Here is a 115,343-nt window from a genome sequence, read left to right on the forward strand (position 1 = left end):
AGAAGTGAAAAGCGTCATCGCCGATGGTAGTGTGGGGGATCCCATGTGAGAGTAGGTCGTCGTCAAGCTTATAATTAAGAGAAGCCCCATCCTGCTACGCAGGGTGGGGTTTTTTCGTTCCAGTGCATAATAACCTCACACCCGTGTGGGGCTCTTATGAAGGAACGCATGTGAGAGTAGGTCGTCGTCAAGCTTATAATTAAGAAAGCCCTGATAGCTAACGCTGTCAGGGCTTTTTTTTGTCTGAAATAAGTCGGGAAAAACACAGGGCTCGATCTAGCCCTCCCCCTGGCAAGGGGGAGCTGGAGGGGGTGTTTTTTGGGTCTTGTCGCTCTGAAAGCAGTGCTTGTGTAGAGTATCGGACGTTTCTTGTTCTTCCATTTGCTTGCGCCTGTCTCGTCCCTCGACGCGTCAGCAGCTCTCTAAAAGGTACGGAAAAACAAGAACCTCTCACACTGATTGCACAGAATAGGCAGGGTCAGACCCCTTAAACAGTCTCACAGCGTCCAACCAACCACATCACTCGCCGTTTAAGGGCTCAGACCCTCGTCGTACAAGAGCCGTACCTCGTCGTAACCGACAAGCTAGCCAACACCAATCGATCTTGTGGGTGTTACTCAGCTGCAAAAGTCGCCTCTTGGTCTTGTGGTAAAAGTCGTTTCTTGTTCTTCCATTTGTTTGCGCCTGTCTCGCAAGCTCGACGCGTCAGCACAAATGCAAAACAAGAACCTCTCAGACTGATTGCACCGACTCGGCAGGTCGTGCTTAGCGAGATGACGTATTTATTTTTCGATGAACGCACGGCTTGCCTATTCGATACGGATAAATTACTTACTGAGCTCATAATTTTCCGCAAACGTGGCGTTATTTATCATCCATAGCATAGTGTTAAATTTGGTTTTATGAGCCTGTATCGATTTACTCTTATCCATAAAAAAAGACGCTTTCGCGTCTTTTTCATTTTAATAAAACTATCCACATTGAGCTAAAATTCACTCAATATTTTTTAGCTGTTAATAACTTAGGCACTTATCCACTTCATTTGCGGCGCCGAGTATGACGGCGACACGTTGATGGATGGCGGTTGGTTGGATGTCCAGAATACGGTCTGTATGGGTATGGGCTTTACCACCGGCTTGTTCTAGTAGCATGGCCATTGGGTTGGCTTCGTACATGAGGCGAAGTTTGCCTGGTTTGCTTGGGTCTTTTTTATCCCATGGGTAAATAAAGATACCGCCACGACATAGAATACGATGCACGTCGCCGACCATAGCAGCAACCCAGCGCATATTGAAGTCCTTGTTTCTGTTGCCTTCTTTACCTTTTATTAGGTCATTGACGTAGTTTTGCATGTGCTCTGACCAGAAACGTTGGTTTGACATGTTAATGGCAAATTCTTGAGTTTCTGGTTGGATGGTTACACCTTCTTCGGTTAGCAAGAAGGTGTTGGTTTTCGGGTCTAGGGTAAACATGTTTACGCCATTGCCTGTGGTCAATACCAACATGCTGGAAGGACCGTAGAGTACATAGCCAGCGGCTACTTGTTCTTTACCTGGGATCAAAAAGTCTTGTTCCGTGGCTGGGTTATCCCCAGTTTGGCGGTAAATGGAAAAGATGGTGCCAACCATGGCGTTGATGTCGATGTTAGAAGAGCCATCAAGCGGGTCAAAGGCGATTAGGTATTCGCCATTGGTGTTTGCTGGCACAATGTCCTCTTCTTCTTCTGAGGCGATAGCACGCACTTCAGGGCACGCTCGTAAGGCGTCTTTAAGCATGTCGTTGGAAATAACATCGAGTTTCTTTTGTTCTTCACCTTGGACATTCTCATTTCCAGCCATGCCTAAAATACCAGCAAGTGAACCTTGTTTCAGTACGTCAGAAATAGCAACGCAGGTATCTGTCGTTTGGATCAGTACCGTTTGGAGCGAGTCTGCAACGGAGCTGGATGCTAACACTTGAGAAAGGTTTTGCATGGTCTGAAATATCCTTGTTTTTAGAGGTTATGGAAATTATGCCACCCTAGGGGGAGAGTGTCAGCTGAGTCTGTTAAATGCTGTGAAATAAATAGGGAATAATCGACTTTTCGGATAATCTACGCAAAACGAGCTTAGGAAAATGCTATGTCGGATTTTATTATTCACCACTTAGAATTAAATGGTCAGGGTGGCGCTACGGCGTTGGATCATCATAAGCTACCAACGCAGGTGCCGAAAGAAGGCAGTCGTTGGGTGCATATTGATTTTAGCAAAGGCGATGCAAGGGGCTGGCTTTCTGATATGGAAGATATCCCTGAGGCGGTGGTTGATGCTTTGTTTGCGGACGAAACTCGTCCACGCTCGACTAAAATTGGCCAAGGTGTGTTGGTTACTTTACGGGGAGTGAATTTAAACCCGGGTTCTAATCCTTCTGATATGGTGTCGTTGCGCTTGTGGGTTACGCCGCATTTTATTATTTCTAGCCGTCGTCGACGTTTGTTGTCTGTGCAAGACATAGTGCAAGATCTAACGAATAACGAAGGACCGATTAATACTGCGGATCTGATGGCGACGCTCACCCAAACCCTAACCAGTCGAATGGCGTCGGTGATCGATGATTTAGAAGATGAGTTAGCTGAGTTAGAAGAAAATCTGATCCAAAATAACGTGGAATCTGACCAACGTAGTACCTTGGTTCAGCGCCGTATCGAAACCGTTCGATTACGTCGTTTTCTGGTGCCGCAAAAAGAGGCGATACAGCGTTTGGCGGTGGAGTCTCAAACCTGGCTTACCAAAGAGCAAGTGGTGTTAATACAAGAGTCGGCAAATGATATTACCCGTTATGTGGAAGCACTAGAGTCGCTTCGTGAGCGTTGTTTGTTTATGCAGGAAGAGTTCGTTAACTTGCAGTCTGAGAAGATGAACGCGCGCATGTATGTGTTGTCGATTCTATCAGGTATTTTCTTGCCATTAGGATTTCTAACGGGTTTGTTCGGCATCAATATTGGCGGTATGCCGGGGACAGGAAGCGGCGCAGCTTTTTGGTTGTTCTGTGGTGCTTTGACGATTCTTGGCGTAGGGCAGTTTGTTATTATGCGAAAAAGTCGCTGGTTTTAAGCAGCGACTTTTCATTTACTCTTGCTGGTAATAAGCGTCGTATGGCGCTTATTTTTTCAGCGTTTTCACGCCTTCTTTTGTGGCAAGTAGCAACACATCGGCAGAACGTTTAGCAAATAGGCCGTTGGTGACGACACCAACAATGCCATCGATACTTTTTTCTAGCGCGATGGGGTCTAGAATTTCAAGATTGTAGATATCTAGAATATGGTTGCCGTTATCGGTTACCACACCTTCACGGTAGACAGGGTCGCCACCAAGTTTGACCATTTCTCTGGCAACATGGCCACGAGCCATCGGGATAATTTCTACTGGCAATGGAAAATCGCCCAAGACGTTCACCAGTTTCGACTCGTCGGCAATACAGACGAACAATTCACTGCAAGCCGCGACAATTTTTTCGCGAGTCAATGCTGCACCGCCACCTTTAATAAGGTGCAAGTGGTGATCGGACTCATCTGCGCCATCAACATATACACGAATTTCAGACACGCTGTTCAGCTCATAAACAGGAATTCCGTGACTTTTTAGGCGCTCAGCAGACGCTTCTGAGCTGGCAACGGTACCGTCGAAGATATGTTTATATTTGGCTAATGCATCGATAAACAGATTAGCGGTAGAGCCGGTACCAACGCCAACAATAGTATCGTCTTCTAGCATTGGTAGAATGTATTCAACAGCCGCTTGTGCAACCGCTTGTTTAAGTTCGTCTTGAGTCATGCTTCTAGCGCCTTTTTTTATGTTTTATGCAGGGCTATTTGGTGAAAACAGCCGCCTCTGAAGGGGGTCATATTATAAGCCTATTGATTAGGGAATGTTAGCCTGAAAAAAACAGACAATTTGTCGATTTGCTACGCTTTTAATTACCCGTAAAGGGGCATCTGTCTTTGCGCGAAACAAGGCGAAAGAGTATATTTCATGTTCCGTTTTTTTAGATGACTAATGTCTGTGATTCGATCTTCTTAATCGACACCGGCTTAGTAATTCGCTTAGGAAGCATTATGCCCCATACCATGATCAAAAAAATTCTACAGGCTCGCGTATATGACGTTGCCGTAGAAACACCACTGACTCGCGCCAATCAATTGTCTAGTCGATTAGGTAATGAGATTATTTTGAAGCGAGAAGATTTGCAGCCTGTGTTCTCGTTCAAGATTCGTGGGGCATACAACAAGATTTGTCAGTTAACCGCAGAAGAGCGGGCTCGTGGCGTAATTGCTGCCTCCGCTGGTAACCACGCGCAAGGTTTGGCCTTGGCCGCGAAAAAGCTGGGTATTCAAGCGACCATAGTCATGCCTGCCACGACCCCAGAAGTGAAAGTGAATGCCGTGCGTAATCACGGTGCTGAAGTCGTATTGTTTGGTGATGCGTTTGATGAAGCCTCTGAAAAATCGCGTGAAATCATGGAGCAGACAGGTCAAGTTTACGTACATCCTTTTGATGACCTAGATACCATCGCCGGACAAGGCACTATTGGCATGGAAATTTTGCGCCAGCACGAAGGCGACATTGATGCGGTATTTATTCCCGTTGGCGGTGGCGGCCTGATTGCAGGTGTATCGGCTTACATTAAATACCTGCGTCCTGATATCAAAATCATTGGGGTAGAGCCTAAAGACGCAGCCTGTCTAAAGGCCGCGTTAGAAAAAGGTGAACCAACACGTTTGGCTACTGTGGGTATTTTTGCTGAAGGCGTTGCCGTGGCTGAAATCGGTAAAAACACGTTTGAGATTGCGAAAAACACCGTCGATGAAGTCATCACCGTGACCACAGATGAAATGTGTGCCGCGATCAAAGACATTTACGACGACACGCGCGCGATTACTGAACCAGCGGGAGCGTGTGCGCTTGCCGGTTTGAAAAAGTACATTGAACGAGAAGGGGCGAAAGGCCAGACGTTAATCGCCATTAATAGTGGTGCTAATGTTAATTTCGATCGCCTGCGCCATGTATCTGAACGTGCCGAGTTGGGCGAAAAACGCGAAGCAATTATCGCGGTTAAAATCCCAGAAGCGCCGGGCAGTTTCAAAGATTTCTGCCAAGCGTTAGTCGGCCGTAATATTACCGAGTTTAATTACCGTTATGGTAGCGACCAACAAGCGGTGATTTACGTTGGTGTGGCATTGGGCGGCAGTCCTCATAGTCGTCAAGAATTGTTGGAAGATCTTAAAGATTACGAGATTATCGATCTTACGGACGACGAAACGACTAAGGTGCATGTGCGTCATATGATTGGCGGCCATTTGCGCAGTGACAAGGGCGAACTCTTGTACAGTTTTGAGTTCCCAGAACGTCCTGGTGCCTTGTTAAAATTCTTAAATACCTTGGGCGGCCAATGGAATATTTCTATGTTCCATTACCGTAACCATGGCGACGCTTATGGACGTGTCTTAGTGGGTTTGCAAGCGGTGGGTGAAGAAACCGATGTGACGCATTATTTGGACGAACTTGGCTACCCTTACCAAGATGAAAACAACAATGAAGCGTGCAAGCTGTTCTTTCGCTAAAAACGGGAAAATCGGTTATCATTACCGGACTTTAATTTTCTGAATTCAGCCCTCTGTTTGTGAAAACGATCAGAGGGCTGTGTGATTCTGGCACTCGCTCTGAATGAGCGGATTGCCCTCTGTTTAAAAGGTCTTCTGTGAATATTCAAACCCTTCTGAATCAACGTATTCAAGCGGCAATGGTCGCAGCGGGTGCGCCTGATGGCTCACCAGCCCTTGTTCGTCAATCTGCCAAAGTGCAATTTGGTGACTACCAAGCCAATGGCATCATGGGCGTGGCAAAAGCGCTTAAAACCAATCCTCGTGCGCTAGCACAGGAGGTTCTTGAGAAACTGGATCTGTCTGATGTGGCGGAAAAAGTAGAAATCGCGGGACCGGGTTTTATCAATATCTTCTTGAAAGATATTTGGCTAGGCAAAGAGTTAGCCAAGCTACGCAGCAGCGATCACCTAGACATTGATACGGTAGCCTCTCCAGAATTGGTCGTGGTGGATTACTCTTCACCGAACCTTGCGAAAGAAATGCACGTAGGTCACCTTCGCTCGACGGTTATCGGTGATGCGGTTGTGCGTACGCTGGAGTTTTTAGGCCATACTGTTGTGCGTCAAAACCACGTTGGTGATTGGGGCACACAATTCGGTATGTTGTTAGCCTACATGGAACGTTTGCGTGCTGATAACACGGAAGTCAGCATGGCGTTGTCTGATCTTGAGACTTTTTATCGTGCTGCAAAAACCTGTTTCGATGACGATGAAGCGTTTGCTAAGCGCGCTCGTGAATTGGTTGTTGAGCTGCAATCGGGCAACGAAGAATGCTTGGCATTGTGGGATGAGTTTATCAATATCTCATTAACGCACTGTGAAGAAACCTACAAGATGTTGGGTGTGTCTCTAGAGCGTCAGCATGTGATGCCAGAAAGCGCTTATAACGATGATTTGGCGAATGTGGTCAATGACCTACAAGAGCAAGGCTTGTTGAAAGAATCGAATGGCGCACAATGTGTGTTCATGGAGGAGTTTGCCAACAAAGATGGCGAAATCACGCCTGTTATCGTACAAAAAACCGGTGGTGGTTTCTTATACGCGACCACAGATTTGGCGGCAGTACGTTTTCGTCAGCATACCTTGAATGCAGACCGTGTGTTGTACTTCGTTGATGCGCGTCAGTCATTGCACTTCCAGCAGATTTTTACTTTGTCGCGTAAAGCAGGCTTTGTAAAACCAGCGACACAATTGGAACACATGCCGTTTGGTACTGTGATGGGCAGCGACGGTAAACCGTTTAAAACCCGCTCTGGTGGCGTGGCGAAATTGTCGGCGTTGTTAGAAGAAGCTCAAGAACGAGCGTATCAATTAGTTGCTTCTAAAAACCCAGAGATGAGCGAAGAAGAGTTGCGTAACATTGGTCGTGTGGTGGGTATTTCTTCTGTGAAATACGCGGATTTATCGAAAAATCGTACCAGTGATTATGTGTTCAACTGGAATACCATGTTGAGCTTTGAAGGCAACACAGCGCCTTACTTGTTGTATGCTTACTCGCGCATTGCCAGCATAGTAAAACGCTCAGAAATCGACGTTACGAGCTTAACTGGTGACATTGCCGTAGTAGAAACGCAAGAGCGTGCACTGGCTGTGAAATTGTGTCAATTTGAAGAAGCGATTCAGCAAGTGGCCAACGATGGTATGCCGCATTTCTTATGTGCGTACTTATACGATTTGGCGGGTACCTTCATGACTTTCTACGAAGCGTGTCCAATTCTGAACGCCGAAGAAGACGTAAAAAACAGCCGTTTACAATTGGCATTGAATACCGCAGCGACCTTGAAGCAGGGTTTGGCGTTGTTGGGCATTGAAACATTAGAGCGCATGTAACGTTCGCGTGAACCTTGTTTTAATCCGTAAGTTGCTTGATCAGTAATTTGTTTGATCAGTAAAGAGTTTAATCCGTAAATGAAAGGCGCTCTCTTCTCAGGTTGGCGCCTTTTTTTATCATTAGCAAAATAGATAAGACGCGGTACAGGTCGCTTGGGGCAATCAAATATTGTCACCCAGTACATTACATGTGCTTGATGACTTTGTTGCTCCTACATTTAGATAATAAGGTAAGGAATATAAATGGCGTTTCTTTATGGGCTTTTGGTGTTGATTTGGTCTGCTGGGTTTATCACTGGCAAGCTTATAGTTGGCCAAATTGACCCGAATGTGTTTCTGAGTATTCGCTTTTTCTGTGCCGGATTATTGTTCCTGACGATCGCCTTGATACTGCGCCGACCTTTTCCTAAATTGAAAGAGTTACCGAAACATATTCTCGCCGGTATGCTGATGAATGGCTTTTATCTTGGCTTTGCCTATGTCGCGATTGCCAAAGGCTTACCAGCCGGAATGATGGCGCTGATAGGGGCGCTACAGCCGGCATTAGTGACGATACTGGCGTTTTTATTGATCAAAGAGAAAACGTCTTTTAGAGGGATTGTTGGCATACTCGTAGGTATGTTCGGTCTACTGATGGTGGTGAGCCCAGCATTGGAATTGAATATGAGTCATGGCGGTATTACGGGGCTTACTTTAGGGCTGGCTTGTGCGGCGATACTGGCACTTTCGCTGGGCGTGACTTATCAGAAAATGTCTATTTCCTCTTCAGATATTTTTAGTTCCATGGCGATTCAAAACCTAGCAGCCAGTGTCGTGTCCTGTGGCTTTATGCTGTTTCTAGGTGAGCACTTGTTTGTCATAGAATGGCAATCGTTTGCGCTGGTAGCGTGGGGTGTTGTGGTGCTGTCGGGTGGTGGTGTGTTCTTAATGGTGTGGCTGCTACGAAAAAGCAGAGCGTCTCAGGTATCGACGTTACTGCTACTTGCTCCACCATTGGCAGCGATAGGCAGTTATTTTATATTCGATGAAACCATGACGCTGATACAGCTTTCTGGTTTTGTTGTCACCATTGGTGGTGTCTATTTAAGTAGAAAGGCTTGAGTCGGAAGGCTTGAGTCGGAAGGCTTGAGTCGGAAGGCTTGCATTGAATTGAGATAGAACAACGCTTACGTTAAGTAAAATCTAAGCGTTTCATCGTCTGGTAGAGTGAATTCCCCAGAAATCAGTTTAAGAGTGTTTGCGCTCTATGATTCGTAGCTTGGCTTCAGCGCGATCCAGAGCGGTGCCGAGTCTTTCAATGTCGTCGACGAAGGTTTCAAACTCAATCTTACTAGGCAGTAATTGGCTGTTGGTTTGCAAGTGTTGAACCAACTGCAGCTGTAGGCTGGTAGCGGTTTCTTTGTGCCAAGACCATTGCTTACGCAATAAGCGTGCGAGAGCCGAGGCAGGTAGATCACCAATGTAGTCAGCGAGCAATCCTTCCCAATCTAACTCAAAGTTTTCCATCACTTTATGCAAGGTCATTAGCGCTTGAGCGTTGCCTTGAATACGTAAATCACCATCAAAGAATCCGTCGCCTTCTAGTAGCTTGCGATAAGCTGAACTTGGCCCTTGGACGAGTGTGTCTAAACGCGGATCAAGCTCGACTTCGTCAAGGCTTTCTGGACGATGCAGCATGACGCCGACTTCTAGAATATGAACTTGTAGAATCAAAGAGAAGTCTTCGACATAAAGAAAAACTTGCTGACCAGCCAATTTACTAAGACGTGCTTGCGAAGGATCATCTTGCTTAAGAGCAAGGTTAATGGCGTGTTCAATCGCGCTAATAGCAGACAGGCTAAGGGAGCTCATGTTAATTCCTAATGATATGAAGCGATGCTGGTTGAAAAGCTTAGGGGCTGAAAGTGTGTGCCTAAAGCTGATGCAGCTGAATGACAGAAGTGTCCCGCGTCTGGCCTTCTTTTTCAAGGCGGTCTAGGTACATTTTCCAGAGTTCGTCGTAGTTTTTGCCGAGGTTATACAGATATTCCCAGGTGAAAAGGCCGGTGTCATGACCATCGTTGAAGCTGATCTTGAGTGCATAATTACCCGCACCTTCAACATTTTGAATGGTGACGTCTTTTTTGCCGTATTGCAGGATAGGCATTTGCAAGCCATGGCCGCGCACTTCGGCGGAAGGAGAGTGAGTGCGGAGGTATTCCGCACTCAAACGAAAAGACTGATCATCGGTAAACGCCAGCTCCAATTCACGAGATTGCTTATGGTAATGAATCTTGGTTGGCGCTGGCATCATGATGTTCTGTCCTAATGGTAATGATTAAAGTATGTACTGGCTTAGGTCTTCGTTTTCGACGATGGCACCCAATTGCTCATCTACATAGGCAGCAGTGATGTCGACGGCTTGGCCATCTGGCATGTCGCTCGCGGAGTAAGACACCTCTTCTAGCAAGCGTTCCAATACCGTGTGCAGACGTCGAGCACCGATGTTTTCTGTACGCTCATTCACTTGGAAAGCAATCTCCGCTATACGGTGAATACCTTCTGTAGTGAAGTTGATGTTGATGTTTTCAGTCGACGCTAACGCAATGTACTGTTGTGTTAAGGACGCGCTTGGCTCAACCAAGATACGTTCGAAATCGTTCACAGTTAGTGCATCTAGTTCAACGCGAATAGGCAAGCGACCTTGCAGCTCAGGGATCAAGTCCGATGGCTTAGAAAGGTGGAAGGCACCAGAGGCGATAAACAAAATATGGTCGGTTTTGATCATGCCGTATTTGGTGCTTACCGTGCAGCCTTCAACCAAAGGCAGTAGGTCGCGCTGAACACCTTCACGGGACACTTCGCCACCAGAGCGCTCAGAGCTTTTTGCCACCTTATCGATCTCGTCTAAGAAAACGATGCCGTTTTGCTCTACGGCTTCTACCGCACGGGCTTTTAGCTCATCTTCGTTAACCAGTTTCGATGCTTCTTCGTCACGCACTTGGCGTAGCGCTTCTTTGACTTTCAGCTTGCGCTTTTTAGTCTTTTGCGAGCCCATGCTAGAGAACATATTCTGCAACTGGCTGGTCATTTCTTCCATGCCAGGTGGCGTCATAATCTCAACGCCCATAGGCGCGTCAGCAAGATCGATTTCAATCTCTTTGTCGTCTAAATTGCCTTCTCGAAGTTTCTTACGAAATGTCTGACGAGTGCTGTTGTCTTCAAGCTCTGGATCGCCACCACGAGCAGGCGGTAATAACACATCAAGAATACGGTCTTCAGCGGCGTCTTCTGCTTTATGGCGAAGCTTGCTTGTTTCTTGCTCGCGTAGCATCTTGACAGCCATCTCGACTAGGTCGCGAATGATGGATTCAACATCACGTCCTACGTAGCCGACTTCAGTAAATTTGGTTGCTTCTATCTTGATAAAAGGCGCGTTAGATAGCTTAGCTAAGCGACGGGCGATTTCTGTTTTACCGACACCGGTTGGCCCTATCATCAAGATGTTTTTCGGGGTGATCTCGGCGCGCATGTCTTCAGGAAGTTGCATACGACGCCAGCGGTTGCGTAGGGCGATGGCCACTGCGCGCTTGGCTTTTTGCTGGCCAATAATGTGATTGTCTAGTGCGTTAACCGTCTCTCTTGGGGTCATGCTGCTCATGTTGAGTTCTCTCGCTTATTCTTTGTTGGACGTGGCTGATTGGTCTTCAAGCTGTGGATCGATGGTGACTTCTTCGATGGTCAAGCTGTGGTTGGTGAAGACACAAATGTCGGCAGCAATGTTAAGGCTCTTTTCGACAATTTCTTTTGCACTAAGGTCAGTGTTGTCGATCAAGGCGCGCGCTGCGGCTTCTGCGTAGTTACCACCAGAACCAATGGCTAAGGCGCCATGTTGTGGCTCGACCACATCACCGGTGCCCGTAATGATTAGCGTGCTTTCTTTGTTAGCGACGATCAGCATGGCCTCAAGACGGCGCAATGCTTTGTCGGAACGCCAGTCTTTCGCAAGATCGACAGCGGCGCGTACCAGATGTCCTTGGTGTTTTTCGAGTTGTCCTTCGAAGCGTTCGAAAAGGGTGAATGCATCGGCGGTGCCGCCTGCGAAGCCTGCAATAACTTCACCGCGGTATAGACGACGCACTTTACGTGCATTGCCTTTCATCACTGTGTTGCCTAAAGAGACTTGTCCATCGCCGCCTACGACGACTTGATTGCCTTTGCGTACTGTAAGAATCGTTGTCATGGTCTACTCCAAATTCGATTCTAACAAGGTGGGGGCAGTTTGGAGGGTTTTCAAGCGAAACGCGCATACAGAAGTGTCTTTCACTTTGTATGCGCGAAGATTACTTAGATTGAGTCTCTTTTTTCACTTTATAGGAGTAGGACTCGATGCGCATATCGACCAGCTTATCTTCAATGTGGTTCATTTTAGAACGGTCATTGAAAGGGCCAATCACAACACGGTACCAAGGCTTGCCATCTTTAGTGCTAATAGTTTGGCGTACCGTGGTGTCTACCATGCCAGCAAGAATGAGCTTGGCGCGCATACGATCCGCGTCTTTCGAATTACGGAAAGAGGCCGCTTGTAGCATGTAATAAAAATCTTGTTCGCCACGTGGCTCGAACTGATAAGCATCAACGTGGCTAGTGTCCACTTTGCTGTCTTGCAGTATTTGGTAAAAATCAAAAGACTCTTTCTTTTTTACCTCGGCTTTTTTTGGCTCGACTTTCTTCGAATCAACTTTGGCCGTCTTTTTCTCTATAGGTTTTGAGTGAACGGGCGCTACTGGTGTGACGGTTTTTTTGTTTTTTACATGGCTTAACTGAGTGAGTCCATAAATGAACGCGATGAGAAGAGCGGGAACAATGAGCCATAGCCACCAAGGAGTTTTGCGCTTAGCGGGTGCTGGTGCTCGTCGGGTTGCCCCTTGTTTTGGGCGACTTTTTTTAGCTGCAATTTGTACAAAATCAAACATATTTTTGGCTTTTTAATAAACTACGCACATTATGCGGACTTGGTTAGTAAGTTTCCAGTGGATCTACGTCAATCGCAAAACGAATTCTATGTTGTCGAGTCGCTTTCTCTAACCAATCCGTCATCATCGCAGTGGCTTGATGCAAGGGGGCTCTACTGGATGATTTGATAGAGAGCAGGGCTCTGTGTTGTCCTGCTTTACGAACGATGATCGCGGTATAAGGGCCAACTAAAAATAATCCACTTGGAAAATAAGGTTCTAAATCATTTCTCATAGCACCAAGGAGCTGCATCGCTTCTTGTTCATTGCCGGATTCCGCTCGAATAATTACTTGATGATAAAAAGGCGGTAAAGATAAGCCTTTTCGTTCTGCTAAACCATCGATCGCAAAGTGTTCGTAGCCAAGGTTGCATAAACATTCAATCGCGGCATGATCTGGATGATAGGTTTGTAGCAATACATGCCCTGGTTTCTTCGCGCGCCCAGCTCGGCCAGATACCTGTGTGATCAACTGAGCGGTACGCTCCATACCACGAAAATCAGCAGAGAAGAGCCCAGCATCGGCGTCCATCACAATGACCAAGGTGACATTCGGAAAGTGATGCCCTTTGGCCAGCATTTGCGTACCAATCAAAATCGCTTGATCGTGCTCATGAATTTTCTGTGTTAATTGTGTCATCGCGGATTTGCGTTGCGTGCTATCACGATCTATACGCAAAATAGGAACGTGTTTGAACAGCGTACTTAGTTGAGTTTCTATCTGTTCGGTACCTTCACCAACCGTAAATAATTCTTCTGATTGGCATTCAGGGCAAGTATGAAGTAATGCTTTTTGCATGTCGCAATGGTGACAATGCAATTTATTCGCTCGCTTGTGAACGGTTAGGTTCACATCGCAATGATCGCAGCTGGCGATCCAACCACATTGATGGCACATAAGGGTTGGCGCATAGCCACGACGATTGAGAAACACTAACACTTGTTCTTGTCGAGCAAGGCAGAGTTCCATGGCAGCCAGCGCTTGATGACTAAAGCCGTTTACTAATGTTTGGCCGCGCAAATCGACGCGTTCCATTTTCGGAATCTGAGCATCCCCCGCCCGTTGGCGTAATTTTAACCAATAAAAGCGTTTTTGTAAGGCGTTTGCAAGGCTTTCAAAAGATGGTGTTGCAGAGGCGAGTAACACGGGAATATTAAGATTCTGTGCGCGTTTTATCGCTAGGTCACGGGCGTGATAACGAAAACCTTCGTGTTGTTTGTACGACGCATCGTGCTCTTCGTCGATGACGATCATGCCTAAATTTGGCGCCGGTATAAACGCCGCAGAACGAGTGCCAATAATCACTTTAGCGTGGCCACTAGCAGAAAGAAGCCAGGCGTCTAGTCGTTCTCGATCACTCATATTAGAGTGCATTAAAACAATGTCGGTATGCAGACGACTTTCAAAGCGTTTTAACGTTTGTGGTGTCAGGCCTATTTCCGGCACCATGACTAGAATCTGCTTACCTTTCTCGATTAGTTTTTCCATTACCCGTAAGAACACTTCGGTTTTCCCGCTGCCGGTCACACCATCTAATAAGGTGACGCCAAAAGACGAAGCGCTATCTAATAGATGATCGGTGGCGATACGCTGTTCTTGATTTAGCACTGGAGGAACTTGGGTTTGGAAGGAGTGCTTTTCGCCCGCTTTGTTAAATGAGCGTTGTTCGCGACGCAGCATGCCTTTTTCTTCTAGTGCTTTACCGGCACCAGGCGACAGAGATAATGATGAAATAGCATTTTGACTCATGCCATTCGGGTGTTGTTGTACGGCCTTTAAGAAGTCTTGTTGACGTGGCGCCCTACTGAGTGATTCTAGATCTGTCTGTTGTCCTTCTGGCGTGGTGAACCACCAGTTTTCGGTACGGAATTCAGCGCTTTCACCTTTGCGTAATAGCACTGGCAAGGCGTGAAATAGCACATCGCCAATAGGATGATGATAGTAACGTGCTGCCCATTCGCACAGCATCATCAGTTCACTCGGAATAACCGCTGACTCATCTTGTAATGAAGTGATGGATTTAAGGTTGTTCTCATCCCATTCACTGTGGTCGCTGAATGAAACAATGACGCCTAGGCGGCTGCTTTTACCAAAAGGGACTTTGACGCGCATCCCCGGTTGCAAGTCATGACGCATTGCCATGGCTTTCGGTATTTTATAATCAAATAAGGTTCGCATTGGCACAGGCAAAGCGACTTGGGCGAAAGGGTAGGGTGTCAGAAGAGCCTCTTGCATGCGTTTGTTGTGGCCTTATTGAGAGAAAATGGTCAGTGAGCAATACGCTTATTAGTGTACGTTACTCTGGGTATCGGGTGCGAGTGTGATTTTTTAGGGAAAGCACCATAAAAAGGTTGATGAATACCTATTTGAGTCCTAAAATACGCGCTCTTGGTACCACTGTACAATGTCTGTACAACGAATCGTGCGGTGCTTGACGAGGCGAAAGCCCTTATGTCGATCGAGTGGCGGCACACCAACTTTAAGGTAAATACAATGAAAAACGATATCCATCCAAATTACTCTGCAATTACTGCTACTTGTACTTGTGGTAACACATTGAACCTAAACTCAACGCTAGGTAAAGATCTACACGTTGATGTATGTAGCCAATGTCACCCATTCTACACTGGCCAACAGAAAATGTTGGATACTGGTGGTCGTGTTGATCGCTTTAACAAGCGTTTCGGAGCACGTCGTTCAGCTAAGTAATTGGCAGAATGAAAGTAATTGTTCAAAAAAAGCGCCAAGTTTTCTTGGCGCTTTTTTTGTTTTTGTCCTGCTCATTTTTATACGCTAACAACTTATGCCAAGCGTCTGGCTCAGTAGAACGAGCCCAAGTGAAGCGAGTGGTTGATGGCGATACTTTGTATTTGGTCGATGGTCGTCGAGTTCGTTTGGTTGGTATTAATACACCAGAATTAGACCATGAGCATGGCAATAATGAGCCCTTTGCGGTTGCTGCAAAGCAGCGTCTGACCCAGTTGGCTGGGCGCTATATCTACCTGCAACCCAGTAAAGACGGGCGTGACCGCTACGGTCGTTATTTATATTACCTCTTCGATAAAGATCGTATTTCATTATCAAGTCAGTTACTATCGGAAGGGCTTGGTTATCGTATTGCTGTTCCACCAAACCTAGCTTATCAAGCGTGTTATATGGCGTCAGAGCAATCCGCACGTGATGCGAATTTAGGTGTTTGGCAGCAATCATTACAATGGCGGCCACAAGCTGGCTTTGTAATAGCACGAGTGAAAATAACCTCTATTAGTCATAACCGAGGTGGCTGGTGGCTAGAGACTAACCAGAGTCTAGTGATCAATTTACCACCCAGTGCAGCAAACTATTGGCAGGCCCAGAAAGTGTTTTTTCTACAAGGCCATACTGTTGAAGTGCGCGGCTGGCAACATAAACGGAATAGTCGAAATTCGAAATATCAGTCTTGGGTACTTCCTGTGAAATATCCGAGTGACATTAGAGACATAGGCCCTTCGTAGCTTTCTTTGAGAGTATGAGCGTCTTTATTTAATGTGGATTATAACGCTTTTTGACATGAGACATTCCGACATAATACTAATAAGGAGTCGTTTCCAAAACTGCGGTTTGAGGAACAAGGCCCAAATTATAAGAATTTAATATTAAACACCAAATAATAGACGGAAACATCATAATGGCAGAAGATATAAAGCAAGCTGCACTGGATTACCATGAGTACCCAGTACCTGGAAAAATGAGCTCTACTATTACTAAACCAACGGCTACTGCCCGCGACCTTGCTTTAGCTTATAGCCCAGGTGTGGCTGAGCCTTGTCGCGAAATTGCAAAAGACCCAGAAGCGGCTTACCGTTACACGGGTAAAGGCAACTTGGTTGCCGTTATTTCTGATGGTTCAGCGATTCTTGGATTAGGTAACTTAGGCCCATTGGCAAGTAAGCCTGTTATGGAAGGTAAAGGTTTGTTGTTTAAACGCTTTGCCGGTGTGAACTCTGTTGATGTAGAAGTTGAATCTGAAAGCCCACAAGCTTTTATTGATACCGTTGCTCGTATTGCAAACACATACGGTGGTATCAACTTAGAAGATATTAAAGCACCTGAGTGTTTTGAAATCGAACGTCAGTTGATTGAACGCTGTTCTATTCCTGTCTTCCATGATGATCAGCACGGTACTGCGATCGTAACGGCCGCTGGTCTTTTGAATGCGCTTGAGCTTCAAGGTAAAGAAATTACTGACGCTAAAATCGTTTGTTTAGGCGCTGGCGCAGCCGCAACCGCTTGTATGAAGTTGATCATTGCTTGTGGTGCACAACGTGAAAATATCTTAGTTCTTGATCGTAAAGGCGTGATTCATTCAGGTCGTACTGATTTGAACCAGTTCAAGGCAATGTTTGCGATTGATACTGATAAACGTACTTTGGATGATGCGATTGAAGGCGCTGATGTTTTCATTGGTGTTTCTGGTCCTGATTTATTCTCTGGTGAACAGCTTAGTAAAATGGCTGCCAATCCAATCGTGTTTGCTTGTTCAAACCCAGATCCAGAAATTAACCCAGCATTAGCTCGCGCAACTCGCGATGATTTAATCATGGCAACAGGCCGCTCTGATTACCCAAATCAGGTAAATAACGTATTAGGTTTCCCTTTTATTTTCCGTGGTGCTTTAGACGTTCGTGCGACTAAAATTAACGAAGAAATGAAAGTGGCGGCGGTTCACGCATTGAAAGACCTTGCGAAAGAAGAAGCGCCTGCTGATGTGGTTGAAGCTTACGGTGGCTTGCCATTAAGTTTTGGTAAAGAATATATTCTTCCAAAACCAATGGACACTCGCTTGTTGAACGTAGTTTCAGCAGCGGTTGCACAAGCGGCAGTAGACTCAGGCGTTGCAACACTTCCATACCCAGCATTTTACCCATTAGAGAACCTAGATCACTTCGGTGGCTAAGGTATTTCTTTAAGTAAATAAATAGCAAGTACGGATAAATAAAAGGCGGTATCTCGATAGGGATATCGCCTTTTTTATGGCCTTTAATATGATTTGATCATCGGTTGGAAGTGTTCCACTCAAGATAAGAACACGAGTTTGGCGTGCTTGTCTTGAGTGTGATGCCTTTCTGGCAAGTAGATTAGAATAAGTTTTCTAGAGCATTATCCGTTTGCTTTTCTTGTTGAACTTCATTCCCTTGACCATTATCTGAATCCGTTTTACGTCGCGGAGGTATATGGTTTTTCCGGAATATTTCAAAAATTGCATTTTTCTGCCCTGGTTCTGCACGTTCCCCAGTTTTTGGGTCGATACGAACAGTGACTAAAGAAGACGGTTTATGGATATAGGATAATGGCGTGCCATCTAATGCGACACGCATGTAGTCTATCCACGTTGGTAAAGAAACCGAGCTACCAAAGGCACCTTTACCTAAGCTGGTGGAGTCATCAAAGCCGCTCCAAACGGTTGTCACTAGATTGCCATTATAGCCAGAGAACCAAGCATCTTTACCTTCGTTGGTTGTACCTGTTTTACCTGCAAGGTCGGCACGCTTCAAGACTAATGCTCGGCGTCCAGTACCATGGCGAATGACATCGCGCATCATGTCATAGATGATGTAATCCACTTCAGGGTCTAATTCTTGTTTGGCAACAGGACGATTCTGTACGCCTTGAGGAGTATTGAAAAGCCCAGTTTGTTGATCGCTGTCGGTGTTCTTATCCAGCAGGGTGCAAGTGCGACACACGGTTTCTGGATTTGCTTGAAATACGATCTTGTTATTTCTATCGGTAATGTGGTCAATCAAGTAAGGCGTAATTTTGTAGCCACCATTTGAAAAGACCGCATAGCCGGTTGCCATTTGCATTGGTGATACGCTGGCCGTTCCTAATGCTAATGACAAGTTATGTGGTAATTCGTCTTGGTTAAAGCCAAAGCGGGTTAAGAATTTGAGCGTAGGCTTAATGCCTAACTCTTGTAATAGCCGTACAGATACAATGTTTTGTGAGCGGTACAGGGCTGGTCTAAGTCGTGTAGGCCCATAGAACCGACCATTATCATTGGTTGGACGCCACGCTTTATCTAAATTTGAATCCTCAAAGACAATGGGTGCATCGTTGATGATACTGGCAGCAGTATAGCCATGAGCGAGTGCACTAGAATAGATAAATGGCTTAAAGCTGGAGCCAGGTTGGCGTTTAGATTGTGTGACGCGATTAAATTTATTTTCATAATAATTAAAACCGCCAACCAAAGCCTGAATGGCGCCATCTTTACTATCTAAAGAGATGAGGGCACTTTGTAATTTAGGTTTCTGAGTAAGGATCCAGCCAAGGTTAGCATCAGGGCGAAGGTCAATAATATCGCCAGGCACCATGATATCTGCCACTGTTTGTGGCGCTGGGCCTCGAGCATTGTCATTAATATAGGGGTTAGCCCATTTCATTGAATCCCAAGGTAGCGTGATTTTATCGCCATTATTAAGCAACACATCGGCGGTTTTGTCAGTGGTTGATAGGACTAATCCTACTTTCCATATGTGCAAAGTATTGTAGGCGTTAAGTGCCTTTTCTTGTTCTTCCAACGGTTCGTCGAGTAGCTTCAAGCGTGTTGCTATTGTGCCTCGATAACCGTGTTTCATATCGTAGCTAAGCACTCCATCGTTAATCGCTTGGTTGGCCGCAGTTTGGCGCTTAGAATTGATGGTAGTGTAGACGCTGAGGCCGTCCGTATAGAGTTTGTCGCCATAGGTTACATGAAGTTCTGAGCGGATCATTTCGGCCACGTAACCTGCTTCTACGTCAGGCGCCATGCCGTGATCTGTTGCTGTGACTGGGGCTTCTACGGCCTCTTGGTATTCTTTTTTGTTGATTGATCCAAGCGACAACATGCGTTGTAAAATCCAATTTCGACGTATTAACGCACGAGATGGATTGACGACAGGGTTATAGCTAGATGGCGCTTTAGGCAGGCCTGCTATCATGGCATATTGTGCTAGATCGAGATCTTTCAGTGTTTTACCGTAATACACTTGAGAAGCGGCTTCAAAACCGTATGCACGTTTGCCTAAGTAAATTTTATTCACATACAGTTCGAGGATTTCGTGCTTGGTAAGCTCTCGTTCCATTTTTAATGAAATAAATATTTCGGTGAATTTACGTGTAAACGTTTGTTGAAAAGAAAGGAAGTAGTTTCTTGCTACTTGCATGGTGATGGTACTACCACCGCCTTGAATTTTGCCTGTCGTGACGAGTTGAACGGCGGCACGACCTAAGCCCATGATATCGATGCCAGGGTGGTGGTAAAAATTACTGTCTTCGGCCGCGAGAATGGCATGCTCTAGCTGAGGAGGAAGTTGTGCATAGGTAATAGGTGTACGGCGTTGTTCACCAAATTCACCAATTAGTTTGTTATCTTCGGTGTAAATTCGTAGTGGGATCTGTAGTTCAATATCTTTTAGTTCAGCCACTGTTGGAATGCGATCTTTGACACTTTCGTAAATGCCAAAGGTGACCGCCGCGCCAGTAATCACACCAAATAGAGTTAAGAAAAAGAGAATTTTTAATACTTTCAAAATACAGATCCAATACAAACGGATGAAAAAAATAACATTATAAACAGATTGTGCTGTGCTTAGGTGATCAACTTTGCAGCAAATCGTGCTATCTTGCCAGTATTCGGTTAGGAAACCGAGACAATAAAGTGCTGATTACTTCAAGGATGAATCATGAAGCCAATATTCCCAGACTGTGTGGTCTTCTACTCAGTGTCTGAATGTCATGTGTATGATGTTAGCCACTTACCTGAAGGACTTCCATTTGACTCAGACAAAGAAAAATCACTTCCCAGCGATGTTCAAATTGACGCCATACAAGCGCAATTAGACCATGAATCTTTAGTAAACAAAAAACATATACTGATAGTAGTCCCCGACGCTTGGTTGTCTATATCTGAGCACCAACTTGATCACCCCTTATCAAAAAAACTTGCGCCACTTGCGGCACTGGCATTCGCGACTGAAACTACATTTGCACCGCCTGACTCAATTTTCTACTACTATCGAGTGACCAAGTTAAGCAAACAAAGCAGTCGGCTTAATATTGTGGCTTGTTCAAGAAATACCATGGAACATCTGAGTCTTCCTTTTCAAAAAAGTGCTAAATGCTCAGGCATTATTTCACAACAACAATGGCTTCAACGTCCACATCATCGTTTCAATCTCATTCTGTTATCTCATCAATATCTCGCGGTGTATCAGCCAGAAGAAAAGAAACAACAGAATGCTCGTAAGCGCTGGATTTGTTTAGTGTTGGCGAGCGTGGTGTTGCATGTCGCTTTCTTTGCGTTTTTTTATTCCATTAATACCGACTATGAGAACCAGCGAATAGAACAACAAACAGCTCAAGCGCAGCAAATAGTATTGCCAAAGCAAGGTAATATTTTTGTAGGTGCGGTATTAGCCACATTGCGGACAATGCCGCGAGAAGTACGTTTGTCGTCATTTCAGAGTAAGAATAATACGGCCTCTATACGATTGAGCCTACCAGAAGACACATTGCAACCTCTACTCACACAATGGCGTCAAAAACACCCAAATTGGCGATGGCAGATGAGCATCGTCCAATCGGGAGCGGGTTCATTAAAAACACAGGAGGTGATCGATGTGGACCTTATCGTTTCTACGTTCTAAGTCTTATCCCCCGCTGTCACGAACCTTGTTCCTTTTGTTGCTTATTTTGCAGGCGGGTTGCTGGTACCCATTGCTACAAACTTTATATCGTGAAAGCCACGATGATCAACGTCAGCAAGTACGGTTTGAAAAACAACGCTTAGATAGGATGCGCCAATCTGAGAAATTAGCGCAGGCTCGCTTTTTACAACACGATGGTATTGCTGCTCGTATAGTGAAGGCTAAGGAAGGGCAGATAACGCAATGGGCTATTCGCGGTGAAGCGTTGTTAACTCAGTGGCAGGTATTACAAGAGGTGATTCAAGAAAATGCGGCGCTTGGTTTAACCACAGTGGTGTGGTCTGCGAAGATGAACGGCCGCTGGCACGGGGACTTGGTCTTTGATGTGTTAGCGCCAAAACCCCAGCGTGCTTATCAAGATTGGTTGCCCGTTCGTTTACAGGCAATATCAAAACTGCCACATCATTGGGAGCTGGTTTCAACGATGACTTTTGAGGGTGAGGCATCAGCCTTGCTCTCTCATAAGTCATCAAAGCGTTGGGTTTCTAAGGGCGCTTGGCTTCCTATGTTAGGCATGACTGTTGAGCAAGTATTACTGGAAAGCGTGACGCTAGTGTCGATGTCAGGTGACACTTTTGCTCTTAACTTACGCCACCAAAATAGAGTGAAGGAGTAATTGTATGCGCTACATTCTCTTGGTTATTATTTTCCTATTGCCTCAACGCTTACTAGCCATTGATGTCATGTTCGAATCTCGCCCTATACAGGAAGTGTTGCCTTGGCTCGCGTCTAAAATGCAAAAAAGTTTAGTGATTAGTCCCGATATTAAACAATCACTTACGTTATCGATAAAAGATGCTTCTTGGAAAGAGGTGATGGAGGCCGTAGCGCAGCAACCAGGAATTACACTGACATGGAAAGGGGCCGTCGCTGTGTTAATGCCGACGAGTAAGACGGTAAAAAGCACGCAGTGTCAGCGAGCTTATTGGATGCTGCGCCATGCAAAAGCGAAAGTGGTTGGAGGGCACCTGAAAACACTGTATCCAACGATGTCTTTAGTCGTTGATGAGCGAACCAATTCGGTCATTACTTTTTCCTGTCAGGCGGTTGAAGGATTAGCAAAAACGCTTGCTTGGTTGGATATTCCTTTGCGACAAATTGAAATCAGCGCGCAGATCGCACAAGTAAGCACTTCGGCGCAATCTCAATTTGGGGTCAATTGGCAAGCAAACTTATCTGATAGCGTGCGTTCTTCTATTGGTGGAGCCATCGACTTAAGCGCGTTAACGCCAACGAGTAGTTTGTCCATTGCTGGTAGCAGCGGGCTGAGTTTATTGTCTTTTACCTTAGACATGCTAGAAAGCGAAGGAATGGCAAAGGTTTTGTCAAAACCTAAAATAGTAGCGATAGAGGGGGAGTTGGCGCGTATTGAATCAGGAACAGAAATACCTTATCAAACCGTTAAGGATGACAATGTTAATGTGGAGTTTCGAGATGCCGCGTTGGTGTTGGAAGTAAGGCCTTTTGTTAAAGAGGGAAATCGTATCTTGCTGGAATTGACCATTCATCAAGATTCGGTTGGTGATTTAGTGAATGGTGTGCCGAGCCTAGAAACGAATCGTTTAAAAACACAGGTCGTTGTTAATGACCAAGAAACACTTGTTTTAGGTGGGATTTTTAGAGAAGCGCGTTTTAAAATAACAAGTAAGGTGCCTATTTTAGGAGACATACCCATTCTTGGTGTATTATTTAAAAGACAAACAGAACAACAAGAAAAGGTTGAATTGCTTGTATTTATTACACCAAAGCTGCTACAAATGTCAGTTAACTAGGCTGCAGTCTGAAACTGCTTAATTTCGATATAATTAAATATAATGATAAAAGCTCCCAATATAATTTTAGTAGGCCCGATGGGTGCTGGAAAAACGACTATAGGTCGTTTGCTTTCACATTCGTTAGGCAGAGAATTCTATGACTCAGACAGAGTGATAGAAGAGAATGCTGGGGCTGATATCCCTTGGATTTTCGAAAAAGAAGGCGAAGATGGCTTTCGTAAGCGAGAAACTCATGCTCTTGAGTGTATGCTACAAGAAAATCAAGAGAGTGTTGTTCTTGCTACGGGTGGAGGTATTGTTATGCGTGAAGAAAATCGACAGCTTCTTCGTGACGGTAATGCCCTCGTTGTATATCTTTATGCTTCGGTTTCGCAGCAATTACATCGTACCTCCAAAAGCAATCATCGACCTCTATTGAAAACCGGTGACCCTAAAGCGACATTGAAAAAACTCTTTCAAGTACGAGATCCGCTTTACCGCGACGTCGCTACCTTGGTTGTTGAAACGGATTCACGCCATCCTAAGTCGGTTGCTAATAAGGCTTTAGAGGCCATCAAACGTCATTTAAAATCAGAGAGCAAGAAGCAGAATGCGAACGTTAACGGTTGAACTAGGAGAAAGAAGCTACCCTATTTATATTGGTAGTGGAATTCGTCACCAAAAAGACCTTTTTGATCAGGCTATCCATGGCAAACAAGTCATGATTGTCACCAATGATACTGTCGAACACTTGTACCTGGATGCCATGGTCTCGATGCTGAGTGAAGACTACCAAGTGGCTGTCTGCATTTTACCTGATGGTGAGGTGTATAAAAATCTAGATACCTACAATCAAATTATTACGTCATTGCTAGAAGCCAAACATAATCGCACAACCACTGTGATAGCTTTGGGCGGCGGTGTAGTGGGTGATATGGCGGGTTATGCGGCGGCTACTTACCAACGTGGTGTCCCTTTTATTCAGGTGCCAACGACTTTGCTATCACAGGTAGATTCATCTGTAGGTGGCAAAACCGGTGTGAATCATCCACTGGGTAAAAATATGATAGGCGCGTTTTATCAGCCGCAAGCCGTGATCATTGATACGCAAACTTTAGAAACCTTACCATTGAAAGAGTTGTCTGCCGGTATGGCAGAAGTCATTAAATATGGACTGATTTGCGACACGTCATTTTTTGACTGGTTAGAACAAGAAATTGACGCTTTAATGGCACTGGATAATGATAAAATTAGTGATGCTATTTATCGCTCTTGTTTGGCTAAAGCAAATGTTGTTGCGCAAGATGAGCGAGAAGGTGGCATACGAGCTATTCTGAATTTAGGTCATACTTTTGGTCATGCCATTGAAACTCATATGGGATATGGCAATTGGTTACATGGTGAAGCGGTAGCGGCAGGTTGTATTCTCGCCGTCGATTTATCTTGGCGTATGGGCAATATGTCTGAGCAGGATGTTAACCGTTGTGTTGCATTATTTACAGCCGCTAAATTACCAATATTGCCGCCGGCGGTTATGACATTGGAAAATTTCAAAGACTTGATGTCATTGGATAAAAAAGTGTTAGATGGCAGTTTACGTTTAGTTTTATTAGGTGATCTTGGCGATGCTATTGTGACATCAGATTTTCCAATGGATGATTTTGATGCCTGTATTAATGATGCATTAGAGGCAAGCGCACAAATTACCTCTTAGCTATATCGTGCCACTTTAAAGGACAAGAATGTCAGATCCCAGTTTTCAGCTTGACTTAGAAAATGCTCTAAATCAGCCGCCAAAAGCGACGCTGAGGGATCCGTTCGGCTCTAAAGACATGTCCGCCTACTTTGCCTCTGAAGAAGGTAATCAACAGTTAGCTTTGCTTGAGCACTTAAGCCGTTACAGTAATTTATTGTCGGTTGTGCAAGGTCCTCAAGGCAGCGGTAAAAGTCGTTTTATGATGGAGTTTGCGCGTCATCAAGATGATTCGACGATTATTAGTCAAGTAAAGGGCAGCATGCTGATGACAGCAGGCCAGTTACTTCAAGCTATCTATAGCGGTTTCTCTACGCAACTAAAAGAGCCACCTAATGAGGCGACTTTTGGTCCACTGCTGAAATTTTCTCATGAGTCAGAAGCGCGGGGCCAGAAGGCATTGATCTTGATCGACAATGCTCAAGAGCTGAATACCGATGCGGTTAGTATGTTGTTAGACATGATGTCGTTAGCCACTGAAAATCAATCTGTACCTCATGTCGCTCTGTTTACTGAATCTCCTATTTCGCGGAATCTAGACTCCTACCAGCGTTCTCGTTATGAGCAATTAAGTCACACGCTGGATATCGCCCCTTATTCATTTGAACAAACCAAAGCGTACTTATTGCATCGAGTGCGAACCGTGGGTGGTAGCATTAATTTGCCATTTACTGAGAAGCAGGTTAAACAAATTTATCAGGAGTCTGGAGGTTATCCGGGTGCTATTAACCAGGTAGCTCAGTCTATGATGGGCAACGGTGAAAAAGGTGTTAAGCGCGGCAGTCGATTTAATTTAGCGTTGGGCTTTCCGCTGGTTCATATGGCTCTGCTTTGTGTGGTGATGCTAGGTATCCTGATTGCCGTGGTATTTAGTGATCCTGATAAAACGGCTTCAGAAATGACGGACCGTACGAGTAATGTTATTCCGTTAAGTCCAAAACCAGAATTACGTGCTGGGCAATCTTCTTCTGAGACCATCGCTCGGATTGATGCGATGCAGCGCAAAATCGGCATGGAGGGCAAGGTTTCGCTTCCTCCCATTCCGGCTGGTGTAGAAGAAAGTGCCAATGTCTCCACATCTTCAATACAACCTGAAGCGCCATCAATGACGTCATCATTGCCCGTTGCGCCTATTCGTCAAGCGATACCAAAAGCAACACCAGCCCCTATTCAAGAGTCTGCTCCGATGGTTATTGAACCGACGACAGTGGATAAAACGCCAGTGGCTACTATAAGTAAGCGCTCTAATGATCCATTTGATAAGACACAATGGTGGTTATCACAAAGTCCAAGTCGTTATACGCTACAATTATTAGGGACTTATAACCTTGATACGGTGAAAGATTTCATCAAATCTCAAGGCAGTGTTAGTGTTTTTAGCTACTTTAAGTCGAAACACAATGGCCGTGATTGGTATGTAGTAGTATATGGCATGTACCGAAACCGCAGTGAAGCAATCGCCGCAGTTGAATCGCTTCCCAAAGATTTAAGAGACTTAAACCCTTGGTCCAGAAGCGTTCGAAGTATCCAGCAAGACATTAAAAAAGCAGGATAATCGCCTGAAATAGGCTAATAACCGTTGATTAGATTCGATATTCTGCATTTCTTACATCGATTTAGAACTATTCTTGCGTTTTTTTAGGCGATTTTTTTTAAAAAATCATCATTTCCCGATAAAAAACCATTTATCTCTGAAATACACACATTCGCAGTGGAATTTTCTGTTTGGAAAATCTCCAGCCATAGATAATTCTCCTCGAAGCGTTTAACTGCACTGAAACACCCGCTAAAAAACCACAAAATGACGCTAACCCCTGTTAGTCGGATTTGAGTAGTCGCACGCTGCGAGGTACTATCATTCTCCTTTTGGGTGGTCTATAGGGCAGATAACAATCATTCTCAAAGCCGGTTAATGGCTTTCTACATGTCTGACCATCAAAATTTCATTTTTAGTTCTAGTTAATAATCTTTACGTTTCAACTGTGGGAGTTGGTGTATGAATGCAGGCCTTTATCGTCCTGGCGAATTCAAAGACAACTGTGGCTTTGGTTTAATTGCTCATATGGAAGGCAATACTAGCCATGAATTACTTAAGACAGCCATTGAGTCTTTGACATGTATGACACACCGTGGAGGTATTGCTTCCGATGGCAAAACCGGTGATGGTTGTGGTCTTCTTATTCAAAAGCCGGATACCTTTCTTCGTAGCGAAGCTGAGGCTTTGTTTAATCACACATTATCCGATCTATATGGCATCGGTATGGTTTTCTTGGATCAAGATGAAGCACTTGCGACAGAGCAACGTGATGTCTTGACTCAAAAGCTAAAAGATCAGGGAATGAATGTAGTCGGTTGGCGTGAAGTGCCAATGGATGCTTCTTGTCTCGGTCGTATTGCTGAAGAATGTTTGCCTCGTATTGAACAAGTATTTGTCGACAGCAATCGTATGGACGCTCGCACTTTTGCGACACGCTTATTCGTAGCGCGTCGTCAAACTGAGATTGCATTGGCGCAATATGAAAACTTCTACATCTGCTCTTTGTCAGACAAAGTTTTGTCTTACAAAGGTTTGATGATGCCAGAAGACCTTCCTGTCTTTTATAAAGACTTAGGTAATGAGAATTTACAGACAGCAATCTGTGTTTTCCATCAGCGTTTCTCTACTAATACATTGCCTAAATGGCCATTGGCACAACCATTTCGTATGTTGGCGCACAATGGTGAGATCAATACGATTGAAGGCAATCGTAATTGGGCTTTGGCTCGAGCGAACAAATTACGCTCGCCATTGATTCCGGAGCTGCAAGATTTACAGCCATTGGTTAACTTGACGGGATCTGACTCGTCATCAATGGATAACATGCTAGAAGTCTTGGTTACTGGCGGTGTGGACATCTTCCGTGCGGCGCGCTTGATCATTCCACCGGCGTGGCAAAACGTTGAGAATATGGACCCTGAGCTACGTGCATTCTACCAATATAACTCCATGCACATGGACCCTTGGGACGGCCCAGCGGGTCTTGTTATGACCGATGGTCGCCATGCGATTTGTATGTTGGATCGTAACGGTTTGCGTCCTTCTCGTTGGGTGATTACCAAAAACGGATTCATTACCTTGGCGTCCGAAATTGGTACCTATGGCTACAAGCCAGAAGACGTAGTATCAAAAGGACGTGTAGGTCCGGGGCAAATGTTGGTGGTCGACACTCAAACAGGCCAAGTACTGCATACCAATGACATCGACAATCGCTTGAAAGCCGCGCATCCATACAAAAAATGGTTGAAGCAGGAAGCGATTCGCATTGAGTCTTTGTTAGAAGAATCGTCTCTTGAGTTCGAACCTTTTACCAAAGAAGAAATGCTAACGTACCAAAAGATGTTCCAAGTATCTTTTGAAGAGCGTGAACAGATTTTCCGTCCATTAGCGGAAAGTGGTCATGAAGCGGTAGGCTCCATGGGCGATGATACGCCAATGGCTGTTATGTCGAGCCAGACTCGTCCAGTGACGGATTATTTCCGCCAGAAATTCGCTCAGGTAACGAACCCACCGATTGATCCACTTCGTGAATCGGTAGTGATGTCGCTAGAAACGTGCATCGGTGTTGAACGTAACCTGTTCGAAGAAACGCCAAAACACGCGAATCGCATTATTTTGTCATCGCCTGTGTTGTCACCACGTAAATACAGCCGTTTGTTGGCAATGAACGATCATCGTTTCCGTTTGGTTCGTTTGAATACCAACTACAATCCAGATGAAGTGTCGTTAGAGCAAGCCATTAAAGATCTGCGTATCAGTGCAGAAGAAGCGGTGCGTAATGGTGCCGTGATTGTGGTACTAACCGATCGCAACATTAAAAAAGGTCATTTGCCTATTCCAGCGCCTATGGCTGTCGGTGCTGTGCATCACCATCTAACGGCTGTTGGTTTGCGTTGTGATTCTAATATCATCGCAGACACCGGTTTCGCACGAGATCCTCATCAATTTGCGGTCTTGTTAGGCTTTGGTGCAACTGCCGTGTATCCGTACTTATCTTACCGTTTGATTAATGACATGGTAGATAAAGGCGAAGTACTGGGTGACCCAATTGCTTGTCATGTTAAATACCGTAAAGGTATTAACAAAGGCATGATGAAGATCCTATCTAAAATGGGGATTTCCACTATCGCCTCTTATCGCGGCGCGCAATTGTTTGAAGCCGTTGGATTAGATACGAAAGTAGTCGATCTTTGCTTCAAAGGTGTAGCGAGCCGTATTAAAGGTGCGCGTTTTGAAGACTTCCAACGTGAGCAAGTTACCGTTGCTAATAATGCTTGGAAATTACGCAAACCTATTCAGCAGGGCGGTTATCTTAAATACGTCCATGATGCGGAATATCACGCTTTTAATCCTGATGTGGTTCGTAATCTACAAACCGCAGTGGGCAGTGGTCGTTTTGAAGATTTCACGGCTTACACCGAATTGGTTAACAATCGCCCTGCGTCTATGCTGCGTGACTTGTTTGCCTTATCTGATAAAGCCAAGGCAATCGCCATTGATGAGGTTGAGTCACTAGAAGACATCTTGCCTCGCTTTGACTCCGCTGGTATGTCGCTGGGTGCCTTGTCTCCAGAAGCACACGAAGCCTTAGCGCAAGCGATGAATGAATTAGGCTGTCGTTCAAACTCAGGTGAGGGCGGTGAAGACCCAGCTCGCCATGGTACTGAGCGTCGTTCTAAGATCAAGCAAATTGCCTCTGGTCGCTTTGGTGTGACACCAGAATACCTAGTGAATGCTGAAGTGCTACAGATCAAGGTAGCGCAAGGTGCAAAACCAGGTGAAGGGGGTCAGTTACCCGGCGGTAAAGTGAATGGTCTAATTGCGCGTTTGCGTTATGCAGTACCGGGTGTAACCTTGATTTCACCACCACCACATCATGATATTTATTCGATTGAAGATTTGGCTCAGCTGATCTTTGATTTGAAACAAGTTAACCCAGACGCACTTGTCTCGGTGAAATTGGTGTCTGAACCCGGTGTCGGTACGATCGCGGCGGGTGTGGCGAAAGCTTATGCCGATTTGATCACCATCTCTGGTTACGATGGCGGTACAGCGGCATCGCCACTGACGTCTATTCGTCATGCGGGTTCTCCTTGGGAACTAGGCTTGGCGGAAGCGCAACAAGCACTGCGTTCTAATGATCTGCGCGGTAAGATCCGCCTGCAAACAGACGGTGGCTTAAAAACTGGTCTGGATGTGGTTAAAGCAGCGATATTAGGTGCAGAAAGCTTTGGCTTTGGTACGACTCCGATGATTGCGATGGGTTGTAAGTTCTTACGAATTTGTCACCTAAATAACTGTGCAACGGGTGTCGCAACGCAAGATCAAATGCTGCGTGATGAACACTTCATCGGCACTGTAGACATGATCAAAAACTTCTTCCGCTTTATGGCCGAAGATACGCGTTTATGGTTGGCTAAGTTGGGTGTGGCTCGTCTACAAGACTTGATTGGTCGTACTGACTTATTGACTATCTTGCCGGGCGAAACAGAGAAGCAACAAGGTTTGGATCTTTCTCCTATCTTGTTGAATGATGCCATCCCAGCGGATAAAGCTCAGTATTGTGTAACGCCATTTAACCCTCCACACGATAAGGGCTTATTAGCGCTTAAAATGTGGGCAACGATACAGCCGACAGTAGAAGAAAAAGAAGGTGGCGAGTTTGCCTTCCGTGTGACCAACTGTGACCGCTCTATTGGAGCACGTTTGTCTGGTGAGATCGCTAAACGTTACGGCAACCAAGGTATGTCTGATGCTCCCGTAACATTGAAACTGACCGGTACTGCTGGGCAAAGTTTTGGTGTTTGGAACGCTGGTGGCTTAAACATGTACCTTGAAGGCGACGCGAACGATTACGTAGGTAAAGGCATGACCGGCGGTAAGCTGGTGATTCGTCCACCGCGTAATTCTGTTTTTGCATCACAAGATACAGTGATCATTGGTAACACTTGTCTGTACGGTGCGACTGGCGGTAAGTTATTCGCAGCCGGTATTGCAGGTGAGCGTTTTGCGGTACGTAACTCAGGTACCCATGCGGTTATCGAAGGTGCAGGCGATCACTGTTGTGAGTACATGACAGGCGGTTTGGTAACGGTTCTTGGTGATACTGGCTACAACTTTGGTGCGGGTATGACCGGTGGTTTTGCGTACGTGTTGGATATGGATCGTACTTTCGTGGATAAGTACAACCACGAGCTTGTTGAGATCCAACGTGTAGGCACAGAAATAACCGAAGAATATCGTTCTCACTTACGCAGCGTGATTGAAGAATATGTTCGAGAAACTGACAGCGAATGGGGCAAAGAAATCTTAGAAAACTTCTATGACTACATTGGCAAATTCTGGCTAGTAAAACCCAAAGCCGCGAGCTTAGGCGCGTTGCTAGATAGTACTCGTCAGCGTCCAGAATAAAATCGGCTGCGTGGTGCTAGGCACCATGAATGAATCAGTTTGACCCATTTGAGAGAAGCGCCGCTTGCTTGCAAGCGGCCATAGGAGATAGCAGCTTATGTCTGAGCGCTTGAACAATGCATTTCAATTCGTCGAAGTGGATCGTAAAGATCCGAAGAAGAAGCCTTTAATTACTCGTAAGGCACAATTCGTCGAAATTTATAAACCGTTTGAGGAAGAGAATGCCAAAGGGCAGTCTCATCGTTGCCTTGAATGTGGTAACCCTTATTGTGAATGGAAATGTCCTGTTCACAACTACATTCCTAACTGGTTAAAGTTAGTGAGTGAAGGGAATATTTTAGAAGCCGCTGAGTTGAGCCATCAAACCAACTCTTTGCCTGAAGTGTGTGGTCGAGTTTGTCCACAAGACCGTCTTTGTGAAGGTGCTTGTACGCTTGGCGAAGGTGGCTTTGGTGCTGTGACTATAGGGTCTGTTGAGAAATACATCACAGATACCGCGTTTGCACTTGGCTGGCGCCCGGATATGACCAACGTAGTGCCGGTTAATAAAACCGTGGCTATCGTCGGCGCAGGCCCTGCTGGGTTAGCGTGTGCAGACGTGCTAGTGCGCAATGGTATTAAACCAGTGGTGTTTGATAAATACCCAGAAATCGGTGGTTTGCTGACGTTTGGTATCCCTGAATTTAAGCTCGAAAAAAGTGTCATGACGCGCCGTCGTGAGATCTTTGAAGAAATGGGCGTTGAATTTGTATTGGGAACCTCGGTTGGCGATGACGTACCATTTGAACATGTTTTAGAAGAGTACGATGCTGTGTTTCTAGGCATGGGTACTTATAAATACATGAAGGGCGGCTTCCCTGGGGAAGATCTACCTGGAGTTCATGATGCGCTAGATTACTTGATTTCTAATGTGAACCATTGTTTAGATTTCGAAGAAGACGAAAGCGATTACATCAACCTAAAAGGCAAGCAAGTGGTTGTCTTAGGGGGCGGTGATACTGCGATGGACTGTAACCGTACGGCGATTCGCCAAGGCGCTAAAGGTGTCGCTTGTGCTTACCGTCGTGACCAAGAAAATATGCCAGGCTCACGCAAAGAAGTGACCAATGCGCGTGAAGAAGGGGTTCAGTTTCTCTTTAATCGTCAGCCAGTGGAAATCGTTGGTAATGGTAAAGTGGAAGGCATCAAGGTAGTAGAAACTAAGATGGGCGAGCCAGACGCAAATGGTCGTCGTAGCGCTGAAGTTGTTGAAGGCAGCGAGCAAATTATCCCTGCAGATGCGATCTTAGTGGCCTTTGGTTTCCAAGCGAGCCCGGCACCTTGGTTTGAGAAATTCGGTATCGAAACCGATTCTCGTGGTCGTGTTCTAGCACCTAAGCAAGGCAAGTACATGTTCCAAACAACCAATGAGAAAATTTTTGCTGGTGGCGACATGGTGCGTGGTTCTGATCTTGTTGTAACGGCTATTGATGAAGGGCGTAAAGCGGCCGAAGGAATCATGGATTTCTTAGACGTTTAATTGCTAATTAAAGCAACTTATACCTCCCTATAAAATATTAACGGGAGATATAAGGAGCATAAAAACACGTATTTGAGTATCAAATACGTGTTTTTTTTCGTTTTAAGACAAGGTCAGTTTTTATTTGAAAACAAAGGTGTTTTTGGAATTAAGAGCAAGTGAGCTACGCTTCCGACTAGAAGCGTAAAATGGTCTAAACTTAGTTATATCAACTATCAACTATCAACTATCAACTATTAAGCATGAGAGTATATATGACGATTTCTTCTCCTTGTATTCGACAATGCTGCCTGAATGAAGAAGATATCTGTTTAGGTTGTTTTCGTTCTTTAGAAGACATTCTAGGTTGGTCTGCGGCGTCGCAAAACGAGAAACAACAGGCCCTTAAACGCGCGGCGGAACGTAAGACGCTCGCAGTGGATGCATTCGGTCAGAAGCCCTTTAGTAATCCAAAAAGGCGTTAGTAGCGTATTGATAGGCAAGTCTTCAAAAAAGAGGTGGTTATATGTTTTCTTTTCTTAAATCTGATCCGCGCAAAGCGCTCGACAAAGAATATGGACAATTATTGGAAAAAGCCATGCAAGCCCAGCGTGGCGGGGATATCAAACGCTATGCAGAGCTGACGGCACAGGCCGAAATGGTGAAGGCCAAACTGAACGCCATCCCTTCTTAGTCGATAAAGCAATCTAGCTGGGATAAAGCAATTCAGTCGTTATAAAAACACAGATTACAGGCGAAAAAAAACGATGTGATAGGCCGATTGAATAGGGCATAACACATCGTTTTTTGCTTTCTAGGAGTCAGTCCGTTTAACGGATCAAGGCTAAGCTCTCTTCGGCAAACCCAGTACCGGCTTCGGTGTAGAAGTTAAAGACATTATCGATGCCGCTGTCGATGAGAATATCACGCTCATCTTGATAACGGGCAATCGCGGCAATTTGTCCAGTGTAATTGGCTTTACGTAATTGCACGGCAATATTAGTAGTATCTTCTGCCGCGGGTAATGCCAATAGCACCAAATGAATGCTTGAGGTATCGAGGCGCTCCCAAAGGTCGGCATCTTCCCCATCACCGTAGAAGACGTTTTCTTGGGCTTCTTGCATCTGGGTGATGCGGTTTCGATCAGCGTCCATACCGGCGACTGTGGCACCAACTAAGCCTTTTAACGACTCAAAAGCACCGCGTCCTACGCGACCTAATCCGACGACCAAGATTTCAGTATCAATCGGCTGCACAAAGACATCTTCTGGTAAGCATTTCGGACTTTCAAAGCGGCGAATGATTTCTTTGTTTTTACGATACAAGCGGTGTACGTTTCGATATAGCAAGCTGGTAATGATAAAAGAAAAAGACACCGCCAAGGCGAGCACCACCAACCATTCTTTAGCGAGCCAGCCATTAGCTACGCTCAGAGCGACCACAATTAAGCCAAACTCACTGTAATTCGACAGCACAATAGACGATAAGAAAGAAGTACGCCCACGTAATTTCAACTTGGTAAACAGTGCGAAGAAAAGGGCAAACTTCACTAAGATAACCAAGGTGATTATAAGGCTGACCGCGACCATATTTAACGTTGGTAAGGCGGTAAAGCCAATGGATAAAAAGAAACCAATAAGAAACAGATCCTTAAAGTTCATCAAAGCCTTGTTCATTTCGGCTGCTTTACTGTGAGACGCGAGTAACACACCAAAAATCAGAGCCCCTAGATCGCCTTTTACACCAACAAGATAGAAAAGTTCATAGCCACCCAGTGCGAGAAAAAGTCCGGTAAGTGGGAGCATTTCACCGTGGCCTGCTTTATCGACGATTTTATTCAGGATGGGACGGACCAACAATAGGCCAAACAGGGCGAGCGCCCAGAGTGACGGTGTATTCCCAGTAGCGAACACTAAGAAGACCACAGCGACTATGTCTTGCATCACCAGAATGCCGAGTGCTAATTGTCCATGACGTGTTTTTAGCTCGCTGCTTTCTTCCAGTAATTTGATGATACAAACCGTACTGGAAAAACTCAGCGCGAAGCCAAGCAACGCCGCGGTTTTTAACTCCAGAATACCAAAGAAAGGCAGGCTTAAACTGCCTAATAATAAGCAGATCGCAATCAGTAAAACAGTCCAAAGGCCCATATGGCCTAGAGTCGATGCCCAGACTTCGCGTTTAAATAAGTCTTTTACGTGGAGCTTCAAGCCAATACAGAACAGCATCAAGGTAATGCCTAAATTAGCCAAAGAATCTAGCGTGCTGCTGGGCTGCATGCCAAATGCATTCAGTAAAAAGCCAGCCAACAAAAAGCCAATGAGAGGTGGCAAATTGATTAACTTAACGGCGAGGCCGCAGACAAACGCAAATAATATCCAAATAAATTCCATGCAATCCTTCTAATTTTCTTGAAAGCCGTTGAGGCGTTAAACAGCGCCAGCAGTGGTGAGGAATATGATACGGAATTCATGTCTAAAACACAGCCAGAAAAGCACCTTCAGGGTGTTTTCATCTCATTAGAGTAGTGCTTTTATGTACTTTCTTACTCTCTCGTACCTGCTTGCCTAATTTCTTTAAGTAACCATCAAGGAATAAGTCACTAAGGTGTGGCCGTTAGTACTCTTAGTCGGAGAATCGTGATAATAAATAGATAAATTTCGATATGACGAATTTGTTAGGAAAATCACGTATAATCTGGGTTCCTTATTTTTCTTTTCTGCTTAGAAATACCTAATTTATGTCTTCAAACTCAGCTCAACCTTCTCTTGCTCGCGAATTATTCACTATGACTTGGCCCATGCTTTTTGGGGTGTTGTCGTTAATGAGTTTTCAGCTGGTAGACAGTGCTTTTATCGGCCAATTAGGTATTTTACCTTTGGCTGCTCAGGGTTTTACCTTACCTATTCAAATGATAGTAATTGGCTTGCAGGTTGGGTTAGGGATCGCTACGACGGCGATTATATCCAGAGCATTAGGGGCACAAAAAACACGTTATGCTAAACAGTTAGGTGGCTTAGTTTTAACGATGGGCAGCATTGGTATCGCTTTTTTTGCGGTGTTGATTTGGTTGCTACGTCATCCTATTTTGGCCTTGTTGAGTGCGCCAGATTCTGTGTATCCGATCATTGATTCTTATTGGCCTCATTGGCTTCTTAGCGCTTGGGTAGGCGCCTTGATCTATTTTTATTACAGCATTTGTCGGTCTCATGGAAATACATTATTACCAGGAATAATGATGATAGTGACGAGTGTTCTGAACTTAGTGTTAGATCCTATTTTCATTTTCAAATTGGGTTTTGGACTTAATGGTGCGGCCATGGCTACAACCTTAGCGTTCGGTATTGGCGTTTTGGTGGTTGCGCCTAAAGTAGCTCGTAAGCATTGGATCATGTTTGACTGGAAAGACTTAAAAATCACTCAAAGCTTAGCGGATATTGGCCACATAATGGGGCCTGCGATGGTGAGTCAGTTATTGCCTCCGGTATCGTCTATGTTGGCCACCAAACTAATTGCAGGATTTGGTACCGCCGCGGTAGCGTCATGGGCTCTAGGATCACGTTTTGAATTCTTTGCGATTGTGTCCGTTTTGGCATTGACGATGTCGATGCCGCCTTTTATCGGACGTTTATTAGGGGCGGGAAGATCTGACGACATTCGTTATATTGTAAAAGTGGCGTGTCGCTTTGTTTTATTATTTCAGTTATTGATCGCCGTTGTGACGTTTTTTGCTTCAAGTGGTTTAGCCAACTTGATGACTAGCGAGACGGAAGTTCGACAGATTTTACATTGGCATCTGATGATAATACCGATTAGCTTAGGGCCGTTGGGGATTTGCATGTTGATGGTGTCGATCTCGAATGCCTTAGGGAAATCGTATACCGCGTTGACTATATCTGCTTTACGGCTGTTTGCTTTTTTCTTGCCGTGCCTTTGGATCGGCTCTGAATTAGCGGGCTTAAAAGGCCTATTTACAGGTGTTCTGTTTGGCAATGTGTTGGCAGGCATTTGTTCTTGGTTTATGTATCGCCGTGCAATTAGGCTGATAGAACGACGTTTGTTTAAGGAGCAATAGACGATTTCATTACTAGAACATCGTCTTATGCTGCTGGGCTATTGTTACCACGTCGTTTCAATAGCCCATTTTGTTAGAGCATCAGCCATTCTGATATGGATTGTCAGACGCTATTTAGTCTCTGCTATCAGAGCTTATTTTATGGATGGAAAGATCCGCCCCGTTATATTCTTCTTCTTCGCTTAAGCGCAAACCACTAATGGCTTTGACCGCACCATAAACGACAAAACCGCTGATTAACGCGATTCCTATGCCAGTAAAAGAACCGATGATTTGAGACATAAAGCTGACACCGCCTAATCCGCCAAAGGACTTTAGGCCAAATATACCGGCAGCAAGCCCACCCCAAGTTCCACAAACTCCATGCAACGGCCATACACCCAATACGTCATCAATGTGGTGGAATTTCTGTTGTATGAGTGTGAATAACCAAGTAAATAATGCGCCAGCGATCAGCCCGGTTGCTAGAGCTCCAATAGGATGCATGATGTCTGAACCTGCGCAAATGGCAACCAGTCCAGCGAGAGGTCCGTTATGAATAAACCCCGGATCTTTTTTACCCAGTACCATGGTAGAAATAATCCCTCCAACCATCGCCATTAACGAATTGACAGCCACTAGTCCACTAATACCATCTAGAGTTTGTGCGGACATAACGTTAAAGCCAAACCAGCCAATACAAAGAATCCAGGCACCTAGGGCGAGAAATGGAATGTTTGATGGGACAAATGCGATGAGCTTTCCATTTCTGAAACGACCATTACGAGTGCCGAGTAAAACAATGGCCGCTAGAGCAACCCAACCTCCAAATGCATGAACGACAATGGAGCCCGCAAAGTCATGAAATGGCGCACCATATTGTTGAGTTAACCAATGTTGAAACCCATAATTACCATTCCATATCAGACCTTCAAAGAAGGGATAGGCAACACCGACTATAATCGCTGCAGAGATAAGCATAGGATAAAATCTAGCGCGTTCTGCCACACCACCAGAAATAATAGCGGGTATGGCGGCGGCAAATGTCATAAGAAAGAAGAACTTAACCAAAGCGTAGCCACTGTTTTGTGACAGTGTGGTCGCGCTTTCGAAAAAGCTGACGCCGTAGGCTATATGGTATCCAATGAAAAAATAGACCAGAGCGGAAATAGCAAAATCAGTCATTATTTTTACTAGCGCATTGACCTGATTTTTATGACGCACAGTCCCGACTTCTAAAAATGCGAAGCCGGCATGCATGGTAAATACCATGATGGCACCAAGCAGAATAAAAAAAGTATTTGAATTGGAAATCAGTGTTTCTACTGCACTGTTTGTGACGGTCACGAAGCGCTCCTATATAAAATGCACCGAACGGGTGCTTTATGTTTTTGTTTTTGCTGTATTAAGAAGCAAATTGCTAAAAAAACAGATATGACGGACTTAAAAGGGTAATCACAAGCAAAAAACGTTCCATGTCTGCATTATTTTGGTGCTTTCTTTAGCGATGTTTACTACGCATTTTTTTTTGGCATTGTTTAGGGTGTGGCTGAAACGGATTGAGAGGGTCTAGAGGTAATGATGAGTTGATGTCGTTTTGCTCTTGTTCTGCTCTTATACGCTTAAACAGAATATTTTGGATGATGTGGTTGAACTAGGAGGGGATTTTAGTCATTAAATGCAGGACTAGCTCTTTAGGAAGGTCACGCTTTTTAACGTGAATCTTGGTCTGTTTATCTCTCATAAAGCGGCGTACTTTAGTGTGTAAAGTACGCCGCTTTTTTTAATTTATTGGGTGCAATGGCGGTTTCTCTGAAGGGTTCTCCTGAGGCACTGAGGTTTGGTAAGCGTTGTTTGGTAACAGCAGCCACACTTTACCAAAATGCTTGAGTTGCCCAGCATGAACGTGGGCTTCATCCCCAATGCCTTGATACCAGTCTATGTGTCCTGGACCTTTGATCGCGCCGCCTTTATCTTGCGCCAGTAACAAACGAAATTCGTGGCCAATGAGGTTGCCTTGTTGATCTAATTTAGGCATTTCGCCCAGTAAAATGGAGCCAAGAGGAATGACTTTAGGATCTACTGCAACCGAGTAAAGTGGTGTCAGAGGAACATTTGCTGCGCCTACTGGGTCAGATTGTCCTTCACTGAAGAATAAGTAGCTTGGGTTTTGCGAGAGTGTTTCTCTGACTTTATCTGGGTGATCTTTAAGCCAGCGTTTGATACTTTGTGCCGATATATCAGCGCGTGCTATTTCACCATTTTCAATGAGAATTTTCCCTAGGCTACGGTACGGCCAGCCATTAACACCACCCCACGAGAGAAGTTCACGAGTGCCATCTTTATATTGCACAACGCCAGAACCTTGTACATGTAAGAAAAAATTGTCGACTAGACTTGCACTGTAAGCAATTTCGAGTCCTTGACCTTGCAAAGCATTTTCAAAATCAATTTGTTCACGGCTAGGGAATTTGCCATTCGTATCGCGCTTTAATGGTTTGCGATAAAGTGGATAGCGGTACACCGCATCAGGTTTATGACGTACTTGTATCACGGGAACATAGTACCCCGTAATTTGTACATTTCCGCGGTAATCTTGCCCCGCCAATTGCAGTGCTTTTAAATGGGGCTGATAAGTAGGCTGTTTAAGCCAGTGCTGAATTTCGTGGGTCACTTGTTTGAGCTGCTGAACACTCACTTCGGTGTTTTCTAGTTGGTATGTTTGATTGGATATTTTATTCAAGTATGCCACTTGTTGCTCTAAGCCACTTTGAAAACTGGGATCTGGATAGGGGAGGCCCGGTGGAAGGCTTTCTTTTAAATATAGAGAGTCTCGTTTTACTCCATTTTTATCGAGACCATTATTTTTAAAGTCGTTGGAAGGATCCACTTCAAACTGGCTACAGGCGGTTAACGAAAGTAATGAGAATAGGCTCAGAGTGGTGAGCAGTGCTCTTGTTTTACTTTTTGAGGTGTTGCGTTTTTCAGCGGTGATGTACGGCGGTATAAGTAGAGGCATAAGCGTTTTCTATCAACTTTGTAATCAAAAATGAATAAACAGCTATTATTGTGTGGTCGCTGTTAAGAAGCATTTATCTTGCGTGCTATGCCAGAGCAACGCAATGTTTCGTCGTTGAATTTACAATTTATAACAGACTTATTGACGTCTAGAACATCAGACATTCATAGGCCTGACGTAACGATATAAAGGCGTCTGTATCGCCCCCACGGTCTGGATGGGTTTGATGTGCGAGCTTTCGGTATTGGCGTTTGATCTCTTCTTTGCTCGGGGATGATTGGGTTAGCTGTAAGGCCTCAAGCGCCGCCTCGCGGTCACCTGTGAGATAAATTCCTTGGTAAAAACTGCTTAATAAGCTTGATACATCCTCTTCGTTTGTTTTCTCATATTCGTGCCAATCGAGATAATAGGCCGCCAGTTTGGCATCGACGCTATTATTAATATCCCTGCTGTTTGAAAGGGGAACTTGTGTGCGGGGAAGGATTCTAATGTGAGTAGCGCTGATTGATAGGGACAGTGATTCTTCTTGCCACAGGCTTGATTGGAGCTGATAAAGGGCGTTCATAATAAGAAAATGTTGTCGAAACAATTGCAGGTTAACGTCTGTGGCAATGTCTGTTAGTTCAGGAATCTGTTGTTTGAGTGTTTTAAGAATCTCAAATTCGCCCACGCCTTCAGGGTGTTTTTTTAATATATGTAAGATGGGGCCGATTAGTGGGTTTCTCATAGCGTGCTTTTCCCTTTAAAAACGCTCAAAGTGTAGATGAATAGGCCCAGAAGGGTCAAAGCCATTACATGAAATGAATTATTTTTTTAATAATAGATGGTGCGTTATGTTGTGGATTTTCGCTATTTTACTGTTTTTAGCTCTCTTTTGTGGGCCGCATTTATGGGTGAAATTTACCTTGAAGCGTTACGCTCAAACGCGGAATGATTTGCCAGGTTCTGGTGGCGAGTTGGCTCAGCATTTGATTCGTCGTTTTGAGTTAAATGAGGTTTCTGTGGAAACCACGCAAGAAGGCCACGATCATTTTGATATTCAGCAACATAAAGTCCGTTTAAGCCCCAGTGTGTTTGCTGGGCAGTCGTTAACTGCGGTGGCGGTGGCAAGCCATGAAGTTGGCCATGCGATTGCTCATGAGCGGCAAGAACGAATTGCACGTTTGCGAGTACGTTATTTGCCAAAGGCGGTCTTTTTACAGCGGCTTGCTGGTGGTTTATTAATTGGTTGGCCGTTATTGTCGGTTGTATTGCACATCCCCTATTTGGTGGCCATTCATCCCCTATTTGGTGGCCATTCATGCCCTTGTCGTGGGGTTATCAGGAATACTGGCGGTGTTGGTGCAAGTGGCTATTTTACCGGAAGAATGGGATGCCAGCTTTCATAAGGCACTGCCTATTCTAGAAGAAGGAGGCTACTTGCCGAAAGAAGATTTGCCTAAAGTAAAACGCATTTTATTTGCTTGTGCTATGACGTATGTATCCGCTGCCTTATTACGAATGTTGTTTGTGTGGCGCTGGTTTAAGCGTTAAACAGGCCTCTAGCATCAGCATCCATACCGTGATTTTCTGTGTAGTATGGATTCTGATAAACCAGTATTAAGTTGCCTTAGTCCAGGTGCCAAAAGGTTGTTTTTCAAACGCCATGTCGCCGTTTTTATCTTGGTAAATATTTATCCAAGCTTGCCAGTTCTTATGGTCTACTTCTGGGTAGTCCAGACGATAATGGCTGCAGCGACTTTCTTTTCTCATGATCGACGCTTTGAGCTTCATCTCTGCTGTGACTATCATATTTTCGGTCTCGTGAGCGAGACGCAACTTGTGTAAGTCATTGGCTATCAACATAGGCACGTGGTGCTCTTTCAGCTCCTCAACATACGCTAATGCAGCTTGCAGTAGGCGCTCTTTTTTAATGTAGAGCACAAAATTAGGAATCATAATGCCTTGTAGTACTTGGGTTACCCAAGCTGGGCTATAACCGCGTTTACGTTTTAATGGCGCAAAAATTTCTTGTTCAATTTCTCTTAGGCGAGTTGAGTTGATGGCCACAGATGCAATTTGTTTGCTGGCGTGCGCTGCGGCTTCTCCTGCTATCGCGCCTTGTACGGCTGACCCAGCCAGAGATGAGCCTATTTGGGCATAAATTCCACCGGACATATGAGAGCCGAGTGCATCCCCTGCGGCATAGAGGCCCGGGATGGTACTGAGCCCCGTTTCATTAATCGGACTCAACCCTTCAGATTTATGAATTGCCATTCCCGCACTAGAGCCACCTACTTGTTCGCCGCCCATTCCTGGAGGTCCGCCGCCGCTCGGTTTTTTACCTGAGAAGAGAGCCAATATACCGCCTTCGTGTTCTGGCGGTGGTGCCGCTCTATGGCGAAAGGCGGATGGCACAAAAGGACCGCCTTTTATCTGCGTCATTTCTGGTCGTTTTGGATTATTTCCTGATGGCCCCATTGGTGGTGGACCCATGGTGATCGGCGGACCTATTTTATAAGCTTGGTAGTTTATATCGACTCCAAGATCATGACGTACTTCAGCGTCATTGATTTGCGGTTTTTCTTCTATTTGGCCGTGCCAGTTGTCGTAGCAAGAACCTGAGTTTTTCGCAGATCCAGGGTGGCCATCATTCCACTCTTTGCCGGTAACTTTGGCGCCAATTTTATAGGCCATAATCGTGCCATCGTGGGTCAGGTCACATACCGGAAAACCACTGGGTTTGAAGCCGCCAGAGCCAGAGCAAAGTATTACAGTTTTGGCTGTAAAATGGATGACATTTGGTTTGTCTAAACTGAAACCTGAGGCACCGACAACACGGCCATTTTCTTTGATCAGATGGGTAATCATGATCCGTTGATGCAGTGGAATCCCCCGTTCATTAATGGGGCGAGAGAAGGATTCGTTATAAAGCGGTGAGTCAAAGAATCCCCATTCTTTGAGCTCTTCGACACGGGCTTTGGAGTGTTCAGCCAGCTGACGAGTAAACACCGGATTGTTGGTCTGAATCGCGGATTCAGTAACCTTTGCAACAAACTGATCAATACTCAGCTTGCTGGTATTTTTATCGTAACTAAAAACGCCTTTAGCAAATGGCGTCAGCCCTGAGCTGCCTAATCGACCTTTTGACACCATGGTCACTTTTGCACCGGTATCGTGGGCTTTTACGGCGGCAAATAACCCCGCCATACCGCTGCCAATCACCAGCACATCGGTTGCAATGTGCTGAATGGAAAAAGTACTTGGTGGTAATGGTGTTTCGTTGCTGATTGGCGGTTTGTTAAAGTCCATTTGATTAAAAACATAGGCCCCCGCCGCTGCAACACCCAATGCGCCACTTGCAGCTCCAAGAAATTGGCGTCTTGAGAGTCCTTTTTTTTCTGAGTCACTCATTTTCATCTCCAAGAAACCATGACAGGGATGGATTTTTCAGGGGTGATAGTGATGGCGCCAACCGGACAATATAAACGACATAGATGACAGATTTGGCAATCTTCAGGGTATTGGATGACGGCTTTTTGAGAGGCTTCATCGAGTTTTATAACATCGGTAGGACAGCTTTCAATGCAAGCATTACAGCCGATGCAACCGGAAATTTGATGGATAGGCATAATATAAACCTCCTAAAATGAAAGTTGTTCAAAATAGATATTTCGAGCGGCAATGGGAAAATGTTTCAGGTCTTTACGGATGTTTTTTACTGCAACTTCAGATCCACATAGATACACAGAACTGGTTTCAATCGGAACATCTTGAAGCGCGTTTCGTAAGCAGTCGCGGTCAATAAATCCTTGGTAATAAACTGGAAATGTCGAGGGTAAATAGCAAACGTAATGGGTTTTAAAATTCTTCATGGTGTTTTCAAAATGGACTAACTCTTCGGTAAATAGCATTTGAGAATAGTTACGGTTACCGTAGATGAGTCGAATAGGACGAGGATCATTGGTTTCTGCGAGCGTACGTAATAAGCCGATAATCGGAGCGATGCCAACACCATTGGCAATCAAAATAATGGCATTGTTGGTGTCATTACTTGACAGTGTCATGTTGCCATAAGGTCCATCGACAAAAACCGTTTGTCCTGGCGTTAGCTGCTCAAGAGATCTTGTATAGTCACCTAGCTCTCTGATGACAAAGGATAAATTGGGTAGCGATCTAGGGGTCGAGGCAATAGAAAAGGGGTGGTAATCCAGATCGTAAGCGCTTTTTTGCGTGCTTAACCAAACAAACTGACCCGCTTGAAAAGTAAAACCTGGTTTTGCTTTTATGGTGATTAACCAATCGTTGAAGCTGACTTTTTCTCGGCTCACTAAGGTAAAAGCCTGTTTGCTTAAACGGCTGGGTTTTAGGGCGTTGCCATAGACGGTAAACGCCAATGATAAGAAGCAAGCCAACCACCAAACAAGATTGATATATTGACCAAACTGCCCGTGACTGCCTACCTGTGTGATGTGCCAAGTGGCGAGTATTAATACCACCATAAAACCGGCGGTGTGTAGTAATTTCCATTTAGCGTAGCTAATCGGAAACTTGTTTTTATAGATGGAAAAAAGCACCCAAACAGCCAATAAAACCCAAGCAATAATGCCCGTTAATAAGCGTGGAGAAGTGATCGATTCAATAATGGATAGACTAAGGTCCGCGCCAGATAGAAGCCATTTTGGTAGTAGAATCAACAAGGGATGTAAAAAGAAAAAAGCCCCAATCCACTTTCCCATACGCTTATGTTGCTGCATATTCCAATCAATACGAGAGAATAGTTTGGTCCGTTTTAGCCTAGCGGCGAGCGGAAACTGCAGCAGCATAGAAAGCATCATGACAAGATTAAAAAAGCTTACAATTTCTACATAAAGCCCTTTGTTATCCATCGGTAGCAGGGCAAGAAAAACATAGGGAATTAACATCAAAAGACAAACCTGAAGCGTTAACCAGGCTTGTGTTGGATAGGACTTCTGTTTTATAAACTGCGTGAAGAACGCTAAGATTCGATTTGTTAACACGCGAGCCATAAGTGCACCTAAAAATAAAATATTAGCGTTCAAGATAGCGTTTAAATTTGTTGTAAATATGGAGAAAAGTGAAAAGTTTAAGTCGCCAAACGGCCGTGATATTCGCTAAAAAAAACTGTTTACCCTATAAATAAAGGAAATGTTGTGCGAATCCCTATTTTTACGAAATTATTTATTTCCTTGTTTATGACCAGTATTTTATTGGTTGTCGGAATGACTTTTTTCGTTAGTTACAGCTTCAAATCAGGCTTTCAAGAGTACTTAAATCAGCAAGAGAAAGAGCAAGTAGAGCGGCTCTCCGGTCTATTGTCTGGATATTATTCAAAGGATCTTGGTTGGCAAGAGTTAAAAGTTCAGCCTGAAATATGGGACGATCTTTTTGTTAAATTGCACTCGCCGCTTTCCAGCAAAGGCGCAATGCCTGAACATCACCTTAAACCCAACATTGGGTTTGACGGGTCGAGTTCAGAAAGAGGACCTATTCGAGGCCCGGAACACCATGAACCTCCTCCTAGAGGTGAAGGCAGTTCGGAGGAATTTGGGCCGATCAGCCATCGACTTTTTCTGGAAGATGCACAGCATCATTGGGTGGCTGGAGTGTATTTTTCGGGTCAACAAGATAGCCGCGAGGAGTGGTTTAAAGAACCAATTAAACAAGGAGGGCAAATTATTGGTTGGCTTGTGCTTAAGCAAAAAGATCAGCTTTCTGGTCCTTTGGTGGGGCAGTTTTATGCGCAACAGCAAAATAATCTAGTTTGGATAATTGGCTTAGCAGGTTTGGCTTCATTACTGGTTGCCTTAGGTTTGGTGCGTCACTTTTTATTACCGTTGAAACGGTTACAACAAGGCGCCAATGCCTTATCAGAAGGGGATTATAGCTTCACTTTCGAGAGCAGTAGTAACGATGAGTTCGGTGAACTTGCCCATCGGTTTCAAGATTTGGCTAGTAGCCTAAAACGCCAGAAAGACAGTCGTGAGCAGTGGCTAGTCGACATTTCTCATGAGCTTAGAACCCCAATATCCGTTTTGCGCAGTGAATTAGAAGCCATTCAAGATGGGATTCGTCAACCTGAAATGGCGCGTATGGATTCTATGCACCAGCAAGTAATGGGATTGCGCCGCTTAGTGAATGATCTTTATTTACTGTCGAAAACAGATGCGGGAGTGTACCAATTGGATGTCCGAAGACTGGATATTATCGCGCTGGTGCAATGCGTCGCCAATCGTTTTGAGCATAGGGTCGCGCAAAAAGGTTTGCACTTAGAGCTGTTAATGTCGGAACCGATTTATCTCAAAGGTGATGAAAAAACCTTAGAACAACTGTGCGTGAATCTACTAGAAAACAGTCTGCGTTATACGGATGCACCCGGGACCATTAAATTGTCTGCTGCAGAAGAAGAGGGTGAGGTTGTTGTGCGCTTTGAAGATTCTTCACCAAGCGTCGAAGAAGCCCATTTAGACAAGTTATTTGGGCGCCTATATCGAGTGGATCAATCTCGCAGCCGTTCACATGGTGGCTCAGGGTTAGGATTGTCTATTTGCCACAATATCGTCATGATGCACGGCGGAAGTATTGTGGCGAAGCGCTCTGAGTTAGGTGGTTTAGTCATTGAAGTAAGATTGAAAAGAGACATGAGCAATGGATGAGAAAAAGAAAAGTATTTTAGTAGTTGAAGATGAACCTACGTTAGCAGCGATCCTTTGCGAGTACTTAGAGCACGCAGGTTATCATGCCAACCAGTTGAACGATGGCTCTCTTGTTATTGATTTTGTTAAAGAAAATCATCCGGATATGATTATTCTAGATCTAATGCTACCAAATCGAAACGGGCTTGATATATTTCGAGACATTCGTGCTTTTAGTGACGTTCCGGTGATTATGGCAACCGCTAAAATTGAAGAAATTGATCGATTAATTGGCCTTGAATTAGGCGCAGACGATTATATTTGTAAGCCTTATAGCACCAGAGAAGTGGTAGTCAGGGTGAAAAATATTCTGCGTCGCAGTGAAGCGCCAGCCATTAAAGCGCAGGGCACATTGCTGATAGATGAGCCTTCAATGACGGTACGTTATCACCAGCAAAAAGTAATGCTCACACCGGCTGAATTTAAAATTTTGGCGTTGTTGTTTAAAAACTCTGGGCGAATATACAGCCGAGATCAGCTAATGGATCACATATATTCTGATCACAGAGTGGTTGCGGATCGTACTATCGATAGCCATATTAAAAACCTAAGACGTAAGCTCGAAGAAATAGATCCCGAGTTAGATTGCATCAAGTCAGTTTACGGTGTTGGTTATAAATTTGACGATCAGTAAGCACTTTCTCCATATTGAATACTAATTTTCTACTTATGCTTCCCTTACAAAATAATCTGATTCACGTTCGATGAACGAGTAAGGGAAGTAGAGTATGAAAAAACTAACCATGCCCATATTGTTACCAGTGATGACCGCGAGTGTTCTTGCGCTGTTTTCCGTAAATACCCTAGCGGGCGGACAACCACCCAAAGACCCACCATCCTTCTCCCAACTGGATGAAAACGGCGACGGTGTATTAAGCCGAGATGAAGTGAAAGGCCCTCTGGCAGACGACTTTGATCGTCTTGATGTTGATCACAGTGGCTCCTTAACAAAAGATGAATTACCGGCACCGCCTAGCCATTAATACAGGTATTGCTCTGTAAGGTATTTCTTCCATAAGTTGGCCTCTTTCCTGGTTAAACACTTTCCTTGTTAATTACTGTTTTAGCCATCCTATGAGTTCGCGATAAAATTAAAAGGAGATCGATATGAAATTTCGTTCTGTTTTAGTATTTAGTTGCTGTCTTGCTTTAGCGGGATGTGCTGGTGGTCCTAGGGGGGGAGGAGCGCCATTTGGACTCTTTGCTTTGGGGGCGGGTATGGTGATTGGCTCTGTTTTGACGACATTACCACCTAGGCATGTGCATGTGAGAGACGATATTTATTACTCAGATGGTGTTTATTATCGAGATGCGTCAGATGGTTATGTTGTTGTCGTTCCGCCACAAGGTATATGGGTAGACACTATACCTCGGGATCATAAAGTAGTGCATTATCAGCATCACGATTATTTCAAATGTAAGGGGGTTTGGTACCGATTCGATTCAGATCGCCATCAATATCGAGTGGTTGATAATCCTTTTTAGTAAGCGGATATATTTGAACTGTTGTCGAGTTAGTTAATAAAAACCCCAAGATGAATTACTTCATCTTGGGGTTTTTATTAACAATGTTATCAGTGACAAAATAGCATTATTTAGCGCTGTTTGGTTTCAAATTCTGGATGAATCCAAACCGGTGCACCTAGGCTAGGTAAGGCTTGTTTACCAATAATCATATCAGCGGCTTTTTCTGCAACCATGATGGTAGGTGCGTTTAAATTACCGTTGGTGATCGTTGGAAAAATAGACGAATCTACGACACGAAGATTTTTCAGACCACGAACTTGGCAGTGTTCATTTAAGACCGCCATAGGGTCGTTGGCTGCGCCTATCTTACAAGTACAAGAAGGGTGGTAAGCGCTTTCCACATTTTCTTTTACCCATTGATCAATCTCGTCATCACTTTGAATCGCCATACCGGGTTGAATTTCATCACCACGGTATTCATTTAAAGCGGATTGTTGGAGTACTTCACGGGTTAGGCGAATAGTATCGCGCCAATCTTGCTTATCTTGTTCGGTAGAAATGTAATTAAACAAGATACGAGGTTTGGCTTGCGGATCCGCTGATTCAATCCATAACTTACCACGACTTTCTGGTTTATTGGGTCCAACATGTACTTGGAATCCATGCCCTTCAACCGCGGCTTGCCCATCGTATCGCATTGCTGCTGGCAAGAAGTGATATTGAATGTTTGGCCATTTGAGTCCGGCGCGTGAGCGAATAAAACCACAAGATTCAAAGTGATTAGTCGCCCCCAGACCTGTTTTAAACAGCATCCAGCGGGTACCAATCAACCCTTTACTGATTAAACCAAGTTTACTGTTCAGCGTGACGGGTTTTTTACAGAAATATTGGAAGTAAACTTCTAAGTGATCTTGCAGGTTTTCACCAACACCAGGTAGCTCATGTAAAAGAGGAACACCTGCTTTTTTTAGCACGTCTTTTGGACCGACACCGGACAATTGGAGTAATTGTGGCGAGCCGACAGAGCCAGCAGATAAAATGACTTCTTTGCGGGCGTTTAGTTGCTGAGTTTTGCCATTTTTACTGAATTCAATGCCAATTGCTTTTTTACCTTCGAAAATGACCTTGTGACTAAGCACCCCAGTTTTTAGTGTTAAGTTAGGGCGTTGCATTGCACGACGAAGGTAGGCATTAGATGTGGAAGCACGTACACCGTTCTTTACTGTCATGTGCATTGCGCCAAAGCCTTCTTGGCGGTAACCGTTGTAATCGCCTGTCTTGCCGTAACCAGCTTCTTCGCCTGCATCAATAAAAGCTTGGTAAAGAGGGTTGTAAGTCATGTCGTTACCATTGTTGGTAAACAAGGGACCTTGGCCGCCACGATACATGTCTGCACCGCCTTTCCATGTTTCTGCTTTTTTGAAATATGGTAGACAAGCTTGATAACTCCAGCCTTTCGCACCGTTTTCTTCCCATTGATCAAAGTCGCAAGCATGTCCGCGAACGTACACCATGCCATTAATGGAAGATGACCCACCTAGTACCTTGCCACGAGGGCAGTGCATTTCTCGGTTGTCTAAGCCTGGCTCTTTATCAGAATGGAATTGCCATGCGTATTTGTCTGTGTTCATTGGGTACGATAAAGCGGTTGGCATTTGGATGAAAACGCTCTTGTCTGAGCCGCCCATCTCCAATAATAATACCTTGTTGTCGCCATTTTCTGTCAGTCGGTCTGCTAGTACACAACCCGCGGAACCAGCGCCGACAATAACGTAATCGTAAATTTCGTTTGCCATTATATTCTCGCTTAATAAGGGTTTTGAACGTCGTTCAGGTCAACAAATACGCTCTTATTTTGGGTGTAGTGATAAAGCGTATCTATGCCGTTTTCACGACCAACACCAGACTCTTTATAACCGCCAACAGGCATTTCTGCAGGAGATGAGCCCCATGCATTGATCCAGCAAATACCGGCTTGCATTTGATTGATTACGCGGTGTGCACGGGCAAAATCTTTGGTGAATACGCCAGCCGCTAAACCGTATTTTGTGTCGTTTGCACGAGCAATAACGTCATCTTCATCGGTGAAGCTTAAAACAGACATAACTGGTCCGAAGATTTCTTCACGTACTTGCGGCATGTCGTCGGTGCAATTGGTGAAGACTGTTGGTGCCACGAAGGCGCCGTTTTCTAAACCATTGTCAGTGACTTGATAACCACCGCACAATAACGTTGCGCCAGATGCTTTGGCCGCATCAATAAAGCCAAGTACTTTTTGCATATGATCTTTAGAGATCAATGCGCCAACTTGTGTATCCATGTCCATTGGGTCGCCAATGATCATGGCTTCAGTACGAGTTTTTAATTCTTTAGTAAAAGCATCCATGATGTCTGCATGGACAAAAACACGAGTACCGTTGGTACAAACTTCACCCTGAGTATAGAAGTTGGCTAGCATCGCGGCAGACACAGCTTGGTCAACTGGCATATCAGGAAAGATAATCATTGGGGATTTGCCCCCTAATTCCATGGTTACTTGCTTCAGCGATTGTGCGGAAGCGGCCATGACTTTTTTACCTGTACCCACTTCACCAGTAAACGATACCTTGTCGATACCTGGGTGCGCGGTAATCATCTGGCCAGTGCGAGCATCGCCTTGAACAACATTAAACACGCCATCCGGTAAGCCAGCTTGAGTGTAAATCTCAGCCAATTTCAGTGCTGTTAACGGTGTTTCTTCAGATGGTTTGAAAATCATGGCGTTACCTGCAGCCAGTGCAGGCCCTGATTTCCAACAAGCGATTTGAATTGGGTAGTTCCATGCGCCGATACCAGCACATACGCCAAGAGGCTCTTTACGAGTGTAGTAGAAGTTGCCGTTACCAAGATCTTGGTATTCGCCTTGGATTTTGTCGGTTAGACCTGCGTAGTATTCTATTACGTCTGCACCAGTTTCAATATCAACACATATAGCTTCTTGTAATGGTTTACCGGTGTCGAGTACTTCTAATCGAGCAAGTTCTTCATTGTTTTCACGTAGTAATTCTGCTGCTCTTTTTAAGATACGGCCACGTTCTACCGGGCTCATTGCAGCCCATACTTTTTGCCCTTTTTTTGCCGACTCAACAGCAGCATCTAGCTCAGCTTGTCCAGCGTGCTCGATAGTGGCAATGACTTCACCTGTTGCAGGGTTTAGCGTTTCGAAATGTTCTCCGCTTGTAGATGCAAGGTAGCGACCGTGAATATATTGCTGCTGATGTGCCATGGTAAACCTCTTTAATCGTTTAGTGTCTTGACGATAAATTCGCTTGAATAATCGAGATACTGATTGCCGCGTTTTTATTAAACGCGCGTTTAATAAAAACAATTGTACATTTTTTGACTATTAATTGCAGCCTGAATCCATTAATTAGTGGTCTAAGGATAAAGCTAGGAGGCTAGGCAAAGGAAGTGTTTTATTTTAATCAGGTACAGAAGTGCCCTCAAAATAAGGACTTGAGAAAAAGTAGCGCCTCTGGTCCACACTATGAAAGAGAGACGTAGAAATAGGCTAGGAAGCTATTTTTAGAGGCTAATGACACCATTTGTATCATAGCTTATTGGGCTTGGCACATAGTCATCGGCCATTTCATCATTGATCCACTCTGTACCATCTAATACATAGCGAAACTGATAAGCGGCATCAATTCCTAAACTTAACGTAGAGGCAAACACGCCGGATTTTTGTTTTTTCATTGGGTTTGCGTTGCAGTCCCAATTATTAAAGTCGCCAACAACAGCTACTTTTTTGGCATTACCAACTTTGTCGGCAGGAAGCGCAAATTTTACTTTGCATTGTGGTTTGGTTTTTAGGTACTTTTTCTCAATCATTTCCAGCTCCAATATCTATTTTTGAGATGAAACTAATGTGTCAGGTAAAATAAAGGGGTAACTCTATTCTCTCAAGCAAGACCTGCGCCATTTACCATAAGTCATTCATATTTGAGTAAAACTTGGCATTTTGCTTCAAATGATAATTTGACTCACCTAATAATAAGCTAAATTAAGGTCTGTCGTTGCTATTATTTAGTGCCATAGATCAATAAATGCACAGTTTTTTGCTGTTTAATAATGATATAAGCTACACTTAGAAAGTGACATAACGCACCCGTTTAAAATTACAAATAAGAGGTGATAGCATGGATCTACAACTGATCGTTCTTATCGTATTAACTGTGATGCTGGTGATTAAGATCGCTTATCTTGTTTTATTTAAGTTACCCCATGATAAAAATCACCAGAAACCCCACCACTCAAATCGTCATCATCATTGATCTAGGTAACGTTTTCGTTTCGCTTCTTTGACTGTATTTAGGTCTACTAGGACTAAACCGTCCACACAGTAGCCAAAGTCGGCATCGACTCCAAAGTCTAAGAAGCGAACCCCACCTTCTTCACAGAGCTCACTGTATTGTTTAAACAACGTTGGAACGCTGGCACCAAAATGTCCGAGTTGTTCTTTCAGGATTTTAAAGTCTTCTTCGTAGCTTGTGCCTGAGAATAAACCTGAAATGATTTCAGTGTGCTCTGGGTTAACTTGGTATGGTGTAAATGATTTGGCCAAATGTTCTTTATCTGAAAAATACAGTGTGTAGAAAGACACGATAAAATCTTTGGCAATTTGTGGGTAACTGTTGCTTAGGCTCACAGGTCCAAACATATAACGAATATCTGGATGACGGTTTAAATAAGCGCCAATGCCATACCATAAATAATCTAGGCTGCGTTTCCCCCAATATTTAGGCTGGATAAAACTGCGACCCAGCTCAATACCTTGTTCAAAATAGGGCTCCATATCGCATGAGTAACGGAATAATTCCGCACTATAAATCCGATTTTGGTTATCTTCTTTCATGTAACGAGCAACTTCCCCGATACGATACGCCCCGACGATTTCTAATTCTTCTTCATCCCATAAAATCAAATGGCGATAATGTTGATCAAATTTGTCTAAATCAGAACGTTCGCCAGTACCTTCGCCTACCTTACGAAAGGAAATCTCCCGTAAACGCCCGATTTCTTTCATAATGACGGACATGGGGTCGTAATTAAATAAGTAGATTTGTTTGTTGTCTTTGGTGCTACCAAGGAGCTCAGACTGCTTTAATTCATTACGAATTAATTGCCGATTCTGTGGATGTTCGACTGTTTTCTCTGTTTTAAGGAGTGGTTTTTTGCCTTTTGCAATGCGGTAAAGGTGACGCTTTACCAGCTTACTTTTTTCTTTATCATTTAACGGTAGTTTGGCCAATTCTTGAATTGGAATCGCTTGGCCTACTTGCATTGGTATCTTTCGGTTTCTTTGACGAAACATTTCGTTAGCGAGCTGGATAGTAGACAGTGGGCGATAAATCAAAGAGCTGGTGTAAAATAATATCGAGTTGCGACCACCAATGTGAACCGGTAGCAATGGACTGTTGGTCTTCTGTGCTAGTTTGAGATAATTATGGTTCCAGCGTTGATCTTTTACGCCGCTAGGCGATAGGCGGGAAACTTCTCCAGCAGGAAAGATAATGACGGCTTCTTCATTATGTAAGCAATTCATAATCGCTTTAAGTTGTTGGCGGCCTGTCTTTCCGCCCATATTATCGACGGGTAACACGAGGCTTTTGAGGCCATCGAATCCCATTAATAAATCATTACCAACGATCTTCACATCGGGACGAATTTCTCCCACTAAGCGCAATAGTGCTAAGCCATCAAGTGCACCAAGTGGATGATTAGCAATGATCATCATGCGGCCGCTGGCGGGAATATTGCGACGGTCCATTTGACCAACTTGATAAGTGAAATTGAAATGGTCTAAGACTCGATCAATAAACTCGAAACCAGCGCAATCCTCATTTTTATCTAAAAAATGATTCACTTCATTTTCGTGAAATAAGTGTTTTAGTACGCTCAATGTAGGGCGAGTAATAAGTGGGCTCTTGTTGAAGAACTGAGGTGATTTATTGGCAATCAATTGTTCTACTTGTATCACAATGGCGCTCCGCTAGGGGGAAGACTCTTAGTTGGTACTATTGAGACTAGAGTGCAAATGTGACAGGTGGGTGACAATTAGATGGCTAAAATATGACCAAAGGGTTTTTGTGGGTTAGCGGGCCTAATTGGATAATGAAATGCAATAAATAACGCAAAGCGTTAATACATAAAAAAGCCCACCAGTAGGTGGGCAAGAACCGCCAACTGGAGAACCAGCAGCGATAGAGTCGTTAGGGAGGCTTACTTTCTTTTCGACGGTAAGAGAGGCTTTCCACACATCGGAAAAAGAAAATACAAAACTCTATAGCAATCAATATAGCAAAAGTTGAGACGAATAAATGTCTTAGGACGGTATGGAATACGCTTTTACCAAGGAGCTTGGTTTACGATATTGTGACGTTTGCCTAGTAAGTAATATAGCGGAGAAGATAAAAAGGCAGACATTTGCCTGTTAAGCTTTTACGAATCTTGCGACGCATTATTGTCATTAAACTTGTAGAAGAAGTTCCATAGGCAGTAAATAGTAATCCCAATAGCAACACTCCCCCAGAATGCTTCGCCATCAGACCATTCCAAAGCTGACCAAGCTACACAGAATAAGGTAGCGGCAACACGTCGCCATTTAGGCCTGAAAAAGGCACGATCAGATTCAGTGAGCATGGATGATAGATCCTTTAAGGTGATGTTATTTGAATTCTAGTCTAACGCATTTATATTTAGGAACGTTATTTTGTCGTAAATCTTAGCGTTTTACGTCCATCTTTAACGATGTGATATTTGATGCGGGGAAGAGTGATTAATTGGTTTTTCGATATAGGTTGTGCGGTTTCTCTTGCTCAAGCAATAAAACGAAAAGCTTATTGGCTTTTCGTTTTATTGTTGCCTAGGGAAATATGACGAGATCCCGTAAGCTGAGACTGACCACTAACACCGGAGTTTATTTTGTCGATTTGGCCGCCACGTGCAAGGAATTCCTGCATTTGCTTTTCAATAGATTCCGACGTTTCCGAAGCGGCTGGTTGCTTCTTCTTAGTAGCCATAATTAAGTCCTTATCGTTAGTTGAACAAGGACTGTACCATATTTTCAAAAATATTTCTTGTTGTAGCCTATCTTCGGAAAAACGGTCGTCATCTTTCAATATCTTAAAAAAGCATTCTCTCTGTTTTTACTGAGTTTGTGGGTGATAGCGACGCATAATAGGATTGAAGAAACGAGTAAGCCAACCCGTAAACTCAATTGGCGCATCCAGTACTGTTAAGCAGATACATTCAGCGTCTTTCGTTACCATTGGCTTATGTTTGTGGCTCGCATTACGGCTGACAAAGTCACCACGGCCATACACTCCTTTTTCATCAGAAAATGCGCCTTCCAATACCAATGTGATTTCTTCACCGGCATGAGTGTGCGTTGGAATATGTGCACCGGCCTTGATGCGAGTAAGAGAAACCTGAATACCATCTTCGTCGCACAAAGTGGCGATTTTGACAGATGGCGATAACTTCATCCAAGACAGTTCATCGTAATTGTTTGGCACAAACTGGCGTAGGCTTGCAGGGATTTTGTAGTCGTCAAACCAGTTCTTTACTGATTTTTGCTTGTTTTCAGCCAGAGTTTCACTTGTTCTATCTTGTTCTTCTTCCGTTAATTTTTCGAAAAAAGACTGCTTTAGAAAAGACAGCGATTGATTTTCAGGGGCTGTTTGGGTAAATAAATTTGCCCCTAATACTTCAAGTTTACGAACGTGTTGCTGACATTCCGAGCAATGCTCTAAATGTGTAGAAACAGACAAAGAATATGCCAATGCCAGTGAGCCTGCAGCGTAGTCAGTCAGCATTTCAATGCTTGGATGATGGTTAAGCATGGTGACTACCTCTTAATGTAAATAGTGAGTTTGTGAAGTGCTAGGCGAACTCGAGATTTTATTGTCCCAAGAGGTAGCGATAATTCTTCTGCTGCTTCTTTATGTGTTTTGCCTTCTAAATACACTTTATATAATACCTGTTTCTGATCCTGTGGCAGTTTATCTAACCCATCTTTAATGCGTTCTTGATCTCGTTGGTGCTGAGCATCTTTGAATGGATCTGCATTTTCATCGACGATGCTCTGGAAAAGATAGTCAGGATCAATGTTGGTTTGATGACGGCTATTTTTACGAAAATAATCAATCCGAGCATTCCTTGCCAAGGTAAATACCCACGTATTTAGTGATGCTGCTTCTGGCTTGTAGGTATGTGCTTTTCGCCAAATTCTAATCATGACTTCTTGAGCAATATCATCTGCCATTAGGTTTGCGCCAGGCTGAGCCGCGAGACAAAAGGCTCTGATTTTAGGCACATAGTGATCGAATAACCGAGTTAAGGCTACTTGATCGCGATGTTCAGCGACGGCAAACATATCTTGCACTAGTTGGTCATCAGGTTGTGTCTGTTTGGCACGCTCCATTTATGACTCCATAAAAAGCTAAGTGGTGATGGCTCAATGCTTGCTAGCCGTCAATTACGTTATGGTATCTATACGCTAGGCTAAGCATAGTAGATCACTTCTTTCTTGAGAATATTTCTACACATCAAATAAAGGTTGGATGGTGTTAACAGAATCAAAAAGTGATCCAAGGCGCTGATGAGTGCGTTTAATACAAAACAGGACAATGAACTGATGAGTCTCTTGGTACAGTGAATTGTTACGATATTTTGTTAGCTACGGTGGAAGCCTAAATGGATTCTCAAGACAGATTGATAGAAGCCTTCAAAGCATTCTATCAGGATATTAAGCACATCCCATTGTCGAAAATAGATGAGCTCTATGCAGACAATATTATTTTTAAAGACCCAGTGCAGGAAGTCAGAAGCATTGAGCAGCTTCATGCCTACATGTCGGATTTATGTACGGATGTTAATAGTGGTCGCTTTGAATACCTAGATCAAATGGTGAGTGATAACTGCGCTTACATTAAATGGAATATGCATTTTAAGCACCCTAAGCTAGGTAATAAAACATTGACGGTACGTGGTATTAGTCAGATCCAATTCAATGACCGTATTTATTACCACGAAGACGTCTACGACCTAGGGCAAATGCTGTACGAACATGTTCCTTTATTGGGGTGTGTTGTTAAGGGGTTAAAAAAACGTTTAGCGGTGCAATAAGGAGCGTGACAATGGATGCTGGTAAGCAAAAAAAAGTCATTTGGATTACGGGTGCTAGCTCAGGAATTGGCTTTTCCCTTGTTGAGCGTTATTTAGCACGCGGTTATCACGTGCTTGCTAGTGCTCGAACAGAAGGCAAGTTAGTCGATTTTATTACCAATGAAGCGCTTATCTTCATTCCTTATGATGTGACAGATGACACTCAAATTGACTCTGTTCGTGATCTCTTGCTGCAACACACACCCCACCTAGACTGCGTTATTTTGAATGCCGGAAACTGTGAGTATTTGGATATTAACAACCCAGACTGGAGCATGATGAAGCGTGTCATGTCGGTTAATTACTTTGGCCTAGTGAACAGTGTTGAGGTCTGTCTGCCGTTACTCAAAAAAGCGCAACAACCTCATCTTGTCGGCGTCAGTTCTCAAGCGGTACAAGCGGCCTTTACCCAAGCTGAAGCTTATGGGGCAAGCAAGGCAGCGGTGCGTTATTTCTTATCATCATTACGAGTGGACTTACTGTCTTCTAATATTGATGTGACGTGTATTTTACCGGGTTTTGTTGATACGCCATTAACTCAAAAAAATACGTTTTCTATGCCATTTTTGATGTCATCAGAGCAGGCTGCCGTCCGCATAGAAGCGGCTATTGAAAAGCGGCCTTACGAATACGCTTTTCCTAAACGATTAACCGCCATGCTTTGGGTCGCCAAGCAGTTTCCAAAGCGCTGGGCAGCAATGACAGCGCCTAAATATTAAATTGATAGCGTACGCTTTTTTAATGAGATAGGCGTACTCAAGGGGACAATGAGTGAAAATTGCCATTATTGGATCAGGGATTTCCGGTTTAACCAGCGCATATTTATTGCAGCGTAAGCATGACATTACTGTTTTTGAATCCGCCCCTCGAATCGGTGGACATACGGCGACCGTGCAAGTTCAAGAGGGGCAAAAACAGCGTGCTATTGATACGGGTTTTATCGTATTCAATGATTGGACGTACCCACATTTTATTCGCTTAATGGATGAATTAGGTGTGTTGTCTACACCAACCGAGATGAGCTTTAGTGTGAGTTGTAAGCGAACCGGTTTGGAGTACGGTGGCAACAATCTCAATACTTTATTTGCACAGCGACGAAATCTGTTCAACTTGCCGTATTTGGGCATGCTGAAAGACATTATGCGATTTAACAAAGAGGCGATTCGAGACTTAGAAAGTGGTGAGCTTGAAGAGGGATTGTCACTAGGCAATTACCTCGCTAAGAAAAACTACGGCTCGCGTTTTGCTAGCCATTATTTAATTCCCATGGGCAGCGCTATTTGGTCAGCAACGCTTGAGGAAATGATGGATTTTCCGTTAGTTTTCTTTGTACGTTTTTTCAAAAACCATGGTCTGTTGAGCGTTAATGATCGGCCACAATGGCGAGTCATAAAAGGAGGCTCTTCTGCGTATTTGATGCCGTTAGTCAGATTGTTCCAAGAAAAAATTCGATTGAACAGCAAAATTAAAAAAGTGAAACGATTGTCTGATTCCGTGGAATTGCATTTTGAACAGGGTGTTATTGAGACGTATGACCAAGTGGTGTTTGCTTGTCATAGTAATGAGGCTTTAGCGTTATTGAGTGACGCAAGTGAAGACGAACAGGCTATTTTGTCGGCGATTCCATACCGTAACAACGATGTGGTGCTTCATACGGATGATAAGTTACTGCCGAAAACTAAATTAGCTTGGTCAAGCTGGAATTACCATTTAGGTAAAGATCAAACAAAGCCTGCGGCCTTAAGCTATAACATGAATATTTTGCAGAACTTCACCAGCGAAACAACGTATGTCGTCACGCTTAATCAGACAGAAACGATTGACCCAAGCAAAATTATTGGCCGCTATCAATATGCTCATCCTACCTTCACATTAGAAGGTATTGCCGCCCAGAATCGCTGGCAAGACATTAATGGCGTTAATAATACTTGGTTCTGTGGGGCTTATTGGCGTAATGGCTTTCATGAAGATGGTTGTTGGAGTGGCGTGCGCGTTGCGAATGGTTTGGGGGTTCAATGGAAGTAGCTCAAAAGTCCGTACAGGGTGATAAATATCATAGCGCTATTTACCATGGCGTCGTGCGCCATCGTCGCTTCTCACCGAAAGAGCATGGCTTTCGTTACCGAGTTTTTATGATGTATTTTGATCTGGACGAATTGGATCAAATTCTGACGCTTAGTCCTTGGTGGTCGAAAAAGGCGTTTCGTTTAGCCAGATTTAAGCGACAAGATTATTTTGGTGATGAGGTGGTGCCTTTAAAAGAGGCGGTGTTGGCGAAAGTAAATAAAGAGCTGAAGACGAATTTAACCGGTCCCGTAAGAGTGCTGACAAACTGTCGATATTTTGGCTTTATTATTAATCCAATTACTATTTATTACTGCTTTGACGAACACGAGCAGCTTAACGCTATGCTGCTAGAAGTGACTAATACTCCTTGGAAAGAGCGTGTTACTTATGTGCTTTCGTGTGATCCAACTCGCCATCGTCAACGTATTATTTTTAATAAGGAGATGCATGTCTCGCCATTTCATCCAATGAATCATTTTTATGATTGGCGCAGTACGACACCAGGCAAAAAACTGGCGGTTCATATGCAGAATAAAGAACAAGACGACCCAGAGCGTTGTGTATTCGATGCAACCTTGTCGTTAACGCGGACTTCTATTTCTCGTGCTTCATTGGCTAAGGTGCTGTTCAGTTATCCGGTTATGACAATGAAAGTTGTCGCGGGGATTTATTGGCAAGCCTTAGCATTGTGGTTGAAAAAAGTGCCATTTTATTCGCATCCAGACACTGAATCTTCCAACATTAAATAATAAAACATAGGGGCATGATTGAATGAACTCAGTCAGTATAAATAATCAGAAAGTTGGCAAGAGCCGTCGCGGAGAGTGGTTCGATAGCATGGCTAAACGCGTGGTATTTAAGATGTTAAAAAAGCTCGAAATAGGGCATTTAACATTAGAAGACCAAGGCCAGTTACATGAATTCGGTGCACCTAAAAGCACCGCCAGTCATCATGCGCATATTCAAATACACAACAATGGCGCTTATCGGGATATATTTTTAAACAGCAGTATTGGCTCAGGCGAAGCGTACATGAAAGGCTGGTGGACATCGCCAGATATAGTCGCTGTTATTCGTCTGATGGTGGCCAATTTAAACGTGATCAACAGTATGGATGCTAAGCGTCCTATCTGGAGTCGTATCGGCGCTAAAATTGCTCATAAGCTCAATGCTAATAGTCAGCGTGGTTCAAAGAAAAATATTTCTGCCCATTACGATTTAGGCAACGACTTTTTCTCATTGTTTCTTGATCCAACCATGATGTATTCCGCTGCAGTCTACCCAGAAGATAATGCCTCTTTAGAAATCGCATCGGTGAATAAACTGGACCGGATTTGTCAGAAATTACAATTATCAAAAAAAGATCACTTATTAGAAATCGGCACTGGCTGGGGAGGCATGGCAATACATGCGGCTCAGAATTATGGCTGTCAGGTAACGACAACCACTATTTCTAAAGAGCAATATGACTTTGCCAAAGCTCGAGTGGAAGAAGCAGGTTTGAGTGACAAAATCACACTCTTGCTAGAAGATTACCGTGATTTGACCGGTGAGTATGACAAACTTGTTTCGATTGAAATGATTGAAGCGGTGGGTCACGAATACTATGACAGTTATTTTAGTAAATGCAGTCAGTTGCTGAAACCGCATGGGGTGATGGTTATTCAAGCGATTACGATTGCGGATCAGCGTTACGATTATGCTCGTGGTTCAGTGGATTTTATTCAACGTTATATTTTTCCTGGTGGTTGTTTGCCTTCCAATCAAGTTATCGCACAAAAAATTGCCCAAAAAACCGATATGCAAATTGTTGGTTTGGAAGATATTACTGAACATTATGCTAAAACATTAGCCGATTGGCGGACGCGTTTTCATGCGGCTCGTTTAGATGTTACCAATATGGGTTTTGATGATGTTTTTTGCCGTATGTGGGATTTCTACCTGGCGTATTGTGAAGGTGGGTTTAAAGAGCGCGCTATCAGCACTGGGCAATTTATTTTTGCAAAACCTGAGCATCGGTTTGCTTTAGCGTCTGTGCATCAATAAGGAATAGAAATGAAATCCTTGATTAATGCGGTGTTATTTCAAGGTGTTTGGTTTAGCTGCGTCCTCGGCGGTAGTTATGTGGCTTTGCCTGTAACGTTAGTGTATTTATTTTTGCACTATCATTACTTTATGCATAAGCGTGCTGAGTGGCGTTTGGTGTTACTGTTTTTCCTCTTGGGTGTTCTGGTTGACGGGGCTTTTTTCCGTCTCGGTATTTTTACGATTCCGGCAGACATGCAACATTTTGGCAATCTTCCACCGATATGGTTGTTATGTCTGTGGATATCCGTTGCCACCTTATTTGCCCATAGCTTGGCTTTCTTAAGAACCCGGTATGGCTTGAGTGCTTTACTGGGTTTTATTGGACCAACTTTTAGTTACATTGCTGGAACAAAGCTTACGGACATTTCGTTAGCCGAACCCATTTGGCTTTCTTTATTTGTCATTGCTTTAGCTTGGGCACTAATCCTGCCAATTAGCGTGTACTATTGTGAAAAATGGGCTCTGTATTCGAAAGAGGATAAGCAATTATGATCAAGCAATCTATTACCCGTAAGCCAGTACTCCCTTTGTTGGTTGCCTTTATTCTAGGTGCAACATTTAGCCAAATAGCATCAGCGGAAGAAAGCTTTAATAAGGTAGTGGGTACCGCTTACAGTGTAAAAACAGGGGCGTTGCTGTATCGAGAAACGCACACAATAGGCGCAAATGGTAAGCACGATGTAGAGTACTCAGAGCCTGATGGTCTGGTCTTTGGGCATAAAGTTATTGATGAGAGCCAATCTAAAATTGCCCCCAGTTTTACTCAAGTAAATGAACGTAATGGAGAAAGAATTGAGGTTAATAGCAACTCAAAAAATATTATTGTTCATTATCAAAAAAACAAAGATGCAAAAGTAAAAACAGCAGATATTCCCTATAAACCAGGCATGATAGTAGACGCTGGTTTTAATGCGTTTGTGAAAGAATATTGGCAGTCTCTAGAAAATGACACAAAAATGGACGTTCAGTTCATTGCTCCTAGTCGCCAATCTACCGTTGGCTTTACTGTGAGTCGAAGCTTATGTAAACCAGATACTCAAAAAGGCGCGGAATGTTTTGCTCTTACGCCAGACTCATGGGTTGTTAGGATGTTAATAGATCCGATTTTATTAGCGTATGACCCAGAGACAAAACGCCTGCTACGTTTTACTGGTCGTGCCAATATTGCAGATAAAAACGGCGATTATAAAGCGGTCGATATTCAGTATCATTATTTTAAGTGATCGGATAGAAGGAAGAGAAAATGGCATTGCTCATGAAACAAATGACGTGGTTAAAAACGCTGGTGTTTGCGAATTTCATTTTGCTGGCTGGCTGCTCGACGCCAGATGTTTCTGAATATGCTAAGAATACACCCAGTTTCGCTTTGTCTAACTTTTTCTCTGGACCTCTCAAAGCTCATGGGATCTTAAAAAATCGCAGTGGTAAAGTGATTCGCTATTTTAATGCTGACCTATATGGTCAGTGGGAAAATGGAGTAGGAACGCTAAAAGAAAACTTCGTGTTTGATGATGGTGAAAAACAGCAGCGTACTTGGGTAATGACGCCAGATGAAAATGGGCATTATACGGCAACAGCTAATGATGTTATTGGTAAGGGCATCATTAGCCAAGCGGGTAATGCTTTGTTTATGAAATACACGCTGCAAGTTCCGTATGACGGTGACCTTTTAGAGGTTAGCGTTGATGATCGAATGTATAGAGTGAACGAGAACGTGGTTATTAATGAATCGGTATTGAGTAAATTTGGTTTTGATGTGGGTTATCTTACTTTAGTTATTGAGAAAGTAGCGGACTAGAAACAAGCCAGACGATTGTATTTCACTAGAGCTTCTCTTATCCTTGCGCCGTTCTCTCCCTCTTGATAGTAAAAGGCGCGTTATGGCTACTCTGGTTTTTCGACTCAAATATGTACCCGATGACGAAGCGGATGATATTCGCCAATTACTATTTGATAACGATATTCCTTTTTACGAAACGTCTGCCGGACGCTGGCAAATATCCTTAGCGGGTATCTGGGTAAAAGATAAAGAGCACGCGACCGCAGCGCGAGCATTAATTCGTGAGGATCAACTCAAACGAATGACGGATCGCAAGCCACCCACCCTTTGGGAATGGCTGGTGGGTTATGTTCAATACGCTCGCCAGAATCCGGCAGAGAGCGTGTTTACCTTATTCGCTATATTGATTGTCTTAAGTTTGTCTTTACTGCCTTTTTTCGCTTGGATTTAAACGCGAAAAGCTCCTATCGAAAATAACCCTCTGACAATGGTTTTATTTAGCAATAACACTCTCTAACATCAGCATTCAAGCCACTTTTAGTGGCTGTTGTTCCATGGCTGCTCGGTGCTTCTTCCTTTGAATAGACGCGCTAATAAATTGCACGCTTATCGCACTAACTACCACCATTAACATTCCAATTAAACTCAAAGCATCTGCATGTGACGATTGGATAATGTCAGGCCAAAATCCCCATGCCACGCAGACTTCCGTCAAAATAAAAGCGGTAACAGGCGTTAATGCAATGGCGGCACTGACTTGCACTGTTTGCCAATAACGTAACGCTTGCGCGAATGCTCCATAAGCGATGAGTGTATTAAGGCAGCAAAACGCCGCCACTATCGCATCGTTAAAAGACATGGACGCTAATTGGCTAGGCGATGAAAAAGGCAGCATCACAACCAAGGCATACCAATAAATCGCCAGTAAAATATTAGAAGGGGCGAGTCTGGTAAATAGCGATTTTTGTAACAGCGCATAGAGAGACCAAGCTAATGCAGATACTTGAATAATGGCAAAACCAATCCAAATATTATTACTTTGCTCACTTGAAAATACAGGGTGAAAAAACACCAACATGCCAATACCAAGCAGAACAAAACAGCCCCATTGCTTGATGTGAATGGCTTCTTTCAAAAAGAAAAGGCCACCTAATGCTAAAAATAGTGGTGCAATTTGAAAGCTTAATTGAGCAGAACCTGGTAATAAAAACTGTAGGCTCCAAGCAAAACACGTGTAGTTGATGATCAAAAATGTCCCAGCAGAAAAAATGCGTAACCAGTCTTTTTTGGCCAATGTTTTGAACTCACCTAACTTCCCACGCTGCCATTGCCATAATCCTAAAATAATTCCTGCAACCGAGAAACGTAACCAAGTCAGGGTGATTGGATCTGAAAAGCCTGAAGACAGCTTTAGTGCAATCGGCAGCATGCCCCAAAAAAATACGGTAACGCCGCTAAAAAAGAGGCCGAATAAGAAAGTTTGTTTTGGCGTTAACATAACGATGATCCTAAGAAAAAGTTATTCCGAACTTGCATCATGGCTTCCCCTTACGATTAAATCCAATGCATAATAGTTCTAACTATTATGCATAAATCGGATTTTACTTATGGTTCCCAGCACGTTACAGCATTTGGATTTGAAATCGTTAACAGGGCTTTTATATTTACTTGAAGAACGCAATGTTGGGCGGGCGGCAGATCGTTTATTTTTGAGTCAATCTGCGATGAGTCGATTGCTAAATCGTTTACGTGATGCGTTCGATGATCCCTTGTTTGTTCGTACCTCAAAAGAGATGGTGCCAACGTCAAAAGCTTTAGCATTAGAGGCGCCTTTGAAGTTGATGTTAGAGCAAATGGCTGGCTTATGGACAGAGTCTGAATTCCAACCGCAAAGTAGCCGTCGTACCTTTCGTATGCAAACAACCCATTATCAAGCACAAGCTTATATGCCTGCGATTGCCGAGCAATTTTATCGAGAAGCCCCATTCGCCTCACTAGAAACGAGCACACTGACGGAAACTAGCTTGCTTAATCAAGCGGAGCACTCTCTCGATGTGGCATTGTGCAGTGATTATATTCAGCTGCCAAACCGCTTTGAGAAAATGCTGTTAGGCCACGAGAAATTCCGTTGCATTATGTCATCTAATCATGAGCTGGCTGACAGAGAAAGCATCACCTTGGATGATTATCTATCCTACTCTCATGTCTTAGTAAACCTAGGTGTAGGAGGGGCTAATCCAATCATTAGTGATGCCTTACTTGGTGATCGTGCGCGCGAACGGCATTTTGCCTTCCGTACGCCTTATATGTTGGCGGCGCTTGAGACTGTGGGTAGAACATCCTTGTTAATGAGTAATAGTGGCTTACTTCCAGAGCGTTTTAGAGAGCAATTTGGTTTGGTAATAAAAGATTTACCAATGGACTTTCCGTTTATTAATTACTACTCAAGCTGGCCAAAATCTGTCGGAAATGATCCAGGTGTTATTTGGTTTAGAGGTATTTGTGAGCGGGTTGTTAAAGACCTAATTCCTTACCCTGCGATTTAGCTCTAAATGCTTGTTAGTCCACCTTAAAGGTAAATTCAGTTATACTGACGTTTTGATAAAATTGACGGCATTATGGCGGCATTGAAAAATAAGCAATCGAAAGGTCAGCGTACTAATAAGCTCGAATTACACCCTCGTAATCCTCATCAGGCGCGTTATGATTTTGCGCTGTTAGCGGATTCATGCCCTGAGCTTTCCCACTATATTAAGCTTAATCAATATGGCAATGAATCAGTTGATTTTGCCAATCCCGCCGCTGTCAAAACATTAAATCGTGCTCTATTAAGCCATTTTTATGGCGTGGCGTTTTGGGATATTCCACCTGGCTATCTGTGCCCACCTATTCCAGGACGAGCAGATTATATTCACTACCTTGCCGATTTATTGGCAAACAGTAATAAAGGTGTGATTCCTAGAGGAAAAAGTGTCAGAGCGCTGGATGTGGGAGTCGGTGCAAATTGTGTTTACCCTATTATTGGTCATCAAGAATATGGCTGGCAGTTCGTTGGCTCAGACGTTAACCCTATTGCCGTGGCAACCTGTGACACCATTATTAAATCAAACGCTTGTTTGAAAGGCGCGGTGAGCGTTCGCTTGCAAAACAATACGGCGACGTTATTTGCTGGTATTTGGAAAGAGCAAGAGCGCTTTGATGTGGTGCTTTGTAACCCTCCATTTCACACTAGTGAAGCTGCTATGCAGGATGAATCAAAACGTAAATGGCGGGGTGTAAAAGGAAAAGAATCTACAAAGTCCACGACCACTAAGCCGGTGCTAAATTTTGGTGGAACTGCGCCTGAACTATGGTGTGACGGTGGCGAAGCGGGTTTTGTCTCACGTATGATTAAAGAGAGTGTTCACTATTCTGATCGCTGTTTTTGGTTTACTTCATTGGTTGCCAGACAAAGTAATCTGGATGCTATTTATCGCACACTAAAAGAAGTGGGAGCACGACAAATAAAAACCATAGAAATGGCGCAAGGGCAAAAAATTAGCCGCTTTGTGGCTTGGAGCTTTTTACAAGACAGCCAAATAGATTACTGGCAAGACAACTACTGGCAGTCTTAATTCCTAATCTACCTGTAGATTAGGAAAATGCAGGAATGGCAACTACAAGTCAGCATGATTAATTGCTTCTATTGTTGTTTTATATACACTTTCTATATGGCTTAACATTGCCTCTTCGGCTTTTTCAGGATTCTTTTCTGAAAGAGCTCTATAAATTTCCATATGCTCTAAATAACTTTTCTCTATTGACCCTTCTTTTCTCATAACCATACGTCGAAAGTTCAAACCATAGCGGTATAAATCTTCTGCATAGCCTACAAGAATAGAGTTCCCAGAGTACTCTGATATTATTTTATGGAAACTCTTATCTGATAACTGAAAGTGAACAGGTTCATCAAAAAGCTTTTTTTGTTGGTCAAGCAAGTTGTTAAGCTCTTTCAGACCTTTTTCATCTATCTTTACAGCTGCACTCCGAGCTATCGCTGACTCAACGACTCTTCTACTTTCAAAAACAGAGTGAACATCATAATTATTTACCTCTATTGAGTTTAGCTCTGGGAGTAATACAAGGCATCGATTAAGAGCCTCTTCATTACGAACGACTCTTGTTTTTGATCCATGTGATACACTAATTAGTCCGTAAGCAGAAATAATAGATAAAGCACCTCTTACAGTTTCCCTACTGACTCCAAACATCCCACCTAATTCTCGCTCAGAAGGTAGAACATCATCATGCTGCAATAAGCCAGTAAATATCATTTCTAAGATCTTACCTGCTAAGACATCTTTTTTAGTTTTATTCTTAAGCGTTTTCTCAAACAAAAAAGCATTATTACTCATTAACACCAACTATATAATTTATTCGCACACTAACCTTTATAGATTAGTCATGAGAAGCAAGTCAAAACCTCGGAAGGTTAATAGACATTGCATAGATTACAAAGGAAACTACGATTAAGAGGTCGCAGAGTGATCAGAGGCTGTTACTCAGCTAAATAGCACAATATGCCACTTTTAATGATGTTCTCTGCCTCTAAAGAAGTCGATTTAGCCTTGTTTAGAGGACTTTAAACGGATTAATTCCTTACGGCTCGTATTATCAGGCCAATTATAAAAACCTTAGCTAAGGCAAACAGCATCGTCAGTTTTTGCTGTCGGCAAAAGAGGGTTAATGTGACATGACCAGACTCAAAAATTTAAAATGAATTGTCTCATGGAAAGAGCTTGTTAGCATCTACCTAAAATTTTTGTGCTAATGGTTACAAAGTAACCATTAGCACAACTAAAAGTTACGTATTGAGTGAGCAACCCGGTAGCAATTCTTGTGGAACGTCTTGATAGCATACAGGTCTCAAAAAACGATCAATTGCTGCCGTACCAACCGAAGTTGTTCGACTATCAGATGTTGCAGGGTATGGTCCTCCGTGTACCATTGAGCTACAGACTTCAACACCTGTTCCGAACCCATTAAATAGAACCCTGCCTACCTTAAGTTCAAGATCTTTTAGGAGTCTGCTAGCCAACACCTCATCACCTTCACTTATATGTATCGCGCCAGTAAGCTGACCTTCCAAAGAGTCTGTCACGTTAAGAACTTCATCAAAATCCTTGCAGCGAAGAATTAATGTGGCCGCACCAAAAATCTCATTTGAAAGTTCTTGTTGCTCGATAAAATCTGCTGCTTTTGCTTCAAACAAAGTTGGTGAACACTGACTTTCACCTTCACCAGTTTCACCTCGTGCTATTAATGAAACGGATTTATTCTCTATAAGCTGCTTTACCCCATGTTGAAAGGCGTTATGAATACCTTCAGTTAGCATGGTTTGGCTTGTTGAACCTTCAATTAATGATTTAGATTCTTTAATAAAAGATTCGAGGCCATCACTATCGATAGCTAAAATTAATCCAGGACTTGTACAAAATTGCCCAGCCCCCATTGTCTGCGCTGTAACAAAGTTTTTTGCGATATTTTTAGCATTATGATCAAGTGCCTTAGGTAACAAATAAACAGGGTTGATACTGCTCATCTCTGCGTATACAGGAATTGGTTCTTTTCTCTGTTGTGCTAAGGTAGTGAGTGCTGTACCACCAGAACGAGAACCGGTAAAACCAACGGCTTTTATACGATGATCTTTGACAAGTGCCGAGCCGATTTCATTTCCTGATCCATAAAGCATAGAGAATACACCTTCTGGCATCCCTGTAGTCTTAGCTGCATCTTGAACTGCTAAAGCAACTAATTCAGAAGTACCTGGATGAGCTGAATGAGCTTTAACGATTACAGGTGCTCCAGCAGCTAAAGCGGATGCTGTATCCCCACCAGCCACAGAAAAAGCCAAAGGAAAATTACTAGCACCAAAGATGGTTACAGGACCTAAAGCAATTTTTTGATAACGTAAATCTGATCTTGGCAATGGCTTTCTGTCGGGCATTGCTTCATCAATTCGAATATCTAAGTACTTTCCTTCTAGAACAACTGATGCAAATAATCTCAGCTGACTACATGTGCGAGCACGCTCTCCTTCAAGCCTTGCTTTTGGCAAACCTGTTTCTAACATTGCTCGACTTATTAGAACTTCGCCCAACCCTTCTATATTAGAAGCAATAGCATTTAAGAAACTTGCTCTTTCTTTGAGCGTTGAATGCCTATAATCTTTAAAGGCAGACCAAGCTAAACTACAAGCTTTATCTACAAGTTCGACATTTGCAGATGCAAAACCTGGTTCGATGTTCTGACCAGTATAAGGGTTTTTAGCTTTGATGGATGCGCCGCTACCTTTAACTTTTTTAAAACCAATAATCATATTTCCATTAATTTTCATATATTCCTCCACGCAATTAATTAAAGTAAATTAACCAGAAATAAGAAACTTTCTGGGAAGTAAGATGTTATTAACAAGACAATCAACATACTAAAACCAAATGGTAAAATAGCTTTACTAATTTGATTTACACTGACTTTAGAAACAGAGCTGGCAACAAAAAGGTTTACTCCAAGTGGAGGTGTGCAAAAACCAATAGCTAGATTAACTGTCATAATTACGCCGAAAGAGAGGGGGCCCACACCCGCAGCGACTGCTACCGGGAGTAGAATTGGGGTTAGTATAATAATCGCTGCAATTGTTTCCATGAACATGCCAACAATCAGTAGCAAAAGGTTGAGCATTGCAATTATGATAATTGGATTGTCAGAGACACTCTGAAGTGCCATTGCTACTTGCTGGGGAACTTCTGCAATTGTTACTAGTCGACCAAATGCGATCGAAAAAAGTACTAACGACAAAATTCGTGCGCTTACTTTTGCGCTGGAAAAAAGAAGGTCGTATAACTGTTTTAAGGTAAGCTCTTTATATACAAAAATACTGATAATAATAGCATATACAACCGCCACAGCACCTGCCTCAGTTGGAGTAAATACCCCTCCATAAATACCGCCAAGAATTATTAGAGGTGTGAGTAGTGCCCAGAAAGCATTCTTAAAAACACTAATAGTCGATTCTTTAATCAAGTCTGCTGAGAGGTTACGACTCTCATGATTATCTAATGACTTCCCTATGATAATTCGGCTAGTTATTGCAAACAGTATCCCTAATAAAATCCCAGGAACAATTCCTGCTAGGAACAGAGCTCCTATTGATACGTTAGCACTCACACCATAAACGATCATTGGGATACTTGGAGGTATTAAAACCCCAATCATTCCTGATGAAGCCGTAAGTGCTGAAGAAAAATCTTTTTTATATCCAAGTGTATGCATTTGTGGAATTAGGTTTGAGCCTACAGCGGCTACTGTCGCTGGAGCTGAACCAGAGATAGCAGCGAAAAACATCGATGCTAAAATGTTTACATAAGCCATTCCTGCTCTAACTTTACCAACTAAATGAAAAGCTAAATTGACTAATCTTTTAGACAAGCCCCCTGTTTGCATAACCTCACCCGCAAGCACAAAAAGCGGAACTGCTATTAAGGTGAATGAGTCTGACAAACTGATCATTGAGCTTATTAATGAGCTAATAGGTGGGGCACCTGGAACTGTAATAATAGTTATTAAAACAGAAATCCCCAATGCTATTGCTACAGGAAAGTTCAATAGCAGAGCCATTCCTAAAACACAAAAAAGAACAATACTAAGCATAGAGTTTATTCCTATTTATTTGTTATTTTTAAAGGAAATTACATTGAAATAAATCAAGTTCACTATGGAAAGTATGCAGCCAGTGACAACAGAGATATAAAGAATGTAAACGGGTAAACCAAGTACAACAGATGATTGCCTCCAAATATAAGGCTTCATGGTTGTTTGGTAAGTAATAAGTGCCAAATAACCTAGGAACAAAACACTACACACACATATCAATAAAGAAGATACTTGCTTTGCCTTTTTACTAGATATTAAGAGCGTTAGACCTCCTATACTGATATGTTCATTCTTAATGTAGTTTGCAGAAATTCCTAACCATGCCATCCATAAAAAGCACCATGAGGTAAGCTCCTCAGACCAGGCTAAAGATTGACCTGTGACATAGCGCATGAACACCTGCATTACCACTAAAAAAACAATCGACAAAATAGAAAGTACACAAAGAAATTTTTCAAGCTTATTTAAATAAGACATTTGATGACCCTATAAAAATGGCCAAGAGAGTGGTTGTCTCTTGGCCAAAACACAGTTAGTTAACTGAAAGCTCTTTAACTTTACCCATCCATAAATCATATAGATCGGCGCCTACTCGTTTTCTGAAGCTTTCTCTTACAGGGGCAACAGCATCAATAAATTTTTGTCTCTGCTCACTAGTCAGCTCGGTAACTTGTACGCCACTTTCTTTGATTTCTTTGAGATATCGGTCGTTTTCAGCCTCAATTAACCCAAAATCATATTCGATAGCCTCAGCCATCGCTTCTTTTAGTAGATGTTGATCTGACTCATCTAAATCATCATAGAAACTCTTATTAATTACAGGCAAATATAGAGCCAAAACATGATTTGTAAGTGTTATGTAATCCTGAACTTCATAAAATTTTTGGGTGTATATTTGTGAGATAGGATTCTCTTGAGCATCTATGACGTTCATCTGAAGACCCGCATAGACTTCACCAAAATTCATTGGTGTTGGGTTTGCCCCTAATGCTTTAAAAGCTGCAATATGTGTTGGAACTTTCATTGTTCTTAGCTTCATCCCACTAAGATCTGAAGGACTTTTAACTGGATGGCCATTATTAGTTAAAACTCGTTGCCCCATCTCCATCCAACCAAGGCCTACTAAGTCTAGGTCATTAAGGTGATGCATTAACTCATCACCAGCTTCAGAGTTAAGCACTTTGAAAGCAACGTCTTTATTTGGGTAAATAAATGGTAGTTCTGCAACTTCAAATGCTGGGTCCCATTTAGCAAAGAATGAAGGGGGCTCAACAGCCATTTCAACTGTACCTGCTAAAACAGCCTCAATCATACCTGTATCTCCAGCAATTTGCCCTGAAGGAAAAATGGTTACATCAATTCTATTATTACTGCGCTCTTCCACAATCGATGCAAATTTCTCTAATGCCTTATGCATATGGAATTGAGTACTTGAACCATGGGCTATTTTGATTTCAATGTCTGCAGAAAATGCTGTAATTGGCAAAGTGACTAAAGACGCGAGAAGACTCATTTTTATTGCTTTGTTTTTCATCTTTGTTTCCTTTAATTATTTTTTTGAATACTAAGATTACTAACGAAAATTATTTAATTATCTTTAATTTTTTATATTTACTATTTAAATACTGCCAACCTTAACTACTTCCTTTTCGTTTGCATGCTCAAACTTAACAGTGTTTGAAAGAGGCATTCCAAAGGCAGGCACTTCGATTTCAATTTTGTCACCGTCTTTAATTCTGACACCATCAGAAAAGCTTAGGGTTGCTGTCCCAAAGAAATGAATATGGATATCTCCTGGGTGAGACAGCTGCTTATATTTGAAATGATGGTGTTCTAGATTAGAGATTGAGTGAGTCATGTTTGCCTCACCGGTTAAAAATTTTTGTTCCCAAATAACCTCTCCATTTCTATATATTCTGCTCTCTCCCTCAATATGCTCAGGTATATCACCCAGAATAATTTCTGGACCATAGCTGCAAGCTCTCAATTTTGAATGAGCTAGCCAAAGATAATTACTTCTCTCTGTAATATGATCAGAAAATTCATTCCCAATGGCAAAACCTACTCTTCTAGGTTTAGAGTCTTTATCAATAATATAAACTCCGACAAGTTCAGGTTCTTCTCCTGCATCTTCGGCAAAGTTTGGCACTGGAAGTTCTGCACCTGGCGCGCAGACGATACTGCCGTCGCCTTTATAAAACCACTCTGGCTGAGATCCTATTTCATCAGAATTTGGTTTCCCTCCATCGACACCTAATTTGAACATTTTCATACTATCGGTCATTTGATCATCATTATTCGATAGTTTTGCATGCATTTCAGAGCGAGCACTCGCGCTGCCTAAATGAGTCAAACCAGTACCAGAGACTAAGCAATGAGCTGGGTCTGGGTGAGTTATAGGAGGCAACAAACACCCTTTTTCAAGAGTTTCTCTGTAATCTAACTCTTGGGTTGAAACGAGCTTTAATACTAGATCTTTGATTGAGATATTCTCTCTAATAGCAAGTAAAGCTAAAGCGTATGTACCACCCGAAAAGTCCAATACTTGAAGCGTATTAGCATCTTTAACTAGGGCGACCTTTGTTTCTTGATTCTGTTTAAACTGAACAATTTTCATTTAGCCACCTACTCAATAATATTAAATTGATCTAAATAGCGATCTGAAATAGTTAACCCTAGACCTGGTTTATTATCATCAAGATCTATAAAACCATTTTGAGGTTCAGGATCACCTTCAAAAATGTAGTAGAAGAGCTCATTTCCAACTTCTACGTCATTAACTGGAAAGTATTCAGCCATTGGAGATGCAAGTGAGGACATTGTTAAGTGATAGTTATGCATTTGCCCAGCATGTGGGATAACGGGGACACTATAAGCTTCAGCAATAGCATTAATTTTATGTGCAGCTGTAATACCTCCAACACGGTTTGTGTCATATTGAATCACTGATATAGCTTTTTTATCGAGTAACTGCTTAAAACCGTAGCTAGTAAATTCATGCTCACCACCTGAAATAGGGATAGAAGTTAGTTGGTTAAGCTCAGCATAACCATCAATATCATCCGCAATAACAGGTTCTTCAAGCCATCGTGGTTCATATTTTTCTAGCTTAGGGAGAATGCGTTTTGCGTACTCTAAGTTCCATCCCATATAACACTCTAACATTAAGTCATTGTCATACCCGATAACTTCACGAATAGCTTCTACACTTTTAAGATTTTCTTTGACACCTTGAGTTCCATCTTTTGGACCATATCCAAATCGCATCTTCATAGAAGTAAACCCCTGATCAAGATACTTTTGAGCTTCATCTTGCATTTCTTTGAGATCAGTCCTGTATAGCTTGGATGCATAACATGGAATCTTCTCTTTAGTTCTTCCGCCAAGTAACTTAAATACAGGTCTATTAGTTGCTTTGCCCATTAAATCCCAAAGAGCAATATCAATTGCTGAAATTGCAGCCATAGCAACACCTTTACGACCCCATGCATGAGTTGAGCGGTACATTCTCTGCCACAAATACTCGTAATCAAAAGGGTCATGACCAATGACTAACGGAGTAAGGTATTGATCTATTATTGCCTTTGCGATTCGAGGAGCTAAAGCAACATTACCAATGCCTACCAGTCCATCATCTGTTTCAATTTCAACCACTGTCCAACCATGAAAGCGAAATGTCCCCATGGAGTCACCACGGTCCCAAAGTTGATCCATAGCATTTGAGCAAAAATTTGCCTGCGGTGGAACTGTATGACCTTTCCACTCAAATGTACGTGCTCGCACATTAATTATTTTCATTACGATATCTCCATGAACTTCAAGCACCCAACGAAGGTGAACATAATTCTGATTCAATCCAAACGATCTAGATATTATAAAAAGCACATCAAATCTGGTTGTCTGGTATGGCAACAATACCAGTTGAAAATTATCATAGTCAACTATTTTTATTGTACTAATTGTCTGTCATTAAAAACCTAATTGTTTTCAACTGGTTACAGGTGTTTCTTTGATGGATGAAAAAATAGAAAACCGTAGAAAAGGATTAACGGAGAAAGTAATACTTTATTTGTTAAGTAATTGAGAAATACTAAATAAGATGGTTTTATTAATAGTTAAATAATGAAGAGGAAGAAATAGAACGGGAGACGGATGGGCTTCCCAACCTTTGGATAGAAGAGCTCGTAATCGATTCAAGTTGATTTCACAGCATTAATTTATCTATTCGAGTCATAAAAATCTCTTTAAGTGTTTTACTATATTTGTTGTTGAATTCGCTTCTGGAAAAAGTGAGTTGATATGGCATGCTTATGCTCGAATATTAAATATGAATTGTCTCATAGACTGAGCTTATTCGAGTTTTCTCTAGAAACCAACGCCAGAAAAATAAGAAGTATTTTAAGTCCATTTCAAGATTTAGGTTTTACCGCACACATATTGAAAATAAAGTTGCTTTTTTGTACTAAATAGATTAGGTAAAAGTGTAAAAATTGTTCGTTAAGATAAGATAATAATGGGCTAAAAGCCCATTAAATAGGTTTTATTTCTTCATAATTCCTTTTATTCAAAGCTGAATAGCTTCTCGCTAGAATATTGAGTGTTTAGCGTAAAAGGTTACTGGCAAGACAACTACTGGCAGTCCTGAGTTCTTTAGTTCTTTAGTTCTTTAGTTCTTTAGTTCTTTAGCTATCTTGGCGGCTAAGGTCGCGTTGTTAAAAACCAACTGAATGTTGCTGGCTAAGCTGTTACCGCCTGTTAGCTCAGCAACACGAGAGAGCAGGAAAGGAGTCGAGTTCTTGCCAGAGACGTTCTGCTCTTCCGCTTCTTGCAATGCTTGTTCAATCGCCCCATCAATGATGTTTTTATCCATGGCGAACGCTTCAGGAATTGGGTTGGCAATGACCGCCCCCCCATCTAAAGCAATAGCCCACTTGGCTTTCAGAAAATCACTGATGTCTTCAGCGGAGGATAAATTAAAATCCACCGTTTGGTCACTTTCTCTGGCATAAAACGCGGGCAGAGAATGCGTCTGGTAGCCTAATACCGGCACCCCTAGGGTTTCCAAATATTCACGGGTTAACGCTAAGTCTAGAATGGATTTTATTCCGGCGCACACCACGGCCACATTCGTTTTGGCAAGCTCCTGCAGGTCTGCAGAGACATCAAAGGTTTGCTGAGCGCCACGATGAACACCGCCAATGCCCCCCGTAGCAAATACTTTTATACCGGCCATTTCTGCAATAATCATTGTCGCTGCTACTGTGGTAGCACCGTGTTGCTTGGTGGCTAAAACAAAGGGCAAATCTCGTCGTGAGCATTTAATAACAGATTGCCCTGCTTGCCCTAGCGTATTAATTTCTTGTTCACTTAATCCAGCTTTTAATCGGCCATCGATGATGGCAATAGTGGCAGGTACCGCGCCATTATCTCGGACCACTTGCTCGACTTTTCTGGCGGTTTGCGCATTTTCTGGCCAAGGCATTCCATGCGAAATAATTGTGCTTTCTAAGGCGACGATAGGGAGGTTGTTTGCTATGGCGTGAGCGACTTCAGGGCTAATATCTAGATAATCATTCATCGTGTTTTCATCCATGTTTGTATTTCTTGGTCGGTTAGGTTTGGGTGATTAGCGTGTTGGCATTCTAGGGTCATGCCTGCACAAGCAAGGCTGAATTTAAGCTGTTCTTGCAAGGGTAAATCTTTGTTTCTTGCATGAATAAAGCCAGCGAGTAGTGCATCTCCTGCACCAGTGTCGCTAATGGGAATGGTTGGATAGCAAGATATGCTTAGGCTCTGCGTAGCATCGTGGTACATCACTCCTTGGCTGCCTAAACTGAGAAGTACAGCAGAGACCCCTTTGTCTAATAACGTCTGTGCTAATGTTTGTGGGTCATTTTCAGAGGAATCTAACAGCGCGCGCGCTTCGTCTTGGTTTACTTTTAATAGATCAAGTTTGCTTAGAATAGGTTTTAAGCGGGGTGCTTTGCTGGCTGATACAGCGTCCGCTGCCCAGAATGCCTGAAAAGGCTGATGGCTAAACCATTCAATGGCGCTTGAGGTTAGATTAGCGTCAATTAGCAGGAGCTGGGCAGAATGTAGAAGGGGCGTTTTAGTGTGCAGTAAACTGGCGTCCAAAGCATCGATAATGCGCATATCAGCAATGGCAGCAACCAGTTGCCCCTGATCATCATTAACCGCTAGGTAAGTACTTGTCGGGTAATCAGGGTGTCGAAGAATATTCTGTGTATTGACCCCCGAGAGCTGGGTTTGCTCAATCATCCAGTCTCCAGAAGCATCCACTCCCACTATGGATATTAGACTGGCGTTCTCTCCTAAGCGGGCAAGGTTCTCTGCAATATTCCTTCCTACACCGCCAGGGCTCTGTATTACGTCTCCGGGGTTGGAGTCCTTCGTCCGCAAAGCATGGCTACTTTTCCCATGAATATCCAGGTTGCTCCCGCCAACAATGACAACGCCATTTTGGCTGGGAACAATATAGCCTTTACCAAGTATCAACCCTTGTCTTGTTAGGCGCATAATATGCCCAGCAATGGACTCTCTGCTCATTCCTAGCGTATCAGCGAGTTGCTGTTGAGATGCCATGGGGTGTTGCTTCACTGCATCAAATACCCGAGATTCTACTTCCGTCATAAAATCACCATAACTTATGTTATTAAATAAAGCATAAGTTACTGATCATAAAATAGCCAATAAAAATGTCTGTTATTTTTATAAAAGGGCTTTATTACGGGAAGGGATGGATCAATGGTCGAAAAAAGGATAATTTCTAATTAGGTAATCAACTAGTCTTTAGAGAAGTGTTTAATAATATAAGCGATGACAGTACTAGTTTGATGAACTCTCGGCGGTTTCGGCTGTTTAACAAGGCATATATAGATGCTGATAGAAAGGAATATAAATAGATGTTAACCAGCTTTCGCTCTCGGTTAATTGCTTTGTTATTAGGTTTGCTGGCGATGGTTCAGTTAGGCACCGCTGTGGCGGTACTTAGTTCGCTAAAAGAAGACAATTATAAACAAGGTGTTCAAGCGATAGACGTCGCACGAAATGTATTCTATTTATCCCTTGAAAGTCGAGCGAATCAGTTGACTAAAGGCGTCGGGATTCTCGCTTCCGATTTCGGTTTTAAACAAGCCGTTGCTACGCAAGAAATAGGGACAATTCGTTCTGTTTTAGTCAACCAAGGGGCTCGTATTGGCGCTGATGTTTCTTTCTTAGTTTCACCTTCAGGGAAGATACTTACCGCTACCAAAGAATTGGATATTGATAAAACCGTTTCGAGTCTAATTCAATCTGCTCGTCGCTCAGGCGGTGCAGCCATTAACACTATGATTTCTTCTCATGGGCAAGCCTATCAGTTGGTTTTAGTGCCTGTGAAAGCTCCTAATACTATTGCTTGGGTTGGCATGGCTTTTTTATTAGATAAAAAACTGGCACAAGAAATTAAAGCGGTAACGGGGCTGGAAATTAGCTTCGTGGGCGATACAAATAATGGGCAAGAAGTTTCTGGATATTCCACTCTCCCCGAACAAGATAAACATGATTTATTTGCAGAAATTCAAAGTGTGGGCGCGCTTACTAAAAAACCTCAATTTACCAACTCGGATAAATACTTATCTCTTGGTATCGACTTAGATGCCAAAAATCAATGGGGTGTTTTGCACTTACCATACAAACCTTGGTTAGAAAGTTATAACCGAGCCCGTAATCAACTGTTACTTATCTTTACCGGCGCATTAGCGTTGGCCTTATTATTTGGCATCCTGCTTGCCAGAAACTTAACAGCACCAATCGAACGACTCGTTGAGTTCGCTAGGCAGATTGGTTTAATCGGCATTGAAGCCAAAGCGCCAGCCGTAAAAGGTGAGTTTTGTGTGTTAGCGAATACCATGATGTCGATGCAAAACTCAATTTCATTACGAGAAGAAGAGCTAACCAATCGAGCCTTTCATGATCTACATACCGGTTTGTATAATCGCAGCGCGGTGGAGCAATACCTGAATAGAGAGCTGCCTCGTGAAAAGGGGTATTTAGTATTGGTGGACATTCGCCACTTCAAAGACCTTAACAATATGTTGGGTTTTGATAATGGCGACTTGTTATTACTTAAAGTCGCAGAACGACTATTGGTCTGGGGCAGTCATGCTGTGATGCAAGCACGCATCGCTGGAGATCAATTTTTATTAGTATTTGATGAGGAAATCACATCAGACGAATGCAACTCATTGAGCGCCTTCTTTGACGAGGCTTTTATCGTTCAAGGGTCAGAAGTTCTGCTCTCCGTTGCCGTCGGTGTACTACCACTAGAAGACACGATTCTGAGTGTCAATGATGCTATGCGCCGCTTAGACATCGCAGTGGATCAAGCCAAAGAAGAGCCTGGTGGTGTTGCTTTTTACCAAGCGGGTCAAGATGAGAGCCATCAGCGTCAATTGCGTATTATTGGTGACTTGTCTGAGGCTTTGGATTCAGGGCAAATGTTTGTTGTGTATCAACCAAAAGTGAGCGTCGCATCTAAGGACTGTAACGAAGCTGAAGCCTTGATTCGTTGGCGTCATCCCGAATTAGGCTTTATTCCTCCCGACGAATTTATCACGCTACTAGAGCATGCTGGTAACATTCAATTATTGACCCATTGGGTCATTAAATCTGTTCTTGCACAGCTAAATATATGGTGGTCTGAAGGGCATAGAATTCGTGTTGCCATCAATTTATCAGCCCATGATCTAGTGAATGAACAGCTACCAGGAATGATTGAAAAGGCGCTCAAAGAGAATAATTTACCTGTTGAAGCGCTGGCTTTAGAAGTGACTGAAAGTGCTGTTATGAAAGATCGGCTTAAAGTGATCCAAGTATTAAAAGGCTTGCAGTCGTTAGGGATTCATCTTGCTATCGATGACTTTGGGACCGGCCAATCTTCATTGGCGTATTTACGTGAACTGCCTGTCAACGAGGTGAAAATAGATCGCGCATTTATTCAGTACATTGATAGTAATAAAGGTGATGAATTTATTGTCAAAGCGTCTATTGAACTATCTCATAGTTTAGGCTTCCAAGTGACTGCAGAAGGCGCGGAGAATGCCGAAGGTGTTGCTCTTCTTGGTCAGTATAAATGCGATAAAATCCAAGGTTATTATTTCTCCAAACCATTGGTTGCAGAAGAATTTTTACGCTGGCAACAGGCATTCAAACCCGTTTAAACATTGGATAAATGATCTGTCAGTTTTAATTTGACTCAGTCAGATTCATTATTTGAGGGCAAGGTAAGTTCAAGTATGTTATTTCTAATAAGAGTGTTGTTACTATTTATTGCGATTGTTGGTATTACTTTGTGGGGCTTAGTGTTCTGCCTATTCACATTAGGGTCTAAAGACCGTGTTTACCACCTTAGTAAAGTCTTTGTCCGAGTTGCTCCTTTGTTTGGCTTGTCTGTAGAAGGGCGAGTCGCTAAAGAATCTGAATCGATTCCTCAAGCTGTTTATGTTTCTAATCACCAAAATAATTTCGATTTAGTCACTGTGCCAATCGTGTTTCCTAGAGGTGCGGTAACGGTTGGTAAAAGTTCTCTGCGTTGGGTTCCTTTATTTGGGGCTTTATATTGGATCAGCGGTAATATCATGATCAACCGCGATAACAAAAAGCAAGCCATCGCCACTATTGATCAAGTTGTTGCTGGAATGAAAACCACAGGCTTATCTATTTTTATGTTTCCCGAAGGGTCGCGTAGTCGAGGTCGTGGTTGGTTGCCTTTTAAACGTGGAGCATTTCATGCGGCGGTTCAAGCAGGTGTGCCCATCATCCCCGTCGTATGCAGTAACACCCACGAGCACGTAAAAGTGAACCGCTGGTGCAACGGTAAGGTGATTGTTGAAATGCTACCACCTATTGCAACCACCGGTCTGCATGAGACCGATGTGGTTAATTTGGTTAAACAATGCGAAACACTGATGCATGAAACAAAACAACGCCTAGATGCGGAATTGGCTCAACCGAACAAGTAGTTTTTTGTCGTATAAAATAGTTCTGTTACGTCAATTATTCACACATTCTATTATCGTTACGCTGGTCTTACCCTTCCTCAATGGGCAGGGTTTCACTAGAGGATACCCGACTCGAAACCTATTATTTCTGTTTTTTTAGGTCATGACCGTGAGCTTTCAATACGGTTATGATTTGTTGCTTAACGGGTTGTGAAGGGGCCAATGTTTGATCACTCCACTCAGGGTGCTGTTGTGCGCTTTTCCATAAAGGTTTCAAATCATGAATGAGTGTTTTGATGCTCTCTTCAGATTTTTTATTCTCACTAGGTTGGTCGTCTTTACTGTGTTTTCCAAGAGTATAGGCTTGTTGAGAGGCATGGCCGCGTTGGTTAAGGTGAGTAATGAGCGCCAACCCTCGCAAACATAAGACACCTAATGTCGCAGGGTCGACACAGAGGTAATGACGCCCAGTCAGTTTGCTTTTTAATGTGTCTTTGTAGTGTCGGCCGGTTTGCCAGGAAGCGCCTAAAATTGCGCCCATTGCGGTGGCCGCTCCAAGGGATAAACCGCCAGTCATCACATCAACGCCAGCCCCAATTGCTGCGCCTGTCATGGCACTGGCGCCAGTGTTTAGTCCCCATTCTTTGAGTGTATCAAAGGCGAAAATATCCTGTTGCCATTCACCACTTTGAATAGAAAAACTGTCTGGTAATACATCTTCTTTTCGAAACTCGTATAGCTGCAGTAACGATCGAATGAATTGACTTTCTAGTGTACGAATATGTGCTTCGAATGCGCTTACTTCAACGTGCTCTGGCGGGTGTTTTTTACATATTTTTCGGCTGCTGGCCGCGTTGATTTGTAAGTCTGCGAGCGCTTCAATGGCTGCTTTTTGTCGTGATTGGGCGGCGGCTTCACGTGTTGTTAATAAGGCTTCGATGTCGTCGTAGTGATCTGGCATCAAGCTCTGCAAACTTTGATAAAGACGTTTTTCATCTTCAAAATAAAACGCGACAGAGTCGTAGCGCACCACCGCATGAAGGTGACGCTCTGCTAATATTTTTCGCCATGCTTCTAAGTGTGAACTAGGAGCGGCGCTAAAATTTAGAATTGGTACGATAGGTTTACTGGCGCTGGCGAGCAACGTGAGCTCGTCGAGATACTTACCCAAAGGCGCTTGGCGAATATCAATCACGTACAAAATAATATCGCAGCGATCCAATTGCTTCAGGATCTTAGCTTCTTGCTCAAATACATCTTGTGCTAAATGGCTTTGGCAAAAAGGGACGATCCAATCAGAGCCTTGGTATTGATTAAAAGGAGCTTGTTGGCGTGTTTCCCAAAGACCAATAGAATCCTCAAAACCAGGCGTATCGGTCAGAGTAAGTAGCGTTTTGCCGTGTAACTTGATGGCTGCGCTTTCCACATGGCGTGTGGTACCCGCTTGATTGCTGATTTCACCGAATGTTTGCTGGCGGAGCAGAGTACGAACCAGTGATGTTTTGCCTGTATTGGCATGACCAACGACTAAAAGAGAAATTGTCACAGTATGTCCTTATCATCCAACAAGGCGAAAAAATGGTCTGGATTAATGCCGGACTCCAGTCCTGTGCGCTGCCAGTCATTAGCAAACGGTGCCTTTTTCCCATTGGCGATCACTAAAGACAGGTCAGGATATGATATTACCGCGTTTAATAAGAATCGTCGTGAGCCACGGTCTGGACTGTGTTCGCCATCCACCAAAATATAAACAGGCTGCGAGTACTGGGCGATTAAAAAGGTCTGTTGTTGTGCCGCGTCGTTGAGCGTGGTCAGCGTCGTCGTTCCAGCGAGGCATTGCGGTACCGCTTGGCTCCATTCAAACAACCCCCAGACTTGGCTGAGAGCATTATTACTTATTGGTGTTAAGTCGCTTGTATTTTGGTTATTTGGACCTTGCGTCTGATGAGCTCGCTGTTCTTTATCGAACTTTTCTTTATCAAGTATCTGGCTGATAGATTGCTCTTGGTAACGTCGCTCGATAGCGTGTTCTTGCGTTGTTTTTGGCAAGGTCAGGCGTTTAAGGCGATACATAGCAACACTGAACAGACTCAATAGCAGACGAGGCGCTACGCCATATAACATTAAACTGGCGAGTAGTAAGCTCGCCCAATGTTGTCTGGTGCTGGCGGTTTGCGAAATGATATCTACACGGCTGGCGAGAATGTCCACTTGGTTCGGCACAGTAATGCCAAGTAGGCTAGGTAAAACGCTTAATTGCTGGGTTAGCCAAAGAAATTGCTGATCGTTTAATAAGGTGGTTTCCCAGACAAAATTCACTTGGTTTGTGAGTAGTAATAACAGGGTCATTAAAAAGCCAGCGAATAAATAACTGAGCCAAGCGGTGTGTGAAATAGCACTCAATAACCAGCGATTTGAATGAGCAGGGCATTGCCAGTGCCAAAATGCCGAGCTGGCATCCGTGTTGATATGTGAATGCTTACTAATCTTATGATTTACGAATATCAGCGTATTTAGAAGAAAGCCTTTAGAGTGACGAGTGTTACGCCCCAGCGCCAACATACCAATGAACCAGATGACGAGATTGAGCCCATGAAAGCCCAACATAACAATTAAGAGCCAGAAAATATTCACTTTACCAGATGCCGAGACCGCAAAAGCAGGAGGAACCGCTAATAATCCAAGCACAAACGTTAGCGCAAAAATAACGCATAGACCACGGACAAAGTAGCGTTTTAACTGTGCGGCTTGGGCAAGGTAGCTTTTGCTCGGCGGTACGGTATTTAAGGATTGCAGCGCACTCTTGAGATTCGCCGCTCGGTTAGGCAGTCGAAACTCAGTATTGGATTCTAGCCAAGCGGCAATGGATAACTGTGCGCGCTGTGAAATGCCTACTTTTGATGCATCAAGCGGATCTTGTTTTTGTTTAGACGATAAAGACATTTACAAACTGACTCGTTGAGTAACGGTGGAAGGCTGACGTTGCATCAGAATTTTACCATGACGCATATTTAATAATACCTCACCTTGATTGCGCAGTACGCTGTAATCGTCTTCACCGCTTAACAAAATGGCATTGGCTGGATGGCCTTTGACAATTCCGTACTCTTTAAGCTGCATCAACTTGGCGCTGTTGTCGGTAATAAAATCCAACGCATGAACAAAATCGTCGTGGCCCATCATTTGGCAGATGTGCAAACCAAAATCCAATGAGCGCAGTAGTTTGCCGTTACCGAGTGAGTACCATGGGTCGAAAATAGAATCCTGCGCGAAACCAACGTTCATACCCGCCTCGCTGAGCTCCTTAACACGAGTTAAGCCGCGACGTTTTGGGTAAGCGTCAAAGCGACCTTGTAGATGAATGCTTTCAGTGGGACAAGACACAAAATGAATGCCGGAATGTTTCAGCAAACGAAATAATTTCGAACAGTAGGCGTTATCGTAAGAATGCATCGCCGTTGTATGACTGGCTGTGACCCTGTCTCCAATACCAGCTTGCATGGCTTCGTGCGCGAGAAATTCTAAAAATCGTGAGTTAGGGTCGTCGATTTCATCACAATGCACATCGACTAAACGATCGTACTTTAGCGCCAGTTGAATCAAGGTTTTTACCGATTTTTCACCCAGTTCACGAGTGTATTCGAAGTGTGGAATCCCGCCGACCACGTCTGCGCCTATCTGCATGGCTTCTTCCATCAAGGCTTCGCCATTCGGGTAAGAATGAATGCCTTCTTGTGGAAAGGCGACCACTTGAATATCCAGTGTCTCTTTTAGCTCATCGCGTAATTCACAGAGGGTGCGCATGGCAATAAGAGAGGGGTCAGTAGTGTCGATATGGGTACGAATATGTTGCACGCCATTGTCTATCAGTAGAGACAAAGTTTGTTTTACGCGCTGGCGAATGTCGTCACGGCTAAGCATGGGCTTGCGCTGTGACCAACGCTCAATACCTTCGAACAAGGTGCCGCTACGATTCCATTCCGGCTCGCCTGCGGTGAGAGCGGCATCCAAATGAATATGAGGTTCAACAAACGGCGCACAGAGTAACTGACCATGGGCATCAATATCGTCAGCACTCTTGATGACCGTCGTATCCTGCTTAGTTATCGCAGCAAACACACCGTTTTCGATCTCAACGGTGTAGCACTCGTTTTTGTGCCTTAATCGCGCGTTGATTATTCTCATATCCAGACTCCTATACGACAGCGTTTTCTTCAGACTATGCCTTTGTTTTACCTGATGCTTTTGTTAAAGGCAAAGGCGCAGCGGTCTTAATCGCGCGAATGGCAAAGTTACTGTGAATGTCTTTGACGTGAGGGAGTGTTTGAACTTCTTTCAGGATTCGCTCGTAATCCGGTAGGTCCTCAGCAACCACTTCTAAGCGGTAATCTGCGGCTCCAGAGGTTAAATAGGCGCTGATTACATTTTGCATCGCCAGTACGCTGGCTTCGAAGGCACTGCTGGCGCTTCCCGAATGATTGTTCAGACTGACCTCAATAAAGACAGTCATCGAAAAGCCAATTTTTACGCGATCTAAGGTGGCTCTATAACCTTGTATCAATCCTTTACTTTCCATTTGCTTAACACGACGAAGGCAAGGCGAGGGAGATAGATTAATCTGTTCTGCTAGCTCGACATTGCTGAGCCGACCATCGTACTGAAGAAGGGTGAGTATTTGAGAGTCTGTCTTGTTAATATCCAAATTGGCATACCTTTATGATTATCGTTATTTAATTAATATATTGTGCTAATAAAAGCATTATTTAGGGAGATAATAGCAAGGACATGTCCTCGCGTCTTTGTTCATAATACTGTTCATGAACTCTCATTAATGAAACACGTATTTTGTTGGAATAGACCATGTCAGAGTTAACACATCCTCAGCCATCTCCAGAATCAAGTTATCGTCACATTGCAACGGGAACGGCTTTTAAAGTTGGTTTATTGGCGGCGTTTATTACCGCGTGTATTTGGGCGAGCTGGCTTGTCAGTGTAAAAATGGGGTCACAGTCCGCACTGACAACATTTGATTTGGCGCTGATGCGCTATGGTATTCCTGCTTTAGTGTTATTTCCGTTTTTATTTCGCTCTCGCCGCTTGCTAATAAAGGTGCCTAAGTGGACGTTATTAGGCATTACGCTTGGTGCGGGTGTGCCTTTCTTTTTTCTTAGTTCGGCGGGGATGCACTTTGCCCCTGTTTCTCATGCCGGATTATTAATCCCTGGTATGTTTCCTTTATTCGTGTCTGCTATTGCCGTACTGGTGTTTAAAGAGCGCCTTAGTCGGCCTCGTTTTATAGGGCTGATGCTGATTCTAATTGGTGTGGTGGCATTGGTTGTGCTGTCTATGTTGTCGTTAAGTGGGGATGTATGGAAAGGGGATTTATTGTTCATTGGCGCCAGTTTCTTTTGGGCTGTTTATACCATCAGTTTACGTGTTGCTGGTTTGCCTCCGTTAGCGGCAACGGGTCTGCTTGGGTTAGTGTCGACTGTTATTTTATTTATGCTGCTGGTAACGGGTGTTGTCTCGTCAGGGATGAATCAGGTCAGTTTTAGTGAATTAGCGGGGCAGTTTTTTGTACAGTCTCTCTTAGTTGGTTTATTAACTGGGTTTAGCTACGGCTACGCTATTAACTTACTGGGAGCTGAAAGAACGGCGGCAATGGGAGCATTAACGCCCGTATTAGCGTCTTTGTTGGCCATTCCTTTGCTACACGAAGCCATTGGCTTTGCTGCGATACTCGGCCTGTGTTTTGTCAGTGTCGGGGTGGTGTTGGCAAGCGGTATTGTGAAAATCTCGCGCTAGCTCATTGGCATTAACTGTCATTTTTTGTGCTGTCTCGTCTCTAAAATCTAAGGATATATACGTTATGTTTGCAGATCTTCTTCCTGCCGCGAAAGACCCTATTTTATCTCAGTCATTCATTTGTCAGCAGGACCCACGAGCTAAGAAATTGGATTTAGGTATTGGCGTCTATCGAAATGAACAGGGAGTCACGCCGGTATTAAGTTCCGTTAAAAAGGCCGAAACGCAGTTGTTGGCGACTCAAGACAGCAAAGCTTATGTCGGTCTAGCAGGCTGCGAGCGCTTTAATAATGCCATGATAACTTTGTTATTAGGTCGTGACTCAACACGCACAGAAGTCGTGGGTGTGCAAACACCTGGAGGAAGTGGGGCTCTGCGATTATTGGCCGATGTTATTGCGCTTACGAATCCTAATGCCACTGTTTGGTTGAGTGATTTAAGTTACGCTAATCATGCGCCTATAATGAAATCGGCGGGCCTTAACGTCGCCTATTATCCGTATTTTGATGCCATATCCAAAACAGTCAATGAACCTGCTATGTTGGATACCATCGCTAAATTAGGCAAAAATGATGTCGTGCTACTGCATGGCTGTTGTCACAACCCAACTGGCGCGGATTTAAGCTATGCCGCTTGGCAAACGATAACTGATATGACAAATGTCCAAGGCTTTCTGCCTTTTATTGATATCGCTTATCAAGGTTTTGGACGTGGCATGGAAGAAGACGTGGCTGGTTTTCGTTATTTAGCAGAGAGAGTGCCTACGTACTTAGTCGCCAGTTCGTGCTCTAAAAACGTTGGCTTGTATCGCGAACGTACTGGTATCGCCGTGATTGCATCCAGCTCGCTGGCCCAGAGTGAATGCATCAAAAGTCGAATTATGGAATGCGCTCGAAGTACTTACACTATGCCACCAGATCATGGTGCCGCTATTGTTCGCACCATCTTAGAAGACGCCTCATTAACAGCGGAGTGGTTAACAGAAGTGACTCAGATGAGGGAGCGTGTTCAGAGCGTACGAACCTCTCTAGCAAGCGCGCTAAGAATCAAGACCGGCACCTACCAATTTGACTTCATTGAGCAGCATCAAGGCATGTTCTCCGTCATTGGTACCAATGACGACCAGCTAAAGCGTTTGCGAGAAGATCATGCCGTCTACCTTGTGGGAGGAGGGCGAATGAACTTAGCCGGACTGCAAGAGCGTGATGTCGAGTACCTAGCAGAATGTTTAACAAACGTCATGGCTCGATAGGTTTGCGATAAGACTGCTTTGGTTGCATTGACCAGTGAGCATAACTGCAGGTGTTTCCTGACAACCGTTTACCTAAAAGTAAGCGGTTTTTTTGTTTCCACTAGGAAATTGCGTTACCGTGAAACTGTTGGAAGAAGAGTGCAGGATGTTCTGAGTGTTGTTTGAATACTACCCAAAGAGCTAAACAAAGCAGACGAGGTAGACAAGACCACCATGCGTAAATTTGATGTCCATGTCTAAGCGTCAACGACAAGCTTGTTAAAAATGGGAGCAAGGCGAACGCCGCCCCAAGATGCTGTGCTGAAAATACTGTCATTGGCTGAAAAAGGAATCGATGTGATTGCCTAGTATGCCAAACGTTATCGATGGAGTATTTGATGAATCTATATAAGTTTCAAACGATCAATAACCTCTCGTTAGAAGGGTTAATCAAACATAGCCTGTATTTTGCCAGAACTGATCAGTTAAATGACCCAACAGAAGGTATGTTCGCTTTAGAAGGGCACAGTAAAGATTTAAAAAAATTTGGCATTCTTAGTATGACGAAAGGAGAGCCTTCTCAAATAGAAAACTCCCCTTTTATGTGGGCGCATTACGGTAATGAGTTAAAAGGTTTCTGTTTGGTTTTTAGTTTTGATAGTTTTGTTTCAAGCATAGAAAATTCCGTATTATTCAATGATGATGTGCATTATCAATCTGGTAGAACCTTGTTAGATCCATTGTCTGGCGACCAAGGGTTGGAGCCGCCACCAGGTGTTGATCATGACGTGTTACGCGACAAAAACATGTATCGAAACCTTTTTTTTCAAAAGCCGAAAGAATTTGAAAATGAGAGGGAGTATCGCTTTATAACGGAAACATCCGACTCTCTACAATATGATAAAAAGTCCTTGTCTAAAATCATCATCGGCGAGCGGATGGAGAGCTGTGATGAAACCGTCTTACTGAGTGTTCTCGGAAACTTAGGACTGTTAAACAAAGTGGAATACGCGTACGTACAAAAAGACAGCTTTAAGATCCAAATCGGAAAATTCTTCCTCTAACCCCATCAAAAATCGATAAAACGACCATGCGGAAGTTTGAGGTTTTGTGCTCCTAAAGATGTGCCTGTCTCAAAATCCTATTTTTTTGAGACAGATATATGTTTCTTTGTTATCTTTATCTCAATTACTCTTGTTTTTGAGATAGCCATGATTGCTTCACCGCCTAAAGAATTGATAAAAAACCCAACTCAGTATCTTGCTAGTCAGTCGGCAGAAATGTTTGCAGATCATATGGAGTACATGAACCCAGTAGATAGCAAAGGGCGGTACTTTCATTTTGATGAACTTAAGCACCGTCTACCCAAAAAAATAGATCCTTCAGTGGTATGGTCTCTAATGAAAGAGGCTAGAAATAAGCAGAAGCACGTCCTTTATTTTATTGGGAAAGATGAGGATTTTAGCTTCCCTAGCTTTTGCCTTACTCCAACGATTCAAAAAGCCATTAGTGAAACGGATCGCAATACCACAACTGCGGCACTTGAGTGGATGTGTAACAAGATTGGAGAGCACAAGCATTTAGATTATTTGCTAAATGACCTTATAGAAGATGAAGCGATTAGCAGTAGTCAGCTAGAAGGTGCCGCGACAACGACGAAAGTAGCAAAAGATATGCTAAAGCGGTCGAGAAAGCCCAGAAGCCTTGATGAGAAAATGATTCTCGGCAATTTCAGGATGATGAAGTTTGCGTGGGAGCATAGAAATAAAGACCTTTCCCTTGAGTTTATAGAGGAGCTTCATCAAATTGGTGTAGAGGGAATTGAAGATGAAAAGTATAAGCCGGGTGTGATTCGCACCACTGATGATGTGGTTGTAGAGAATAATGATGGCGAAGTAGTTCACACGCCGCCAAAAGCAGAACATTTGAATACTCGGCTTAATGCGCTAGTAAAGTGGGTTAATGAGGATCATCACAACGCAGAGAGTGCGGATTACATCCACCCTTTAGTAAAGGCCATTACGCTGCATTTTCGTATTGGCTATGAACACCCTTTCCATGATGGAAACGGTCGTGTCGCCAGAGCATTATTTTATTGGTACATGTTTAAAAATGAGTTTGCTGCGTTTCGTTACATTGCAATCAGCTTGCTATTAAAAGAAGCCCCTGTGCAATACGGTAAAAGCTACCTTTACACTGAAACAGATGGCATGGATCTAACTTATTTTATTGACTACCAATGTCGCATTATTATTCGAGCAATTAATAAGTTCAAAGCGTCTTATAAAGAATCAGTCGAACAAATGGAAACCTTCAATAGATGGCTTTGGGATTCAGGCTTGTATCGTAAATTGACGGACAAACAACAGACCGTTTTCCAAGTGGCAAAAAGTGAGAGAGCCGTTTCTTTTACCATCAATAATGTGAAAGATAATCTTGGTTGCTCCTACAATACAGCGGCGACAACATTAAACGGTTTGGTTGAACTAGCGCTATTTAAGAAAGAAAAAGATGGCCGTGAATGGGTGTACAAAATGATCGACCAAAAAGAACTGGTTAAATCATGGAAGGCTGTTAGCAAATGATCTAGATATTCATTCTAGAGCTAAAATTAAAAACGAAAACCGTTTAATTAGCGACAGTCGGTGCTAGTGGAAAAGGAGAGGATCGTGAGTGATATTTTAACATCTGTACATAAAACAGCCAAAGGGCTAAGCAAAGTTGGTGTGATAGACAAAACGACTATGCGTAAGTTTGATGCATTGTGCCTCATGTCTATTCATGAATTTACGCCTGAGAAAGTTCGTCAACTACGACTGGCTAACAACCTCTCTAAACCTGTTTTTGCTCAATACCTAAACGTCAGTGACAAACTCGTCAAAAAATGGGAACAAGGCGAAAGTAAGCCTAGAGGCGCCGCGCTGAAAATGCTGTCTCTTGTAGAGCAAAAAGGGATAGAAGTGATTGCCTAGCCAGTCTCTTCTCCTTGTGCCTTGTGAGGGGGAAGGTCTGAAAGAGTACATCTGAAACACCATTGTTTAAGGGCGACTACCAGACCCTTTCAACCAAGTCTACACCCCAGTTATATATTGCAATACGAATAAGGTGGCGCCCTATCTCTAGCTTTTTTCTCAATATTGTTCCACTTACATTCTGAAATGAGATATGAGATATGAGAGACCGCGTGTTATATGATGGATCAATGTTTAATTGCTCATTAAGTTTTAATGGACTAGGAATATCATGAATTTATATAAATTTGGAACTGTAAGTGTGAATTCGTTAAGTGCTTTAATCGAGTCAAGCTTGTACTTCGCTAGCTCTAAGCAATTAAATGATCCTACTGAAGGGATGTTTGATATATTTAGTACTATAAAAAAAGATGATGTTGGAATTCTTTCAATGGCAATTGGTGAAGCTAGTGAGATAGCAGAATCTCCTTTCTTTTGGGCTCATTACGGAAATGAGCTACGTGGGTTTTGTCTTGTGTTTCATAAAGAATGTCTTATAAATAGCTTGAATGCTCCATCACATAAAAAAGTTAAATATGTGCATGGAAGGTCCTTTTTTGGACCATATGAAAATCAAGGTGTTGAGAATGTTTCTGGCGCTAATTTAGAGCAAAACTATAACTGGCAAGCTCTTGCGCATTGCCTCACACAGAAGCCGTATGATTTTTGGAATGAAAGAGAATATCGTTTCCTAAAGCATTCATCTGGTCTAAAAACTTACCAGAAAGAGGATTTAGTTGGGATTCTAATAGGGGAAAAAATGGAGCAAAATGAAATGGGGATTTTACTTCATATTATTGAAAAACAAGGATTGTTAGATAAAGTAAGTTTTGCTGGTACAAATACAAATAGCTTTAGAGTTTATAAGCAAGATCATCTAAAAACGTCCTATAAAAGAGCAACTAAAAAAAACCACTTCCATTTCTGAAAGCGGTTCTCACTCTAAAACCTAAACCAATCCTATTAACTAGGAATTACGCATCAATACGTTTGTATTTGATACGTGTTGGTGTGGCTTCGTTGCCTGTGCGTTTCTTGTGGTCGATTTCGTATTCTGCGTAGTTACCTTCGAAGAATACCGCTTTTGAATCGCCTTCGTACGCAAGGATATGTGTGGCGATACGGTCAAGGAACCAACGGTCATGGGAAATAACAATCGCGGCGCCGGGGAAGGCCAGTAGTGCGTCTTCTAGTGCACGCAATGTTTCTACGTCAAGGTCGTTTGTCGGCTCATCCAGTAGCAATACGTTGCCACCTTCTTTAAGCAATTTGGCAAGGTGCAAACGGTTACGTTCACCACCAGACAAGTGCTTAACGAGTTTTTGTTGATCTGACCCTTTGAAGTTGAAGCGACCGATGTAAGCACGAGACGGAACTTTATAGTTATGCACCGTGATCATGTCTTGGCCGTCAGCGATGGATTCAAAAACGGTTTGTTCGCCGTCTAGTTCACGCATTTGATCCACGTAAGCCAGTTGTACAGTTTCACCAAGAGTGACTGTGCCTGTGTCTGGTTGTTCTAGACCGGCGATCATTTTGAACAAGGTTGATTTACCCGCGCCGTTACCGCCGACCACTCCAACGATCGCACCTTGCGGTACCACCATGTTGAAGTCTTCTAGTAGCATCTTGTGTTCGAAACTTTTGCTAACGCCTTCGATTTCGATGACTTTCGCGCCAAGGCGAAGGCCTGGTGGAATGTACAATTCGTTGGTTTCGTTACGATCTTGGAATTCTTTCGAGCTCATTTCTTCGAAGCGAGCAAGACGAGATTTCGATTTAGACTGGCGACCTTTGGCGTTTTGACGAACCCACTCAAGCTCAGATTTAATGGCTTTTTGATGAGAGGCTTGTTGCTTCGCTTCGGTTTGTAGTCGAGCGTCTTTTTGTTCCAACCAAGAAGAGTAGTTACCTTCGTATGGAATACCGTGACCACGGTCTAATTCAAGAATCCAGCCAGCGGCGTTATCTAGGAAATAACGGTCATGGGTAATCGCCACAACGGTACCGGGATAATCTTTCAAGAAGCGCTCTAACCAAGCAACGGATTCTGCATCCAAATGGTTAGTTGGTTCGTCTAGAAGAATCATGTCTGGCTTGTCTAGCAATAGACGACACAGTGCAACACGACGACGTTCACCACCAGAAAGGTGTTCTACACTGGCTTCCCAGTCAGGAAGGCGAAGGGCATCCGCCGCGACTTCTAGCGCACGTTCTAGGTTGTGACCTTCTTTGGCTTCGATCAAAGCTTCAAGCTGGCCTTGTTCTTTTGCTAGGGCGTCAAAGTCTGCATCGGGTTCTGCGTATTCTGCGTAAACTGCATCTAAGCGAGCCATTGCTTCAATAACATCAGCAAAAGCTTCTTCTACGATGCCGCGAACGTTTTTTGTTGGATCAAGATGAGGTTCTTGTTCCAAGTAGCCGATTTTGATGCCGGGCATCGGGCGAGCTTCACCATTATGCTCAGTGTCTACACCGGCCATAATACGAAGCAGGGTGGATTTACCAGAACCGTTAAGACCCAATACACCGATCTTAGCGCCCGGGAAGAATGAAAGAGAAATGTCTTTAAGAATTTCGCGTTTAGGAGGTACGACTTTTCCTACGCGGTTCATGCTGTAAACAAACTGAGCCATAAGCGAGTTAATTTCCTGAAGTAGATGAGTAAATAAGTGAAAGCGCCTCGTTTTTCTTTGCCCTAATGAACCAATAAAAAGCGAGGGGCGATGACAAAACAAAGTGCCCTTAGGATAGCACAGCTGACCCTAATGAAGAATAATCAGCGCGGCTCCCATAACAACTAAACTTGCGCCTAGCCAAGCGCCACCCGAAGGTCGTTGTCGGGTGGTAATCCATAGTCCAGGTAAAATTAATACAGGAACCGTGGCCGATAATGTGGTTACTAGGCCCACGTCGGCGTGGCCAATTCCCCAGACCAAAACGCTCATGCCAATCACCATACCGACCACCGCAATGGTGGCTAATCCCATAAAATCTTTGCTGGTGAGGTTCTGAAAAGGCGTGGCGCTTACGGGTAAGTGATGACGGTAATAGAGCCCATAAGCAAGAATAAGGGCGATAGCAGCGGTGGACACTCGTAATGCCGATACGGCGATGGGGTCTGCGCCATCAAGCAGCGCGGGTTTACTTAGCAAGGCGCCACTGGCTTGGCCTAAAGCACCGCCTAATGCCATCAGGATACCGACACTTAAACGGCCTTTGGTTTGTTCCCAGTCGTGAGTTTGTTGGCGTTTGCCAAAAAGGATCGCAATGACCACACCAATGAGCACTAACGCGCAGGCGAACAGTTGCCATAAGGTGAGTGATTCGTTTAAAAACAACCAACTCAATAGGATGGCGATAGGCGCATTGGTGGCGAAAAGAATACCCGCTCGTCTAGGACCAAGACGATGCACAGCACTGAATAAACACGTATCGCCTAGGAAAATACCTAATATGCCAGACAGCATTATGGAGTTTTTATGTGCCCATAAAGAGGGATCAAAACGGTGTGTTATGACGCTGATGAAGAGCAAAATAGCACTGGCGGTTACGATTCGAAAAGTATTAAAACGCATGGTTCCAAAACGTTGAATTAGTTTAGGTGCCAGCAAGCTAGATATTGTCCAGCACAGCGCTGCCACGAGCCCTGATAATTCTGCGAAAGGCATTTTATATCCTTATATATTCATCTTATTCGGTCTTTTTTTGACCGTTTTTGTTGTTTTAGTCGCGTTTTTTACATTGTACAAAGGTCTTGGTTTATAAATCTATTGATTCTTAATAAAGAGTTAAGACAGGTAAATGACTTAGCCTCATGCCCTGTGATCTAAATCATTTTATGGTGCGTTGGTCGGGTACCACTTGGTAGCTATATTTAGATGAGATTGGTATTATTATTGATAGAAAATAGAGTCGTTTAATTGGCTTTTATTACCCTTTTTACCGTCATTCTGGAAATGCCATGCGATGTCCATTTTGCGGAACGCAAGATACCAAAGTTGTTGATTCCCGCCTCGTCTCTGAAGGTTCTCAAGTGCGCCGTCGTCGTGCTTGTAGCCATTGTCAGGAGCGCTTCACTACATTCGAAGTGGCTGAACTGCAAATGCCTAAGCTGATTAAAAGCGACGGCAGTCGAGAATTGTTCGACGAAGAAAAACTGCGCAGTGGTATTTTAAAAGCCATTGAAAAACGCCCAGTCAGTATAGAGGCAGTTGAAACCGCAATTACTCGCATCATGGAACGAATGCAAGCCACAGGCGAACGCGAGTTACCGTCCCGCTGGACTGGCGAAGCAGTGATGGAAGAATTGCAGCGCCTTGACCAAGTTGCCTATGTTCGATTTGCTTCCGTGTACCGAAGCTTTAAAGACATTAGTGAATTCCGCGATGCTATTGATCATCTAGAAAGCAATAAAGATGACGATGCACCATTGCCCGTTTTGAACGAAGAGAATAAATCATGACTTATAATCACGAACACTGGATGGCAAAAGCGCTACAACAGGCTCGAAAAGGTTTGTACTCAACGCACCCAAATCCAAGAGTGGGTTGCGTTATCGTTAAAGAAGATGAGCTGATCGGTGAGGGTTACCACGTTCGTACTGGGGAAGGTCATGCCGAAGTGAATGCCCTAGCGAACGCCACACAAGATGTGACCGGAGCGACGGCGTATGTGACATTAGAGCCATGTAGCCATCATGGGAAAACACCCCCTTGTGCTGATGGTCTCATTAAAGCGGGTATCGCGCGTGTTGTATTTGGCACACAAGATCCAAACCCTGAAGTAGCGGGTAAAGGGCTTAAAAAATTAAAAAAAGCGGGCATCGAGGTCATCGGGCCGGTATTGGAAGCAGACTGCATATCGTTAAATCATGGCTTTATTAAGCGTATGCGAGAAGGCTTGCCTTTTGTGCGTGTAAAAATGGCGATGAGTGTTGATGGTCGCACCGCCATGGAATCTGGCGAAAGTCAGTGGATTACAGGTGCTGCAGCGCGCCAAGATGTGCAGCGCTTACGAGCGCAGAGCGATGCCATTGTAACGGGTATTGGCTCGGTATTAGCTGATAACCCAAGTATGACAGTGCGCATTGATCATTTAGATCAACCAACAGAAGCCAAAAATGTTCGTCAACCACTTCGTGTAGTGATGGATACGGCGCTGTCTATTCTTCCAGACGCTAAAATTCTTTACCCAAGCCATCAAGCTTGTGTGTTTGTCGTGGAAGAAGAAGTGGAGTCTGAGCATCTTGATGTGCTGCAAGAAAAAGGCGTAGATATTCGTTTTGCACCTCGTGGCGAAGATGGTCGTTTGGATTTATTGAATGCCATGGAACAATTGGCCGATGCTGGGATTAATGAAGTGTTGGTTGAGGCTGGAGCCGAATTAGCCGGTGGTTTTATACAAGCAGGCTTGGTCGATGAAATTGTCGTTTACATGGCCCCAAAACTGCTTGGTTCGACTGCTCGACCCATGTTTCAGCTGCCGTTGGATCAAATGGGCGAAGCGCTGGATTTAGAGTTAACGTCCGTGCGTCAAGTGGGTCAAGACCTTCGCTTAGTTTATGTTCCTAAATATTTAGATCATTATGAAGACGACGCATAGAAACAGATTTCTAATACGATGAAAAAGATAAAGTACGACGCGTAGTATTCACAATGAGCTTGTCCTGACACTTGTCCTTATATAACAAGAAGTGAGATTAAGATGGCGTTAAACAGTGTAGATGAAATTTTAGGTGATTTCCGTCAAGGTAAAATGGTTATTTTGATGGACGATGAAGATCGTGAAAATGAAGGCGATTTAATCGTTGCAGCAGAATGCATTACTCCAGAAATCATTAACTTTATGGCGGTTAACGCGCGTGGGCTAATTTGCCTGACGTTAACGCCACAGCGTTGTAAACAGCTGAATTTGCCTTTGATGGTCAATGATAATGGTACGGTTTATGCGACCAACTTCACGCTATCGATTGAAGCGGCAGAAGGCGTAACGACGGGGATCTCAGCCGCAGATCGTGCGTTAACCGTGAAGCGTGCAGTGATGGCGAATGCGAAACCATCAGACATTGTTCAGCCCGGTCATGTATTCCCTTTGATGGCGCGTGCTGGTGGTGTATTAAGTCGTGCAGGGCATACTGAAGCAGGTTGTGATTTGGCTCGTATGGCCGGTTATGAAGGCGCTTCTGTCATCGTTGAAATCATCAATGATGATGGAACAATGGCACGTCGACCAGATTTAGAAAAGTTTGCCGAGAAACACGGCATAAAAATTGGTACAATCGCCGACCTGATACATTATCGTACGCTGAATGAAACCACAGTGGTTCGTGAAAACGAACGTACTGTGCAAACAGAGGCGGGCGAATTCAATCTGATTACCTATCGTGATACCGTTCAGGGCTTATCTCACCTTGCTTTTGTAAAAGGCGAAATTAGTGATGATGAACCGAGTTTGGTTCGCGTTCATGTGGCCGATCCTGCGCGTGATTTTGCAGGGATTCTTAGTGAGTCAGACGAGCCTCGTTGGTCGATGAGTAAGTCACTTGAATACATAGGTAAAGCAGGGAAAGGTGTGGTTGTGTTGATCGACAGCCCAGATAAAACCAATGATTTAGCGAGCAGTTTTGAAGCGTCGCTGTGTCCACCTGCTGGAAAAGGGTCAGATAAAAGTGGTTCTGGCACGTATTTGACAGTGGGTACTGGATCACAAATTTTGCGAGACCTTGGTATTCGTAAAATGCGTTTATTAAGTTCACCGAAGAAATTTTCGGTGACGGGCTTCGATTTAGAAGCGGTTGAATTTATTCCTTATCCGGGTGTTGATACAGCAGCCGTGACACAAGATTAAGAGAGATGATAATGAACGATATTACTACCTACGAAGGTCACTTCGCAGCACCAGGTGCGAAATTCGCTCTTGTTGTTGGTCGCTTTAACAGCTACATCGTTGAAAGTTTATTAGAAGGTGCGGTGGACACATTAGTGCGCCATGGTATTCGCAAGGAAGATTTGACCATTGTTCGTGCACCTGGTGCATTCGAAATTCCAGTGGTCGTAAAAAAAGTGGCTGACCAAGGAAAGCACGATGCCATTATCGCGTTAGGCGCGGTCATTCGTGGTGGTACGCCACATTTTGAATATGTTGCTGGTGAGTGTGTGAAAGGCCTTGGCCAATTAGCGCTACAATATGGTATTCCGGTATCTTTCGGCGTGTTGACCGTAGATACCATTGAACAGGCGATTGAGCGTGCAGGTACAAAAGCGGGCAATAAAGGGTCAGAAGCAGCATTGTCTGCCCTAGAAACCGTGGCTGTCCTACGTAGTCTGGATAACTGAGGCAAAAAATGAGCGAAGTGGAAACAACAAACGACCAAAATCCGGCACCGAAGAAACGTAAGGTAAAAAAACCTTCACGTTCTCAAATGCGCAGTGCTTCTCGTCGTTTGGCACTACAGGCGATTTACCAATGGCAGATGAATCATTCACCTGTCAGTGAAATCGAAACACAATTCACCCTAGACCAAGACATGAGCGAATGTGATAAGGCCTATTTCCGTGAATTGTTGCAAGGCGTTACTAGTCGTGCAAAAAAATTAGACGATTTATTCGAAGAGCTTTTGGATCGTTCGTTGAGCGAATTAGACTCGATCGAACTTGCCGTTATGCGTATCGGTGCGTATGAATTGTCTGAGCGTTTGGATGTTCCATATCGTGTTGTTATCAACGAAGGTGTTGAGCTTGCGAAAGGATTCGGTGCATCAGAAAGCCATAAATACGTTAATGGTATTCTTGATAAATTAGCACAACGCGTTCGTCGTGAAGAAATCGCGGCTCGTCGAAACAGCTAAAACATTGTCTTTTCGGCGATGTGAGTCAATGAGATAACGCCATTGTGAAATGGCAAATAGCCCCAGTAGGATGACTGAAAAGTGATCATGCAGGGGCTTTTTTATGGCTAATATACAATTATTACCTCTTTGTATTTTGCAGTACTATAGAGCGACTTAATTAACGATAGATAGCAATGACCATTCCGATTAAAAATGTCACCGTTCCAGAAGTTTCGTGCTCCAATTGTGAGGCGTGCTGTTGTCGCTTAGAGGTCATGATTATTACTGATACAGGCGTGCCAGAGAAGCATATTTCTGTGGATGAATGGGGGGCAGAAACCATGCTGCGTTTAGACGATGGCTGGTGTTCCGCGGTCGACCGTGACACCTTGATGTGTACTATTTATGAAAATCGCCCGTGGATTTGTCGAGAGTTCGAAATGGGCTCCTATGAATGCCTTGACGAAAGAGCTGAAATCTTAGGGCGCTAAGCCGCGATGCCGTGTCTGACATTGTTTGGCCAATGGGGTATTCTCTTTAGCCATGAATAACAGCCACTGTAGGGTCTCATTGTCAGGCTTTCTAGTACGATAGTCAGATTTTCTAGTGCTATGGTCGGGCGTTAAACGGTATCAGAAAAAGGGTATTCTGTTGAAAGAATTTGAGTTAATACAAAATATTTTCCAAGCCTCAATGATGGCGGATACGCATGGGCGTAACGATATATTATTGGGTATTGGGGACGATTGCGCGCAAGTCGTGGTGCCTTCTGGTCAAAGCTTGGTTTTTTCGATGGATACCTTAGTAGAAGGGCGGCACTTTCCAGTAGACGCAGACCCTGTAGATATTGGCTACCGAGCCGTTGCCACTTGTGTGAGTGATTTGGCGGCAATGGGTGCGAAACCCGCTTTTTTCACACTCGCTCTCACGATTCCAGAATCTGATCCGCAATGGCTTGCCGGTTTAGCGCAAGGCATGGCTGAGCTTGCAGAACCCATTGGATTGATTTTAGTTGGTGGTGACACAACAAAAGGGCCATTAACCATTACCTTACAAGTGCATGGCTATGTGGAAGCGGATCAAGTACCACTGCGTTCTCATGCTAACGTCGGTGACGATATTTACGTGACTGGTCTGTTGGGTGATGCCAGCGCTGCGGTGCCGATTGTCACGGGAGAGGTTCAAGTAACCAGCGAGCGTTTTGACTATTTTTATGATCGATTTTGGCGCCCCCAACCGCGTTTAATTGCCGGTATGGCTTTAAAACGAGTCGTGCATGCGATGATGGATATTTCTGATGGACTGGCGCAAGATCTTCAGCACATACTAAAGGCGTCCGGTGTCGGGGCAAAATTAGAGGTTCATGCACTGCCTATTTCTAATGAGTTGTGCCAATGGCAACCAGAGCTGGCAACAGTGCTTGCGTTAACCGGTGGTGATGATTATGAACTTTGCTTTACCGCGTCGCCAGAGATGGCCGAAGAGATTTCGTTAATTACCCAGACATTGCATTTGCCTTGCACTAAAATAGGGACCATCGTGGAATCTGGTTTTGAAATTGATGGTTATCATAGTGAGCTAGAAGGCTGGCAACATTTTTAATGAGCAAATGACGATGGTTATTTACTCTAATTTTAGATTTTAATAGACACGGAAAATATTCATGGCACATCCTGTACCTCGTTCCATTTGGCGAAATCCAATACATTTTTTAGCATTCGGCTTAGGTTCGGGCGCAGCACCAAAAGCACCAGGTACGTTTGGTACGCTGGCGGCGGTTATACCTTTCTATTTTATTCTTCAGCATTTAACGAATCAGCAATATTTACTGATGCTGATTATTACCTCGATCGTGGGTATTTATCTTTGTCATAAAACGGCCAAAGATTTAGGCGTTCATGATCACTCTGGGATTGTCTGGGATGAGTTTGTCGGTTACTGGATTACCATGTGGCTAGCGCCAGCAGGCTGGTTTTACATAGTGCTGGGTTTTGTGTTGTTTCGCTTGTTTGATATCTTGAAGCCTTGGCCCATTTCTTGGTTGGATAAAAATGTCGGTGGCGGCTTTGGTATCATGGTAGACGATATTCTAGCGGGTGTGATGTCGTTTGTTGTGCTACAAGCCTTGGTTCATTTCGTTTTTTAGCGCCTAGAGACCTGTTATTTCTTTGTGATGGTCAGATAAGAAAGCCACCATACGAGATGTATGGTGGCTTTTTAGTATTGTCATTTATGTTTGTTGATCGGTTAACGATAAACCATGCCACCATCGATCAATGGTGCTTGCCCTGTCATATAATCAGAGTCTGGGCCAGCAAGATAGGATACAAAATTTGCGACATCTTCTGGTGTTTGCGCACGACCAAGCGCGATACCTTCTACATATTTTTTGTAGGTTTCACCTTCCGCTGCTCCGGTGATTTCAGAAAAGCGTTTATCAATCTCAACCCACATGTCTGTTCCAACTACGCCAGGGCAATAAGCGTTTACTGTGATACCTTGGCTTGCGTACTCTTGCGCCGCAGCTTGAGTTAGAGCGCGAACTGCAAATTTGGTAGACGAGTAAACACCCAGCAGAGCAAATCCATTATGACCTGCAATGGAAGATGCGTTGATAATTTTGCCTTTTTGCTTGCGAGCAATAAATTTTTTCGCGGCGGCTTGAATTCCCCAAAGCGTACCGCCGACGTTTATTTTTTGGATTTTATCGAGCTCTTCTGGTGTAACATCCGAAATCGCTTGTACTTGCGCGATACCCGCGTTATTCACCATAATATCAAAACCACCTAATACTTTTTCAGCGTGGTCGATCGCGGCATAGACTTGTTTTTGATCGCTAACATCGGCTTTAAAAATGGCTGTTTTTCGTCCTAAGCCTTCTATTTTACGAGCGACAGCAAGTATTTTTTCTTCGTTTAAATCAACTAGAGCAATATCAGCCCCTTCTTTTGCTAAACGTAACGCAATAGCTCGACCAATACCTTGTCCAGCACCAGTTACCAGTGCGACTTTACCTTGTAATGACATAATCCTACCCCTTGTTGTTGTGGATGAAACAATACAATTGAGTGGCAGAAAATCGTTTTTATGTCACTCGCGCGACATTAGTTTACTGCTAGTAACAACGAGCCTAGTAGACATAGATCAAGAAGTGACCTGATAAAAAGAACGAAGAAAATGACGTTGATGATTACTTTTGTATAAAGAGAACCCTCTTTTATTTTGAGCCTAAAAAATGAGAGGGTTAGTAGTTCTAGAGGCTTATTTCCAGCCACCTTGATCCATCAGCTCTACCGCCAACCTATTGTTTTCACCTAAGGCGCTCAGAGATAGGGTGTCAGCTTTAAATGTGCCAAATACTTGTAAATTTCTCGGTGCAGGAATACCGACTTTAACAGGGTATTCATTATTAACGTCTGCATACCATTTTTGACTGTCTTCACTCGTTAAAAATTGCATTAAACGTCGTGCATTCCGAGTGTTTTTAGCCGAATTAGTCATCCCAATACCACTAACGTTTACGTGAGCACCACGCTCGTCAACACCTTGGTTTGGCCAAAATAAAGCGAGGCTTTGGTAAGTCTTTTGATCTGTTTTATTGTTGCTTTGTCCCATGCGTCCAAAATAGTAAGTGTTCGCAATAGTCAGGTCACAAACACCAGCCGCCACGGCATGAAGTAAGTCAGTATCACCGCCAAATGGTGGTCTAGCAAGGTTGTCCACAAAGCCTTTTATCCAGTTCAGTGTGTTTTCTTTTCCTTGCGTTGCAATCATCGAGGCAACTAATGATTGATTATAAATATTTGATGACGAACGGGTACATATCTTGCCTTTCCATTTTGGGTTGGCAAGGTCTTCATATGTTGAAAAGTCAGACTTATTAATTCGCTTCGGATTATAAAATATTACTCGTGCACGCTGAGATAAACCGTACCAATAGTTATCTTTGTCACGTAAATGAGCAGGAACTGTTTTGGTTAGATAATCTGTTTCAACGGGTTTGAGAACACCAGCTTCTTTCGCCCGAAATAATCGTCCAGCATCCACTGTTATAAAAATATCTGCAGGGCTGGCATCGCCTTCGTTTATCAGTCGATTAAGAAGCACATCCGCATTAGCGGTTATTAAATTAACATTTACTCTGTATTTTTTCGCAAAAGCATCTAACGCAGGCTTGATAAGCGCTTCTTTTCGGGCGGAATATACATTTAAATTACCGCTGGCATAGAGGTTGGTTGTCATTACAAAAGCAGTAATAAGCGCCCCATTTACTAGTGTTTTAAGCGGTATTGTTAAGTTTAATTTCATTTTCTATAAGACCCATCGAGTGTTTAGTTTTTATAACGTAATGATATTAATTATCATTACTATTCATGTCCAGTATCAAATCCATAATTTTCCATCTAATTCATTTGTAAAATAATGTAAACATTATGACGTATCAGGTTGACTAAAATTATTAAATGCTAATAATAATCAATCTCATTTATAAGAATTTAATATCACTTTAGATCGGGGATAGTTAATTGGAACATATCAATATTCGTAGTTCAGTCGAAGGCAGTCGATCAGCGTCGCTTGCTCCTATGAAAATGAGCTTAATAGCGTTGGCTATTTCAGCTTCATTTGCACCTCAAGTATTTGCCGCTGAGAAAACATTAGATACGTTATTAGTTGAAGATACTGAGGTGGCAGGAGACGACAATCCATACGCAGAGGCTGGGGCTGGGTATAAAGCAAAAAAAATGTCTGATTCGAAATATACCCGAGACATAGCGGATACACCTAAAACCATTACCGTTTTGACAAAGGAGACGATAGAAGATTCTGGTAAAACGGATCTAGAGTCTATTTTGAGCGCTCAACCAGGCATTACTTTAGGTACAGGAGAAGGTGGCAACTCCTTTGGCGATCGTTACATAATCCGTGGTTATGAAGCGAGAAGTGATGTGTATACAGATGGTTTACGTGAGCCAGGCCTTATTTCTCGAGAAACTTTTGCTTTAGAGCAGGTGGAAATTTCTAAAGGCCCCAGCTCTACTTTTGGAGGTCGTGGAACGACAGGGGGAGCGGTAAACTCAGTAACCAAGAAAGCATCTTATAACGAAGATTTTGCCATCATTGGTGGCACCATAGGTACGGATAATAAGAGGCGTTTTACACTTGATACTAACAAAGTTGTAAATGATGAATTTGCCATACGATTTAATGCGTTGCTCTCTGATGCAGATACAGATCGCGTAGAAGACGCGATAGACCAAGAGGGGTTTCTCATTTCTGCGGTTTATGAGCCAAATACTGACGTTACTATTAGCGCAGATTATTATTACTTCCGAGCGAATGACAAACAAGATGTTGGTTATTCAATGGATAGCAATACGGGAGAGGTGAGAAAGTATGACTATGTTGGACAAAATGGCTTAGATTTTGACAAAAGCGAAGCGGATATTGCAACGATCAAGGTAGAAGCTTATTTAACTGATGATTTGCGCTTAGAAAACAAAACACGAGTCGGTAAAACGCTTAACGATTACATTACTTCTGCGGTGCAAGGCACTTCATCATTTACAGCCTTTAATGGCTGGCAGGAAAATGAATATGTAGGAAACCAAACGAACTTTATTTGGGATTCTATGTTGTTTGGTAAACGAAATTCTTTTGTTGCGGGTGTTGAGTACGCTGATGAGCGTACAGACGCGAATGGTGGTCGAAATAGCACGGGAGCTTACACTGTAACGGGCTTACCTATTACGGTTGATCCATTGAATGCAGACAATTCTATATGGCAGGGATCTGTCACTAGAAATAATGAGGCTTCTAGTACAGCGAGAATTAAAACCTTGTCAGCCTACCTAATGGATACCGTCACTTTGTCTGACGATTGGGAAGTGCATGGTGGTGTTCGATATGATTATTTTGATTATGATGCATTTATTGCCGCATCGACGGATCGCGGAGGTAACGCTGTAGCTGAGAGGAATTATAAGTACAGTGATGGCTTCTTTAATGGTCACTTTGGGGCTGTATATTCTCCATGGGAGCATGGGAATGTTTACGCTACTTGGTCAACGTCTTCTAATATTAATGGCGGGGAAATAGATTCTGTTTCTGGTTGTGGCTATGGCGGTGTTTGTGTTGATTCTGATGGAAACTACAGCAATGCAGAGCCAGAAAAAACAACCAATTTAGAAGTAGGAACCAAATGGAACCTGATGGATCACAAGTTATTATTAACGGCTGCTCTGTTTCAAATTACGAAAGACAATGTGATTGAAGGAGGCAATGACTCCTATCAGTCTGGCGGTTCTCTGAATACGGGTAAAAATCGAGTACGAGGTATTGAGCTTGGCTTATCTGGTAATGTAACGCCTAAGTTGAGTGCGCAAGCAGGGCTTGCAATAATGAAGTCTAAAACATTAAAGTCTTACGACGATACTAATGTTGGTAAGCCAAAAGCCAATTTTGCTGATAGAAGCGCTAACCTCCAAATGAAGTACCATTTCACGCCAAAATTTGGTCTTGGCGCAGTAGCAACCTACTCTAGTGAAATCTTAGGTGGACAACCTGATGCAGGGACATCTGCAGACACTAACATACGAGCTCCTTCTTATGTTGTGTACGATGCTTTTGCCACTTATCAGGTTAATAAAGATTTTGACCTTCAAATGAATGTGCAAAATATTACGGATAAAGAATACTACACAGCAATCTATCGCGGCGGTAATTTTGTTTACTTAGGCGCTGGGCGTTCTGCCAGTATTACGGCCAAATATAAATTTTAATTTATGGCTACTGAGTTGAGCCATTAAAGTCAAAGGCAGTTGCTAACCCCAATTGCCTTTGGCTTATTTTTATAGAGAGAAATTATGTTGATCACTATTCCGAATGTACTGTCTGAGCATGAGTTAAAACAGTATCGACAACATTTGGCGGCTGCAGATTGGCAGGAAGGATCAAAGAGTGCTGGTGAGCAGGCTTTTAAAGTAAAGAAAAATAAACAATTACCCTCTAATGATCCACTGACACGCCAATTGGGCGATCATATTTTGCAAGTGTTGGCGAATAGTCCGCAATTCGTTTCTGCAGCGCTACCGCGTAAAATATACCCACCGTTGTTTAATGCTTATCAGAATGGTGGGCACTATGGATGGCATGTTGATAATGCGATTCGTATTGTGCCGGATACCCCCTTTCGACTTCGTACTGACCTATCAGCTACCTTGTTTCTTAACAATCCTAGTGAGTACGAAGGGGGGGAGTTGTGTGTGCAAGACACCTATGGAGAGCATAAAGTTAAGCTCAAAGCAGGAGATATGATTTTGTACCCATCAACCAGCTTACATCAAGTTTTGCCCGTTACTAAGGGGCAGCGTCTCGCCAGTTTTTTCTGGATTGAAAGCATGGTTCGTGATCATGAACAGCGTGAGATACTTTACGATTTAGATCAATCCATTCAAACGTTAGGGACTGAGCAAGGCTTGGATAATCCACAAGTCATCAAGTTAAGTGCCTTATATCATCGTCTTGTTCGACTGCATGTAGATACATAATTTATGAGTTCTTCTAATTCTATTAATGAGGCGCTATGCCTTGCAGATTATGAACGTCTTGCCAAAAATGTTCTCCCTCATGCTATTTATGAATATGTGTATGGCGGCGGTGCTGATGAAATATCACTCAGAGAAAATAGGGCGTCTTTGGACAAAATAAAAATATTCCCGCGTGTGTTAAAAGATGTCACCCGTGGTTCGACAGCCACGACTATTTTTGGAGAGCAGTGGCGTACGCCCATTATGTTAGCGCCAGTAGCATTTCAAAGAATGGCGCATGAGGAGGGGGAAATCGCCACCGCACGAGCGGCCAGTGCGCTTGATGTGGGTATGATGGTAAGTACTTTAAGTAGCCAGCCATTGGAAGAAATAAGCTCATATCTAACCACACCAAAGTGGTTTCAGCTGTATTGGCAACTAGACCGTAATTTTAATTTAGACTTAGTGAAACGAGCAGAGTTGGCTGGGTTTACAGCGTTGACCGTGACGGTTGATTCAGCGATTCATGGTATTCGTAACCGGGCTCAGCGTGCAAAATTTCAATTACCTGATCATGTTTCTGCTGTTAATTTAATACACCGTCCACCCTTGCCTACGAAAGAGTTTATGCCTGATGAAAGTATTGTATTTCAGGGCATGATGAGCGAAGCGCCTACTTGGGAAGATATTGAATGGTTGATAGCGCAAACTAGCCTGCCTGTTGTTATCAAAGGAATTTTACATCCAGATGATGCTCTAAAAGCTCAGAAAATAGGTGCTAAAGGGGTTGTTGTATCTAACCATGGTGGTAGAACACTAGATTGTGTGCCGAGTCCTATAGAGGTATTGCCAAGAATACGGCAGAAGGTTGGCAAGGATTTTGTGGTTTTAATGGATGGCAGTATTCAGCGGGGAACGGATGTTTTTAAAGCGATTGCTCTTGGCGCGAACGCTGTATTGTTAGGTCGGGCGCAATTTTATGCCTTAGCTGTTGCGGGTGCGCCAGGTGTTGCTCATATGTTACGTATTTTACGCGAAGAATTTGAAGTAGCGATGGCATTGTCAGGTACTGAGAAGCTGGATGATATCAATCCAGAATTATTGTATTAATAATGTTAATTGTTGAATTTATAAGTACTCCTAATTAGAGAGAGTGGCAGCACGGCTAGGGTGCTAGCTGCCTTCTTATTCGTAAACCATCTTGGCAAAAATAGAGTGTTTGTGTGCATGTATGCAATAGCAGCAAAAGACGTTTTATCGTACTTTCTGGGAGACTGGGAAGTGCAGAGAGTAATTTCGGGCTTTGGCAATATCAACGGAAAAGCCAGTTTTCAGCGTCATACCGATAATGAGCAATGGCTAGATTTTCAAGAAGCCATGGTCTTGCCGAATTCAGAACATAAAAAGCCCAATGCGTTTAGACGCTACACCTATCGGATGACGGACGCAGGGTTTGATATTTACTTTTCTGATGGCGCCACGAAAGGCGAGTTGTTCTTGAGTTTTGCGTTTACTCAAGCCAGTACCCTGACCTCTCACCACTTGTGTATCAAAGATCATTACGACGCCAAGTTTGAATTTTTGTCAGACGATAAATTTGAACTGAGCTTTTCGGTGGTGGGTCCGAACAAGGATTACTCGATTCAAACACGCTTCTCCAAGCTTACATAATGTATTCGAGTGATAGCGCGTCTTTAGTCAATGATGATCATTGCGTCTAAGGTGAGCTTCAAACCCTCGAATCATAAGAGATAGGGAAAGCGTTAGTACCAAATACATAAACGCCACGACGTTATAGGTTTCGAAAAACTGAAAAGTCGATGAGCTGAATATCTTGCCAAGCTGAGTGATGTCTTGCACACCGAGCACGGAGACCAATGCCGAGTCTTTGATCATGGCGATAAAGTCATTGCCCAATGGTGGGAGGATTTTACGGATGGCTTGTGGAAACGTAATGAAGCGAAAGCGATGCCAGTTCGACAAACCTAATGCCTTTGCTGCTTCAATTTGTCCTTTACCTACTTCTTGAATGCCCGCCCGAAAGACTTCCGCAATAAATGCACTGTAGCTAATAGAGAGCGCAAAAATAGCACGCCATAGCATGTTGAAGTCGCGCGTTTGGGCTTTATCTAATAATCCAGATTCAATGGGGATTTGTAATACCCAGTTATAGAATTTAACCAGCTCTGGCGCGCCGACAAAAGCAATGTAAAAGAGTAAAACAAGCACCGGCACGCCGCGAACAATCTCCACATAGAAGCGGCTAAGTTCCCGTGCAATGCGAAAGCGAGAAAATCCAGATAAAGCAACTAATAACCCCATCACGCTGGCTAGGAAAAAAGCGCTCAATGTCACGCCTAGCGTGGTTAACAGTCCTTTGCTTAAGGCCCCAGCAATGCGTTGGTAGCTTTGGTCTGAAATCATATGCCAGATGAGCATTAATGAAATGATAATGGTTGCGACAAGCCACCATGGGGTACGGTCTAAGGTCTTTTTAAAGGGCATAATTATCAAATAGCTAGACCGCTCTATCGCGGTTGAATGAATCGAAATTAGCCATCACACTACATCGAGTGTGATGGTTCAGAAGGCTTACTTTGTTTGGTTGTAGTCAAAAAACCATTTTTTGTTTAGCGCTTCCATGGTGCCATCGGCTTTCATGCTTTTGATTGCCGCATTAACCGGTTTCAGAAGATCAGATCCAGGGGTTAGGATAAAGCCAAAATCTTCGGAGCCAAGCGGGCCGCCGACAATTTTAAATTTGCCAGGATTCGCGCCCATGTAGCCGCGAGCGGAAGTTGAATCCATGAGTACACAATCTACGTCACCAGATTTCAATGCTTGTACCGAGGTGCCAAATGTATCGAGTAAGGTAATACGAGGGTTGTTTTCATTTCCGTCTAACACATCATAGACCGCCACATAAAAATTGGTGGTACCAGCTTGAGCGCCAAAACGAAGGTTTTTATTCGCCGCGAAAGACTTAGCATCATCAAAGCGAGTTTCATCTGCTCGCACTAACATGAATTGCTGGGATGTCATATAAGGATCAGAAAACTGGATTTGTTTGGCGCGTTCAGCATTAATAGTGATGCCATCCATACCAATATCATATTGTCCCTGTTTTACTGCTTGGATCATGGTATCCCAGCTGCTTAATTGCCAATCAACTTTGGCATTTAAACGGCGGGCAATTTCGTTCATCGCATCGTATTCCCAGCCGATGCCTTTTCCTGTTGCCGGATCTGCAAAGTTAAGCGGTGTGTAAGCATTTTCGGTTACCGCGACAATAGTTCGACCTTTTAAATTAGGTAAATTGTCTGCTTGGCTTAGTCCACTGAAAGAAACAGCGAGGGTAAGAGCAAGACATGAAATGAGGGATTTCATGAATAGTGATCCTTCGAAGGCAAATGGTTAAGGGATGATTGCTTAGGATTATACACAGGTCAAGAATGGCCGACTACGTCATCCTAAAGGGAGTTAATCGATGATTGTTATATTGTTCGCTAAAATTAGGATTAAATGGGCGTGAAGTGGCAAGTTTTTGGCCAAAAGCGTATATTCGCTTCTTTATTAGAGTTCCTAAAGTCACGATGCCAATCGGCTAGATCGTGTCATTTTTCTGAGAATATAAGGGTGCTATGACGCGCGAATTGGATCAAAAACAGTCTTTTCAGACGCATTGCTTAGCCCAGATGGGAGTAACGGTTTGGTTGTCGGCTTCTGATGAGGTTACAGGGACGGTTTTTTATCCTGCGCAACCTTGGGCAATGGATCAATCCTTTGAGCCTATTACTGAATCTATACCTAGTGCGGTGACGCCTTCTAAAGGCTTTGGCTCTGCAATGCCAGAACCTGTGGCTAAAATTGCTCCAGAAGAAAAAGAGCAATCGGTGGCGTATTTGCGCGAGCAGCTAAATGCAGGCCCTGAAATTGTCGTTGAAGATCTACAACCGATTGAAGAGTTAGCGGTTGATATAGAAGTGCCTATTGAAGCCGTGTCTTCGACGACAGCGATTACACGAATTGAGCTAAGAGGGTATGTGTTTGCGAATCAACTACTGATCTTAAGCGAAGTGCCTACGGTATTTACGCAACAAGAAGAGATTGATCGTTTAGCGTTAAAAATGGCTCAGGCGTTGTTAAAAACACCTATCGAGGAATGGGACAGTCGTGGCTTATCTTGGCCTGGTGCGTTGAGGAATCCTTATTTTTTAGTGCGACAAGACTGGTTATTGGGCGCATTAGAGAGTTTTGTATTGGGCTTCACCCAATTTTTTCGTGGTGAGCCAAAAGTAGTGTTGGCGGGTGACAATATTGCGACCTTATATGATGAGTTGTCTGCGGACTGCGCCATAAAGGCATTCCCCGTCGCGCGCATTGTGAGTTTGCCTGAACTCTACCGTATCCCCGAGTTACGCAAAGACGCTTGGCAGATTATGCAGAGTGCCTTGTTTCAAAACAGCTAGTTCTATTTTTAGCTAGCTTTCTAATTTTGACTAAAAGAAATTTGTTATGACCTCATTTATAGTGCGTCCTGCAACCTTAGCGGATGCGGCAGCGCTTATCCTGCTGGATCAAGAGTCGAATCCTCATCCTTGGAGTGCGACGCTGGTCGAAGAGGCGCTCGTCTCGCGTGTTAATTGGGTCGTCGAAGCGACTTTAAAAGAGCGCGCAGCCGACGCGCAACACAATGAGACAACACTGGTTGGCTGGTTAACAGCGTCTTTATTGTTCGAACAATCAGAGTTAGAACTGATTGTGGTGGATCAAACTCAGCGTCGCCAAGGCTTGGCTAAACAGTTATTGTCTGCTTGGATCGAACAAACGGCCGCCCAAGGGGTGATAGAGTATCTCTTAGAGGTGCGTGAATCGAATATAGGCGCGATACGGCTTTATCAATCATTAGATTTTGACGAAGTAGGGCGCCGTAAAAATTACTATACAACGGAGCAAGGGCGAGAAGCCGCGTGTTTGTTCACATTAAATGTCTGCGTGTAATGCTTATTTGTCACCTCTGCCATGCTATCTAGTCTAGAACGATGTGTGTTGTTGGTGAGTTTTTATAAAATAGAAAGCACGAATTGAAAGAAGGAATCAAACCATGAGTAATGTATTAGTCCCTATTGCAAACGGCAGTGAAGATATTGAAGCAATCACTATTATCGATGTGTTGCGCCGTGGTGGTGTTAATGTCACGGTAGCCAGCGTACATGATTCTAAGAATATTACGGCCGCCAATGGCTGTAAAATTGAAGCGGATGTGTTGTTGCCAGAGGTGGTCGGCATTCAATACGATGCCATTGTTTTACCTGGTGGCATGCCTGGCGCTGAGCATTTACGTGACTGTGAATTATTGATCGATATATTGGAAAAGCACGACATTCAAGATGCGTTGCTTTGTGCGATTTGTGCGGCACCTGCGTTAGTTTTTGGTACGCATGGTTTTGTTGCGGATAAACAGGCTACTTGTTACCCAGGATTTGAAAAAGGCCTAATCGGTGCAGAATATATCTCGGATCAGCCAGTCGTGATGGACGATAACATTATTACTGGACAAGGCCCTGCTGCTGCGATGACCTTCTCTTTAGCTGTGTTAGGAAATCTAAAAGGCTATGAAGTTGCTCAAGAAGTAGCCGATGGACTCTTGTGCTAATAGATAGTGGCCGATTATCTATTCTTGACCATAAAGTCAATTGAATTTTGAAATAAACTCAGAGTTTTTGTTAATTTACGTGGCTTTGCGGTGGACGCTAAGGGCGTATAAGAGTAAAATTGGGCAGATTTTTTGAACGCGAGATCCCTTGATTATTGATCAATGGATGAACGGCAAAAACGCAATTTCTTAAAAGCGAGATGAGCCGATGGTTCTCTCGCTTTTTTGCAACCTGATAGGCTCTAAACGGGAGGTTCCTTTGGCAACATCAGCGATTCTTGCTCTAGAAGACGGCACTGTATTTAAAGGGGTGTCGATCGGAGCAGATGGCTCCTCAACAGCCGAAGTGGTATTCAACACTTCGATGACTGGTTATCAAGAAATTCTTACAGATCCTTCCTATGCTCGACAAATGGTCACTTTGACCTATCCCCATATTGGGAATACTGGCGTTAACTCTGAAGATGAAGAATCAAATAACGTTTGGTGTGAAGGCTTGATCATTCGTGATCTTCCTTTGATGGCAAGCAGCTGGCGCTCACAAGAGTCTTTAGACTCTTATTTAAAGCGAAAAGGCGTTGTTGGCATTGCAGATATTGATACGCGTAAGTTAACACGTATTCTGCGAGAAAAAGGCGCGCTATCTGGCTGTATCATGGCTGGCGAAAATCTAGACGAAAACGCTGCGATTGCTGCGGCAAAAGCATTTCCTGGCCTTAAGGGTATGGATTTAGCGAAAGAAGTGTCTGCTAAAGAGACTTACCAGTGGACGGAGTCTACTTGGGATCTAGTAAAAGGCCATACAACCCCTGAATCATTCGATTTCCACGTGGTTGCCTATGACTTTGGTGTGAAGCAGAACATCTTGCGTATGTTGGTTGAGCGCGGTTGCCGTCTAACGGTTGTGCCAGCACAAACGCCAGCAAGTGATGTGCTCGCTTTGAATCCAGATGGTATTTTCCTTTCTAATGGCCCTGGTGACCCAGAGCCATGTGATTACGCGATTCAAGCAATCAAAGAGATTCTAGAAACAGAGATTCCTGTTTTCGGTATCTGTCTTGGTCATCAGTTATTGGCGTTGGCCTCTGGCGCGCAAACGAAGAAAATGAAATTTGGTCACCACGGCGCTAACCATCCAGTACAAGCCATTGAAAAAGGCACTGTGATGATTACCAGCCAGAACCATGGTTTCGCGGTAGACGAAGACACATTGCCTGCCAATCTTAAGATGACGCACAAATCCTTGTTCGATGGTTCTTTGCAGGGACTTTCCCGTACTGATAAGAGCGCGTTCAGCTTCCAAGGTCACCCGGAAGCGAGCCCAGGGCCGCATGACGTTGCGCCACTGTTTGATCAGTTTATCGAAAACATCAAAGCCAACAAAGCCTGAGCAGGAACGAAACACTATGCCAAAGCGTACTGATATTAAAAGCGTCTTAATTCTAGGTGCAGGTCCTATCGTTATCGGTCAGGCCTGTGAATTTGACTACTCGGGTGCCCAAGCGTGTAAAGCGCTTCGTGAAGAAGGCATTCGCGTTATCCTTGTGAACTCAAATCCAGCAACCATCATGACTGACCCTGTGATGGCGGACTCAACATACATTGAGCCGGTTGAGTGGGAAACGGTTGAAAAAATCATCGAGAAAGAGCGTCCAGATGCTGTGCTACCAACCATGGGTGGCCAAACAGCACTGAACTGTGCGTTGGATCTTGAACGTCACGGTGTATTAGCTAAATACAATGTTGAAATGATTGGTGCGACGGCAGACGCCATCGACAAAGCGGAAGACCGTAATCGTTTCGACCAAGCAATGAAGGCAATTGGTCTTGAGTGTCCTCGTGCCGGCATCGCTCACAGCATGGAAGAAGCGAAAAGCGTACAAGCCGATTTAGGCTTTCCTTGTATTATTCGACCTTCTTTCACCATGGGCGGCACCGGCGGCGGTATCGCGTACAACATGGAAGAGTTTGAAGAAATATGTACTCGTGGTTTGGACTTATCCCCAACTAACGAACTGCTAATCGACGAATCTTTGATCGGTTGGAAAGAGTACGAGATGGAAGTTGTCCGCGACAAAAAAGACAACTGCATCATTGTTTGTGCAATCGAAAACTTTGACGCTATGGGGGTTCACACAGGTGACTCCATTACTGTGGCGCCAGCACAAACACTAACGGATAAAGAATACCAAATCATGCGTAACGCTTCTTTGGCGGTATTGCGTGAAATCGGTGTTGAGACCGGCGGTTCAAACGTACAGTTTGGTATGGATCCGAAAACCGGCCGTTTGGTGGTTATCGAGATGAACCCTCGCGTGTCTCGTTCTTCTGCCTTGGCATCGAAAGCGACAGGTTTCCCAATCGCTAAGATTGCCGCGAAATTGGCAATCGGTTACACCCTAGACGAATTGCAAAATGACATCACTGGTGGTCAAACGCCAGCGAGCTTCGAGCCTGCAATCGACTACGTTGTGACGAAAATTCCTCGTTTCACTTTTGAAAAATTCCCAACGGCGAACGACCGTCTAACGACGCAAATGAAGTCAGTGGGTGAAGTGATGGCGATTGGCCGTACTTTCCAAGAGTCTTTGCAAAAAGCCTTGCGTGGCTTAGAAGTCGGCGCGGATGGCTTTAATCCTCAGTTGGATTTCTCTGAAGAAAACAGCAAAGAAAAACTTGCGTATGAGCTTCAAAATCCAGGTGCAGACCGCATTTGGTACATTGGCGATGCGTTCCGTTCTGGCATGACAATTGATGAAATTTACGCCGATACAGGTGTCGATCATTGGTTCCTTGTACAGATCGAAGACTTGATCAAAGAAGAAGCGGGTCTGGCTGATAAAGGCCTAACCGACATGACTTACGACGTAATGCGTCGTTTGAAACGTAAAGGTTTCTCTGACTCGCGTCTAGCAAGCTTGTTGCAAGTGACTGAGAAGTCATTGCGTGAGCGTCGCTACTTGGTCAATGTACACCCAGTCTACAAGCGTGTTGATACTTGTGCTGCAGAATTCGCGACCAACACAGCGTACATGTATTCCACTTATGAAGATGAGTGTGAAGCGGCGCCGACTGATAAAGATAAAATCATTATCCTAGGTGGTGGCCCAAACCGTATCGGTCAAGGTATCGAGTTTGATTACTGCTGTGTACACGCGGCGCTAGGCTTACGCGAAGCGGGTTACGAAACCATCATGGTTAACTGTAACCCAGAAACAGTTTCTACCGATTACGATACGTCGGATCGTTTGTACTTCGAGCCAGTCACTCTGGAAGACGTACTTGAAATCGTTCGCAAAGAAAAACCAAAAGGTGTGATCGTTCAGTTTGGTGGTCAAACACCGCTGAAAATTGCTCGTGCCTTGCAAAACGAAGGCGTGCCTATTATTGGTACAACGCCAGAAGCGATTGACCGTGCCGAAGACCGTGAACGTTTCCAAAGCATGATCCAGCGTCTAGGTTACAAACAGCCGCATAATGCGACCGTGCGTAGCGTTGACCAAGCCGCGATGAAAGCCGCTGAAATCGGTTATCCTCTTGTTGTTCGCCCATCTTATGTACTGGGT

105 protein-coding genes (1 of these 105 running past the window's edge) are annotated in these 115,343 nt (G+C 43.6%); 60 read left to right on the forward strand and 45 right to left on the reverse strand.

The window, feature by feature from the left end:
- Positions 1-613 precede the first annotated feature (613 nt).
- On the reverse strand, positions 614-844 hold the full coding sequence (locus tag E0D70_RS10615) for a hypothetical protein (protein WP_133012267.1): 231 nt from the start codon (positions 842-844) through the stop codon (positions 614-616).
- A 169-nt stretch (positions 845-1,013) separates the two neighbouring features.
- Positions 1,014-1,973, reverse strand: a complete 960-nt coding sequence (locus E0D70_RS10620; RefSeq protein ID WP_133012268.1) for a class 1 fructose-bisphosphatase — start codon at positions 1,971-1,973, stop codon at positions 1,014-1,016.
- A gap of 147 nt (positions 1,974-2,120) precedes the next feature.
- Between E0D70_RS10620 and E0D70_RS10625 the strand changes: the two genes are divergently transcribed.
- Complete coding sequence (locus tag E0D70_RS10625; RefSeq protein WP_133012269.1) at positions 2,121-3,092, forward strand: zinc transporter ZntB; 972 nt, start codon at positions 2,121-2,123, stop codon at positions 3,090-3,092.
- 48 nt (positions 3,093-3,140) lie between these two features.
- Here the strand turns inward: E0D70_RS10625 and rpiA are convergent, their stop codons facing one another.
- The gene (gene rpiA, locus E0D70_RS10630) at positions 3,141-3,812 is read right to left on the reverse strand and encodes a ribose-5-phosphate isomerase RpiA (RefSeq protein ID WP_133012270.1); all 672 of its coding nucleotides are present in this window, start codon (positions 3,810-3,812) and stop codon (positions 3,141-3,143) included.
- A 281-nt stretch (positions 3,813-4,093) separates the two neighbouring features.
- Here rpiA and ilvA point away from each other — a divergent pair, with 281 nt between their 5' ends.
- From ilvA to E0D70_RS10645, 3 genes are all read left to right on the forward strand, one after another.
- Positions 4,094-5,599: a threonine ammonia-lyase, biosynthetic gene (ilvA, locus tag E0D70_RS10635; protein WP_133012271.1), complete on the forward strand. Its 1,506-nt coding sequence runs from the start codon at positions 4,094-4,096 to the stop codon at positions 5,597-5,599.
- Between the two features lie 137 nt (positions 5,600-5,736).
- Positions 5,737-7,470, forward strand: a complete 1,734-nt coding sequence (argS, locus tag E0D70_RS10640) for an arginine--tRNA ligase (protein WP_133012272.1) — start codon at positions 5,737-5,739, stop codon at positions 7,468-7,470.
- Positions 7,471-7,713: 243 nt separating this feature from the next.
- Positions 7,714-8,571: a DMT family transporter gene (locus tag E0D70_RS10645; protein WP_133012273.1), complete on the forward strand. Its 858-nt coding sequence runs from the start codon at positions 7,714-7,716 to the stop codon at positions 8,569-8,571.
- Positions 8,572-8,697: 126 nt separating this feature from the next.
- Here E0D70_RS10645 and E0D70_RS10650 read toward each other — a convergent pair whose 3' ends face one another.
- The 6 genes from E0D70_RS10650 to E0D70_RS10675 all read right to left on the reverse strand — a co-directional run bounded on the left by E0D70_RS10650 (position 8,698) and on the right by E0D70_RS10675 (position 14,700).
- The gene (locus E0D70_RS10650; RefSeq protein WP_133012274.1) at positions 8,698-9,321 is read right to left on the reverse strand and encodes a ubiquinone biosynthesis accessory factor UbiJ; all 624 of its coding nucleotides are present in this window, start codon (positions 9,319-9,321) and stop codon (positions 8,698-8,700) included.
- Between the two features lie 61 nt (positions 9,322-9,382).
- On the reverse strand, positions 9,383-9,760 hold the full coding sequence (locus E0D70_RS10655; protein ID WP_207923248.1) for a gamma-butyrobetaine hydroxylase family protein: 378 nt from the start codon (positions 9,758-9,760) through the stop codon (positions 9,383-9,385).
- Positions 9,761-9,787: 27 nt separating this feature from the next.
- On the reverse strand, positions 9,788-11,110 hold the full coding sequence (hslU, locus tag E0D70_RS10660; protein WP_133012276.1) for an ATP-dependent protease ATPase subunit HslU: 1,323 nt from the start codon (positions 11,108-11,110) through the stop codon (positions 9,788-9,790).
- Positions 11,111-11,125: 15 nt separating this feature from the next.
- Complete coding sequence (gene hslV, locus E0D70_RS10665; RefSeq protein ID WP_133012277.1) at positions 11,126-11,692, reverse strand: ATP-dependent protease subunit HslV; 567 nt, start codon at positions 11,690-11,692, stop codon at positions 11,126-11,128.
- Positions 11,693-11,792: 100 nt separating this feature from the next.
- Positions 11,793-12,425, reverse strand: coding sequence for an SPOR domain-containing protein (locus tag E0D70_RS10670; RefSeq protein ID WP_133012278.1), 633 nt, complete (start codon positions 12,423-12,425; stop codon positions 11,793-11,795).
- A gap of 43 nt (positions 12,426-12,468) precedes the next feature.
- The gene (locus E0D70_RS10675; RefSeq protein ID WP_133012279.1) at positions 12,469-14,700 is read right to left on the reverse strand and encodes a primosomal protein N'; all 2,232 of its coding nucleotides are present in this window, start codon (positions 14,698-14,700) and stop codon (positions 12,469-12,471) included.
- A 258-nt stretch (positions 14,701-14,958) separates the two neighbouring features.
- Between E0D70_RS10675 and rpmE the strand changes: the two genes are divergently transcribed.
- The 3 genes from rpmE to E0D70_RS10690 all read left to right on the forward strand — a co-directional run bounded on the left by rpmE (position 14,959) and on the right by E0D70_RS10690 (position 17,401).
- Positions 14,959-15,174 (forward strand): 50S ribosomal protein L31, encoded by a 216-nt coding sequence (gene rpmE, locus E0D70_RS10680; protein WP_133012280.1) that lies wholly within the window; start codon positions 14,959-14,961, stop codon positions 15,172-15,174.
- Between the two features lie 8 nt (positions 15,175-15,182).
- Positions 15,183-15,959, forward strand: coding sequence for a thermonuclease family protein (locus E0D70_RS10685; RefSeq protein ID WP_133012281.1), 777 nt, complete (start codon positions 15,183-15,185; stop codon positions 15,957-15,959).
- 173 nt (positions 15,960-16,132) lie between these two features.
- Entirely contained in the window at positions 16,133-17,401 is a 1,269-nt protein-coding gene (locus E0D70_RS10690) for a malic enzyme-like NAD(P)-binding protein (protein WP_133012282.1), read from the forward strand.
- Between the two features lie 181 nt (positions 17,402-17,582).
- Here E0D70_RS10690 and E0D70_RS10695 read toward each other — a convergent pair whose 3' ends face one another.
- A complete protein-coding gene (locus E0D70_RS10695) occupies positions 17,583-20,015 on the reverse strand; it encodes a penicillin-binding protein 1A (RefSeq protein WP_240537067.1) in 2,433 nt (810 codons plus the stop codon).
- Positions 20,016-20,168: 153 nt separating this feature from the next.
- Between E0D70_RS10695 and E0D70_RS10700 the strand changes: the two genes are divergently transcribed.
- The 10 genes from E0D70_RS10700 (at position 20,169) to E0D70_RS10745 (ending at position 33,338) form a co-directional block, all read left to right on the forward strand.
- On the forward strand, positions 20,169-21,131 hold the full coding sequence (locus tag E0D70_RS10700; protein ID WP_133012283.1) for a hypothetical protein: 963 nt from the start codon (positions 20,169-20,171) through the stop codon (positions 21,129-21,131).
- The gene (locus tag E0D70_RS10705; RefSeq protein WP_133012284.1) at positions 21,103-21,807 is read left to right on the forward strand and encodes a hypothetical protein; all 705 of its coding nucleotides are present in this window, start codon (positions 21,103-21,105) and stop codon (positions 21,805-21,807) included. The genes E0D70_RS10700 and E0D70_RS10705 overlap by 29 nt, the downstream gene beginning before the upstream one ends.
- A 4-nt stretch (positions 21,808-21,811) precedes the next feature.
- Positions 21,812-22,963 (forward strand): type IV pilus secretin PilQ, encoded by a 1,152-nt coding sequence (locus E0D70_RS10710; protein ID WP_133012285.1) that lies wholly within the window; start codon positions 21,812-21,814, stop codon positions 22,961-22,963.
- A gap of 42 nt (positions 22,964-23,005) precedes the next feature.
- Entirely contained in the window at positions 23,006-23,575 is a 570-nt protein-coding gene (locus E0D70_RS10715; RefSeq protein ID WP_133012286.1) for a shikimate kinase, read from the forward strand.
- Entirely contained in the window at positions 23,556-24,659 is a 1,104-nt protein-coding gene (gene aroB, locus E0D70_RS10720; RefSeq protein ID WP_133012287.1) for a 3-dehydroquinate synthase, read from the forward strand. The genes E0D70_RS10715 and aroB overlap by 20 nt, the downstream gene beginning before the upstream one ends.
- Before the next feature lie 28 nt (positions 24,660-24,687).
- On the forward strand, positions 24,688-26,253 hold the full coding sequence (locus E0D70_RS10725) for an SPOR domain-containing protein (protein ID WP_133012288.1): 1,566 nt from the start codon (positions 24,688-24,690) through the stop codon (positions 26,251-26,253).
- A gap of 441 nt (positions 26,254-26,694) precedes the next feature.
- Positions 26,695-31,146 carry a glutamate synthase large subunit gene (gene gltB / locus E0D70_RS10730; RefSeq protein ID WP_133012289.1) on the forward strand — a complete coding sequence of 1,484 codons (4,452 nt, stop codon included), beginning with the start codon at positions 26,695-26,697 and terminating at the stop codon, positions 31,144-31,146.
- Positions 31,147-31,243: 97 nt separating this feature from the next.
- Positions 31,244-32,665 (forward strand): FAD-dependent oxidoreductase, encoded by a 1,422-nt coding sequence (locus tag E0D70_RS10735; protein WP_133012290.1) that lies wholly within the window; start codon positions 31,244-31,246, stop codon positions 32,663-32,665.
- A 254-nt stretch (positions 32,666-32,919) separates the two neighbouring features.
- Positions 32,920-33,129 carry a DUF1289 domain-containing protein gene (locus E0D70_RS10740; protein WP_207923245.1) on the forward strand — a complete coding sequence of 70 codons (210 nt, stop codon included), beginning with the start codon at positions 32,920-32,922 and terminating at the stop codon, positions 33,127-33,129.
- 41 nt (positions 33,130-33,170) lie between these two features.
- The gene (locus E0D70_RS10745; protein ID WP_133012292.1) at positions 33,171-33,338 is read left to right on the forward strand and encodes a DUF6435 family protein; all 168 of its coding nucleotides are present in this window, start codon (positions 33,171-33,173) and stop codon (positions 33,336-33,338) included.
- A 136-nt stretch (positions 33,339-33,474) separates the two neighbouring features.
- On the opposite strand, the gene E0D70_RS10750 is transcribed toward E0D70_RS10745, so the two are convergent.
- Positions 33,475-35,037, reverse strand: a complete 1,563-nt coding sequence (locus E0D70_RS10750; protein ID WP_133012293.1) for a cation:proton antiporter family protein — start codon at positions 35,035-35,037, stop codon at positions 33,475-33,477.
- Positions 35,038-35,384: 347 nt separating this feature from the next.
- On the opposite strand from E0D70_RS10750, the gene E0D70_RS10755 reads away from it, so the two are divergent.
- Positions 35,385-36,719 carry an MATE family efflux transporter gene (locus E0D70_RS10755; RefSeq protein WP_133012294.1) on the forward strand — a complete coding sequence of 445 codons (1,335 nt, stop codon included), beginning with the start codon at positions 35,385-35,387 and terminating at the stop codon, positions 36,717-36,719.
- Positions 36,720-36,833: 114 nt separating this feature from the next.
- On the opposite strand, the gene E0D70_RS10760 is transcribed toward E0D70_RS10755, so the two are convergent.
- The 3 genes from E0D70_RS10760 to E0D70_RS10770 form a co-directional block, all read right to left on the reverse strand.
- Positions 36,834-38,045, reverse strand: coding sequence for an ammonium transporter (locus E0D70_RS10760; RefSeq protein WP_133012295.1), 1,212 nt, complete (start codon positions 38,043-38,045; stop codon positions 36,834-36,836).
- A 436-nt stretch (positions 38,046-38,481) separates the two neighbouring features.
- A complete protein-coding gene (gene mltA / locus E0D70_RS10765; RefSeq protein WP_133012296.1) occupies positions 38,482-39,717 on the reverse strand; it encodes a murein transglycosylase A in 1,236 nt (411 codons plus the stop codon).
- A gap of 148 nt (positions 39,718-39,865) precedes the next feature.
- Positions 39,866-40,444 (reverse strand): DNA-J related domain-containing protein, encoded by a 579-nt coding sequence (locus tag E0D70_RS10770; protein WP_133012297.1) that lies wholly within the window; start codon positions 40,442-40,444, stop codon positions 39,866-39,868.
- A 106-nt stretch (positions 40,445-40,550) separates the two neighbouring features.
- Here E0D70_RS10770 and E0D70_RS10775 point away from each other — a divergent pair, with 106 nt between their 5' ends.
- Entirely contained in the window at positions 40,551-41,105 is a 555-nt protein-coding gene (locus E0D70_RS10775; RefSeq protein ID WP_276312846.1) for a zinc metallopeptidase, read from the forward strand.
- A complete protein-coding gene (locus E0D70_RS17705; RefSeq protein WP_276312847.1) occupies positions 41,065-41,250 on the forward strand; it encodes a zinc metallopeptidase in 186 nt (61 codons plus the stop codon). Before E0D70_RS10775 ends, E0D70_RS17705 begins: the two co-directional genes overlap by 41 nt.
- 66 nt (positions 41,251-41,316) lie before the next feature.
- Here the strand turns inward: E0D70_RS17705 and E0D70_RS10780 are convergent, their stop codons facing one another.
- From E0D70_RS10780 to E0D70_RS10790, 3 genes are read right to left on the reverse strand one after another with little or no spacing between them, the layout of a single operon-like run.
- A complete protein-coding gene (locus E0D70_RS10780) occupies positions 41,317-43,110 on the reverse strand; it encodes an FAD-dependent oxidoreductase (RefSeq protein ID WP_133012298.1) in 1,794 nt (597 codons plus the stop codon).
- Between the two features lie 2 nt (positions 43,111-43,112).
- Entirely contained in the window at positions 43,113-43,328 is a 216-nt protein-coding gene (locus E0D70_RS10785; RefSeq protein WP_133012299.1) for a 4Fe-4S dicluster domain-containing protein, read from the reverse strand.
- Positions 43,329-43,340: 12 nt separating this feature from the next.
- Positions 43,341-44,726 (reverse strand): ferredoxin reductase family protein, encoded by a 1,386-nt coding sequence (locus tag E0D70_RS10790; protein ID WP_133012300.1) that lies wholly within the window; start codon positions 44,724-44,726, stop codon positions 43,341-43,343.
- 144 nt (positions 44,727-44,870) lie between these two features.
- Here E0D70_RS10790 and E0D70_RS10795 point away from each other — a divergent pair, with 144 nt between their 5' ends.
- The 4 genes from E0D70_RS10795 (at position 44,871) to E0D70_RS10810 (ending at position 47,897) form a co-directional block, all read left to right on the forward strand.
- Positions 44,871-46,373, forward strand: a complete 1,503-nt coding sequence (locus E0D70_RS10795; protein WP_133012301.1) for an ATP-binding protein — start codon at positions 44,871-44,873, stop codon at positions 46,371-46,373.
- Complete coding sequence (locus E0D70_RS10800) at positions 46,366-47,046, forward strand: response regulator (protein ID WP_133012302.1); 681 nt, start codon at positions 46,366-46,368, stop codon at positions 47,044-47,046. The genes E0D70_RS10795 and E0D70_RS10800 overlap by 8 nt, the downstream gene beginning before the upstream one ends.
- 94 nt (positions 47,047-47,140) lie before the next feature.
- Complete coding sequence (locus E0D70_RS10805) at positions 47,141-47,395, forward strand: EF-hand domain-containing protein (protein WP_133012303.1); 255 nt, start codon at positions 47,141-47,143, stop codon at positions 47,393-47,395.
- A gap of 124 nt (positions 47,396-47,519) precedes the next feature.
- Entirely contained in the window at positions 47,520-47,897 is a 378-nt protein-coding gene (locus E0D70_RS10810; RefSeq protein ID WP_133012304.1) for a DUF6515 family protein, read from the forward strand.
- Positions 47,898-48,007: 110 nt separating this feature from the next.
- Here the strand turns inward: E0D70_RS10810 and betA are convergent, their stop codons facing one another.
- From betA to E0D70_RS10850, 8 genes are all read right to left on the reverse strand, one after another.
- Positions 48,008-49,675: a choline dehydrogenase gene (gene betA, locus E0D70_RS10815; RefSeq protein ID WP_133012305.1), complete on the reverse strand. Its 1,668-nt coding sequence runs from the start codon at positions 49,673-49,675 to the stop codon at positions 48,008-48,010.
- An 11-nt stretch (positions 49,676-49,686) separates the two neighbouring features.
- A complete protein-coding gene (betB, locus tag E0D70_RS10820; RefSeq protein ID WP_133012306.1) occupies positions 49,687-51,144 on the reverse strand; it encodes a betaine-aldehyde dehydrogenase in 1,458 nt (485 codons plus the stop codon).
- Between the two features lie 299 nt (positions 51,145-51,443).
- Positions 51,444-51,749, reverse strand: a complete 306-nt coding sequence (locus E0D70_RS10825) for an isoamylase early set domain-containing protein (protein ID WP_133012307.1) — start codon at positions 51,747-51,749, stop codon at positions 51,444-51,446.
- A 436-nt stretch (positions 51,750-52,185) separates the two neighbouring features.
- Entirely contained in the window at positions 52,186-53,898 is a 1,713-nt protein-coding gene (gene olsF, locus E0D70_RS10830; protein WP_133012308.1) for a bifunctional ornithine lipid synthase OlsF, read from the reverse strand.
- Positions 53,899-54,359: 461 nt separating this feature from the next.
- Positions 54,360-54,560: a hypothetical protein gene (locus E0D70_RS10835; protein WP_133012309.1), complete on the reverse strand. Its 201-nt coding sequence runs from the start codon at positions 54,558-54,560 to the stop codon at positions 54,360-54,362.
- Positions 54,561-54,757: 197 nt separating this feature from the next.
- Positions 54,758-54,940 carry a hypothetical protein gene (locus E0D70_RS10840; RefSeq protein ID WP_133012310.1) on the reverse strand — a complete coding sequence of 61 codons (183 nt, stop codon included), beginning with the start codon at positions 54,938-54,940 and terminating at the stop codon, positions 54,758-54,760.
- Between the two features lie 126 nt (positions 54,941-55,066).
- Positions 55,067-55,762, reverse strand: coding sequence for a ChrR family anti-sigma-E factor (locus E0D70_RS10845; RefSeq protein WP_133012311.1), 696 nt, complete (start codon positions 55,760-55,762; stop codon positions 55,067-55,069).
- A 5-nt stretch (positions 55,763-55,767) separates the two neighbouring features.
- Positions 55,768-56,343, reverse strand: a complete 576-nt coding sequence (locus tag E0D70_RS10850) for a sigma-70 family RNA polymerase sigma factor (RefSeq protein ID WP_133012312.1) — start codon at positions 56,341-56,343, stop codon at positions 55,768-55,770.
- Between the two features lie 272 nt (positions 56,344-56,615).
- On the opposite strand from E0D70_RS10850, the gene E0D70_RS10855 reads away from it, so the two are divergent.
- From E0D70_RS10855 to E0D70_RS10895, 9 genes are all read left to right on the forward strand, one after another.
- Positions 56,616-57,047: a nuclear transport factor 2 family protein gene (locus tag E0D70_RS10855; protein WP_133012313.1), complete on the forward strand. Its 432-nt coding sequence runs from the start codon at positions 56,616-56,618 to the stop codon at positions 57,045-57,047.
- 11 nt (positions 57,048-57,058) lie between these two features.
- Positions 57,059-57,805 (forward strand): SDR family NAD(P)-dependent oxidoreductase, encoded by a 747-nt coding sequence (locus E0D70_RS10860; RefSeq protein WP_133012314.1) that lies wholly within the window; start codon positions 57,059-57,061, stop codon positions 57,803-57,805.
- Positions 57,806-57,857: 52 nt separating this feature from the next.
- The gene (locus tag E0D70_RS10865; RefSeq protein ID WP_133012315.1) at positions 57,858-59,111 is read left to right on the forward strand and encodes an NAD(P)/FAD-dependent oxidoreductase; all 1,254 of its coding nucleotides are present in this window, start codon (positions 57,858-57,860) and stop codon (positions 59,109-59,111) included.
- The gene (locus E0D70_RS10870; RefSeq protein WP_133012316.1) at positions 59,102-59,902 is read left to right on the forward strand and encodes a DUF1365 domain-containing protein; all 801 of its coding nucleotides are present in this window, start codon (positions 59,102-59,104) and stop codon (positions 59,900-59,902) included. The genes E0D70_RS10865 and E0D70_RS10870 overlap by 10 nt, the downstream gene beginning before the upstream one ends.
- Positions 59,903-59,924: 22 nt before the next feature.
- Positions 59,925-61,199, forward strand: a complete 1,275-nt coding sequence (locus E0D70_RS10875; RefSeq protein ID WP_133012317.1) for an SAM-dependent methyltransferase — start codon at positions 59,925-59,927, stop codon at positions 61,197-61,199.
- Positions 61,200-61,208: 9 nt separating this feature from the next.
- Entirely contained in the window at positions 61,209-61,733 is a 525-nt protein-coding gene (locus tag E0D70_RS10880; RefSeq protein WP_133012318.1) for a DUF2878 domain-containing protein, read from the forward strand.
- Positions 61,730-62,464 carry a hypothetical protein gene (locus tag E0D70_RS10885; RefSeq protein WP_133012319.1) on the forward strand — a complete coding sequence of 245 codons (735 nt, stop codon included), beginning with the start codon at positions 61,730-61,732 and terminating at the stop codon, positions 62,462-62,464. Before E0D70_RS10880 ends, E0D70_RS10885 begins: the two co-directional genes overlap by 4 nt.
- A 20-nt stretch (positions 62,465-62,484) precedes the next feature.
- A complete protein-coding gene (locus E0D70_RS10890) occupies positions 62,485-63,039 on the forward strand; it encodes a DUF3833 domain-containing protein (RefSeq protein WP_240537068.1) in 555 nt (184 codons plus the stop codon).
- An 82-nt stretch (positions 63,040-63,121) separates the two neighbouring features.
- On the forward strand, positions 63,122-63,472 hold the full coding sequence (locus E0D70_RS10895; RefSeq protein ID WP_133012320.1) for a DUF6164 family protein: 351 nt from the start codon (positions 63,122-63,124) through the stop codon (positions 63,470-63,472).
- A 75-nt stretch (positions 63,473-63,547) separates the two neighbouring features.
- On the opposite strand, the gene E0D70_RS10900 is transcribed toward E0D70_RS10895, so the two are convergent.
- Complete coding sequence (locus E0D70_RS10900) at positions 63,548-64,519, reverse strand: DMT family transporter (RefSeq protein WP_133012321.1); 972 nt, start codon at positions 64,517-64,519, stop codon at positions 63,548-63,550.
- 109 nt (positions 64,520-64,628) lie between these two features.
- Here E0D70_RS10900 and E0D70_RS10905 point away from each other — a divergent pair, with 109 nt between their 5' ends.
- Positions 64,629-65,567 carry a LysR family transcriptional regulator gene (locus E0D70_RS10905; protein ID WP_133012322.1) on the forward strand — a complete coding sequence of 313 codons (939 nt, stop codon included), beginning with the start codon at positions 64,629-64,631 and terminating at the stop codon, positions 65,565-65,567.
- Between the two features lie 72 nt (positions 65,568-65,639).
- On the forward strand, positions 65,640-66,635 hold the full coding sequence (gene rlmF, locus E0D70_RS10910) for a 23S rRNA (adenine(1618)-N(6))-methyltransferase RlmF (RefSeq protein WP_133012323.1): 996 nt from the start codon (positions 65,640-65,642) through the stop codon (positions 66,633-66,635).
- A gap of 42 nt (positions 66,636-66,677) precedes the next feature.
- On the opposite strand, the gene E0D70_RS10915 is transcribed toward rlmF, so the two are convergent.
- From E0D70_RS10915 to E0D70_RS10955, 9 genes are all read right to left on the reverse strand, one after another.
- The gene (locus E0D70_RS10915) at positions 66,678-67,415 is read right to left on the reverse strand and encodes a FadR/GntR family transcriptional regulator (RefSeq protein WP_133012324.1); all 738 of its coding nucleotides are present in this window, start codon (positions 67,413-67,415) and stop codon (positions 66,678-66,680) included.
- Positions 67,416-67,864: 449 nt separating this feature from the next.
- The gene (locus E0D70_RS10920) at positions 67,865-69,397 is read right to left on the reverse strand and encodes an aldehyde dehydrogenase (NADP(+)) (RefSeq protein ID WP_133012325.1); all 1,533 of its coding nucleotides are present in this window, start codon (positions 69,395-69,397) and stop codon (positions 67,865-67,867) included.
- Between the two features lie 20 nt (positions 69,398-69,417).
- Complete coding sequence (locus E0D70_RS10925; RefSeq protein ID WP_133012326.1) at positions 69,418-70,710, reverse strand: TRAP transporter large permease; 1,293 nt, start codon at positions 70,708-70,710, stop codon at positions 69,418-69,420.
- Positions 70,711-70,725: 15 nt separating this feature from the next.
- Positions 70,726-71,190, reverse strand: a complete 465-nt coding sequence (locus E0D70_RS10930) for a TRAP transporter small permease (RefSeq protein ID WP_133012327.1) — start codon at positions 71,188-71,190, stop codon at positions 70,726-70,728.
- Positions 71,191-71,245: 55 nt separating this feature from the next.
- Positions 71,246-72,247: a TRAP transporter substrate-binding protein gene (locus E0D70_RS10935; protein WP_207923246.1), complete on the reverse strand. Its 1,002-nt coding sequence runs from the start codon at positions 72,245-72,247 to the stop codon at positions 71,246-71,248.
- An 84-nt stretch (positions 72,248-72,331) separates the two neighbouring features.
- Positions 72,332-73,330 (reverse strand): AraD1 family protein, encoded by a 999-nt coding sequence (gene araD1, locus E0D70_RS10940; RefSeq protein ID WP_133012328.1) that lies wholly within the window; start codon positions 73,328-73,330, stop codon positions 72,332-72,334.
- Positions 73,331-73,338: 8 nt separating this feature from the next.
- Positions 73,339-74,511 (reverse strand): L-rhamnonate dehydratase, encoded by a 1,173-nt coding sequence (locus tag E0D70_RS10945; protein ID WP_133012329.1) that lies wholly within the window; start codon positions 74,509-74,511, stop codon positions 73,339-73,341.
- Positions 74,512-75,379: 868 nt separating this feature from the next.
- Entirely contained in the window at positions 75,380-76,291 is a 912-nt protein-coding gene (locus E0D70_RS10950; RefSeq protein ID WP_133012393.1) for a pseudouridine-5'-phosphate glycosidase, read from the reverse strand.
- Positions 76,288-77,364: a PfkB family carbohydrate kinase gene (locus E0D70_RS10955; RefSeq protein WP_133012330.1), complete on the reverse strand. Its 1,077-nt coding sequence runs from the start codon at positions 77,362-77,364 to the stop codon at positions 76,288-76,290. Before E0D70_RS10955 ends, E0D70_RS10950 begins: the two co-directional genes overlap by 4 nt.
- 272 nt (positions 77,365-77,636) lie before the next feature.
- Here E0D70_RS10955 and E0D70_RS10960 point away from each other — a divergent pair, with 272 nt between their 5' ends.
- Together E0D70_RS10960 and E0D70_RS10965 are read left to right on the forward strand one after the other, a co-directional pair.
- On the forward strand, positions 77,637-79,934 hold the full coding sequence (locus E0D70_RS10960; protein ID WP_133012331.1) for a putative bifunctional diguanylate cyclase/phosphodiesterase: 2,298 nt from the start codon (positions 77,637-77,639) through the stop codon (positions 79,932-79,934).
- Between the two features lie 75 nt (positions 79,935-80,009).
- Positions 80,010-80,735: a 1-acylglycerol-3-phosphate O-acyltransferase gene (locus tag E0D70_RS10965; protein ID WP_133012332.1), complete on the forward strand. Its 726-nt coding sequence runs from the start codon at positions 80,010-80,012 to the stop codon at positions 80,733-80,735.
- Between the two features lie 121 nt (positions 80,736-80,856).
- On the opposite strand, the gene E0D70_RS10970 is transcribed toward E0D70_RS10965, so the two are convergent.
- Genes E0D70_RS10970 through E0D70_RS10985 form a run of 4 tightly spaced genes read right to left on the reverse strand, consistent with a single transcriptional unit; the run spans position 80,857 to position 85,416 of the window.
- The gene (locus tag E0D70_RS10970; RefSeq protein ID WP_133012333.1) at positions 80,857-82,260 is read right to left on the reverse strand and encodes a DUF3482 domain-containing protein; all 1,404 of its coding nucleotides are present in this window, start codon (positions 82,258-82,260) and stop codon (positions 80,857-80,859) included.
- Entirely contained in the window at positions 82,257-83,657 is a 1,401-nt protein-coding gene (locus E0D70_RS10975; RefSeq protein ID WP_133012334.1) for a DUF2868 domain-containing protein, read from the reverse strand. Before E0D70_RS10975 ends, E0D70_RS10970 begins: the two co-directional genes overlap by 4 nt.
- Positions 83,658-84,899, reverse strand: coding sequence for a cytosine deaminase (codA, locus tag E0D70_RS10980; protein WP_133012335.1), 1,242 nt, complete (start codon positions 84,897-84,899; stop codon positions 83,658-83,660).
- 34 nt (positions 84,900-84,933) lie between these two features.
- Positions 84,934-85,416 (reverse strand): Lrp/AsnC family transcriptional regulator, encoded by a 483-nt coding sequence (locus E0D70_RS10985; protein WP_338068573.1) that lies wholly within the window; start codon positions 85,414-85,416, stop codon positions 84,934-84,936.
- Positions 85,417-85,574: 158 nt separating this feature from the next.
- Here E0D70_RS10985 and E0D70_RS10990 point away from each other — a divergent pair, with 158 nt between their 5' ends.
- From E0D70_RS10990 to E0D70_RS11015, 6 genes are all read left to right on the forward strand, one after another.
- Entirely contained in the window at positions 85,575-86,519 is a 945-nt protein-coding gene (locus E0D70_RS10990) for a DMT family transporter (protein WP_133012336.1), read from the forward strand.
- A gap of 64 nt (positions 86,520-86,583) precedes the next feature.
- The gene (locus E0D70_RS10995) at positions 86,584-87,771 is read left to right on the forward strand and encodes an amino acid aminotransferase (RefSeq protein ID WP_133012337.1); all 1,188 of its coding nucleotides are present in this window, start codon (positions 86,584-86,586) and stop codon (positions 87,769-87,771) included.
- A gap of 377 nt (positions 87,772-88,148) precedes the next feature.
- A complete protein-coding gene (locus E0D70_RS11000; RefSeq protein WP_165942895.1) occupies positions 88,149-88,814 on the forward strand; it encodes a DUF2971 domain-containing protein in 666 nt (221 codons plus the stop codon).
- Between the two features lie 147 nt (positions 88,815-88,961).
- Positions 88,962-90,335, forward strand: coding sequence for a Fic family protein (locus E0D70_RS11005; RefSeq protein ID WP_133012339.1), 1,374 nt, complete (start codon positions 88,962-88,964; stop codon positions 90,333-90,335).
- Between the two features lie 84 nt (positions 90,336-90,419).
- The gene (locus tag E0D70_RS11010; protein ID WP_133012340.1) at positions 90,420-90,722 is read left to right on the forward strand and encodes a helix-turn-helix domain-containing protein; all 303 of its coding nucleotides are present in this window, start codon (positions 90,420-90,422) and stop codon (positions 90,720-90,722) included.
- 271 nt (positions 90,723-90,993) lie between these two features.
- Positions 90,994-91,689, forward strand: coding sequence for a DUF2971 domain-containing protein (locus tag E0D70_RS11015; RefSeq protein WP_133012341.1), 696 nt, complete (start codon positions 90,994-90,996; stop codon positions 91,687-91,689).
- A 46-nt stretch (positions 91,690-91,735) separates the two neighbouring features.
- Here the strand turns inward: E0D70_RS11015 and ettA are convergent, their stop codons facing one another.
- Complete coding sequence (gene ettA, locus E0D70_RS11020) at positions 91,736-93,397, reverse strand: energy-dependent translational throttle protein EttA (protein WP_133012342.1); 1,662 nt, start codon at positions 93,395-93,397, stop codon at positions 91,736-91,738.
- Between the two features lie 129 nt (positions 93,398-93,526).
- Positions 93,527-94,432, reverse strand: a complete 906-nt coding sequence (locus E0D70_RS11025; RefSeq protein ID WP_133012343.1) for a DMT family transporter — start codon at positions 94,430-94,432, stop codon at positions 93,527-93,529.
- A gap of 293 nt (positions 94,433-94,725) precedes the next feature.
- Between E0D70_RS11025 and nrdR the strand changes: the two genes are divergently transcribed.
- The 8 genes from nrdR to E0D70_RS11065 all read left to right on the forward strand — a co-directional run bounded on the left by nrdR (position 94,726) and on the right by E0D70_RS11065 (position 100,738).
- Positions 94,726-95,226 (forward strand): transcriptional regulator NrdR, encoded by a 501-nt coding sequence (gene nrdR, locus E0D70_RS11030; RefSeq protein WP_133012344.1) that lies wholly within the window; start codon positions 94,726-94,728, stop codon positions 95,224-95,226.
- A complete protein-coding gene (gene ribD / locus E0D70_RS11035; protein ID WP_133012345.1) occupies positions 95,223-96,365 on the forward strand; it encodes a bifunctional diaminohydroxyphosphoribosylaminopyrimidine deaminase/5-amino-6-(5-phosphoribosylamino)uracil reductase RibD in 1,143 nt (380 codons plus the stop codon). The genes nrdR and ribD overlap by 4 nt, the downstream gene beginning before the upstream one ends.
- A 102-nt stretch (positions 96,366-96,467) precedes the next feature.
- A complete protein-coding gene (ribBA, locus tag E0D70_RS11040; protein WP_133012346.1) occupies positions 96,468-97,610 on the forward strand; it encodes a bifunctional 3,4-dihydroxy-2-butanone-4-phosphate synthase/GTP cyclohydrolase II in 1,143 nt (380 codons plus the stop codon).
- An 11-nt stretch (positions 97,611-97,621) separates the two neighbouring features.
- On the forward strand, positions 97,622-98,098 hold the full coding sequence (gene ribH, locus E0D70_RS11045; RefSeq protein ID WP_133012347.1) for a 6,7-dimethyl-8-ribityllumazine synthase: 477 nt from the start codon (positions 97,622-97,624) through the stop codon (positions 98,096-98,098).
- Positions 98,099-98,106: 8 nt separating this feature from the next.
- Entirely contained in the window at positions 98,107-98,610 is a 504-nt protein-coding gene (gene nusB, locus E0D70_RS11050) for a transcription antitermination factor NusB (protein WP_133012348.1), read from the forward strand.
- A gap of 176 nt (positions 98,611-98,786) precedes the next feature.
- A complete protein-coding gene (locus tag E0D70_RS11055; RefSeq protein WP_133012349.1) occupies positions 98,787-99,083 on the forward strand; it encodes a YkgJ family cysteine cluster protein in 297 nt (98 codons plus the stop codon).
- A gap of 160 nt (positions 99,084-99,243) precedes the next feature.
- Entirely contained in the window at positions 99,244-100,194 is a 951-nt protein-coding gene (gene thiL, locus E0D70_RS11060; RefSeq protein ID WP_133012350.1) for a thiamine-phosphate kinase, read from the forward strand.
- Positions 100,195-100,255: 61 nt separating this feature from the next.
- Positions 100,256-100,738 (forward strand): phosphatidylglycerophosphatase A family protein, encoded by a 483-nt coding sequence (locus E0D70_RS11065; protein ID WP_133012351.1) that lies wholly within the window; start codon positions 100,256-100,258, stop codon positions 100,736-100,738.
- A 101-nt stretch (positions 100,739-100,839) separates the two neighbouring features.
- Here E0D70_RS11065 and E0D70_RS11070 read toward each other — a convergent pair whose 3' ends face one another.
- Entirely contained in the window at positions 100,840-101,619 is a 780-nt protein-coding gene (locus tag E0D70_RS11070) for an acetoin reductase (RefSeq protein ID WP_133012352.1), read from the reverse strand.
- A 234-nt stretch (positions 101,620-101,853) separates the two neighbouring features.
- The gene (locus E0D70_RS11075; protein WP_133012353.1) at positions 101,854-102,900 is read right to left on the reverse strand and encodes a Fe(3+) ABC transporter substrate-binding protein; all 1,047 of its coding nucleotides are present in this window, start codon (positions 102,898-102,900) and stop codon (positions 101,854-101,856) included.
- Positions 102,901-103,118: 218 nt separating this feature from the next.
- On the opposite strand from E0D70_RS11075, the gene E0D70_RS11080 reads away from it, so the two are divergent.
- The 4 genes from E0D70_RS11080 (at position 103,119) to E0D70_RS11095 (ending at position 107,792) form a co-directional block, all read left to right on the forward strand.
- Positions 103,119-105,374: a TonB-dependent receptor gene (locus E0D70_RS11080; protein WP_133012354.1), complete on the forward strand. Its 2,256-nt coding sequence runs from the start codon at positions 103,119-103,121 to the stop codon at positions 105,372-105,374.
- Between the two features lie 84 nt (positions 105,375-105,458).
- Positions 105,459-106,142, forward strand: a complete 684-nt coding sequence (locus tag E0D70_RS11085) for a Fe2+-dependent dioxygenase (protein WP_133012355.1) — start codon at positions 105,459-105,461, stop codon at positions 106,140-106,142.
- A 3-nt stretch (positions 106,143-106,145) separates the two neighbouring features.
- Positions 106,146-107,231, forward strand: coding sequence for an alpha-hydroxy acid oxidase (locus tag E0D70_RS11090; protein WP_133012356.1), 1,086 nt, complete (start codon positions 106,146-106,148; stop codon positions 107,229-107,231).
- A 117-nt stretch (positions 107,232-107,348) separates the two neighbouring features.
- Complete coding sequence (locus E0D70_RS11095) at positions 107,349-107,792, forward strand: DUF6314 family protein (protein ID WP_133012357.1); 444 nt, start codon at positions 107,349-107,351, stop codon at positions 107,790-107,792.
- Between the two features lie 27 nt (positions 107,793-107,819).
- On the opposite strand, the gene E0D70_RS11100 is transcribed toward E0D70_RS11095, so the two are convergent.
- Entirely contained in the window at positions 107,820-108,626 is an 807-nt protein-coding gene (locus E0D70_RS11100; protein WP_133012358.1) for an amino acid ABC transporter permease, read from the reverse strand.
- An 87-nt stretch (positions 108,627-108,713) separates the two neighbouring features.
- On the reverse strand, positions 108,714-109,508 hold the full coding sequence (locus E0D70_RS11105; protein WP_133012359.1) for a transporter substrate-binding domain-containing protein: 795 nt from the start codon (positions 109,506-109,508) through the stop codon (positions 108,714-108,716).
- A gap of 254 nt (positions 109,509-109,762) precedes the next feature.
- Between E0D70_RS11105 and E0D70_RS11110 the strand changes: the two genes are divergently transcribed.
- The 5 genes from E0D70_RS11110 to carB form a co-directional block, all read left to right on the forward strand.
- Complete coding sequence (locus E0D70_RS11110) at positions 109,763-110,590, forward strand: hypothetical protein (protein ID WP_133012360.1); 828 nt, start codon at positions 109,763-109,765, stop codon at positions 110,588-110,590.
- A 46-nt stretch (positions 110,591-110,636) separates the two neighbouring features.
- Entirely contained in the window at positions 110,637-111,122 is a 486-nt protein-coding gene (locus tag E0D70_RS11115) for a GNAT family N-acetyltransferase (RefSeq protein WP_133012361.1), read from the forward strand.
- Between the two features lie 103 nt (positions 111,123-111,225).
- On the forward strand, positions 111,226-111,777 hold the full coding sequence (locus E0D70_RS11120; RefSeq protein ID WP_133012362.1) for a DJ-1 family glyoxalase III: 552 nt from the start codon (positions 111,226-111,228) through the stop codon (positions 111,775-111,777).
- 259 nt (positions 111,778-112,036) lie between these two features.
- Positions 112,037-113,167, forward strand: a complete 1,131-nt coding sequence (gene carA / locus E0D70_RS11125) for a glutamine-hydrolyzing carbamoyl-phosphate synthase small subunit (RefSeq protein WP_133012363.1) — start codon at positions 112,037-112,039, stop codon at positions 113,165-113,167.
- Positions 113,168-113,183: 16 nt separating this feature from the next.
- Positions 113,184-115,343, forward strand: partial view of a carbamoyl-phosphate synthase large subunit gene (gene carB / locus E0D70_RS11130; RefSeq protein ID WP_133012364.1) — the 5' portion only. It continues 1,056 nt past the right edge of the window; the window shows 2,160 of its 3,216 coding nt (coding positions 1-2,160); the start codon lies at positions 113,184-113,186; its stop codon lies beyond the right edge, outside the window.

This window comes from Marinomonas flavescens, from assembly GCF_004352835.1.
Taxonomy (GTDB): domain Bacteria; phylum Pseudomonadota; class Gammaproteobacteria; order Pseudomonadales; family Marinomonadaceae; genus Marinomonas; species Marinomonas flavescens.

Excerpts from the sequence above, each read along its gene's own strand:
- E0D70_RS10615 (WP_133012267.1), bottom strand. The coding sequence starts at position 844 with ATGAGCTCAGTAAGTAATTTATCCGTATCGAATAGGCAAGCCGTGCGT.
- E0D70_RS10620 (WP_133012268.1), bottom strand. The coding sequence starts at position 1,973 with ATGCAAAACCTTTCTCAAGTGTTAGCATCCAGCTCCGTTGCAGACTCG.
- E0D70_RS10625 (WP_133012269.1), top strand. The coding sequence starts at position 2,121 with ATGTCGGATTTTATTATTCACCACTTAGAATTAAATGGTCAGGGTGGC.
- rpiA (WP_133012270.1), bottom strand. The coding sequence starts at position 3,812 with ATGACTCAAGACGAACTTAAACAAGCGGTTGCACAAGCGGCTGTTGAA.
- ilvA (WP_133012271.1), top strand. The coding sequence starts at position 4,094 with ATGCCCCATACCATGATCAAAAAAATTCTACAGGCTCGCGTATATGAC.
- E0D70_RS10645 (WP_133012273.1), top strand. The coding sequence starts at position 7,714 with ATGGCGTTTCTTTATGGGCTTTTGGTGTTGATTTGGTCTGCTGGGTTT.
- E0D70_RS10650 (WP_133012274.1), bottom strand. The coding sequence starts at position 9,321 with ATGAGCTCCCTTAGCCTGTCTGCTATTAGCGCGATTGAACACGCCATT.
- E0D70_RS10655 (WP_207923248.1), bottom strand. The coding sequence starts at position 9,760 with ATGCCAGCGCCAACCAAGATTCATTACCATAAGCAATCTCGTGAATTG.
- hslU (WP_133012276.1), bottom strand. The coding sequence starts at position 11,110 with ATGAGCAGCATGACCCCAAGAGAGACGGTTAACGCACTAGACAATCAC.
- hslV (WP_133012277.1), bottom strand. The coding sequence starts at position 11,692 with ATGACAACGATTCTTACAGTACGCAAAGGCAATCAAGTCGTCGTAGGC.
- E0D70_RS10670 (WP_133012278.1), bottom strand. The coding sequence starts at position 12,425 with ATGTTTGATTTTGTACAAATTGCAGCTAAAAAAAGTCGCCCAAAACAA.
- E0D70_RS10675 (WP_133012279.1), bottom strand. The coding sequence starts at position 14,700 with ATGCAAGAGGCTCTTCTGACACCCTACCCTTTCGCCCAAGTCGCTTTG.
- rpmE (WP_133012280.1), top strand. The coding sequence starts at position 14,959 with ATGAAAAACGATATCCATCCAAATTACTCTGCAATTACTGCTACTTGT.
- E0D70_RS10685 (WP_133012281.1), top strand. The coding sequence starts at position 15,183 with ATGAAAGTAATTGTTCAAAAAAAGCGCCAAGTTTTCTTGGCGCTTTTT.
- E0D70_RS10690 (WP_133012282.1), top strand. The coding sequence starts at position 16,133 with ATGGCAGAAGATATAAAGCAAGCTGCACTGGATTACCATGAGTACCCA.
- E0D70_RS10700 (WP_133012283.1), top strand. The coding sequence starts at position 20,169 with ATGAAGCCAATATTCCCAGACTGTGTGGTCTTCTACTCAGTGTCTGAA.
- E0D70_RS10705 (WP_133012284.1), top strand. The coding sequence starts at position 21,103 with ATGTGGACCTTATCGTTTCTACGTTCTAAGTCTTATCCCCCGCTGTCA.
- E0D70_RS10710 (WP_133012285.1), top strand. The coding sequence starts at position 21,812 with ATGCGCTACATTCTCTTGGTTATTATTTTCCTATTGCCTCAACGCTTA.
- E0D70_RS10715 (WP_133012286.1), top strand. The coding sequence starts at position 23,006 with ATGATAAAAGCTCCCAATATAATTTTAGTAGGCCCGATGGGTGCTGGA.
- aroB (WP_133012287.1), top strand. The coding sequence starts at position 23,556 with ATGCGAACGTTAACGGTTGAACTAGGAGAAAGAAGCTACCCTATTTAT.
- E0D70_RS10725 (WP_133012288.1), top strand. The coding sequence starts at position 24,688 with ATGTCAGATCCCAGTTTTCAGCTTGACTTAGAAAATGCTCTAAATCAG.
- gltB (WP_133012289.1), top strand. The coding sequence starts at position 26,695 with ATGAATGCAGGCCTTTATCGTCCTGGCGAATTCAAAGACAACTGTGGC.
- E0D70_RS10735 (WP_133012290.1), top strand. The coding sequence starts at position 31,244 with ATGTCTGAGCGCTTGAACAATGCATTTCAATTCGTCGAAGTGGATCGT.
- E0D70_RS10740 (WP_207923245.1), top strand. The coding sequence starts at position 32,920 with ATGACGATTTCTTCTCCTTGTATTCGACAATGCTGCCTGAATGAAGAA.
- E0D70_RS10745 (WP_133012292.1), top strand. The coding sequence starts at position 33,171 with ATGTTTTCTTTTCTTAAATCTGATCCGCGCAAAGCGCTCGACAAAGAA.
- E0D70_RS10750 (WP_133012293.1), bottom strand. The coding sequence starts at position 35,037 with ATGGAATTTATTTGGATATTATTTGCGTTTGTCTGCGGCCTCGCCGTT.
- E0D70_RS10755 (WP_133012294.1), top strand. The coding sequence starts at position 35,385 with ATGTCTTCAAACTCAGCTCAACCTTCTCTTGCTCGCGAATTATTCACT.
- mltA (WP_133012296.1), bottom strand. The coding sequence starts at position 39,717 with ATGCCTCTACTTATACCGCCGTACATCACCGCTGAAAAACGCAACACC.
- E0D70_RS10770 (WP_133012297.1), bottom strand. The coding sequence starts at position 40,444 with ATGAGAAACCCACTAATCGGCCCCATCTTACATATATTAAAAAAACAC.
- E0D70_RS10775 (WP_276312846.1), top strand. The coding sequence starts at position 40,551 with ATGTTGTGGATTTTCGCTATTTTACTGTTTTTAGCTCTCTTTTGTGGG.
- E0D70_RS10780 (WP_133012298.1), bottom strand. The coding sequence starts at position 43,110 with ATGAGTGACTCAGAAAAAAAAGGACTCTCAAGACGCCAATTTCTTGGA.
- E0D70_RS10785 (WP_133012299.1), bottom strand. The coding sequence starts at position 43,328 with ATGCCTATCCATCAAATTTCCGGTTGCATCGGCTGTAATGCTTGCATT.
- E0D70_RS10790 (WP_133012300.1), bottom strand. The coding sequence starts at position 44,726 with ATGGCTCGCGTGTTAACAAATCGAATCTTAGCGTTCTTCACGCAGTTT.
- E0D70_RS10800 (WP_133012302.1), top strand. The coding sequence starts at position 46,366 with ATGGATGAGAAAAAGAAAAGTATTTTAGTAGTTGAAGATGAACCTACG.
- E0D70_RS10805 (WP_133012303.1), top strand. The coding sequence starts at position 47,141 with ATGAAAAAACTAACCATGCCCATATTGTTACCAGTGATGACCGCGAGT.
- E0D70_RS10810 (WP_133012304.1), top strand. The coding sequence starts at position 47,520 with ATGAAATTTCGTTCTGTTTTAGTATTTAGTTGCTGTCTTGCTTTAGCG.
- betA (WP_133012305.1), bottom strand. The coding sequence starts at position 49,675 with ATGGCAAACGAAATTTACGATTACGTTATTGTCGGCGCTGGTTCCGCG.
- betB (WP_133012306.1), bottom strand. The coding sequence starts at position 51,144 with ATGGCACATCAGCAGCAATATATTCACGGTCGCTACCTTGCATCTACA.
- E0D70_RS10825 (WP_133012307.1), bottom strand. The coding sequence starts at position 51,749 with ATGATTGAGAAAAAGTACCTAAAAACCAAACCACAATGCAAAGTAAAA.
- E0D70_RS10835 (WP_133012309.1), bottom strand. The coding sequence starts at position 54,560 with ATGCTCACTGAATCTGATCGTGCCTTTTTCAGGCCTAAATGGCGACGT.
- E0D70_RS10840 (WP_133012310.1), bottom strand. The coding sequence starts at position 54,940 with ATGGCTACTAAGAAGAAGCAACCAGCCGCTTCGGAAACGTCGGAATCT.
- E0D70_RS10845 (WP_133012311.1), bottom strand. The coding sequence starts at position 55,762 with ATGCTTAACCATCATCCAAGCATTGAAATGCTGACTGACTACGCTGCA.
- E0D70_RS10850 (WP_133012312.1), bottom strand. The coding sequence starts at position 56,343 with ATGGAGCGTGCCAAACAGACACAACCTGATGACCAACTAGTGCAAGAT.
- E0D70_RS10855 (WP_133012313.1), top strand. The coding sequence starts at position 56,616 with ATGGATTCTCAAGACAGATTGATAGAAGCCTTCAAAGCATTCTATCAG.
- E0D70_RS10860 (WP_133012314.1), top strand. The coding sequence starts at position 57,059 with ATGGATGCTGGTAAGCAAAAAAAAGTCATTTGGATTACGGGTGCTAGC.
- E0D70_RS10870 (WP_133012316.1), top strand. The coding sequence starts at position 59,102 with ATGGAAGTAGCTCAAAAGTCCGTACAGGGTGATAAATATCATAGCGCT.
- E0D70_RS10875 (WP_133012317.1), top strand. The coding sequence starts at position 59,925 with ATGAACTCAGTCAGTATAAATAATCAGAAAGTTGGCAAGAGCCGTCGC.
- E0D70_RS10880 (WP_133012318.1), top strand. The coding sequence starts at position 61,209 with ATGAAATCCTTGATTAATGCGGTGTTATTTCAAGGTGTTTGGTTTAGC.
- E0D70_RS10885 (WP_133012319.1), top strand. The coding sequence starts at position 61,730 with ATGATCAAGCAATCTATTACCCGTAAGCCAGTACTCCCTTTGTTGGTT.
- E0D70_RS10890 (WP_240537068.1), top strand. The coding sequence starts at position 62,485 with ATGGCATTGCTCATGAAACAAATGACGTGGTTAAAAACGCTGGTGTTT.
- E0D70_RS10895 (WP_133012320.1), top strand. The coding sequence starts at position 63,122 with ATGGCTACTCTGGTTTTTCGACTCAAATATGTACCCGATGACGAAGCG.
- E0D70_RS10900 (WP_133012321.1), bottom strand. The coding sequence starts at position 64,519 with ATGTTAACGCCAAAACAAACTTTCTTATTCGGCCTCTTTTTTAGCGGC.
- E0D70_RS10905 (WP_133012322.1), top strand. The coding sequence starts at position 64,629 with ATGGTTCCCAGCACGTTACAGCATTTGGATTTGAAATCGTTAACAGGG.
- rlmF (WP_133012323.1), top strand. The coding sequence starts at position 65,640 with ATGGCGGCATTGAAAAATAAGCAATCGAAAGGTCAGCGTACTAATAAG.
- E0D70_RS10915 (WP_133012324.1), bottom strand. The coding sequence starts at position 67,415 with ATGAGTAATAATGCTTTTTTGTTTGAGAAAACGCTTAAGAATAAAACT.
- E0D70_RS10920 (WP_133012325.1), bottom strand. The coding sequence starts at position 69,397 with ATGAAAATTAATGGAAATATGATTATTGGTTTTAAAAAAGTTAAAGGT.
- E0D70_RS10925 (WP_133012326.1), bottom strand. The coding sequence starts at position 70,710 with ATGCTTAGTATTGTTCTTTTTTGTGTTTTAGGAATGGCTCTGCTATTG.
- E0D70_RS10930 (WP_133012327.1), bottom strand. The coding sequence starts at position 71,190 with ATGTCTTATTTAAATAAGCTTGAAAAATTTCTTTGTGTACTTTCTATT.
- E0D70_RS10935 (WP_207923246.1), bottom strand. The coding sequence starts at position 72,247 with ATGAAAAACAAAGCAATAAAAATGAGTCTTCTCGCGTCTTTAGTCACT.
- araD1 (WP_133012328.1), bottom strand. The coding sequence starts at position 73,330 with ATGAAAATTGTTCAGTTTAAACAGAATCAAGAAACAAAGGTCGCCCTA.
- E0D70_RS10945 (WP_133012329.1), bottom strand. The coding sequence starts at position 74,511 with ATGAAAATAATTAATGTGCGAGCACGTACATTTGAGTGGAAAGGTCAT.
- E0D70_RS10950 (WP_133012393.1), bottom strand. The coding sequence starts at position 76,291 with ATGAATGATTATCTAGATATTAGCCCTGAAGTCGCTCACGCCATAGCA.
- E0D70_RS10955 (WP_133012330.1), bottom strand. The coding sequence starts at position 77,364 with ATGACGGAAGTAGAATCTCGGGTATTTGATGCAGTGAAGCAACACCCC.
- E0D70_RS10960 (WP_133012331.1), top strand. The coding sequence starts at position 77,637 with ATGTTAACCAGCTTTCGCTCTCGGTTAATTGCTTTGTTATTAGGTTTG.
- E0D70_RS10965 (WP_133012332.1), top strand. The coding sequence starts at position 80,010 with ATGTTATTTCTAATAAGAGTGTTGTTACTATTTATTGCGATTGTTGGT.
- E0D70_RS10975 (WP_133012334.1), bottom strand. The coding sequence starts at position 83,657 with ATGTCTTTATCGTCTAAACAAAAACAAGATCCGCTTGATGCATCAAAA.
- codA (WP_133012335.1), bottom strand. The coding sequence starts at position 84,899 with ATGAGAATAATCAACGCGCGATTAAGGCACAAAAACGAGTGCTACACC.
- E0D70_RS10990 (WP_133012336.1), top strand. The coding sequence starts at position 85,575 with ATGTCAGAGTTAACACATCCTCAGCCATCTCCAGAATCAAGTTATCGT.
- E0D70_RS10995 (WP_133012337.1), top strand. The coding sequence starts at position 86,584 with ATGTTTGCAGATCTTCTTCCTGCCGCGAAAGACCCTATTTTATCTCAG.
- E0D70_RS11000 (WP_165942895.1), top strand. The coding sequence starts at position 88,149 with ATGAATCTATATAAGTTTCAAACGATCAATAACCTCTCGTTAGAAGGG.
- E0D70_RS11005 (WP_133012339.1), top strand. The coding sequence starts at position 88,962 with ATGATTGCTTCACCGCCTAAAGAATTGATAAAAAACCCAACTCAGTAT.
- E0D70_RS11015 (WP_133012341.1), top strand. The coding sequence starts at position 90,994 with ATGAATTTATATAAATTTGGAACTGTAAGTGTGAATTCGTTAAGTGCT.
- ettA (WP_133012342.1), bottom strand. The coding sequence starts at position 93,397 with ATGGCTCAGTTTGTTTACAGCATGAACCGCGTAGGAAAAGTCGTACCT.
- E0D70_RS11025 (WP_133012343.1), bottom strand. The coding sequence starts at position 94,432 with ATGCCTTTCGCAGAATTATCAGGGCTCGTGGCAGCGCTGTGCTGGACA.
- nrdR (WP_133012344.1), top strand. The coding sequence starts at position 94,726 with ATGCGATGTCCATTTTGCGGAACGCAAGATACCAAAGTTGTTGATTCC.
- ribD (WP_133012345.1), top strand. The coding sequence starts at position 95,223 with ATGACTTATAATCACGAACACTGGATGGCAAAAGCGCTACAACAGGCT.
- ribBA (WP_133012346.1), top strand. The coding sequence starts at position 96,468 with ATGGCGTTAAACAGTGTAGATGAAATTTTAGGTGATTTCCGTCAAGGT.
- ribH (WP_133012347.1), top strand. The coding sequence starts at position 97,622 with ATGAACGATATTACTACCTACGAAGGTCACTTCGCAGCACCAGGTGCG.
- nusB (WP_133012348.1), top strand. The coding sequence starts at position 98,107 with ATGAGCGAAGTGGAAACAACAAACGACCAAAATCCGGCACCGAAGAAA.
- E0D70_RS11055 (WP_133012349.1), top strand. The coding sequence starts at position 98,787 with ATGACCATTCCGATTAAAAATGTCACCGTTCCAGAAGTTTCGTGCTCC.
- E0D70_RS11065 (WP_133012351.1), top strand. The coding sequence starts at position 100,256 with ATGGCACATCCTGTACCTCGTTCCATTTGGCGAAATCCAATACATTTT.
- E0D70_RS11070 (WP_133012352.1), bottom strand. The coding sequence starts at position 101,619 with ATGTCATTACAAGGTAAAGTCGCACTGGTAACTGGTGCTGGACAAGGT.
- E0D70_RS11075 (WP_133012353.1), bottom strand. The coding sequence starts at position 102,900 with ATGAAATTAAACTTAACAATACCGCTTAAAACACTAGTAAATGGGGCG.
- E0D70_RS11085 (WP_133012355.1), top strand. The coding sequence starts at position 105,459 with ATGTTGATCACTATTCCGAATGTACTGTCTGAGCATGAGTTAAAACAG.
- E0D70_RS11090 (WP_133012356.1), top strand. The coding sequence starts at position 106,146 with ATGAGTTCTTCTAATTCTATTAATGAGGCGCTATGCCTTGCAGATTAT.
- E0D70_RS11095 (WP_133012357.1), top strand. The coding sequence starts at position 107,349 with ATGTATGCAATAGCAGCAAAAGACGTTTTATCGTACTTTCTGGGAGAC.
- E0D70_RS11100 (WP_133012358.1), bottom strand. The coding sequence starts at position 108,626 with ATGCCCTTTAAAAAGACCTTAGACCGTACCCCATGGTGGCTTGTCGCA.
- E0D70_RS11105 (WP_133012359.1), bottom strand. The coding sequence starts at position 109,508 with ATGAAATCCCTCATTTCATGTCTTGCTCTTACCCTCGCTGTTTCTTTC.
- E0D70_RS11110 (WP_133012360.1), top strand. The coding sequence starts at position 109,763 with ATGACGCGCGAATTGGATCAAAAACAGTCTTTTCAGACGCATTGCTTA.
- E0D70_RS11115 (WP_133012361.1), top strand. The coding sequence starts at position 110,637 with ATGACCTCATTTATAGTGCGTCCTGCAACCTTAGCGGATGCGGCAGCG.
- E0D70_RS11120 (WP_133012362.1), top strand. The coding sequence starts at position 111,226 with ATGAGTAATGTATTAGTCCCTATTGCAAACGGCAGTGAAGATATTGAA.